Here is a 108,939-nt window from a genome sequence, read left to right as displayed (position 1 = left end):
GTGTTTATTGCATAATTAATCTGAAACGTTTTGCAGTCCCAAACTGTAACACCTAAAAATGCAAAAAACCATTGTAACACCCCTCCCAAACCGCTATCCTTGAGTTTGACTAGAACTTGAGGAGGTACAGGAAGGAATGTTATCAATGGACGATATCAAGTATATCAAACGAATGCATGATTGTGAAGGCGTTTCCATTAGAGAAATCATGCGACGGACAGGTTATCATTATGAAACTGTCAAGAAATACCTGGATATGGAGGACTTTAACCTGCCCCTGAATCCACCGAAGGAACTGCCCTCTCTGCTTGATCCGCTTAAACCGGTTATTGATGGGTGGCTTATGGAGGATTTGAAAGCACCACGCAAACAACGTCATACAGCCAAGCGTGTTTATACCCGGCTGCAGGAAGAATACCCTGCCGAATTAGAGGTAAAATATCGCACCGTTCAGTATTATGTGTCTGAAAAGAAAAAAGAAATATTCAAATTTTCTCAGAAGGCGTACCTACCGCTCTATCATCCACCGGGTGAAGCACAGGTGGATTTTGGACATTTCTCTTACTGCAACAATCTTGGAGAAATGATAGATGCCTTAAAGCTAACCGTTTCTTTTCCTCACAGCAACAAAGCCTACTGCCAGATATTCGGTGGTGAGAACCAGGAATGCCTGCTTCAGGGAATGAAAAACATCTTCGAATATATAGGACTTGTCCCATACCGCATGGTATTTGACAATCTCTCCACTGCAGTTGCCCACATGGGCAAGGGGCATGACCGGACCATGACGGATGGATTCAAACGCTTCATGACACACTATCATATCGAGCCGGTATTCTGTAACGGTGCCGCAGGATGGGAAAAGGGAAATGTTGAAAATAAAGTTGGTTACGAACGCAGAAACATGTTTGTGCCGGTCCCAACGATTCTCGATTTTGGCCAATTTAACGTTCAATTGTTTGAGACCTGCGAAAAAGATGCTGCCAGAACTCATTATGCAAAGGGGACTGGGATTGATATATTGTTCGAAGAAGATAAAAAAGCCATGCTTCCTCTGAATGCGATTCCTTTCGAAGTTTGCTGTTTCACGTCCCGAATTACAGATAAATACGCCAAGGTGACCTTTGATGACAATCTGTATTCTTCTTCTCCTAAACACGTGAAGGAGCCTGTTTATATAAGAGCCACTAGTGACAAAGTCTATCTCTTGAACCAGTCCTATGAAGTTATCATGGATCACCCACGTCTTTATGGGAAGGGAAAAGAATCCATGAAATGGCTGCCTTATATCGAATTAATGGCAAAGCGGCCAACCGCACTGAAATACACAACCTTCTATGAAGAGCTGCCTGATAACTGGAGAAAATATCTGGGCAGACTGGATCTAGAAGGAAAGAGAAAAGGTCTTAACTCTCTTTATACCATGCTGGCTAAGCATGATATGCGTACCGCGTCTGAAGCGCTGAATTTTGCGTTGAGCAATGGAGTCCAGGATGCTGCCAGCATTCTTGCCAGCTATCGCACGCTCACCTCAAATGTGCAGCCATTGCAACCAATGCAACTGAAAAGCACCATCATCCAGATGCCGGCTTTTAAACCGGATAACAATAAGTATGATAATCTCTTTCGTCAGGAGGCCCTCTCCCGATGAAAGAGAAACTATATGAATGCTGCAAAGAACTGCGGCTAAGCACTACCTTTGCAGAGAATGCCGTCGACTTAACGGGTGATACAAACCAGGATTACCTGCTCAAAGTGCTTCATGCAGAGATCGACTACCGAAACAACAAACGCAGGAATCTCCACTTGAAGCAGGCTGGTTTTGATAACATAAAAACTTTTGAGAATTATCAGTTTGATAAAATCACAATTCCAAACACACTGACCATTGATACCTTAAAGTCCCTCGACTTTATAGGACTTCAGGAAAATCTCGTACTCTACGGAAGAAACGGTGCCGGCAAGAGCCACATGGCAACGGCACTTGGTGTAGAGGCCTGTATGCAGGGGAAGAAAGTGAAGTTCTATAAAACAGCTACTCTGGTCAATGAACTGACGGATGCGAAATCAAACGGATCCCTGGTGAAAGTATTAAAGCGTCTGGGCAAGCTGGATCTGCTGATATGTGACGAGTGGGGATATCTTCCGTTTGATTCGGAAGGATCCCAGTTATTATTTCAGGTAATCGCAGACTGTTATGAAAAACGCAGCCTGATCATTACAACAAATATAGAATTCAGTAAGTGGAACGGTATCTTCTATGATGACCAGCTGACTGCCGCCTTGATAGACCGGCTGGTACATCACAGCCATCTGATTGTCTTTGACCGGGACAGCTGGAGATTTGAGCATTCCCTTATGAAGAATTCGGCAACTAAATAACCCGGAGGGGTGTTACACTTTTGCATTGCAATTCGTTACACTTTGCTATTGCAAAAAACAGAAATGTGGGCATGCCTTCAGATGATTTACCGCCAAAACTACGATATCGATATCAATAAGTTAACTGAAAGTAATGGAAAAATAGCCTAACTACCGCTTCAGAGTAATCATGCAATAACAATTTGTTCACACTTTGTTCATGGTGTCAGGTACCTTGCTACGCTACCTTGTGCTACGCTACCTTGTAAGTTTTTTAATCCATTTGTCATATTTTCTGACTCGCAGAAAGGTAGGAAGGCATTTAAATATCTGGTCTGACTGTATTATGATTACTACGCCTACAACTGACCAATGCCACCAGAATGCACTCATAAAAGACAATGGAATAACTATAACCCAGGTACTTACCATATTCATTATCATAACAAATTTGGCGTCTCCACCACCGCGTATCACACCCATACTGACAGGCATCTGATAAGACATTCCAACCATGATAATACTCATGACAATAATGAGCATATCCGCAAGATTCATCGCTGTATCTGCAAGGCTATAGAAACTAAGCAGCGGTCCTCTAAGAAGAAAAAGTCCTAAGCCTAAAAGAATACCAATTAAAACGTCAATCACTTGCAATGTACGGGCTTGTGCTTTGATTTCATTCATATTACCTCTTCCTATTGCCATTCCTATGACTACTGCTGATGCAGAGCTCTGAGCAACCACTATTACCTTTAGATACTGATAGAAAGTAGTTGCAACAGAGTTTGCAGCTATTGCATCAGAGGAAAGATGTCCCAAAATTGCTGTTTGCATGGGCACGGAAACCGCCCATAAAACCTGTGAAAGGATAACAGGGATAGCTATCTTTGTATAATCGGCTGTAAGTATTTTATCTCTTTTCAAAAAGTTGGTTTTAAACAGATTGAGTTTTTTATCCTTAAATAAGATATAAAATATTACAATTGTAAGCTCCAGAATTCTTGCTACCAAGGTTCCAATGGCTGCACCTCTGACTCCAAGTCTTGGCATTCCAAACCGGCCATAGATAAGAACGTAGTTAATCATTACGTTCACAATTAATGCTATGACTGAGATTATAAAGGAAATGCGGACTGTTTCCACGCTGCGCAGGGCTGACATAAGGATAGATGATATGAAAAACAGTATAAATGTATATTTCATTATTGATAAATAAGCAGCTCCTTCAGCAATAATGGCAGGGTCATTTGTAAATATGGTAAGTACCTGAACAGGAATTACCGTTACAACAATAAATATAACAGCACCGCAGATTACCCCAAGTTTTAAGGCGATGCCGGTAAGTACACCGATAGATTCCGGACGTTTTTGTCCCCAGTACTGGGATGCAAGCACTACCAAGGCTTCTCCTATTGCCAATGCAAACTGTTGCACAACAAAAAAAATCTGGTTTACCGTTGCAGCTCCAGCCAATGCATCCTGTCCATAATTGCCCAGCATAATATTGTCAGTCATATTAACACTATAGGAGACAATATTCTGTAATCCAACAATAATAAGCAGGCGAAACAGAGTGCTATAAAACGATTTTTCTCTAGTAAAAAATTTAGTTTTTTCCATGATGATTTCCTCTTTTTCTAATGATATCCCGGCAATATGCTTTTGACTTAGAATTTCACACATGGTAGAATTATAATATCATTTTTTTTGTAATTCTACTACAATGATACTGGAAAGTATAATTATATCGCCAAGAAGAGGTTGTAACATGTATGTATCTTATATTGATGTAGATTCTAATCTGCAATCCATATTACAATATGGGACTCCACAATTCCCAGTAAGGTGTTTTATGGATGTATTTTCGAGATTATTAAACAACAGGCTAAACTGGCATTGGCATACGGAGTTGGAATTAGTCGTTATTCTTCAGGGTACCGTTCGGTATTATCTCGGAGAACAGTGCATTATCTTGAGTACAGGTGATGGCGTATTCATAAACTCTGGTACGATGCACAGCGCGGAACCTGATCTCGAGTGTGATGATGCAATCATGTTCGCTGTTGCATTTTCACCAGAATTCATTATGGCTCCGCACAGCCTGGTTTATCAAAACTGTGTGGCTCCCTTTATTGCAAACAGCGGATTTCCGGGCACGGGTCTTTACGGCAAGATTCCATGGCAACGACGAATTCTGGATGCAATAAAATCTCTGAGCATTTTGGAAGCAAACCCTACATTTAGTTATGAACTGCAATATCATAATAATATCTGTCTTGCGTGGCTAGAGATAATAACCAATCTGGGCGAATCACTAAAAGGGGAAAGAAAAAAAAGCCCGCCAGACGTAAGACGGACAAAACTAATGATGGAGTATATCCATTCACATTATTCGGAAGATATTTCAATAACTGATATATCAGAATCCGCCAATATCAGTAAGAGCGAATGCTTCCGCTGCTTCAGAAAGGTACTGGGCAAAAAACCATTTGAATATCTGATTGAATATCGTCTGGAACAAGCCATTAAACAAATTTCTGTTTCAGACAGATCCATATCTGAAATTGCTGCAGACTGCGGGTTTAACCATCACAGCTACTTTGGCAAGCAATTTAAAAAGTTTACAGGAAATACACCAAATGAATACCGGAAGTCTGTTCGACTGCGGCATGCGGGAGAGTCCGCATTAAAATGACAGGAATGGATGGGGACTGGATGTGGACCAGGCGCAGTAACTCTCAATATCAGGTAGCTCCGCTGTTTTTTGCAAGAGCCAGTTCCAAAAAGTTGCGAGCAGAAAATACAGAACGTTGCACTCTGCATTTTCCATAGTTTTGCAAGACAGGATTTCTCCTTTTTATACAGCAGAAATCCTGAATTGCAGGCTGGTTAACGGTTACTTTATTGCGTTCTCGGATATGGAACGGTACAGATCGTTGATGCTGGATTCCTTCATTCGATTGCTGGCACCGGGGAATAACAAAAGATGGCAGTGATGGAGCAACCGGTCGAGCATCGCGGCTGTCATCTGTTCATCATAAAGGATATTTGCCCACCTTGAAAACTCGAGATTCGTATTAAGTATAATGCTTTTCTGCTCATAGCAGTCCGATATGATCTCAAAGAGCAGCTGCGCACCGGTCCTGTCCAAAGGGACGTAACCGTATTCATCCAGGATGATGACCTCCGCCTTATTCAGCTTTTTCAGGAAGGCGCTTAATGTACCTGCCTTCTTTGCCTCTGAAAGTCTGTTCACCAAGGCTGCCGTCCGGAAAAACTTTACCGGAATCCCCTGTTTACAGGCGGATATGCCGAGGGCTGTTGACAGCATAGTCTTTCCTGTGCCTGTGCCTCCATACATGATAAGGTTTTTCTTTTCATGGATAAAAACCAGGGATTTCAGGCTTTCTACAGTGAGATCGGATGGCAGGGTTATCTCATCAAAACGGTATCCATCGAAAGTTTTAACGGCATTAAACCCAGCACTGCTGACCAACTTTTCTGTCCGGGTCTGCGTTCGATACTCCAGTTCGGATGACAAAAGGTTGTAGAGGTACTCCTGATGGCTTCTGCCTTCGGAAAACTGGGCTCTTTCCGCAAGGTTGCGGCTCAGTCTGAGCCGCCTGCAACATTCGGAAATCTCGTTATCTAACATTTGCGATGCCCTCCTTTCTTCCCAGGAATGCATCATATGCAATGAGGTTTGCCTGTATCTGTGCCATTTGCGGAATCCCCTGGTTCAGCCGCATCGGAGGAAGTTCGGGTACATCTGAGTACAGTCTTCGGTAAAGGTTTTTAAGGCTGTCGCTATCCGTTGCCTGATACTGTACTGCCTGTTTTACTGTATTTACGGCACTTTCAAAACCGGTATGTTCGGTCAGTTCGGCAAGCACCTTCAGCACCTGTCCTACTTCTTTGTTTGAGCAGGAATCAAGGTATTCTTTCACTGTCTTCGGCATCATCTCATAGATGCCTGTATATTTCAAAGCACGGGGGCGTACGGAGAGCTGCTTAAGGTATGGCAGCCAGTCCATCTGCTGTTGTTTAAACGCTCCATACAAACGCTTGTGACGGACGATTTCCCGGTAGTTCTCATCCTGGATAATCACCAGGGATGATGTGAACACTACGCTGACGGTCGTATCGGCATGCCTGGGGGAAACCGAATACTCATGCAGGCCTTTGTTTAAATAGACCTTTCCCCATTTGTTGGCCTTCAGCGTGGTGCGTCCTGTCAGGTCAAAGGGGATAATGGGCAGTGGGTGGCAGGCTTTCAGATCAGACCGGAACAGCTCCTCTATGGTTTCGTTATGGCGATAGTGTTCGCGGTCTGCATCTTCTTCACACATGGTGAGAAGCTGGCTGTTGAAATCCGAAAGGGAAATGAAGTGCGGTACCGGCACCAGGAGGTTCCTGCGGTGGTACCCGACTTTGTTCTCTACGTTTCCTTTTTCGTGCCCCTCGCCCGGATTCATGAACACAGCCCGAAAGTTGTAATGTTCCTGAAAACGACTGAATTTTTCCGTTATGTTCCTGCCCCCACCATGGATAATCTCTGAGACAATGCTCCTTGTATTATCGAACCATAATTCATGAGGGACACAGCCAATATGTCGGAAGATGGCATCCAACCCCTCCAGGAGGCACTCCGAGTTTTCTCCATAAAACAGCTGCAGGTATCCCTTGTTACTACAGGGAAATGATACTTCCAGGTATTTCCCCATAATACATTTGCTGTTTTCATAAAACTGTGCCGTTCCAAAATCAACCTGGGCTTCTCCGGGTTTGTGCTCAAGCGGAAGGTAGGCATCCTTTTTGCCCGCGTAAATCAGCTTCTTTTTATGAGCAACATATTCAGCAACAGTTCGATAGGAACAGTCAAACAGCTCCACCTCTTTTTTTAAACGGTTGTAGACACGCTTTGCTGTGTGCCGCTGCTTTCTGGGTGCTGACTTATCAGCTTCCAGCCATTCATCAATGGCTGGCTTATATGGATCCAGCTTTGGACAGAATCTTTGTTCCGAGGCAGGTTTTGGAAGCGGTTCGTTGAAATCTTTTTGATCGATATATTTACGGACGGTCCTCCAGTCTAGATTTAAAGCAGCTGCGATTTGTGAGATGTTTTCTCCTTTTGCAAAGTAGCGAAATCTGATATCATGTATTTGATCCATTGTGAGCATTCTCCATTGTCCTCCCTGTTTTCTTTGGTCAGATACAAGGATATAGGACTGTACTGGTGCCTGCAATGGATTTTTTGCATTATTATGGAAAATGCAACTTGCAACACTATGGATTTTTCTCTCGCAACTTACTACGTATTTATCTTACAACAAACACTCCGCCGCATCGGACAACATCCTTTAATTAGTCGCACCGAAAAACTTGTAGTTTTTTAAATTTTTGGCCTAGTATCCCCAAAAACTCAGGCAACTGCATTTGCCTGTCTTCATCTTTGATGACTTCAAAATCCAGCATGTTTGGTATACGGACATCGGGATGCGAATATAAATCCACTTCAACAATCACACGGTGCACTATTTTGCCGGAATATCCAAAATTAATTAAAACGTCTTAGATTTTAGGGGCAGTGTCAAGTGCCCGGTTCAACAACAGGATCCTCCACGACTGGCTCTTCAACTACAGGATCCTCCACGACTGGCTCTTCTGCAACAATGGGTTCTTCAACAACAGGTTCCTCCACAATAGGTTCTTCTGCGACAGCGGGTTCTCCTGCTACAGGTTCTATAATATTGTTATTCTCCATCTGTGCCATGGCCGTGGTTTGCACTTCCGTTGAATTTGCAGTTGTTGAATTCGTTTTTTTAACATTTTTAATTTGTAATGTGGTTTTGGAAATACTCGACTCTTCAACTATTGCAGTTGTTTCCACTTGAATGGCAGCTTCTTCCACGATGGTAACTTCTTCCACAGACTCCTCTGTCGCTACAGTAGTAGTTTCTTTCAATGCAGAAACCTCGATATCATTTCCTCTTGCTGCATGAATTGACACCGACACAATTCCTACTATTATTACCGCACTGGTAGCTATTACTGCAGCTTTAGTTGTCTCTGATGAATTTCGAATAAACTTTTCAATTTTCTCTTTCATGCCTTTTGCTCCCATTTTTTGTGATTGCACGTTGGAATTATTTGCAAATAAGTAAAAGGTGATTTTCTAGTTGCCAGTTCCATAAATAGCCGTCTGCAGCTGATTGATGTTTACGTTGAAATCTATGCCCAGCACCTGCATACCTCTTATATTCAGGCTGGTATACTTGTTCTCATAAGGGATGCTCCACTGTACAATATCATAATTTTTATAATCCTTCATATCCATCATCAGTCTGAGCATCGTACTTTCTGGCATATCCGTCGTTACAGCTGGCAGCAAATCATCAAGCAAGCTCATCAGCTTAGTCAGACCCAGGTTTTCAACATTTTGGAAAGTCGCTTCCATTACTTTTCGTTGTCTCGATGTCCGCTCAAAATCAGCGTTCCCCACATAACGTACTCTTGAGTAGGCCAGTGCCTGCTTTCCGCTTAAATGAATTGTACCTGCATCTGCAGCCGTTAGCTTCCCATCGTTTGAAGAAAGCTTCAACAGTTTGTTTAATTCACTAATATAATTATTCATTACATTGATTTCGGCTGCACTGACGTTTAGAGTCACGCCTCCGGTTGCATCTATTATTTCCATAAAAGCAAAGAAATCAATTGCCACATAATTATCAATTTTAACCTTGAAATTCTGCTCTATGGTATCAATCAACAGGCCGGCGCCTCCATAGCTGTAAGCTGCATTCAAGCGGTTTTTCGCAGACAATCCCGGAATCTGCAGATAAATATCCCGTAAAAAAGAAGTAGATATGATTTGATTTGTTTTTGTATTAATGGACACCAAGATCATCGAATCCGAACGGCCGCCACCACCCTGTGTCCTGGTATCACATCCGATCACCAGGATATTCCTTACATCTTTACTGTCCGCAAGCGCTGCATTTTTTATATTCTCATCAATCAACCCCTCTAAATAAGCCACATCAGATGGATCCGCCTCTGGAAGACCTGTTCCTTCATCCTCATCCAAATCAGATGTCTCCTTTATCTCATACCCCTCCACATTTTCATAATTCACTTTATTCAGAAAATAATGTGCTACAACATATGTTCCCGTAATTGCTATGATTACCAGGGCAACAATAGCAGATACCCCAAACATGATTTTCTTTTTATTGCTGGTCTTTTTTTCTTTCATTGCTATAATCCCCTTTTGGTTATGAATAAATTTCTTTTTATTATGCTCTATTTCATTGAATTAATCAATGATTTTAGTGCTTTAATGGTATATCCCTTCAACGCAAATATATACTGTATCAATTTCACTCTGTGATTTCTACCCATTTTTAAAACTTATTACCTTTTTTGAACACGCAAGCCCCAGAAACATCCATAATATATAGGCAAACATGATGACTTCGTTATTAAAAAATCCTATTACATAAAACCCTGTCAAAGAAGCTGTCAATGGCAGATAAATATCGGAATGTCTGATTCTTGAAGTCGCCTTTTTTAAGATAATACCCACAAAACCGATATAGACAAGCAGGGATGGAATCCCCGTCGTTACTGCAGTCTGCAGATATTCATTATGCACTTTGCTCCAGTTATAAAACCCAATTTCACCGCAGTTCTTCAAGACATCTTTTTCATAGAATGTCCTGAGAGCAACAGATACATTATCAGGCCCAACGCCAAATAAAGGTCTCGCCTTTATTAATTCAATCGCCTTTTTCCAGATGTATATCCTGCCTGAACCAGCACCATCTGCATCATCCGCATCTTTCGCAACTTTTGAAAAATCCAGAAAAATTGAAATAAATCTTGCTCCAAAACTATTTTCATTCGTCAGCGAAAATAGTATAAGCAATAAAACGGATGCAGAAATAACATAAAGTGTTTTCCTTTTCTCCTCCCCAGTTGTTTTATGATTCTTCACTTTAAAGATAAAATATATACATAAACTAACAAAAAAACCGATCCAGGCTCCCCTCGTATTCGTGCACAATAGGGCAAAAAACATAATATTGTAAAACCAGAATCCTAAAACATGTTTCTTTTCAATGTACACATACACTGCAAAAGGGATGAGCAGCACTAAATACGTGCCGAGATGATTGGGCTGCCCCATGGAAGAAAAAGATGAATGCATTTTGACAAGAATTTCAGCATAAAAATGTACGGGCACAGGGTCAAATCCATATACCTGCAGGATTCCATGAATACTAATTATGGTTCCAGTTAAAATCATAATCAGAATGAAATTCTTACCGAGTGTTTCTATTTTCCGGGAACACGAAAAAACAAAAAAATAAATCGTTAATGCCACCAGTCCTTCAAAGCGAACCGTAGAGCCAAAAATAGCCGTAGTCCTGTCCAATGCGAAGAATGTAGAAATAATAAGCAGAATATAGAGAGCCAGCAAAAATTTGTTCTCTGTGTCAAATTCAAACAAGGGGTGCGCCTGTTTTCTAAACAGTATAATGGATGCCACTAAAAAGACGGATATTGTAATCAGGAAAACCAGTTTCGGGAAATACGAATTCAGCGTCCCTCCGATTGGCACATACAGTAGAGGTGTTACTGATGCAAAAACGAGCAGCCAAAATTTTATAACCGATTGAAATTCAAATTTCTCATTTTGCATTTTCATATACTTCCGTCTCCTTGTCCTTCAGGAAAACCGGTTCCTTTAATCGTTCAAACAACCCCATTTATATCCTCCTTCTACTTCCCTCCACAGCACTTCTTATATTTCTTGCCACTGCCACAGGGGCATGGATCATTCCTGCCGATTTTTTCCCTCCTGGTATCAGTTCCGCCAAACTCAAAGGGCTTAACCGGCAGGGGTCTTAAATGTGGCTTCTCAAATTTCTCATGGATTTCATTAGGTGTATGACCGTTATTCTCCCATATCCGGACATTATTGAGTAGATCCATAATAAGATTCATAACATCGCTGACCTGTTTCTGGTCCTTGAAATGGATTTGTCTTTGATTAAAGGCATCAAGGATGGTCTGCATACCCACTCCAAACTGGCACATACCCTGAATGTCATCACACAGCCATTCTGCCTTCTCATCCCCTTCTTTAAAGAAGTTCTTCTCCACAAACTTGAGCAGAGCAGTATACTGCCTGTTCCTTTCAAAGTATAATTCATCCACATAGTTCAGGAGTTCATCCTCTCCAGGAACATAGTACGGCTTGTCTGCTTTCTTCCTCAGCATCAAATCAAATTCCTTGTTTTCCAAAATAATCTCTTTGACAAAATAGTCTTTATGAATTTGGATGAATGAATCTCCCAGATCTTTTGTTGGTTTGCTGAGATAGGCTTCCACATCCTCAATGGTGATTGGATCCTCATTCTGGCTGTTATAAATCTCCAGCACTTTATTCTTGTGGACCAAACCATATAGGTTTGTCAGTGCTATGATATATTTTATTAATTTATTCATCGCGTTACTCCATTCAATAATTGGTATTCAATGATCCGGCAAGTCATGACACAACATGTACATTAAACAAATAACTTGTTTCGCACTCTCCACCGATTGTGATATACTTTCACTTTTGGAGGAGGGTTATGGCTAAAGCAGGACTTTTAAAACATCACGCACAACTAAATGATCTGCTGGAAGACATCCGCACTACAGGCACAAGACCCCGCGAGGTTTTTTTCACCTTTATCCCTATTTATTTTACACTGTACACCTTGAATGAGCAATTCATTTCATTCTGGGTGCTTTTTTATTGTTAGACAAAAATGCTGGCCCCTATACACCGGACAACAGCTCTGATTTATCAGCAGGAAAGATTCTGAGCGTTTTCTGGAAGTCTTGCTGTAGCAGTCTTTGTTTGCGATTATTTCAGATGCTTTTGGACTGTCCGGTTAAATGGTGTCAGACCCATACTGGCAATTATGGTACAGAACTGTCTACGCTTAACCTGTAATATTACCGCTACCGGCTCAAGACTCGCTTCAAGTGCTGTGATTAGCAGCTTACTTGATGGGAGTTCCATCCATCGGATTATACGCCCTTAGCTGGACGCACGGTCAGGCACCCTCGCGAAGGGAGTGTGCGACCGGAGCATCCTCTAATGACTCATCGTTTTTCCACCCGTGCTACGCCTTGATATAGAACTTTTTTCATTTGTAACTTTATTGGATAATACACATAATACAGTGATCCCTGTACAAGTATAAATACCATTTTAGCAAGACGCGAGGGGTTATAATACTTCAAAAATAAATATCGGAGAGACGAATACATAATCTTTCCATTTTGAATGACCTTAGATTCATCTTCTATACTGTATTGATGATTATGATAGTATTTATATCTAGTATCTATTAGCTCTTTCTTGCCAAGTTGTTTTATTTTAATTCCAAGTATTGTTTCTTCCCCATACAAAAATACGTTCTCATCAAAGTATTCTACGTCTTGAAAGACCTGTCTTTTTACAATGAAAAAGCTTCCATGTATAGCCTCTACAATTCTGTATGGTCCTTTCATCTTTGCATTTCTTTTCTTTTTTCTTGCGAATACTGTTCTTGCAAATACTCTATCCCAGGCATTCGGAATTAACCATCCACTTCTCTCTTCTTGAATTGCACCCTGTTCAATCATTAAAGGCGCAATTGCAGCGGAAGAACTTTCTCTTTCAAAATCAAAAAGCATATCTGTGAATACTCGTTCATCAGTTACTAATGCATCCGGATTCATTATGGAAATATATTCCAAATCCGGATTGATTTCTAATGCTTTTTTTATTCCACAATTGTTTCCGTATGAGTAACCGCCATTTTTATTTGTCTTAATCAAATGAACAGATTCCGTCCATTGAAATGTATCAGATAAAACAGAAAACGAATCATTCGGTGAATTATTATCAACAATAACAATCATGAGCTTTACATCTAAAGAAAGCAGTTGGGTAACGCACTTTATCGTATCTTCGTATTTTTTATAATTCAACACAATAATTGCTGTCTCTGCTTTATTCATATGGTCATCATCCCTTCTCTAAGACAGCTGAATCCAAGTAACAGAATGCCTCTTTCCGAATGTCTTCAATCATCCTGTTTACCGAATCATAATCAATTGGAATCATCAAATCTTCAGCCTTTAGTTCTTCTCCAATCACGTAGCGACTTTCGAGTCCCAAGACACTTAACAATGAACTGGAACGATCATCATCTTTATCCTGAACAATATTATGTCTGCAATTGCAAAATTGCTTATTAAACAAACAGGAGAATACTGTTCCATGAAAAGAATCCGTTACTACATAAGCAGCATTACTAATCATATTCACGAAAGCCAATGGATCCGCCTTCTCCCACAGTTTAAAGCCATACTTTTCCAGACCACATATGTTCCATTCTTTTCTCTCAATCACATATACGGGCATTTTGAGCTTATTCGAAGCCTCTTGGAGAGCTTTATTAATCCTTTTATTTCCATAATTAAAGGCATAATAGAAAATGTACTTTTCTTCAATTTGTTGTACCGGCAAAAGGCGTCTCCAATCATCGGGAACATAAAGCATTGTCGGGTCAGCAATTATCTTAACCTCTCTACCCGTTAACTGCTCCAGCCATTTTTTTCCATTCGGTTCTCTAATTGACAAATGAGAAAACTCCATTAAACACTTTCTGTATTGAGCAAGATTCTTCTTAGCAGTATTAATGTTCACGGCCCCTAAACTTGGTGAATACGATATCTTTCGAGCCGCAGTCGGAAATGCCAAAAAATATGCCATATCATTGTCGCGGCATCGAATATTCCAAACCTGATCACCACCTGCAACTAATAAATCGTATCTATCATGCAGTTCTTTCAGCTGATAAAATGATTTATAGAATTTCGGTGTTAACTTGAAATATTTGCCTTTAAAGATTTCAAAATCGTTCTGCATAATTCTGATCTCTTTACGGTAAGGAAATACCCGCAGATTTCTCTTGAGCACACGCGGTCTGAGGTGTGTATCAACTACACTATACATTTGTCTTTGACCTCTGCTAGAAAAATCAACTATTTCCACATCTGCGCCGTATCTTTCTTTTAATATATTTTGTAATGCAAATGCCTGTAACATGGACCCACAATTCAATGAGGCATGAAATGTTACTATACCAATCTTCATTTTACTTCTCCACCTTTCGTGATAGCAGAAATCATCTCAACAATACCACTATCTACATCCAAATCAAATTTTCTCGCAAAAAGATATTCAGAATCTTTAATTAACTGATAATCTTCTAGACGGAAAATATATGGATTTCCTCGTTCCCAATCAATAAGTCGCAGAAAATTATCTCCTGAGATATTTCCTCGATATTCTGAATTATAAGCTATCGTTTGGATAAACAGCTCATCAGCACAGACCGAATGTCTGAACCATTTTTCAATATTTTTCTCTTGAGAAATAATGTATTTAGCCAGTTCTCCTGTAATACTAAACCAATTTGCTCCCTTTTTAATCTTTATGTTCTCGGGAATTCGCTTAACCTTCAAGAATTGCTGCATTTTAATACCAATCCAATTTATAACTCTATATATATTCATCTTTTCATGACGTGCCAATTGTTCTTGGAACAGCCAATAATATTTGCATCTTTTCTCTATTTCATTTTGTGACTCTGATGCCACAATCTCCATGTATTCATTTCCACTATTCCTAGAAAAAAAGTCATGAATTTCATCTTGTGATTTTATCGGAAGATCAACGCCAGATAATAAATGCAAGTAATCATAAGTAAAGTATTCTACAGCTCTCTTTATCAACTGAAACTCACAATTAATCTGACTATATCCCCCCCAAGTTACGGACGTTCTTGTCACGATAAAAACTTTCGAGTATCTAAGGTTAGGTAGTAACATATCATTATCAAACTGAGCTTTACGATCAATATGCAAAAAAATATCATTACGAGGATCATCAAGTAGATCAAGCAAGATCTTTAACTGATCAAATTTTCCGTGAGCCATTATCAGATATGCATGTTTTCCCATAGAATCTCCTCGCTTTTTATAATCATTTGCATCTCATAAATCTGTGGATACTAACTAATTCAGAATAAGTTCTGACATTTTTAATGCGGCTTCAACAACTTGGTCCATATCATAGTACTTATACTCGCCGAGACGTCCACCAAAGATGACCTTCTTTTCTTCATCAGCAAGCCTCTTATACTCTGCATAAAGACTTCCGTTCTTTTTATCATTAACAGGATAGTAAGGCTCATCTCCCGATTTCCACTCAGACGAATACTCACGGCTGATGATGGTTCTGGGAAGATCGTTGCCAGATTCATCCTTGCCAAATTCGAACCATTTATGCTCAATAATGCGAGTCCATGGTGTTTCGAAGTCTGTGTAGTTGACTGCAGCATTTCCCTGGAAATTCGGCTTATCAAGAATCTCGTTTTCAAAACGCACTGAACGATACTCAAGTGTTCCGAGCTTGTATTCAAAGTATGCATCTATAGGACCTGTATAAACTACCTTATCTGCAAGTGCGTCGTATTCTGCTTTATTTTCAAGGTAATCAACGCCTAATCTTACTTCTATACCCTTAAGCATGTTCTCAACCATCTTAGTATAACCACCGATAGGGATGCCCTGGTAGAGTGCATTGAAGTAATTGTTATCAAAAGTAAGTCTTACAGGAAGTCGCTTAATGATGAAAGCAGGAAGCTCCTTGCAGTCACGTCCCCATTGCTTCTCAGTATATCCTTTTATAAGCTTCTCATAGATATCTCTTCCAACAAGACTGATTGCCTGCTCCTCAAGATTCCGAGGCTCACCTGTGATTTCCTTCTTCTGTTCTTCAATCTTTGCAGCTGCTTCCTCAGGGGTTACAACTCCCCACATCTTGTTGAAGGTATACATGTTAAAGGGCATTGAGTAAAGCTCACCCTTATAGTTTGCAACGGGAGAATTTGTAAATCTGTTAAAGGTCGCAAACTCCTGAAGATAATTCCATACCTTAGTATTGTTCGTATGTAAAATATGGGCTCCGTATTTATGGAAATGAATACCCTCAATTTTCTCTGTATAAACATTGCCCGCGATATTCGGGCGCTTATCAAATACAAGCACTGTTTTACCATGTGCCTTTGCCTCATAGGCAAACACCGCACCATAAAGACCGGCGCCTACAACTAAATAATCGTACATTGTGCCATCCTCCACTTATCAAATCTGCATATTATTTTTTTCTTTCATCACTCTTTCCCAAAACTGAATGCAAGGTATCTACAACGAGACTGTCTTTCATAGCAAGAAGCGCTATTAAATATATAACTCCACCCGCTACAATAAGAACAATCAATCCTAATGCATTAATCTCTAAAAATCGTTTTATAAACAGAAGAGCAACAAACATACATCCACCCGCAAGCAAATATCGAGAAGCACTTCCAAATACAGTCTTAAACTCAAGTACACCTTTTTTTCGGCATAAAATTAATTGAACGGTCGAAACAAGAACCTCCGCTACCAAAGTTCCAACAGCGGCTCCGATTGAATGAAATCTTGGAATCATAATTAGGTTAATAACTAAATTTACGAATGCACCGGTGATAACTGAGATATTATACTCTTTATGTAAATGGCTAGGTAATAATAATTGATTACCAGTAATGCTACTCATACTTATGGCAATTATGATAGGGGCTAAGATATACATAAGAATGATAGACTTATCATAACCTGGTCCAAAGAAAACAGGAACAAAGGTAGTTGCTATGCTTATCATTCCGAGAGACATCGGAATGCTCAACAACCACGCAAATGAATATGATTTTTTCAAATAATAATTAAATTGATTCTTATTGCCCTCGGCAAACCATTTTGACATTCGCGGCAGCATAACAGTGCATAATGAAGTAATCACCATCAAGCACATCTTTACCATGTTTTCTGTTTGATTGAAATAACCATTTTCCGCTGAACCAGTTGAAAACCAACCAATCATTGTTTTATCCAATAACGTATACATCTGTATTGCTATTGTTGGAACAAATAAGACCAAAATATCCTTCAATTCACGAAATGGGCGAACCTCGCTGATTGCAACTTTCTCGATATATTTAGGCATAAGGAAAAGGGTCCAAATATTAGCCATTATTGTTAATCCAACAAACGATAAGCAGTATATTGGGAGATCACTTGACGTTTTTACAAAAGTAAATATCACTACGACATTAACGATCCGTATCAACAAATTTCTACCAACAACAGTCACAAAATCTTCCATCCCTTGGTAAAACCAAGTAACATCGAACGCAACACATAGTATGTATATTAGATATATTTGAGAAATTAACAGATTATTTGGCTTTAACACCAACAAATAGCCAATATAACTCAAACTAGCAACAACCGTAGTTATCACCCTAAAAAGTAGCACATCCCAAAAAACAACCGAGCGCATATGCTTATCATCTTGATAACTCGCTACTTTTCTTTGAGCATAAGTACCTGATCCCATAATTGCAAACAATGTAAAATATGAAGCCATCGAAATTACATAACTGTTGGCGCCTACACCTTCTGCACCTAATACACGTGACAAATATGGAGTGGTACTCAACGGGATTAATATTGTCAAACACTGATAACTCATATTTAGAATATAGTTCAGCTTGATACTACGTTTCATACACTTCCTCCCCTTCCATCAGAAAATTCTACTAATGTCACTTGCAAATGCTACTTTTTCAGCTCTGACAAATTCTCTATAAGATTCAAATTTGCTATCATTTGTGGCATAATCATCTAAGCAAGCTCTAATTTTGGCAATGACTTTTTCTTCCACTTGATCTTCTTTTTCATCAAATTTATACTCTTTAGGAATCCTTACATCTTCAGAAAATGCAGCCGAACCACGTCGTCCCGTAATAATACAACATCCCGAAATAGCAGCTTCTCTCGGAAAACGATCTTTACCAGGATGATTACCAAAATCAATATATACCATACTTTCTTGCATAAGGTTCATAACCTGCTCTGTGGTCATGTTTTGTATTTGTCTCCAGTTTAATTCTGGTGCTAACGCTATCAATTTTTGGGTAAATGCAAATCCTTTAGCCGGATTATAAAGCACATATTTTTTTTTCAATTGTCTATCAAGTTGATTCTCACGCAAAACATAAATATCGTTAATGTAATCTGACAAATAAGCGATAGATGCTTCCGGAATACCCATTTTCTGAATAAAGTCAATTGCGTAATAGGACTGACACAAATGCATATCAGCTAATTTAACAAATTTTCTAAGATGAGTGCTTTTTCCTTTCATCATTAGACTAAGTGCAGTTTTAAATCCTTGAATACGCATCCTCCCAGCAAACCCATCACGAGCCACATAATTGTCCACGCTCAACCACCAAATATACTTCTTAATTCTCTTAAATTCTGCTAGTTTATCGCAAGCCACTTCTGATACAACCAAAATATTATCCAGCTCATCTACTATATCCTTGGACAACAGATAAGTTGCGACATACTCAGAAAAAGCTTCTGGCATGGGTGATTTCCCTTCTGTTTCACCCGTATAGACTATTGCTGCTTCCTTATTCTGTTTATTTAATTGATACACCAATTGATGTAGTAATTCTGTTCCGCCCGTTTTAATATTTGCAGGGCACATTACATAAATCATATTACTTACTCCTTATCTTTTTCTAATATGAAATTGCTCTCGTAATCTAACATTGCCATTAAAATTGGAAGCGCAATTGAAAAATTGAAACACAGCGGCCATAGTGAAAAACACCCAATTATGTCAATAAGGAAAAATTGTAGATAGCAAGTTCTTGTTGTTTGTTTGTGTATTCTCCATCCTTTTACAAATATATCTCTATACAAGATAATAAACCATAATATTCCCAATAACCCATAACAAAACAAATTTCCTACAAGACCCACATCGGTTGTGTAGTATGTCCAATATCCAATTGTTGGACTACTTATTGATTGTGCTATTTCAGCAGTAGAAGGGTAACCGTATCCTAATATTAATAGCATGGGGCTTTGAGTTACCATATCTAAATAATATTCTTTTTCAACATTACGAACAGAAATCGTGTCTGCGCTCAAGCCTGTTCCAGATCCAAACACAATATCTAACGCATCCATACCAATTTGGCTATTAATAACAACGAAAAAACCAATTAAAACTACAACTATACTCACTATTTTTTTCGATACAGATGCTCTTCTTAGTAGTAGGCATATTGTAATAGATCCTACCATTGCTAATGTAGCCATTCTTCCTTTTGTAACAACTGCTAATAAAAAGAAATACCCCATCAAAACTAACAAAAATATTTTTTTGTCTTTACGTTTTCCATAGCTTCCAATAAGGTTATCAACAAGAAAGCCCGAAATAATCGCAAGAAAACAGCTACTCAATCTTAACCTATGGCCACCATATCTTTGATTAATATTTGTGTATAAAAAAGTAACCCTATCAATCAAAAGATACTGCACTGAACATATTAGAATGTAAATAACCGCAAACACAACAAGCGTATTAACCACCTGTCTTACAGTTATTTTTTTTCGCTTTATCCAAATATATATTGGATAAAACAGCAACATGCAAGAAATCCAATCTCTTTGAGCCAGTATTCCACTAAATATAGATTGTCCATATGTTAAATATCCCGCTATGCTACTAGAAATCATTAATAATAGTGCGCCAAACGGAAGAGCTTTCAAAAGAGTCGATGTAGTAAACTCACTTCTATGATTAATAAATGTATATACAACAAGACCTATACGAAATAGAAATAACCAATCAATATAACTAACCCCCAAGAAATATGTAGTATAACGATTAATCAAGTAAAAGCAATCCAGCTCTAGAACAATCATCAAAAACAGAAGAAGGCAGTATTTATTAACTTTAATTTTCAACTATATTACCTCCTTAATGGTTAAAAGTAAAACTAATACAGCGATACATTCGCCAACTCATCAGTCTCTTTCTCAACTTACTCTTTTTCGATGTATATTGTCTATTCATCATTTCGCTATACCAACCGTATTTTTTAACACATTCATAGATCTTTTTATTTGTATATCCTTGTTTTGACAGTTTACCACAGCAATTTGTTATAATCTGAAGCATAGTCTCATAACTCTCTTGATAATGGGGCTCGGAGAGATGCAACATTTTTAGTACTGTAAGCATTTTTGAAAAAGTCAAATCATGATAGCGAACTGTATTCATTGTGACCTTCGATTGTCCCAAGCCGATTGGATTAATAGTGTGGCAATAAATCATCTTTCCTATCATTTTAGCTGACCGTACGTATGTGATATATTGCAAAGAAAAAATTAAATCTTCTCCTAAATTTACTCCCAACGGAAAACTAATGTTGAAGGTTTCGATAATACTCTTTTTATATATCTTATCCCAAGGCTCATTTAATCTACACGTAAATAATAACGTATAAATATCATCCAAACCTTTCCTATCAGGTAATTGTTTATCTTCGAAATACGGCCGAAGATTGATTTGCTTATCTTCCCCCACAATAGTAGCGCCAAAGAAAACAATATCTATCGGCTCTTTAATAAGAGAAAGAACTGTTCTAATATAATCATTTGCAACATAGTCATCACTATCAACAAACGTTATGTACTCTCCTTGGGCATGAATTATCCCCTTATTTCTTGCTGAGCTAACTCCACCATTCTCTTTATGTATTACTCTAATATTGTTGCTTATTTGACACAGTTGCTCACATATGTCAGCAGATTTATCTTTTGAGCCATCATTAACCAATATTAATTCCGTTTCAGGTGTCAATTGCTCCACAATTGTCATCATATTCTTTTGTAAGAAACTCTCCGCATTATACACGGGAACAATTACACTCAGTTTCATTTACTTCCTCACTCGACTTTTTATTTTATTTACAGTAGTTTTAATACCATTTCTCTTAAAATAGGCATATACTCGTTTGGTTACACTTGGAACCAATCTTATATAGCAATACATCATTTTGATAATTCCTAGCTTCTTTTCATAGTCTCTGACCGAAATTATTTTTTTCTGGTCTATTCCAATATTAACCAGTTGCTCTTTAACCTCTTCAAATATAACTGTATTTGGTAAAACAATATACTGGTGTGGCAAAAACTTAACTACATCCGGGGTTACGATTAATCTATAATTTGCTTTTAAAAACTTAATCTCCTGACAAGTAGTAAGATATCCCCTTACATTAAATAATTCGGCAAGTATAGTAATCTTATTTGATGGATTCGGAAAAATACATTCTTTTCCTCTTATTCCATCCATCCACACAACAATTGGTTTTAAGAAGGCTTTTTCTCTTTTTTCTCTTTCAGAGTTATATGCACGGACAGCCATTTCTTGTCCAGTTTTTATTACTCTTTTTACCAGGCTCTCTTTTGCCAGTGCTGCATACTTCATATTAATTGTTTCTGGCTTACAGAAAGACAAATCAATAGGATTATATATTACCTCACCTTCATAGCCTCCGTAAGAAGCCTCAACAGCGGTAGTCCTCATATTTTCACCGCGTTCTATCATTGCCATTTGATTGGTTCTTTGAGCTGTTTCAAAATTATTCTCCATTGTTGCAATATCTCGCATCGTGTAACAACTCGTTTTTGAAACTAGCTGCAATTCGCTAATTGCTCTATAATGAGCTAATCGAAGATTATCTATTTCTTTTATTTCAACCTTGTCATTTCCAAATACCGTATGATGCCCCATTGAAAGCGTAAGTTTCATTTCATCAAAGTATTTTGCCGGGATAATCGCTTTTGTTACTGGAGTACCATCCGAATAATTCCACGCAGGTTTAGAAAAGCAATAATTCATCTTTCGTGGAACAAATACTTCATCTTGGTCGTCTTTATCTGTCATGACAAACCATTGCCAATGTATATAATAGATTCTATCTAAAGCTAATTTTTCCAGTATCCTTCTAGGGTTTTCGTTTCCTGTAAGAAACTCATCAGAATCTAACGGCAAGATTATATCCGGTTTCAATTCGTCTATTGTTTTGCGTAAATATTTATTATCAAGTCTGAACTGGTTATAAGCTTCCAAAGACTCATCATGAACAGTGATATTGTAGCCTTCACTTATGAGCCTATTAATTATTTCAATCGTACTATCGGTGCATCCATTATCAATAATGACCATGTGATCCACAAAATTATAGTTGTACCGAATAAACGACTCTATAATCTCACTTTCATTATTTACCATAGTAAATGATACTATTTTCATCTTATTCTCCTTATTCAAGTACAATGTCATCGTTCATGAAAACAATGTTCGTTATCATTTTTTTGAATCGTTCTCCCAGCACCACCTGATAATTCATTTAATTGATTCTTTTGGTGGCACATCAGCATCTACCCTTTTAGCTAATAAATCTTCATACTTGTCAATAACCCACGCAGAGTTACCACCCACTATTGCTCCTTCTGGAACATCTTTAGTCATAACGCTTCCTGCTACACTAATGGCATTAGAGCCCATCTTTACATTGTGAAGAAATGTACTATTAGCACCAATTGTAACATTATCACTGTTTTCTATATTTCTAACGTATTAATTTACTGATACCCCCCAATTCATCAAGTCGATGGATAAAATTCCAGTTTACCATATGATTTAATACATCATGCGTGCGGAAAGTCACATTTACGGCAACACATACATTATTATACATTCTTACTAAATAGGTTCACTTGGTATATTAGTTGGATGCCAATAATAATGCTCTACCATTCCACAAAACATATTTTTCTGTTTTAATAATGCAACTCTTTTGTTTACTTCACGAAGAGTCATCAGTTTCAAACGAATGAATATTTTTTCTGGTATTATTCTCATATTATCTGCTTCTCTCCAATTTGTTCCTTTTGTCCATTACAATGCTCCCCGCTGGAACATTTTTTGTCACTAACGTACCCGCGCCAATCACAGAACCCCTTCCAATAGTCACTCCGTCGAGTATTGTGACATTACTTCCAATCCAACATTCATCTTCAATATTAATGCCCTTCTGATTGACACCTTGACTCTTAATGCTAATCTCCGTATCAGAAAAATTATGATTCTCCGCAAACAAACTACACTTTGGTCCGAACATTACATTCTTACCTATCGTAATCTTTCCGGAACACCCAACATATCCATACGGACCAATAGAACTATGTTCACCCATCACTAATCCTTGTCCGAAATCTCCGCCATAATAACTTGACGGACGAATCATTACTCCTCGGCTGATAGTCACATAATCGCCAAGTATTATACCATCCAAGCACAAACCATGAATTTCGGCATAGTCTTCAAATTTAACATTCTTCCCACAAGAAATGTGCTTCCCATGAGAAACCTGAACATGTCTTCCTACCAGAAGTAGTCCCGATGCTTTCTTTAAGAACAGACGCTTCCACAAACCTCTTCCAGCTTTTATGCCTGTTCTGATAAGGATATTCACTTTGTCTATATTACTAACGTTGGAGTCAAATCCCATGCTCATATCTCCTATTTCTATTTCAAATTCTTATAAATACTAATAAGCTGCTGGTAGTTGTCTTCCGGAAGATATTTTGCTTCGTAATCCGCCCTTGCATTGTTTCCAAGGGTCTTGCATTCTTCCGGCGTATTCCAAAGTTCTTTCACTTTCTTGACAAACCCATCAACATCACCAAGTTTTACCTTGTATCCATTGACTCCGTTCTCAATAGCTTCAACAGAAAAACCTAAATCAGTTGCAATCAAAGCTTTGCCAAGGCTCTCTGTTTCGATTTCAACCATGGAGCAACCTTCATACCAGATACTTGGGAAGATTACAAATTCTCCTCCTTTTACGATACTCAAACACTTATCATGCTGCGTATACCCCAAGAAAAAAACATTATTCTTTTTATCAGCCCATTCCTTAAACTCAGCTTCGAGTGGTCCACCACCCATTACAACTAATGGAATGTCGGCGATTTGATCCCAAATTCTCATAAGAATGCATATGCCTTTTTCCTCACCAATACGTCCATAGAATACCACATAGTGTTCAGGCAATCCTTCAACCTTAATAGCTTTCAGATTAGCCTCCACATCGGGAACAAAATTGTACTTCTTGACAATCTTTTTTTCATAAAACCCAATATTTTTTAAAAGGCTGATCTGGTTTTCGTTAAGACAAATGTATTTATCAATTTGCTTATAAAAACTCTTTCTAATTCTATGATATTTAAAAATACCTGCTACCAGAAAACTTTGTAGCCTGCTTCCCTTAAAACATCCATATTTGCACATACGAAAATAGTGTCCATCTCCACACTCATTGCAAAGTTCTGTTCCTCTCAGAGAAGTAGAACAAGGACATACAAAGCGGGTATCATGGAGAGTGACCACAACTTTACGCCCCGCTCGTTTAGATGCGTACAGGATTGAGGGCGATAACAGCGGAAAAAATGTATGAATGTGAACTACATCTGGTTTTTCTTTCTTTATTATATTTTGAACAGCTCTATAATTTTTGAAAGACCAGAGCATTCCGAGGGTTTTTATGATTTTTCCGACAACACCGGAATTATCAAATTCATCATTGGTTACAGAATATCTAACCACCATATTTCCATGTTCTTCAAGCAGTGCCGTCTCACTTTTAAAGACTTGATCGTCACCACTTGCAGAACCTTTTCTATGATAATTATGTATCGCAAGTATTTTCATCGTCTATCCTCTTTCCACAATAATAGGAGCCACAAACTCCCTAACCATGGCCTTGTCCCTTTTCAGATACAAAGCAATTCATTCCTTCTGGCTCTCATTTCATCGTATCGTTACCCTCAACTGGTACAATCACAGTAAACACACTCACCTATTCTCATGTCATGACTCGAAACAGATACACACTGCACCCCAAAACAAACGAAAACAGTGCTCTCACTTAAGTGTTTGCCCCTGCTCCAATTTACTTTACTTAGTGCCCCTTCTTCAGTCCTAGGAAAACCTTTTCATACTCATCTACAATGAACTGCCAGCTATAAGCGTTAGCAATACGCTTCTTCGCCTGCGCTCCAAGCTCCACAATCTCATCAGCGCTCCTTTTATCACACTTATCAATCAGCGCAGCCAAATTGCCGTCTTCCTTTGTCCAATAAAGAGCATTTTCCTCAGCCACTTCACGATTAAACCCTACATCTAACAACAGATTCAGGTCTGTAGACCCTAGTGCCTCCAAAAGACTAGGATTTGTACCACCGACCTCATGGCCGTGGAAATATCCATAAGCATTCTCACGAATCTTTTTAAGCAGTTCCTGATCGTAGACTGTACCAACGAAAACAATCCTCTTATCCGTCTTGTATTGCAGCTTCACTTCCAATTTGTCAAGGAACCTGTCATTGGCATTGGTGATGATAGCGAAGTCATGTGTGGACTTAGACTTCATGAACTCATGAATCATAGTCTCGTAATTATTCTCCGGTACGAATCTCCCTACTACAAGATAATAATCCTTTTTCGATAACCCTTTTTCTTTATACCAATTCAATAATATTTCTGAATCATCATTCAAATCACTTTTCTCAGTTTCAGCACCATAAGCAATATATACTGTTTTTGGATTGTATCTTTTATAACTCGTCCTAATATACTTTTCAATATTTTTGCTATCACAAACAGCTAAATCACAATGCCTAATCATCAACTGCTCGGAAATTTTCCAATATTTGCGAACAGACGCACTCCATTTTGCTCGCATCCATTCATGTCCATCCGGATTAACGTATACCCTGCCACTTAGCTTATGTATTCTCTTTTGGAAGTGTGCAGCAAACGGTCCAATACGGCATGCAAGTATATATACAATTGGATTCTTAATATCATATCTCTTTATGTATTTGCAACATTGACTAAGAGCCACAACATCATAGTAAATAGCCTTAGCCGGTCCTATATCAGGAATATGAATCTTAAAACATCTTGCATTACGATAAACAAATTCTGAATCACTCACCCTCTTAATGTCTTCGAGTTTTGACTCATCCATGCATCCATCGCCGTTTGCCTTACACGCCACATGATATTTGATTTTTTCGTTATTTTGGTGATACTCAGTCAGCTTGTTTATGAAAGTCTCATAGCCCCCATAGGCACCAAGGCTTTTTGCACCGACTAAAAAAACGTGCTGTACATCTTCAATCCTCTGCATAATTCTTTTCTCCACAACTCATTATTAAAAGAACATTTTCTCTACAGCTATTCTGCCTCTTCTTACTGCGAGTCGAATTTCTGATATCCAAATTTAATCTTTATATATTTATACTCCTAAGTCCCTTACCTCGACCCTTTTCTCCCAAGCACTACCCAAACCGTCTGCACCAATATCCTAATATCCACCCCAATATTCCACCCCACAATTACTCCGTATCCAGCCTCACGACCTCTTCAAAGTCCGTAATATCACTTCTTCCACTGACCTGCCACATCCCCGTCAGCCCCGGCCTCGTCGCCAGCCTCTTCCTATGATGCAGCTTATAATGCTCGAACTCATCCACCGTGGGAGGCCTGGTTCCTACAAGGCTCATATCTCCCTTCGAGACATTTCAAAATTGGTACTGTTCATCGACGCTTATCTTATGGATAAAATTTCGTACTCTTGTGATTTTTGGATCATTCTTTATTTTGAAAGAATCTGAAGAAGATTGGACTGCCATGCGAATCATCAATAAAATTGCAATAGCGTAATAAAACTCCTAACGCCTACGAGCCACATCCCCGTCAGCCCCGGCCTCGTCGCCAGCCTCTTCCAATGATGCAGCTCGTACTGTTCATATTCATCTCCACCCTAGCCCCTACCGGACTCCTATCAACTTTGCACAACCCCTGATACACGCTGCACTCCCACCCCTATTATCAAAAACAACAGCTTTCTACCGTTCTTTTCTTATAGAAGATTTAGTCCTGAATAACTTCTCGTTACCAAAGTTTTGCGGAATTTCGATATATGATTTTATTCACTTCTCCATGAATCGGGGATTGTCTTACCCCGACCCCCGCCTCCTTAAAACCACCAAAACCGTCTTCCACAGAATCTTTATGTCTAGGCTCAGAGTCCAGTTCTCGATATATTCATTGTCCAGCCGCACCACCTCTTCAAAGTCCGTGATGTCACTCCGGCCGCTGACCTGCCACATACCTGTCAGACCCGGCCTGGCTGCCAGGCGGCTTTTATGGTGGAGTTCGTATTTCTTGTATTCGTCCATTGTAGGGGGTCTGGTTCCCACCAGTTCCATATCGCCCAGTAGGATGTTGATGCTCTGTGGCAGCTCGTCGAGACTGGTGGCACGCAGGAATCGGCCGATGGGAGTGATCCTTGGGTCATTGTCCATTTTGAACATATGGCCCTGCATCTTGTTATGCTCCATCAGGTCCTTCTTGCGTTCCTCGGCATCCATGTACATGGAGCGGAACTTATACATCCTAAAGGGCCGACCGTTTCTTCCCACCCTGGTCTGGGAAAAGAAGATGGGACCCGGAGACTGCATATATATGGGGGGCGCGAAGATGACGAAGGCTATCCCCATTCCCAGAAGGCCCGCCGCCCCTCCCAAGAGGCTGATGATTCTCTTCAATGCAAGCTGCCTGGAGGTGACTGTATTGATGCTGGTAGTTATGACCGTCAGGTCGTTGATTTTTTGTACTTCCGCATTGGGAAGCTCTGCTGCGATATGGCCTATGTGCAGATGTACGGCGATGCCCATCTGCAGGCACCTGCGAGTGATTTCACCAGCTACTTTCGGACTTTCGAGGTTAAGCAGCACCTCATCGACCACATGTGTACGGATAAACTCCATCATAGTATCCAAATTCGCCAATACAGGCACGCCGGATATGTGCTGTCCAGCCATGTCCTCGTCGAAAACAATGAGTCCCTTTAGATTTAGTGTGCTATATTTGTTGGCCTGCAGCTTTTCGATGCAGTCTTCTGCCTGGGCCTTGTTCGAGAGGAGCAGAAGCTGCTGCTGATTCTTCTTATCCTTTGTTTTGGCGCGGAGAATACGTTTTAGGTAGAGTCGGACGCCGTACATCATAAAACAGTCAATAACACCGAAAAGGATGAAAACGATTCTTGAATAGGCGCTGGAAATCTGCATGATGAATATATATCCGAATATACAGCCCAGCAGAATAGCATTATAATGGATGACCTTCTTAAATTCGCTCAGACAGCCTCGCTTTAAGATACCAGAATACATTTCGGAAAAGAAAGTGATAATAAAGTGAAAGAAAATCAAAAGGAAAGCCATTCTCATATAAAAAGGATTCCCATAGGGCTGTATGACCCCATAGCGCAGCAGATAAGCCAACTGAAAAGATATTTGCAGGCATACTAAGTCCAGTATTATAAAATCCAGATGTTTTACCCAACTGCTCCCAATCCTTTTATACATTTTTGACTTCCCCCTAGTTTACAGTTAAGATAACTTTTTCTTCATTGGACCGGTTCCCCTCCGAATCCACAATATAATATGTCAACGTATACTCACCAGGTATGTTCACGTTATATTGTCCCGCAATTTGGATATTTCTCCAAGCATCGTCCACATCGTCCACAGCGCTTTCAACATAATCAATGGCATTAAATCCTTCACCCGCATTTATGCTTACCTGGTTTGTGTTTAATGTAATAACTGGCACCTCCCCTACTGTCTCTGCTATGGTTGTTTCGGCAATGACTGTTTTGGCTGTAGCCGTTTCCTCCACCACGCTCTCTTCCTCAGCTTCCGTATTATAAGCTATTACTCTGTCTTTTTTCGATATGTTGTTTTTTGAATCCCTTGCAGCATAGATTATGCTAATTCTCTTCCCATCGGATAACGGAGTCATAGATTCAATAATCAGGCTCTCTGAAACGTCCCCGTCCCTCTCGTCATGGGCACGGACGTCTGCCAGCAATATGTCCGCCCCCTGTTCCTCGTGCCAGGATGTAACTTGGTTTCCAAATTTTATGGTAGGGGCTTCCTTGTCATCCATCCGGCTGACTCCCAGATATAAGATCACTAGCGTAACTGCAAATATGGAAACGGCGATTATTCTGCTTTTCATGGCTAATGCTTTCCGCCAGAGGCATGTTCGTTGTGTCCGTAATATTTCCCATAATACCGGCCATAGTTTCCATTTTTTGACATATCTGCCTTATTGATTACTGCTCCCAGTATGCGGCAACCTGTCTTTTCCAGCTGCGCCTTGACGGACTGGGCGAATTTGTAGCTGATTTCACCTGAAGACACCACAAGAATCATACCGTCGCAGACATTGGCAACAACTGCTGCATCAATGACCAATCCCAATGGTGAGTTGTCCACAATGACATAATCATAATCCCTGCGAAGATTTTGCAAAAGCTCCTTAAAGCGGGTCGTTGCCAGAAGTTCTGAAGGATCGGGCGGGACAGGTCCTGAGAATACCATGTAAAGGTTATTTATATTCGTCTGGTAGACGGGTTCTTCTTTGGTGATTCCCGAAAGGTAATGGGTCAGACCAGAAACTGCCTTATTAATCCGAAAGCGGCCGATAGTAACTGACTTCCTTAGATCCGCATCCACATAAACCGTTCTCTTTCCTGCAACAGCCATAGATAAGGCCAAATTGAATGCCAGACTGCTTTTCCCTTCATTTGCAATACAGCTGGTGATACCAATGACCTTGACGTCTGCGCCGGAGAACTGGATATTGGTCCTCAGTTTCTTGAAAGCTTCATTGGCAAAATAGTCCAGCTTGACAAGTTTATTCATAGTGATGGTTTCCATATGTCCTCTTTCCATGCTGCCGCATTATTTCCTGCTATTTATTTTTGATTTTTTCTTCCTGGTTTTCTTTTTCTTTTCATTCTCTTCCATATTTGTCTGGATCGGGATGATACCCAAAACAGAAAGTCCCAGATATTTCTCAATGTCATCACTGCTCTTGATGGTGTCATCCAGAAAATACCTCAGGAATATAACTGCACAGGCAAGAAGGATTCCCGCAATCCCTCCAATTGCCATATTCCTCCTCGTATTTGGTGAGGCCGAAGCCGTGGGAACAAAAGCTTCTTCCACCAGGTTTACCTGGTCGATGCTCATGACCTTCATAATCTGCCCCGACGCCGCATTCCTGACATAATCCGCTATTTCCTTTGTTTTATAAGGATCGGTGTATTCTACGGTTATATTCATGATTCTAGTGTTCGTGGGATTTGTAACGCTGATGATAGCGGCAAGTTCCTCCACACTCATGTCCAGATCCAATTCCGCAATGACCTGTTCCATGACAGGACGGCTCACAATCAGCTCCATATAATCCTGAGTCAGCTGGCTTCCGGTCTGAAGGTCATTATATGTAATCGCTGTTCCAGACTCCTGCTTATTCAAAATATAGATTTTGGTGGTGGATTCATAGGTTGGTGTCAGAGCAAAATTGCTTATAAGAAAAGCAATCAGCACACAGGCAACTCCTGCAATAATTATAATCCAAATTTTTCTGTACAAAAGGCCGAACAGTTCTCGCAAGTCAATCTCAATTTCGTCGTCTTTTTTAATCGCTGGTTCCATGTTTGGTTTCTCCCGTGGTTTCTATTTTTAAATGTATTCATTCTTCAGTATTTTTCCAGGATTTTCGATCAGCAGCTGACGTACTGTGTCATCCCCATATTTCTTTTCCAATATACGTGCACATTCCCTCAAGTGTGGTTTTCTTGCCTCACTTCTGTGGGCATCTGTGGCAATAATGTGTATTTCACCATTTTTCAGCAACTTCTTAACAATTCGCTTTTCAGTTCTTCCCATTTCACCAGTTATGCTGGCGGCATCTACCTGGATGTAAACACCCATTTCAATCAGGCCTCTCACCGAGGTGCTTTTTTCAAAAAGTGATCCATATCTTTCCACGTGGGCCAAAATAGGAATATACCCTGCAAACAGAAGTTCTTGCAGACCGGCGAAGATATCTGCGCTTGTTTCGGATTCGGAAAACTCTGTCAGAACATAACGAGTCCCAGCCAACGTGGCCAGTTCCATTTCATCCAACAGACGGATTGTTTCATGGCTGTAGCGGATTTCACATCCTGAGTATATCTCCATATCAGGCATAGTTTCCCGTATGGCTTCTCTCAACATGAATACACTTTCCTCGATGCGTGCCCTCCTGTTGCTTCTAAAACGGCTTTCGTGAAAATGCGGTGTTGCAATGATAACCCGTATTCCCTCTTTATAGGCCGTATGAAGCATCTCCCTGGATTCGTCCAGGTTTCGTGCGCCGTCATCCAGTTCCGGCAGTATGTGGCTGTGAATATCTATAAACCCGTCCATTGTCGTCTCTCCCCTGATTCCGATCCCCAAAAAACCAAAAAAAGGACAGCCTTTCATCATGTTCGAAAACATGCCTGAATGTGCTGTCTTTTCATCTGTTTTTATCTATCTTATGCTCTGTCATATCAGTCGGCTCCCATTTTTTCACTACTACGATGATACCGTATTGATGTATGAAAGTCAACGTAAATAAGGCTTTTTGTATGATTTGTATTGCATTTGCGGTATACCAGCAGGGCGGTTGAGAAATTGTCTTAAACGATACAGTCCGTACAGACTGCCTCTTTCCGCATGAACCTATAGATACGCATAAAACTTCACATCCTCCTCAGCCATATGACCGACGACCACCTCATCCAGCAGAAAGGAGAAGATCTCGGAGGATTTGAGCATGCCTTTTTTGTAGGACTCCCTTATGTCTTCAGCCTTTGAAGTCAGGTCCTCGTGAATCTCCTTATGTTCCAGACAGCCGGCAAAACCGGCTTCTTTCTGAATTTCTTCCTCGTACTCGAAGTGCAGGACGATGTGCTCAATCATTTCATCCAGCTTGCTGCTGACCTCCGTCTGGTCCGCATTCGAGAAGGAAAGGGTGATGAGGTCGTTGCCCAGCTTCACCAGATGGCGGTGCTGCTCATCGATTTTCTCATGTCCGCTCTCCCACTCCCGGTTCCACTTCACATGGGCAAAGGCCACCGATATCCGGTCCTCCGTTCCGAAGGCTTCCACGCGGTTGCGGCCCCTTCTTTTGGCCATGTAGAGAGCTTCATCCACCCGGTCATACAGGCTCAGGACGGACTCGTTCGGCTTCCTCTGGGCGACGCCGAAGCTGGCCGAGTATCTCCCTGCAACCGGATGGGGCGACTCATCCAGGGCCTTTCGGATATTTTCCGCCGTATCCACGGCATCTTCGAGACCCATCCCGGGCAGGAATATCAGAAACTCCTCACCCCCCAGCCTGGCAGGAATATCCGCATCCCGGAGATTGTCCATGATGATTTTCGCCGTTTTCTTGAGCACATCGTCTCCGACAGGATGCCCGAAGATGTCGTTGATCTTCTTGAAGTGGTCCAGATCCATCATGATGACGGAATCTGAATCATTCGTGCGCTCGATTTCCTTCTCCATGGTCGCCTCCAGAAAGAGCCTGTTGCGCAGACCTGTCAGCGGATCGATCGTGGAGAGCCTGCGGATCGTCTCCTCGGCTTCCCGGCGGTTTCTGATTTCCCTGAATGCAATGACCAGCAGAAGGAAGACAACCAGAATGGGGATGGTAAACAGAAATCCCCAGGCATAGACCTGGCGTGCGGGGACCGAATACAGAAGCATCAAAGGCGTCTCTTCGAAGTCTGCCTTATACACAAACCAGCTTCCCGCCTTGACGACGGTGCCGCTTTCGATTGCCTCTATCTTATCCATGGTGTTCTTCCGGATTCCCATCTGCTGTGCAAGACTCGAAATCCCGTCCTCATCTCCACCGGACCCATTGGAGGCGATGACGGTATAGGCGCTGTCTAAAACATACCCGTCATAGACGCTGCCCAGCATTTTCCCCAGTTCTCCAGTCGTAAAATCAAGGGATACAGCCCCCATGAACTCGCTTCTGCAATAAAGAGGGCTCGACAGGGTGATCATCCTTCCTTTTCCCGCCTCATCCATATATACGGGCGTCCATACCATCCTGCGGGAAGGGTTGTTCGCCGGCGTGACCAACCTGTAGAAATCTGTGGACAGGAGGCGGTCCGAATACTTGAATTCCTCTGAGGATACCCACGGATAGATGCTGACGTATCCGCTCTTGCGGTGTAATAGATCCAGGCGAGGTTGGGCAGCCTGTCATAATATTCGTAGAAGAATTTATTGTAATGCAGGACCATGTCCAGCTCTGCCTTCTCATTTCCGGCGGTGGGAATGCTTTTCAACCCGGTCAGGTTCCCCATGCTGTCCTTAAACCTGGTCCCCCGCAAAGCATCCATGGTGTAGGAGCCGGTTTTTTCATCGAAGACGAGGTAATCGTATATAGGGGCATCCCCATCGACGATGCCGCGTTCCAGGAAGTCATTGCCGAATATGGTCAACGTTTCAATGAAATTGCGGCTCATCATGAGGACCCTGCCGATTGCGGCCTGCTGTGTTCTGCTTTCGTTCTCGAATTCCCGGATGCTGTAGGTACATCCGAAAAGATAGGTGGCAATAACTGCTATGACTCCAACAGCCAGTATAAAATATTCCTTGAATCTTCTCATCGTGAAGTTTCCATTTCTCCCGTATTTTGTCCTGCAATTAGTAAATTTGACTGTTTGACTTTCCATGTCGATATGTCTATAATTAAAACATAATATTTGATTTTCCACAATACTATGAGGAGGTACAATCAATGTTAACGAAGAGACAGAATTTATTGGAAACAATCAGGGGAGGAAGTCCCGATCGCTTTGTCAAACAGTATGAATTTCTCAACTTTATCATGGAAGCGCCTATGGATATCGCCATAACGGCACCCGGCACAGAGAAAAAGACCGGGTGGGGCATCACCATCCGGTGGACGGAAGGCCAGATCGGTTCCTTCCCGGTGCATGATAAGGAACATATAGTATTGCCGGATATCAGCAGGTGGAAGGAATTCGTAAAAGCCCCTTCCCCAAAATATTCCGAAGAAGAATGGGAGGCAGCCATCCTGCACGCAAACTCCGTGGACCGCAAGGAAGAATATGTCACCGCATTCTTCGCGCCGGGCCTGTTCGAGCAGACACACTACCTGATGGGTATGGAAAATGCTCTGGCTGCCTATTATGAAGATCCGGAGGCCATGCATGAGCTTATCGATTATATCACGGAATATGAGCTGGCCTATGCCAAGGAAGTGACCTCGCACATCCACCCGGATGCCCTCTTCCACCACGATGACTGGGGCAGCCAGCGGGCTTCCTTCATCTCCCCGGAGATGTTCAATGAGTTCTTTCTGCCTTCCTACAAGAAGATTTACCAGTTCTACAGGGACAACGGCGTAGATCTGATTGTTCATCACTGCGACAGCTACGCGGCTAATCTGGTGCCTGCCATGATTGAAATGGGCGTGGATATCTGGCAGGGCGTAATGACCACAAACAATACGCCGGAGCTGATCAAAAAATACGGAGGACAGATCTCCTTCATGGGCGACATCGACAGCGGCGTAATCGACTTCCCGGGATGGACCCGCGAAATCATTGCCAAGAATGTAGAAGAAGCCTGCAGAAGAAACGGAAAACTGTACTTCATTCCAAGTGCAAGCCAGGGCCTGAACATCAGCTCATTCCCGGGTGTGTACGAAACCACCGATGAAGAAATCGACCGGGTGAACAGGGAAATCTTCCCGACCCTCTAGGCTGACCTGAGAGCAGCTGCCGACGCATACGCGTCTGCAGCTGCTTTTTTTAGCGTTCCCGCCGGTCGATTTGTTCCCGCGTGTTGCGTATGAATTCCTCCAGAACCCTGATCCGGGCATATTTCTTGTCCTGTCCCGAAAGGATGATCCAGGGCGCATGATCTGTATCTGTGCGGACAAGCATTTCATTCATGGCCTCCAGGTAGCTGTCCCATTTCTCCCTGTTCCTCCAGTCCTCCTCTGTAATCTTGTACATCTTGTCGGCTGCTATCTGCCGTTCCGTGAATCGTTTGAGCTGTTCCTCCTTATCGATGTACAGGAAGAATTTCTGGACGATGGCTCCGGCATGATGCATCTGCTTTTCAAAGCCGTTGATTTCCTCATAGGCCGCATCCCATCTCCTGACGCTCGTATATCCTTCAATCCTCTCCACCAGAACCCTGCCATACCAGCTGCGGTCGAATATGGCCAGATTTCCCAACCGGGGCAGCCGTTTATTGAAGCGCCACAGATAATGGTACTGCCTCTCCATTTCATTGGGGGCGGAAATTGGAATAACCTTGTAGCTTCTGGGATCCATCATGCGGGTAAGCCTTTTCACCGCGCCGCCTTTGCCTGCCGCGTCCATGCCCTCAAAGACCACAACGCAGGGAATCTTTTTGGTGTACAGTTCATACAATAATTCAGAGGCTTCTTTCTGCAGCTTTTCCAGCCTTTTCTCATACTCTTCTTCCTGCACCGCCTGATTCAGGCTGATCTTGTCCAGAGGCTTCTGCTCCGGCTCATATCTGCGTTCATATGCGGATTGGTCTGCTCTATGCCTGACAATGCGCTCTATGCCTTCCTTGATGGCGCCTATAGCGGTACCCATCACCTCCCGGGAAGCGGCGTCCTTATCTTGCGCGGAGACCACATGCCAGGGACTGAAGGAAAAATCGGAGAGCCGGAGAATCCTGTCAAAATGCCCCAGATAAGCCTCGTAATTTTTATTCTGTATTTTATCCCTGTCCGTAACCAGGAAGGAACGGTTCTTGTCTGACAGGAGCTCCTCGATCCTTTTCCGCTGGGTCTTTTCTTTTATGTGCAGGAAGAATTTCAGGACGATCATTTCATCGTTATAGAGGTCTTCCTCGATCCTCCCGATTTCAATCATGTCCTTTCTCAGGTCTTTGGAAACCGCTTTCAGGTTATTCATATCGCTGTAATAAAAGCTTCTTTCAAAGACGACCATATTCCCCCGCGGCGGAATCTTGTCCAGAAAGCGCCACAGGAAGGGCCTGGAGGCCTCCTCCTTTGAGGGATCCCGGAAAACGTTTACCTCAAAGGTCCTGGGGTCCAGCTCCCGGGTAAGTTCCTTGATCACATGCCCTTTTCCGGAGGATTCCCATCCGTCCACCATGATCAGTACTGGAATATCCAGATTCTTGACCTCTCTCTGGAGTCGGGCAAGCTCGATGCAGAGTTCGGATTTGTCTGCTTTCTCAAATTGAAAGGCAGGATTTTTGAAATCATAGTCTATAATCATTCTTTTCCTCCTTTGATTACCACATAGTATTTCTTCGATTATATCATCTAGTATTTCTTCGATTATATCATCGCAATCCACTAAATACAAACAGAGAGGAGGCCATAAAGGCTTCCTCTCCTATCCGAAAAATTATATCAAATTATTTCCATGGCAGCCATATAGCCGCCGCGGACTGCGTCTCCGACTTTTCCGACAGCCCCGCAGTCTCCGATGGCCTTTACAGGAATTTCTCCTGCCGCTTTCCTGATCTGCTCCACCGTCTGGGCATTCGGGGTCATTCCCATGGAGAATACCATTGTATCGGCTTCCACGAATTCTTCTCTGCCGTCCCGGAGCACTTTCACTCCCGAGTCCGTAAACCCAAGACATTTGGTCTTCAGCATCTGGTGCACGCTGCGCTTGTCCAGCTCATCCATCAGGGCATTCCTGTAATAGCCGAAGGTCTCGTTCGCCATGGCATCCTGCATCTCAATTACCGTGACGTCACAGCCTTTGTCTGCCAGGAAAAGCCCTACCTCGCAGCCCACCATGCCGCCGCCGGCCATAACGACCTTTTTGCCAATCTCATCCTGCCGGGAGTAGATATCCAGGGCATTGATGGCCTTTTCAATTCCCGGTATCGGCGGAACGAGCGGTCTGGATCCCACTGCAGCGATGATTACGTCCGGCTGCAGCTCCTGGATCAGTTCTGCCGTTGCTGACCTGTTCATCCGAATCTGGGCGCCTGATTTTTGCGTCTCGCGGATCAGAAGGTTCTTGAAGTTGCGCAGATCCACCTTGTCTTCATCTGTGTCCGTGAAATTGATGATGCCGCCCAGACGTCCGGTTTTCTCAACCAGAGTCACCCTGTGCCCTCTCTGGACTGCTGTGATTGCCGCCTGCATGCCGCCCGGTCCGCCTCCGACAATAAGTACGTTCCGGCTTCCCTGCGGTGCCGGCATGCGGTCCTCGTAATATCCGAATCCGCTGTTGGGGTTGATGGAGCAGCTTCCCATAGAGGCCGGGTTATATAGCTTGGCAACCTGTTCCGGCGTATACCCCTTTTCTGTCAGGGGCTTGTCCGTCGGATGCTCGCAGAAACCGGGATAGCATTGGAAGCAGCGTACGCAGCGCCGGATGGTGTCTTCTTCGCCCTTCAGCGCTTTGTTCGGGAAGGCTGGATCTGCAAATCCCTGCCGGCCTACTTCCACAAAATCCGCCTTGCCGCTGGCAATGATTTCCTCTGCCTGCTCCGGCGCGTTGATGCCGCCGATGACGGCAACCAGGGACTTTTTGACCGCTTTCTTGATTTTCTCGGCGTGGCCGACATTGACTCCGTGCACGTCGAATATATCTGAAAAGGTATTGGTCCTGTTTCCGGCATATTTGGAGCCGTTTGAAACCTGGATGATGTCCACCTTTCCGTCAATCAGCTTGCAGAATTCCACCGTATCGTCTATGGTCATGCCGCCTTCGAGGCCGTCTTCTGCGCTGAAACGCAGTTCCATGATCATCTCCTCGCCAATCGCTTCCCGGACTGCGTCCAGAATCATCATAGGGAAACGGGCCCGATTTTCGATGCTTCCTCCGAACTCGTCCGTCCTGTGGTTCTGCAACGGGGACATGAACTGCTGGAAAAGGAATCCGTGTCCGCCATGGATGAGAATGCCGTTGAACCCGCATGCCTTGGCAAAGAGGGCAATCCGTACGAAATCGTCGGTGATTTTCTGCATCATCGGCTTATCGATGGCCTTTACCTTGACCCCGTCGTACCGGACGAAAGCATCCGGTCCCACCGGTGAATAGGGAGGCTGGGCGACCGCATCCACGCCCTCATGGCAGAACTCCAGATAGGCGATGGCGCCATGCTTCTTGATCCGGTCCGCGTATTCTTTCATTTTATCAAAATCAGAACCTTCATACCTGCCAAAATCTACCGGCCTGTCCATGAAAAGGCATCTGGCTTCTTCGGAATTCACGCCGATTTCTCCGGTCGACACAGCGGCAAATCCGCCTTTCGCCCGGTTTTCGACCATCCTGTAAACATTTTCCGCTATCTCCGGGATGAAGTACACGGCATGGGCAAACAGCGTGGGTGCGGCAATGAGCCTGTTTTTGTAGGTATATCCCCTGACCTGGACAGGGCTGAATACATTTGGAAATTTTGTCGACATATAAATCACACTCCTTTTATTGAATACTACTAGCATTATATACAATAAAAGGATGGATTGCTTCGTCTATCTATTCAAAATATCCAATCTCAGAGGCGCATCTTATTGAACTTTTGTCTGATTTATATTAATCAAACAGTTCTTTTGCCTTAGTGTAATTGAATACCGGGCCCTCCAGACATACGTATGTCTCGTTGATCTTGCAGTGTCCGCATTTGCCCACTGCACAGGACATCTTTCTTTCAAAGGATACCCATATCTTTGCTTCGTCCACGCCATTGGCCATGCATTCCTTTGCGGCAAAGTGCATCATGACCGGCGGGCCTACAATAACGACGTTATAATCTTCGAAGGATTCAAAGGGTATCTTCCTGATGTGCTCCGTGACCATTCCTCGTTCATACCCGTCCGCTTCGGAGTTGTCCAGGGTGCAGATTGTCTGGAAACGGCCTTTGAACTTTTCTCTTTCCTCATTGAACAGGACGCAGTCGATATCCTTAAACCCGGCGATGTGGTACACGGATTTGCAGATTTCAGGATGGTCATAGAAATGATTCAGGAGCGTCTTTACCGGAGCCATGCCAGTTCCGCCGGTGATTACCACCAGATCCTTATTCTCGAATCTCTCCACAGGGAACGCATTTCCATAGGGTCCCCTCATAAACAGCATATCTCCCGGTCTCAGCCCGAAGATCCCGTCCGTAAGCTTTCCGACCTTACGGATGGTGAATTCCACGAAATCCTCCCCTTTTCCGCTTACCGAAATAGGGGCTTCGCCAACCTTTGGTATCGAGAGCTGGAAAAACTGCCCGTGCCTGGTCTCGGCGTCACACTGTACCCGGAAGGTGAATTCCGCCTTCGTCTCCTTGATTATCTTCAAAATCCTGTGAGGTTCCGGCATCATTATATTTTCCATTATTCACGCACCTCCTTCGCCGTGTCTTCTTTCATTTTATCCAGTTCATCGCATAATCCATTTACCGTGTCGTAGAAGGAAATGTCCTGTGGACAGCGCATGTCGCACCGGCCGCAGCCGACACACATCTGCTCTTCTCCTCCGAACCGGGCATGGTAGTCGTAGAATTTGTGCAGAACCTTGAACCGCATGTTTGCTCCGTTGGTTTTTCGGGCCCGGCTTCCGCCCGCCGTCTCCGTAAAGTTCTCCAGCATGCAGGAGGACCAGACTCTCTTGCGTTCCCCTTCCTGGCTGCCTTCTTTATAGATGATGTCCACCGTATCGAAGCAGCTGCAGGTACCGCATACTGTATTGCATCCGCCGCAGCCTATGCATCGTTCATCGAACTGTTCCCAGAACTTCAGCTCGCTTGCCTTGCGGAGAGTTTCCCGGTTGGTGATTTCCGGTATCCTTACTTTTTTCTCGTTTTCCGCAATGAATTCGGGAGTGAACTCTCTGTCCTCTTCCTCCAGAAAGTAGCTTGCAAGGTCTTTATCTTTGATTTCCACCAGCAGTCCATCTTCTTCGAACCGGACCGCCAGGCTGTAATTATTGGTTTTGTTGGTTCCCATGGAGACGCAGAAGCAATCCTCCCATCCGGTAAGGCATTCCAGCATGGCGATCTTCACCTTCTTGCGGAGCCTTTTGTAGTAGAGGTCTTCCTTTCCCCCGTTATTCAGAAATATGGTGTCCAGACGGTTCATTCCGTTTATGTCGCAGGGACGGGCAAACACCAGGATATCCCTTTCATCTTTGACGGCGCTTTCCAACACTTCTTCTTCCGTGAAATAGAGCATGGTCTGGGAAACCGGATAATAGGCCTCTTTTGGGGAAAAATCGGATTGTTCGTCCATTTCGATTTCGCGTATAGATTCTATCTTTGCATAACGGATCAGATTCGCATGCTTCATGCCGCCTCCCTTGAATCTCTTGGGAGCGTAGATGACATATTTTTCCTTCAGCTGCTCAAAAACCGCATCCATTCTGTCATTGCTGACAAAGCAGCTTCTTCTGCTTTCCAGAATATTTTCAGCGGATTCCCGCAGACTGTCCAGTATTTCCTGGTCCAGCTTCAAAAAGCCGCTGGTGATCTTTGCCACCGCCTTATAGAAGACCGTATCGGAATAGTTGTAGACGTCTTCGCAGAAGGAAGGTCCCCACTTCAGCAGATGCTGCTCGAGGAATTCCTGCTGATCCTGCAGATTCTTCAGCAGATTCCGGGTTTGCTTGGCTTCCCTGCACAGGTAGGCCATGTATTCCAGCTCACAGGCGATATGGTCTTCCATGAAATCGGGCGGCACATCTTCCAGGGCAAGGCCTTTAGTGGCGTAGATATTTGAGACCTGTTCCCAGGCTTCCTGCAGAATGATCCTTTTTCTGCTGGTGTACACGGATTCGTAAGGAAAAGCTGCCATACCCTGGGAGGCCCCTGCCGACAGGAACACCTTGGCGAAATCCACTGCCAGATCCTCCTCTGCATTCTCGCCGGTGGTTTCAAAGTATTCCTGCAGCAGACGGTACCCTTCCGTCAGCTCGGGATTCATGCCGTCTGTCGGAAAGACCATATCTTTCATGTTGTCGAGGAGTTTCTGATCGACTTCTTTTTTGTATATGCGGCAGAGCAGGTTATACAGATTCTCCCTGCCTGTCATCATTGTCAGAACTTCTGATTTTACATCCATTTATATGTTCCTCCCTTTCTGCGGTGAGCATTCGTTCGGAAGCACATCCAGCCATTTGGCTTTTCTCAGGATATACCGGGTGGATGGTCCGTTCCCGAAATCACGCAGGGTATGAATATTTTCGCTTTTCTCCGCCTTCAGCGCCCTGGACACGTCGCTGTCGGGATCCTCGATGTCCCCGAATATCAGGGCGCTTCCCGGACAGTTTTTCACGCAGGCCGGTTTTTCCCCGATGGCCCGAAGCTGGACGCACATGGTGCATTTGTCCATGACATGAAGCTCCTTGTTATAGGTATTCACATCATAGGGGCAGGCTTTTTTGCACGCCATGCAGGAGATGCATTTATCCGGATCGATGAGGATCACTCCATCCTCTGCGTTTTTGTAGCAGGCACCGGTCGGGCAAACCTCTGCGCAGGGCGGGTTCTCGCACTCCTGGCACATGGTCGGCAGGAAATACAGTTCCAGATCCGGATAGGTTCCGGTCGGCCCTACGACATTTACAGAATTCCTGTATGAACCGAGGGCAATTTCATTTTCCAGTTTGCATGCGACCTGGCATCCCTTGCACCGAATGCAACGGTCCACATCCACAACAAATATATTTTTTGCCATTATCTTATCTCCTCCGTGTAATCCACCGGTTTCGGAAGCCAAGCCTTGAAATCTTCCGGCTTCAGCCATACTCCTTCCGGCGGGGAATCCGCTTTGCTCACCTTGACAAGGAAACCGCGCAGGGTATACGTTCCGACCACATCATTGTAGGGAGCGTCTGATTTGGAAAGCACATTCACGTTCATTTCCTTCCAGCCGTGGGTCTCGGTATTCAGTGTTTCAGGGTTCCAGAAACGTTCCATGTATACGACGCCTGGATTGATTCCTTCCGTAACATATGCAAGCGCCCGAATTTTTCCGCGCTTGGATTCAATCCATACCCAGTCCTTATCGGCGATTCCGTATTTTTCGGCGGCCTGTGTATGGAGCCAGATTTCAGGCGCAGGATACAGCTCCCGCAGCCATGGCACGTTTCGCAGCGTATTATGATGGAAGAAAGGAAGCCTTCCGTTCGTCATGACCAGTGGAAACTCCTCGGCCAGCTCGCTTCCCTCCAGCGGGCTTTCAAACGGCTCCATGTAGTAAGGCAGAGGATCGTAATCCTTGGAGGCAGGCGGCAGCGGATACTCGCTGAAAGGCTGTCCGGTCCGGCCAAGAGGTATCAGGCTTTCAAGATAAATCTCCAGTTTTTTCGACGGTGTATCGAATCCCGTCGGCTTGTTCGTCTTGGGATCCATCTTGCGGTAGATATAATACTCCCGCCATTCGTCTTTTGTCATATATTCAAAGGGTGCCTTCCGGGCAAATTCTTTCCAGGTCATGCCCAGTCTTCCCGTGAAATGATCCATCAGTTCTTCCATGGTGTCCCAGTAAGCGAGGTCTTTTCCCATGAATTCGGGATCCATGGCCTTCTTGCAGTTTTCGTGGCCCAGATCCGCGCAGCGTTTTGCCAGCTTGGACCAGAACAGGGTTTCATCCATGGTTTCCCAGAGATGGGTAACCTGCTGCCTGGCAACCAGGGTATTGCAGGTCTCCACGATCATGTTGGTCTCCAGCCACTCTTCGGCTGGAAGAAGGAGATCAGCATATGCGGAAAAGGAAGTCGCATACATATACATATGGACTATGAAATCCATTTTCCCCATGGCTTTGACCCACTCGGACGTGTTGGCAAGCGCTCCCAGCTTGTTCCCGGACCGGTCGATCCAGATCTTTGGCTGATAAGGCTCCCCTGTCAGCATGGCGTCCAGGATGCTTGCCGGATGGGCGGCGTACCAGAGGTGAAGTCCCTTGTATTCCGTGCCTCCCAGGCGCTTTTTGAGCTGCTCCCGGGGAAGCATTCTGGATGCGATTGGAACGATATAATTAGGCATATCGAACACGCCGCTGGTATTGAAGCGCTGCAGAAGGGTTCCCGGCTTTTCCACGTTTCCAAGAAGCAGATCGATGGTCGCGGCGGCCATGGCTGCCTGCATTGAGTTGGGGTTATGGTCCGTGGCCACGCCCAGGGCCAGGCCGCTTGGGGTGTTCTGGGCAAACAGAAGTATGGCTTCTTCAATCTTGTCCGCATCCAGCCAGCAGTTTTTGGCGGCAGTTTCGATCGTGAACGGCTCCGCGCGCTCTTTGAGCAGCTGAAATCCTGTTTTGTATTCTCTTCCGTCTATGGTAAAGGTGCCTTCCAGCTCCGGTTCCAGATCGTCGTTCCACGGATATTCCAGAGGCTGGGCGGAATTTGTCTTCCTGTCCCAGACGGTGAATGTATCCGGCTCTTCCGGATTCTGGCTCTCCCGGGCACGAAGGAGCATATTCGTCTTCACGTCAACCAGATAGGGGAGATTCGTCCATTTCAGGACAAAGTCCTCATCATACAGCTTGTTCTCGATAATATACCGGATCCAGCACAGCATCAGTGCCACATCCGTTCCAGGTCGGATGGGCAGCCAGACATCGGCCTTTGCGGCATCCGGAGTAAACCGGGGGTCTATGACGACAGTCTTGACGCCTTTTGCACGCAGGTCGACAACTGCTCCGCCGCCGCTTGCAGGGCAGGAGTAGGACGGATCGGTGCCCCAGAGCACCAGCGTCTTGATAGGGGTGTCTTCAGGAAAATAAAGTTCCAGACAGTTAGAGTCGGCGATGCTGGAGTCAGATCCTCCGTACATCATGGTGTACGCCAGCACTCGGGGAAGATAGCATTGGGCGCATCCGGGCTCGAACCAGTTGGGCGTTCCGAATACATTGCAGAATCTGGCAATGCTCCAGATCTCGGGGTTTCCTCCTCCGCCGGTGGAGCACACGACGCTTTCTGCTCCGAATTCCTCCCGGGCATCCATCAGTCTCCGGGCAATCATTTCCAGGGCATCATCCCAGGTTATGCGCCTCCACTTGTTCTCCCCTCTTTTGCCGGCCCGCAGCATCGGATACTTGGTACGGTTCGGATGATATAGCGCCTGAATGCCCGACAATCCTTTGCCGCACATTCTGCCCTTGCTCATGGGATCCTCGGGATTTCCCTCCAGCTTGATGACACGTCCGTTTTTGACGGTCGCGATTACGCCGCAGTTGGCGATGCACGCCCTGCAGCAGGTCTTTATTTTTTTCTCGGCCGTATCTCTTTCCATCTTTGGCTTCGTGCTCTTAACCAGATCATGGATATCGCCAACCGCCGGCGAAGTCCTCATGATACTGATGGCACTCAGGTAATCTTTATTTGACATATTTTTTCCTTGCATTTTTCACCCTCCAAAACAAAATTCCTTTTATATTTATGTGGTATTTCGTTGACATTTATCTGGTATACCAATTGTATTCCATTTTAAAGTGAAAATCAAGTTCATTTTTCTACATCAGAATATTTTAATAATTTTTCCTTCTTTCATACATTTTCGGCACCCCTCGGATACCTGGTCACGAAACGGATATTGCTGTTTCGCTGCCAACATAGGCATTGAATAATTCAAATAATTCCTTGTCTGTTTTTTTGACGGAAACGATGCCGCCTTTGCCGTCCAGGAAGCAGTGCCTGCTTTCGCCTGTTGCCCTGATTTCCCCGGTAACGGCATCGGTGACTTTATAGGAAAAGATGAAGGTGATTCCATTGAATTCCTTTACCTTTGCAAGGATATAAACGGAATTTGGAAATTTCGTCATGGATTTGAAGTCACAGCTGACCGAAACGACAGGGCATTGGAATCCTTCCTCTTCCATCACGTCATATCCCTTCCCCATCTGTTCCATGTAGTCGACTCTGGCTTCTTCAAACCACCGGATATAGTTCGAATGGTGCACCACCCCCATCTGGTCTGTCTCGTAATACTGTACTTTATGCAAATATGCTTTCATTCTCATGTCTATTCTTATTTTCCCTTCAGGTATTTATATCTCAAACAAATAATGTTCAACTAGCTCAACCAGCATGTCTACTGCAATCTTGTTTTCCCCTCCATGGGGCACTATAATATCGGCAAACCTTTTGGACGGCTCCACAAAGGCTTCATGCATCGGCTTGACCGTGCCCAGATACCGTTTAACGGTTGCATCGTAGGTGCTTCCTCGTTCTTTTATGTCTCTCTCCAGCCGGCGTATCAGGCGGATGTCCGCGTCCGCATCCACAAAGATCTTGATATCCAGAATGGGGCGTATCTCTTCGATGGCCAGCACAAGAATGCCCTCCAGAACGACAACCATTCTGGGAGTCATGGCTCTGGTCTCTTCGGTTCTGCTGTGTATTTTAAAATCGTAAACCGGAGCTTCTACAGATAATCCCTGTCGCAGCTGATTTAAATGGCTCAGCAGCAATTCCGTATCAAATGAGTTCGGATGGTCCAGATTCAGCTCCGCCCTTTCTGTAAGAGTCAGGTTGGAAAAATCCTTATAATACCAGTCCTGGGACAGATAGTTTACGCTTTCAGTACCGAACCGGTCCGCAATGGAGCGTGCGACCGTCGTCTTTCCGGCGCCGGATCCTCCGGCAATCCCAATGATTATCATTATTTCACCCCCCGTGTGGCTGTTCTGGATTTAAAAAACCAGAGCAGACGCCGTTTGTATGGCATCTGCTCTGGTTTTTGGATAATACCCCTTCTTAAACCCTCTCAAAAACAGTTCTCTCCCATGATTTATTGCTAAATCACATCCAGATTATACCATAAATCAGCTTATTTATGAAGTCCATTGCATCAATTGTATCTTTTCACGCACCAACTGTGGTACCGCTATACACTTTTTATACAGGCAGAGAATTTGAGTCCGGAAGCCAGCACTGGTCTTCCTCCAGTGCAAGGGCAAATATCCTGCCGATATCCTTTCTGTTCCTGGCCTGCTGGTACTTGAAGAGCATTTTCCCCTCCTCCGTTTCCCCGAGAATCCGGATTTTTCCGGATCGGTGGGACATGGTATAATCTGCGGATTTTCCAAGACCGTTTTGCTTGGCATTGGCATCGTTTACAAGCTGGCATCCCATTTTGATGGAGACCTGGAAACGGCCGCCCACTCCCCGCACGGGACGGCACTGGAATATATAATGACCCACTATGCCCCAGGATGTAAGGCTACGGAAAAGCTTTGCCAGGACGTTGCTGTCGTCGTTTACTCCTTTGAGGAGCACCGCCTGGTTCTTTACGGGGATTCCCAGCTCCTGGATAGCTTTTATGGACACTTTTGCCTTCGGAGTGCATTCGTTCGGGTGATTGAACTGGGTAATCAGATAAAGCTGCTTTCTTCTGTTATAGAAATTCAGGATATCCAGAAGTTCCGGGTCGCTGGTTATGCGACCGGGCAGCACTACCGGCATCCGGCTCCCCAGCCGTATGAAATCCAGCTGGTCCATTCTACAGAACGCCTCCAGGTACTGTACAATCTGGCTGTTGGAATTCATCAGGAAGTCTCCGCCCGTTATGAGGACGTTGTTGATCTGGGGATGGTCGGCCACGTATCCGGCCATACGGAGGATATCCCCGCCGATCTCATCCTCCTTCACGCCCACCAGTCTCTTTCTGAAACAATGCCTGCAGTACATGGCGCACTGATTATTGGAAAGGATCAGGGCCGTCTCGTTATATTTATGCTGCATTCCCGGCATCACGGTGTTCTGGGCTTCCCCGCTGGTGTCAAAGCTTCCTTCCATCTCCAGCTCGTCCAATGAAGGAATGCACATTTTTCGGATGGGATCTTCCGGATCGGACCAGTCGATGAGGGAGAGATAGTAGCGCGGCACCGACAGCGGAAAGCGCCGGGCAATCCTTTCAAGTTGTTCTTCCTGGTCCGGTGACATATTCAGTTTTTCTGAGATTTCACTCAGTTTCGTGATATTGCCGTTCAGTTCCTCCTGCCATTCCCTAATCAACTTGTTTTTCTCCTCTCCCCTCTGTTATTTTCTTATGGATATATCTCTTTTTGTATTTCAGCCCCGCATAGGTGCTGATTTTACGAATTATTCTGTAGTTTACGGCCGCGCCGATCACACCTACGACGGCAAAGCCCTGAATGAATTTAGCTGTCAGCATGGCCTCGGAAAGTATCTTAGAGGTGATGCGCATCATCCTCTCAAGGTCAAAGACAGGTTCCTCTTCCCTTTCCAGACTTGCTGCAAAACTGTCGGTCTGGTGGTTGAAGGTCCTCTGGTCCTCTCCTTTGGCCATCGCCCCGCATATGATCAAGAGGATGAAATACTTTTCTTTGTCGCTCTTGTAGTCCACGCCGTAGCTTATGGAAATTTCATAAATGGTCTTGACGATGAGACCGATCAGTACCGGTATATCCGGCAGCCCGATGCCGAAGGCACCCAGGGCGCCTCCCTCCACTACGGAAATAGATGCATTTTTTATGGCCGTAATGTTTGCATCCCGGTCCAAAGTATCCAGGGTCTTACGGCTCATCAGCTTGTCCACGGCATAATTGTTTACATCGTGCTTCAGCTCGAGTTTTCCCTTGTTGTAGGACTTTTCTATAATCTTGTCTCCATGCTCAAATACCAGCCTGAACCCGGAATAAAATGCCGCATTCAGGGTTTCCCTGATTTTTTCGGGTATCTTTGATTCAATCTTGTCCATGACCGGGGCAACTGTATCCCTGAGAAACGCGTTCTCCGCCCTGCCCAGGAAGTTTTCCTCTTTTTTGGCAATGCTGTGTAACTGTCTTTTCAACATATCCGACATGGCTGTCCTCCTGGATTCGTGAAGTGGAAAGTATATGTTCATTATACTATAATTTATCATGCAAATCGACAAAAAAAGGCCAGTCTGTAAAAAAATCAGCAGACAAGCCTAATGTTTATGAATTTACCGCGCAATCGTGTTTATTTCCCCTCAAAATATCCAGACCATGTTCTAAAGATGGAACAACCGTTAAGAGGTTTTCTTTGGCAGCCTTGGGACTTCCAGGCAGATTGACGATCAGGGTCTCTCCCCTGATTCCTGCCGCCATCCGGGACAGGATGGCCCGGTTGGTCACTTTCATGCTTTCTGCACGCATAGCCTCGGGTATGCCCGGAGTCAGCTTTTCACATACGGCAATGGTTGCTTCCGGTGTTACGTCCCTCTTGGAAAATCCGGTCCCCCCGGTGGTAACGACCAGAGCGATCTGCATTTCATCGGCGGTTTTTATCAGCTCATCTTTTATGATTTCTGCTTCATCCGGTATGATGGATGTGTACACAATCTCATAGCCGGCGGCTTTGAGGATTTCTTCCACAGCAGGTCCTGCGGTGTCTTCCCGGAGTCCGGCGCTTCCCTTATCACTTACGGTTATTACTGCAGCACTATACATAGGTTCCCCTTTCTTTGCGCCTTTTAGTATCCCTTGCCGAACCCGCAGTTCGGGAATACGCAGACGTCGCATCCAAGACAGAGTCCGCCGTGTCCGAATCCCATCAGGCTTTCTCTGGTCACTTTTTCTCCGGCTGCTATCCTCGGCAGAACCAGGTCAAATATGGTGGCTTTGGCATACATTACGCAGCCCGGCAGTCCCATGACCGGGGTGCCGTCCTCAAAATATCCCAGCAGGAACATGGCTCCCGGCAGCACGGGTGCGCCGTAGGTCACGATATCCACCCCGGTCTTTTTGATGGCGCCCGGGGTCTTATCATCCGGATCCACACTCATGCCGCCTGTGCAAAGAATCAGGTCCATGCCTTTTTCTTTCATTTCCAGGATGGAATTTACCAGCATTTCATCGTCGTCATCCACCAGCTTGTGTTCAGCAACTTCCAGGCCGTATTTCTCCAGTTTTCCTACGATTACCGGTGTGAAGGTATCCTTGATCCTTCCATGGAAGATTTCGCTTCCGGTGGTCAGCAGGCCCACTTTCATAGGTTTGAAAGGCAGAAGCGTAAGCAGAGGTTCCTTGCCCGCCAGTCTTTCGGCTTCTTCTATCTTCTCTTCTTCTATAATCAGCGGGATGATTCGGGTACCAACCAGCTTGTCTCCTTTTTTCACGGGAGTGTTGCCATGCCTGGTGGCAATGATGATCTCACCCAGTGAATTTATGGCATTGAGCCTTTCCACGTCCACCTTGAACAATCCATCACAGTCCGCAAATATCTCTATCTTTCCTTCGCTCGGTTCGGAAGCGGACATATTTTCATTGATGCAGATATCCCTCAGTCTGGGGGCCGCATCATCTTCATGCACCATTCCTTCTACCTTCTCCCACACAAAGATATTCTCTTTTCCCATTGAAAGAAGCATCGGGATGTCTTCTGCCGTGACCACATGTCCTTTTTTGAACTGCGGTCCTTTCATTTCACCTTTTACGATTCTTGTCATGTCGTGGCACAGTACGTGGCCGACACTGTCATATACGCTTATTTTCTTCATGGCACGCTCCGATTATTCTATTATTGTAATTTCATCTCCAGATTTTACTGTTCCGTCTTCTAAAACCTGGACAAAGATTCCTTCTCTGGGCATTACGCAGTCTCCGGTCGCTTTTTTGATGGCACATCCGCTGTCATGGCACTGCTTGCCGATCTGTGTCACTTCCGTCAGGGCAGAACCGATCTTCAGTCTGGTTCCTACCGGCAGCGTGAACAGCTCCATTCCTCTGGTGTTGATGTTTTCTGCGAACGCTCCGGGAGTAAGCCCCGGAATTATCTGTTTCGCCTTGTCCACGCTCTCCTCTGCCAGAAGGCTGATCTGTCTGTGCCAATTGCCTGCATGGGCATCTCCTTCAATCCCTACTTCTCTCTTCAAAACGATCTCATCGACCCTGTTTTTCCTGACGCCTTTTTTTTCACTGATATTTACGGAAGTTACTGTAGCCATTTTCTTATTCTCCTTTGTAATTATAATCGCCGCTTTTTCCGCCTGACTTCGTCAGCAGGTGGATATCGCTTATTTCAATGTCTCTCTGTATCGCTTTGCACATATCATATATGGTAAGGGCGCATGCGGAGGCCGCTGTAAGGGCTTCCATTTCCACACCCGTTTCCCCCTTGCATTTTGTGGTGCTTTCAATGTAGATGGTGCTCTTTTCGTCATCCATTTCGTAGGAAATATCCACCTTGGTCAGGGCGATGGGATGGCACATGGGTATTATATCGGGGGTCTTCTTTGCCGCCATGATTCCGGCTACCTGGGCAACCGCCAGCACGTCCCCTTTCTTCATCTTGCCTTCCCGGACAAGCTTGTATGTATTTTCGTTGAGTTTGACCGTGGCACAGGCTGTGGCTGTCCTGGTTGTGATGGCCTTGTCGGACACGTCCACCATGGTGGCTCTGCCCTCTTTATTAAAATGTGTTAATCCTTCCATAATCAGCCTCCTATCTGGTTCATATATCTTTTGCTCTGGCTCGGACATTCGGTGCTCAGGTTGAAATTCTGGGGTTTGTGGCTGATGGCCTCCCGGATAGTGCTCTCCAGCAGCTCCTCTTCGAGCCCCCTCAGGTTCACTTCATGCTCTGAATGGAGGCAGGCCTTGAGGCGCCCGTCCGAGGTGATGCGCACGCGGTTGCAGGTCGGGCAGAAATGGTTGCTCATCGGGCGGATAAGTCCTACGGAACCTTTGGCGCCGTCCAGTTTGTACAGAGTGGCCACGCCTTCTGTCCTCTCCAGCTGCAGTCCATCCACTTTTTCGAGGACGGTCTCGGCTGTCAGGAATACGTTGTGGTCCCAGTCCTGGCACTGTCCCATCGGCATCAACTCGATAAAACGGACCTGGATGGCATTGTCTCTGGTCAGGTTCACAAAATCCACGATCTCATCGTCATTGTGGCCGCCCATCAGCACTACATTCAGCTTCAGGTTGGTGAACCCGGCTTCCTCCGCGCTGCGTATTCCGTCCAGAACATCCGAGAGCTTTCCGCCCCTGGTGATGTCCGCATATTTCTCCGGGTTCAGGGTATCCAGGCTGATGTTGAGCCTGTGCAGTCCAGCCGCCTTCAGGTCTTTGGCGAATTTCGGAAGCAGGATTCCATTGGTGGTCATGCACACTTCCTCGATTCCCTCCACGGCAGAAACTTTTTCGCAGATAGACACGATACCTTTGCGTACAAGGGGTTCTCCGCCTGTCAGCCTGATTTTGCGGATGCCGCTCTTTGCGGATGCCCTGACGACTTTTTCGATTTCCTCCACAGACATGATGTCCTCATGCTCCATATGTTCCACACCGTCAGCAGGCATGCAGTATTTACAGCGCAGGTTGCAAAAGTCTGTTACGGAAAGTCTCAAATAATATATATCCCTGTTAAATGTATCTTTCATATTTTTTCTCCTTAGCTATATAACCAATAGGCATCGATCATCTGATTTTTCTCTATGGTAAGGGTTCCCGGTTTGATTTCCGCAATCAGGTTGCATCCTTTCATGGAGGAAATGGAGCCGTTTTCCTGGGATTCGATGGGTTCAAAGCAAGCCTTTCCCTCTTCGATCGTCAGGCGTCCCCGGATATATCTTCCCGTCGGACTTGGTTTCATATAATTCCGGCACATAGCCACCTGCACTTTCCGAAGGCCGCACTCACTGCGTCCCATCAGTCTGTGGATAAAAGGAATCCCCAGCAGCTGCAAGGTTACCAGGGCCGAAGCCGGATTTCCGGAAAGTCCCAGAATCAGTTTCTTGTCCAGCACGGCAGCCACAACGGCGCCTCCTGGCTTGATGGCAATTTTCCAGAACAGGGTTTCGGCGCCCAAAAGCTTCAGGGCGTCCTTCACCAGGTCATAATCCCCCACCGATACGCCGCCGGTGGTGACGACCATATCTGAGAAGGCTAAAGCCGTCCTGATGGACCGGGCTATTTCCTGGGCTGTATCCCTGGCTATGCCTCCATCCAGAACCGTGACTCCAGTCTCTTCCATATACCCGCCCAGGGTATAATGGCTGCTGTTGCGGATTTTGGCCGGTTCCAGGGGCATGTTCACATCCAGCAGCTCATCGCCTGTATTGACGATGCTAATGACCGGCTTTCGCACCACGCGGGGTCTTGCAACGCCTAGGGAAGCCAGCAGTCCTGCAATGGAGGGCGTTATGACCGTGCCTTCTGTCACGACTTCCGTTCCCAGGGCAATATCCTCTCCTGCGTCCACAATGTTGGAATGCGGCTTATAGCACTGAAACAGGGTGACTGTGTCCGAGTCAAATTCTGTATCCTCATACCTGGTCACTGCATCTGCACCTTTTGGAATTGGAGCTCCTGTCAGGATTTTCGCCGCGGTACCTGGAAGCACTTCTTTCTGCGGGTAAGTGCCAGCAGGGATTTCCTCGGTAATCTGCAGGGTCACGGGTGCTTTTCTGGATGCATTTTCGGTATCCGATGCGCGGAATGCGTATCCATCCAGGGGCGAACGGGAAAAAGGAGGTATCATCTCTTTGGCAATGACCGTCTCCGCCAGAACCCTTCCTCTGGACTTGTCAATGCCGACCTCTTCATACGTAAGCTCTACCGGGATATCTTCCAGCTTCTTCAGCGCTTCCCCCAGGGGAATCCCAAAGGGAATCCTGCGGACGAAATGTTCCACAAGGAAATCGGCCATTCCGCTTACATCATCCAGACCGAAACAGGGAATCTCATCGGTAATCTTCCTGTCGCAGACGAGTGCCTCTAATTCCTGCACCGGAACGGACAGCTCGTGGCCGGAAGCCTCCCTGTATACGCCTATCTTGGGGGCTCCTCCCGCTCTGTATCCTTCCGCGATGATGAGGTCCACATCCCGGACATTGAGCATGATCTCTGCCAGAGTGAGCTCCACGGGCGTCTTCTCAATCAGGGCCATCTTGGTCCGGGAGGATATGGATATGATATCCGCTCCTGCCTGTGCAAACTTCCAGGTATCCTTGCCTTCCCGATCTATATCGAATTCGTGCGCATCATGCTTTATTACGGCAATTCTTAGATTTTTTCTCTTCAGCTCAGGTATCAGTTTCTCTATGAATGTGGTCTTTCCTGAGCCCGAATACCCTACAAAAGACACAACTGGTGTATGAAATGCCATATGATTATTCTCCTTAATACTGAATTTGGACAAATAAAAAACCCCTGTCAAAGGCAGAGGTTCTATCATCAGGTCATAAACCCGGCATCATACAATGAATGCTTTGATAAAATATCTCCTTCTAATAACGGAAGGCAATGCCGTTTCCAGCAGTACCCTGTGAATGTCGTGAAACATTCAGGCTTGAATTCATAGCTTTCGCCTTAGAAATTCAAGTTCGGAGTTTTGTTTCTTGGATTATATCACAACTGCTGGATATTCTCAATCTTTTAGGTTATAATTATGTTGCATAATCTCGATAAGTAAATGGTATTTCGCATAAATACCACCTGTATATTCATGATAGAATCCAATAAAATGCAAAGATTCTTAATCCAGAGTGAGGAAAATCAATGAAAGAGACAAACATCGTCAATAGCCCCATAGCGTCTGAAGAATTTGAAAACAAGAAATCCCAGGCATATAATTATATTAAAAACGCGCTTACCAGCCATGTCTTCCCATCCGGCACCGTTTTGTCCGAAAGAAAACTCAGCGAGATGTACGACATGAGCCGCACGCCCATCCGGGATGCCTTGAACCAGCTGACCCACGAGGGACTTCTGAAATTTGTGCCCGGTCAGGGGGCGACCGTTCCGGAATATACCATCGAGGACATTCTGGAGGTTTATGACCTGATGGAGATCATGCAGATTTACGCCATACAGCGCTGCATCCAGAACTACGACCGCATTCCCGTGCAGAAAATATCCGATATTTTTCATTCCATGGAGGCATCCCTGCAATCCGACGATATAAACGATTTTGTCCGCTGGGACCACGACTTCCACCAGTTCTTCATTGTCAATTCCGGCAACCAGAGATTGATGGAGCAGTTCGAGCCATTAGATGCCCAGAGCTCCCGTTTTAAAGCCACCGCAACAGAAGAGCGTACCCAGGCAAGCCGTTCCTCCCGGGAACACAAAGCCGTACTGGATGCTTTCCTCTCCCGGGATCCGGACGCCGCTGCCGCTGCTATGAAGAACCACTACCAGAATATCCGTCAGTATCATATTGATAAATTATTATTCAGAATCAAATTTTAACAACTTGTAACTTGGGCCCTATGGGTCCTTTTTTTGTGCCCTATAAATATATACAGCAAAAAAAAGATGGAAGGCCAAGGCCTTCCATCCCTCTCAATTTGAGGAGTTAAAATTCAGCAAAATGATTACAATGCAAGTTGCTTTCCTAACTCATAGGCACGAATCTTTAATTCCTGGTTATGTTCCGCAGATTCCGGATTATTCGCCTGGGTGCACACAATGTTGCCGGCCCATTCAAATCCGTAAGCAGGATACGTAGAAGAAATGTAGTCAAAGTAGGAATCATAAGCATGCTCATCTTCCATTCCCTGTGAATAGACGGTCGCAATCTTCTTCGTCCCGAACCTCGGTGTGCCGTCCTGGCCAACCAAAGGGAACAATCTGTCATATAAGTTCTTTACCGGTCCTGACATCTGCATGAAGTAAATCGGAGAACCGATTACCACTGCATCCGCTTCTTTGACCTTCTGAAGGGCGGTGTGCAACTCATCTTTAATCACACAGTCGTCATTCATGCGGCATCCAAAGCAGCTCTGGCAAGCCATAAACTTCATTTTGAACAGAGTGTAAAAATCCACTTCCGCGCCATTATCCCTTGCACCCTGTGCCACGAGATTTAAAAGAGTTACGGTGTTTCCATCCATACGGGGACTTCCGTTGTATATTACTAATTTCTTCATACGTTAATACGTCCTTTCAATATTAAAACGCGATAAATCCGAGATTCAGTGATTTTCCAGCTATTGTAACGTTGCTTGACTGTGCTTTGCCAGCAGCATCAACTTTAACTGTGTATTCACCATCTTCCAGACCATCAAATTTGAAATCTCCAAAGAAGTTGGTCTGAGCGGTCTGGAGTACCTTACCGTCTTGTTCAAGTGTTACTGTTGCATTTTCGAAGCAGTCGCCATCAACGGTGATTCCGCCAGCTACGAAGTTTTTGGTGAACATGAAAAGGTTTTTGTACAGAACGTGTGGGTTGGTTCCCAGTTCAGCCTTGTATGCTTCCAGTCCTTCTGCAGCAGCCAGTTTAGCCATTTCTTCAGGCTCGCAGTCATAGAATGACATGGATCCTGTTGGGCAGTTGTGTACGCATCTTGGCATTTTAGGAGCCCATTCAGCGCTGTCAAGAAGGTGTGCACACATGGTACATTTCTGAGCGATATCAGCTTCATCATTCCAGTAGATTGCTCCGTATGGACATGAATCAACCAGCTCTTTGTTTCCTTTTGCTGCTACCATATCGATCATAACGATACCGTCTTCACGTCTGGTAATAGCGCCTTTGCTAGCTGCAACGCAAGGAGCGTTTTCGCAATGCTGGCATGGCATCGGAAGGAATTTAACATCATTACGGGAATATTTTCCACGCTCTCTTCTTTCGATGTTCATCCAACGATGGCCGTGACGAGGCTGAGCGGCTGTATAGCCTTCCCAATTGTTGTCTACATGCTCATCTTTGCATCCCATGAAGCAGTTGTTGCAGTCATGGCACCAACGAACATCAATAACTATATATTTCTGTTTCATCATTAATTCTCCTTTCAGTTTTCGGTCCATTTTACTTTAGTAGATTTCGTAAATATCCCCGTTCCATTTTTCAACTTCGATCTGAGCACTGTTTGGTGCCATACCGCAAGCATATTTGGACATATAGCGATCTGGAGTAAGAATGTTTACACATCCGCCTCTGTCAGCTGAGCATCCTGGTTTTCCAAGTGGATCGTAAACCGCGCAGGATTCATAGGAATGAACTGTTCCTGGCTGTGTACGCTCACCAACCTGTGCATAAAGGATAACGGATCCACGGTCATTGAATGCTCTTACAAGGTCGCCTTCTTTGATTCCGCGAGCCGCAGCATCTTCAGAGTTGATACGGATAATCCAGTAAGAATAGCCGTCAACTTCTACACGGTGATCTTTGATGTCGTTCATGAAGCTGTCTTTTCCATCGCCCATGGTATGCATGGAGAATCTTGGATGAGGTGAAAGCATTCCCAAAGGATATTTCTTTGCAAGTTCGCAGTGGTGACTTTCCCAAGCTTTTACATAGGTATGCATAGCTGGACGGTATTCATCCACAAATCCCTGCTCTTCGAAGCGCTTAATGCTGGTAGCAATAAACTCAACTTTACCTGTCTGGGTCTGAAGGCCTTTGTATCCAACAGAGTTGTTGCAACGTGGACCCCAGTCTGGAGTATCTTTTTCTCTCTCTTCAGCAAACCATCTGAGAGCAACAGTTTTCTTACGTGTTGTGTTATCTGGAACTACCAGGTAGCCTTTTTTGAAGAAATCTGCAAATGTCATGAGTTTTGGACAGTCAGTAGCATTGTAATACTGCTCAACCCATGCCAGTTCGTCTTTTCCTTCAGTGAACTGTCCTTCGAAGCCTAATTTCTTTGCAAAGAATGCATAGATATCGTAATCGGATTTTGATTCTCCGAGTGGCTCGATACATTTCATCTGTAAGGAGATTACACGGTGGTTACACAGTGTATAGTTGTCCGGAATGTAACCGGAGCAGTTAGCGAACTCTGAGATATCCCAACGCTCGTAGTTTGTACAAGCAGGCAGGATGACATCTGCGAATGGAACTTCACCTTCAAACCAGATAGACTGGCTTACTACGAAATCAAGTTCTGAATCCGTGTACATCTTGGCATATCTGTTAGTAGCGGTCATGGTTCCGATGTGTGGTCCGCCATATTTCCAGTACATTTTGATTCTTGAATATCCAGGAGCTGGATACTGGTACTGATGCATCTGGTGAGGAATGTCTCCGCCGCAGAAGCCTTTACCAGACCACTGGAATTCTTTGCCCATGATGCATTCTGGAATTTTAAGTCTTGGAATGTGCTGTCCCTGTCCATTATTGATGTTGGATGGTGATGGGAAAGTGGTTTTTCCGTCGAACATTCTCCATGCAAACTTGAAGCCTGCAGCAGAGTTGTCGCAGTCACCGGAGATTCCGCCTTCAGCGTATCCTGGGAAGTAGAATTCTGTGTCAAGTGGTGCGCCCTGTGTTGTACTCCACATGTTAGAGCCTGGTTTACCCATTCCCTGCATGGTAGCGAGAGCAATCATACCACGTGACCATTCAATACCATGAGTAGCACGGCAAGCGCCACCCCATCCGCCTAAACCGCCGGCAGCAAGGTATGTGTTCTTTTTGCCCCATTCACGGGCAAGAGCTCTGATATCACAAGCTGGAATGCCTGTCTCTTTTTCAGCCCATTCACATGTTTTTGGCTCTCCGTCGGTCTTTCCGAGTACATACTCTGACCATTCTTCAAATCCATATGCATGTGTAGCAACATATTCTTTATCGTAGGATCCTTCTGTTAACCATGTGTAAGCGATTGCAAAGGAAAGAGCATGGTCTGTACCAGTTTTTGGTGAGAACCATTTGTCGCCAATCCAGTTTGCTGTATGGTTGAAGAAAGGATCGATGAATACCATCTTAACGCCCAGGTCCTTTAACCATTTACGTCTGATAGTGGATTCAAACGCAGCGTAGATACCACTGTTAACCTCAGGATCAGATGACCAGAATACGATCATTTCTGCATATTTCAGACCATCTTCAAGAAGATCGTACTGCTCTGGGTTACCAAGTCTCCAGCTGAATCCCCACATATGCATTCCGCCCCAGTGCCAGCCTTCCCAGCTGTCTGGATTATGATCTGCATAAGTGAATCCCATCATATTCATGAAACGGAAATATGTTGAGTGGCGGTATCCTACGTTACCCCATAAATGATGGGAACTTGGTGTTGAAAGGATGGCACTTGGTCCATATTCGCGTTTAATTCTGTTTACTTCGCCGCATACTATTTCTGCAGCTTCATCCCAGCTGATTCTTTCATATCCGGAAACACCACGGTTCTGGATGTTTCTTTCGCCGTTAGGATCGAAATCCACACGTTTCATTGGATATAAAATTCTCTTGTCTGAATATACCATAGACTTCTGTCCAGCTGTGAATGGAGCGATTGTAGTCTTTCTTGGTGGTGTAAATACCTTGCCTCTGGCTTCGATTTTCCAGGATTCAGGATCAGTTTCGTCAAAATCCATTGGAGTCAGTCTGACAATTTTTCCGTCTTTTACATATACGAAAACAGGACCGCCCGTACTGGAATTTGTCATGCGCACTTCCTGCGATCCGTTGATGCTGCATGCAGAAGTTCCTGCTCCCACGGTAACGCAACTTACATTTTCATTTTGCATTTCAATAGTTCCTCCTTAACTTTCGATTGTTGATGTGGCATGTTACATTATGTCAGCTGTTCCTACATGCCACACAAAGAGATTCATTCTCGGTTCTGATAACAACACTTCAGCAGCAGCCCGCGGGATCCCCAAACATCATGTATGTCCCATTAAAACATCATCATTCAATAGAGGCAGGGATGTAATTAAAAGTGGCTGTTGTTTACAATTAATATTGCGTATAACAACAACCTGATCGTCCGGTACGCGGATACCGGAGCAATCCAACAGTTAGTTTGGGAATTTCCGACACGGGACAGCTTCTGTATGAATTATCATTTCCACATAACATACTTTAGTGTATGTAGTCGGAATACAGTCAACCGCTTCTTTGCTTAAAACATCCCAAAAATACCCCCTCCTTCTTTGTGAAATATTTACAAAATAAATTCTCCTACTTGATTAGTGGGATAATTTTCTCATATCCTTTCACCATATAACTGTATAATATTCTGTGCAGATTGTACTACTTCACATTCTAACAAATTCGGCTCCCTGCGTCAATGACCGCAGCAAGAAAAAAGAGCGCTTCCGTACCAGCCGGAAGCACTCTTTCTTAATATATTATATGTCAGTATTAGTCTTCTTTGCCTTTCCAGTTTTTGGAATATCCGATAACACAGAGTATTCCAAGTACAACAGCAAGACCAACTAAATAATATGCAACAACTAAACTAACTGGTTCCATAATTTATTCCTCCTCTTTAAATAGTGCCTTACCAGGATTAGTCACTTTCCAGATAATTGTCATAATACTGGCAAGTACGAATCCTAAAATTAACTGAGTCAAAATAATAGTCCATAACCATCCCATAATTATTGTGCTCCTTTCTTATGCTGTTTATGCATTTGCTCTAGCTTTTGCAGCCCTTGCATCCATTCTTACCTGTCTTCTAAGGCCAGGTTTTCCAGGCAGTATCGCCGTAAGTACAACACCAAATACGATAGATACAAGCAATACGGCGTACATATTAACATTGAACGGTGCAGGCATTGAATTGGCCACACTTGGTACAAATGTCCAGATAAGATCTACTATAAAAGCGACAACGATGGTAACCCATGCAGCTGTTCTGTTGATTTTCCAGTGCAGACCGATAATAAAGACTACGAATACTGGCATACCGAATGAGAACACCCAGAGGAATACTGGCATTACTACCGGAACAGTAAGAGCAGGAATAACAAGGAGAACCGCACATACGATGATCATGACTTTCATCAGGTTCATTTCTGTCTTGTCCTTCATGTTAGGGAACAGAGCACCTTTAATAATATCTGTGGTAACAACGTTCGCATTTGCGAGTACGATACCACCGCCTGTTGAAAGAGTTGCGCAAAGCAACGCAATCATAAGAAGTCCAACGATTGGGGCAGGAAGTGCTTCCTGGGCAAGCAGAGGAACTACAAGCTTTCCAATATTAGATCCGCCTGCAGATACAACAGAAGGAATGGTCATACCAATCAGACCCATACATACCCAAGGAACGCAGGACATGAAGTTGATGCCGGCTCCAAGGAAAACACCTTTACGGCAGGACTGTGAATCTTTTGCACCGAAGAAAGGCTGCATCATAACCTGAGCCACACCGCCGGCGGTGGAATGAAGAATGATAACAGGCAGGATGATATTGAACCAAACGCCCTGATTTCCTAAATTTAACTGGGTCAGTTTTCCAACGGTTCCAAGACCTTCGTAAAAGTCTTTAACATATCCCCATCCGCCAAGGTTGGCAGCCAGGTATCCGCCCAGAAGGAAAAGGGCTGTATAAGAACCGATGATCATAACGATGGAGTTGATGATGTTCAGCCATGCCATCTGAAGAAGGCCGCCGAACAATACGTAGCATACGATCAGACAGAATCCAATCAGGATACACCATGGCTGGAAAGGAATTTTTCCGCCGCTCAGACCATAGATAGCTGTACCGGTCGCGATTGTCTCAGATGCTCCGATTCCGGTCCAAGTCATCGTCTGGACGCAGGCATGAAGGAAACCGAGTTTCTTACCGTAAATTTTTTCAATAATCTGTGGAACTGTTTTACATCCGGACTCATGCATCCATGGTCCAAACCAGAGCATTGCGAGCGGCAGGAAGATTGCACCTGCACCGATACCCCACATTGCTGCTGAGGCTCCAAGTGGTCCGGTTGATGCCTCCCAAAGAGACATAGTATGTCCTGATCCTAAAGGCGCCAATACGAATGCGAACGTAACCAGAACCCATCCCATCTGTCCGCCAGCATCAGCGAAGTCTGCTGCAGTCTTAACCTTCTTTCTTGTGTAAAGACTGGCAACGATAATGAGTGCAACGAAGTACACCAAAGCAATTGCTAAAGCCAATGTCATTTCCCCCTTTAATCATATTTACCACTTTTTTCCGCAAAAAAGCAGCACACCATTCATTTTCCCTTTACCTCTACCAAACAATTGTGATTATATGCTATATAATAGCTATACAGTCAACATTTATTGTGCAGATTTATGCATATTTTTTCTAAATCATTACAAATCCTTGATAATAGTGTAAGAATCCCTATTGACTGTATACTTGATATACATGGTATTATCATTAAATATTATAATAAATTCATATTCGAGGTATAAAATGAGATTTGGTGCGAAATTCTGGGCAATACTTTTAACCGTCGCTTTCGTCAGCGGAATTGTAATCATGGGGCTGATCCAGGTAATCATGGGCTGATCCGACTTTTAATGTTACAAAAAAACAGCCGCCTTTCCGATAGGAATGGCGGCTAATTTTATTGTCTTCAAATTGGAAGAACAGGACACCTCCGGAATATGTATTTCGCATATAATCTTTCACGGACGTGTACGAGCTATACTGTTTTATATACAAATTTAACATATCTTTTCCGTTTGATATATTTTTTTTATTATTTTTCTACATATATCATAACGCTTTTTTCTAATCCTCCTGCAAAACATTGACATATTGACGGGACCTCAAAAATAAGGCATAATACGTTTATCAGCATTCAACATTGGCCCGGATGCAGAACCGGACACGCAGTGAGAAGTGTTTTTATTTTTAGTTAGGAGGAAGTATGCCAGCATTTACAAACAGGGTTTCATCCAGGGATTCCAAATCCGTAAACCCCGAAGAACCCCAGAACGTTAAGGAACTGCCGGAAAAGGCTAAATATACCATATCCGAAATGGCAAGAATCAACGGAATTTCGCGACAAACTCTTATTTATTATGACAAGAACAGAATTTTCCAGCCGGATCTAGTGGGAGAAAACGGGTACCGGTATTACAGTCCCCAATCCATACCCTTTTTAAGAGAAATCTGCTTCCTCAAATCCATCGGAATTTCTTTGAAGGACATCAACTCCCATGTTTACACCAGGAACTTTGACAGTGCTATTGATTTCCTGACCGTCCAGAAAGCCGATCTGGAAAATGAAATCCTTGACCTGCGCAAGAAATGTGCATCTCTGACCAACCGACTGAACGTGTATAAAAAAGCTGGAATTTACAAGGATACAGCCCTCAAACCTTTCATCGAACATTTCCCGGAAAGAAAAATCTGTTTCTTTCCATGGAATACAACGGATATGAACCGAACCGTTCTGCATCTTGCCCTCATGCAGGCCTGGACAGAACTGGAGCGGTATGGGCTTTATGTAGAAAACGGCTGGGGTGCCATGCTTCATTCCAGAAACCTGGCTAGCGGCGATCTCATCCGGGAAGCCGGCGGATATGCGAACCTGCCCCTGGACTGCGAAGTGGACGAAGGCATGGAGGGCATCATCACCATACCGGAAGGCGATTTCGCCTGCATGAGCAAATACGGCATGCCCTATGAAATAAAGTATATATATTATCTGGTCGACTGGATTGAGAAAAACGACTATGAAATCATCGGTGATATCTATGACGAATGTTTCCTGGATCAGACATTCTACGATAAGGATTACGAGGTCGATTTCTGTCAGATCCAGATTCCGATCCGCAAGAAAAACAGTTGAATTATAATAAAAGGCTCCCAGTCATATGGACGGGGAGCCTTTTTCTAACGATAAAAGGGGTTTTATCAGTTGTTAGCTTATTGCTGTAAAAGGATTATCTGTTTGGTCTTAGTTCACAATATGATGTATACTTACAATACAGTCAATTTGATTTATTGCACAAATATTTTTCACATATTTCTTTCATCAATTTTGTTTCTATAGAAGAAACAATTCTATCGAAGCAATTACTAGCCAAAATACTGTATTGACTGTATACTTGATATACATATTAACCTATTTCTATAAACACATCCGGAGGAATAAAAAGTGAAGAAAAGGCTTGTAATCGGTATCAGCGGGGCCAGCGGTCTGCCTATTGCCGTTGAACTGCTCAGAGAGATCAAAAACAATCCAGAATGGGAAAGCCATGTGGTGATATCCAAGGGTGCTCTTCGAACGCTGGAAATGGAAAGTTCCTATACAGAACAGGACCTGCTGGACTTATGCGGGCATCACTATAACCTGAACGACATCGGGGCAAGCATTGCCAGCGGAACCTTCCAAACTGAAGGAATGATAATCGTCCCCTGCAGTATGAAGACCCTGGCAGGAATTACAACCGGCTATTCAGACAATCTGCTGCTGAGAGCCGCCGATGTTACCATCAAGGAAAGGCGGAAGCTGGTTCTTGTAGCACGGGAAACCCCCTTAAGCCCTATCCACCTGAATAATATGCTGACACTCTCAAACATGGGCGCCATTATAATGCCTCCTATGCAGACCTTCTATAATAAGCCGAAAACCATCGACGATATGATCTACCATATGGTGGGCAAGATTCTCGGTGTATACGGAATATCCTGCAGCCGCTTCCACAGATGGGATCCAGACGGACTTGATACAGTTAAATAAAGAAAGTGCCATGCGCTGATGCGCATGGCACTACATGATTGGCTTCTACCCTATATCGCATGATGAATGGCGTAGTGTGCCGCAAACTTAAAGAAATCATTTAAAACATCGCTTTTGCTAGTTTTCTTCCTGGTAAGCTTCATCGGGAGGAATTTCGCCGGGCAATCTTCGTGTATCGGGATGAATCGGAGATTTTCATTTGCCATGATCTCGGCTTCCTCATATATCAGGGATACGCCTTCACCAGACTCAATAGCAAACAAAAACTCTTCAAAGTCTTCGAACTCGGCCTTCACTCGGGGCTCGAAACCGAAGTACACGCAGACCTGATACAGGAAATCTTCTTCCAAAGGAATATCTGTTGGCTTATACCTGATGAAATCGTATCCAGACAAATCTGACAGGCTGATTTCTTCATCCCCAAAGCACGGAAAGTTCTTGTGTAGAACAATGCCTACCTGGGACTCAAACAATGAGAGGGCTTCAACATTTTTCAATCGGCATACGTCATGGTTCGCAATCAGTATCGCGTCATAATATCCGTTCAAAAGGCCTTCAATCAGTTTTTTCTGGGTATTTCTTTCTTTAATAATCTGTACTCCCTTGTTTTTAGATCGGTAGTCAGAAAGCATCTGTGAAAGGAAACTGTTAGTCTTGATATGCGGGGTGCACCCAATGCTGATGCGTCCCTCGCTTTTATTAACCGTCCTCTGGGCTTCCAGGAGGGTTTCTTCCCACTGCAGGGTCATTTCATTTAATTTCTCTGACATTATTTCACCAGCAGCCGTAAGTTTGACCGTCTTAGTGGTTCTATTAAATAGCATGAACCCCAGTTCTTCTTCGAGCATCGATATCTGTCTGCTGATGTTGGATTGCGAAATAAACAGGTTTCTTGCGGAACTGCTAAAATTCAGAGTTTTAGCCACATCCAAAAAACACCTGATTTGTAAGTCTGTCATTAAAATCACCCTCGCATTCATTTTATATATCTAAATTTAGCATATATACTAAGTATACAGTCAAACCTTATTTGCGGAGACATATTTCACAATAAAGCTTTTGATATTTTATGAGTAATGCATATATTACCGAAAATTGATTCCCAATACGGATAAAACGTCCGCTTCATGTCGGCATATTTAACATTCTTTCAATACGCACCAATTTATGCTATTATAGGGATAATGTGTGTTTTTTAACAATCATATTTTGGAGGGTATACATATTGAAAGATGAAAAGAATGTTATGCTTACCATTTCTGAAATGTCACAGATACATGACATTTCAAGACAGACGCTTATTTATTATGATAAGATCAATCTTTTCCGACCAGCTTTTGTGGACGAAAACGGATACAGGTATTACAGTTCCATGCAGATTCCCCTTCTTAAGGAAATCTGCTTCCTCAAATCCATCGGCGTTAAGCTGGAAGACATCAAGGAAACTACCACCGGCGAATCCACGGATGACACCATGAAGCTGCTGGATGATCAGCAGAATAAAATAGACGAGCAGATCGGACTTATGCAGATCCAGAAAAAGCAGATTCAGGAAAGGGTCAGCATTTACAAGTCAGCAAGCGAATACAGCCAGGAATTCAACAAGCCCACTATCGAGTATTTTCCTGAGAGACATGCTATCTGGATCCCCTGGACCGAAGGGGTATATACACGCACGGAGCTGCATAACGCTTTGCTGAAAATATGGAATTTCACATCGACTTTCGGATACCTTCCAAGCAGGCGATGGGGGGCCGTATTGTTCGCAGAACACCTGGAGTCCGAGAATCCCCTTCATGTGGCCGGAGGGTGCACCTTCGTCCCCAACGATATGACCATAACGGAAAACACCTTAATCTTTCCGGAAGGAAAATATGTCTGCATGTCAAAATATGGCATGCCTTATGAATTTTCCCATGTAAAAAAGCTCGTGCGCTGGATTTACGAAAATGGTTATAAAATAACAGGAAACATATATGATGAATGCATTATGGATGCAATATTCTACGGAAACGACCGTGAAGTGGACTTCTGCCAGCTGCAGATTCCCATTGCCCCAGTTTGATGAACCGGCAATTTGACAAAAAATGGCCTGAAACATTTGATCAGAATCCGATCAGATCGTTTCAGGCCTTTTTTTATTTTCTTTTCGGTTTTCTGCGGATTGAGAAGATATCCAGATTAAACCGTTTGTTTATGAATCCCATAATCCCTTTCGGTGCAATGAGGATGATTATGATTGCGATGACGCCCAGGATGATATTGCTGATTCCCGGGAAGTTATACAGGTACTGCCGGAGGATTATATAGACGATTGCCCCGATAACCGGCCCTTCTATAGTTCCCGAACCACCTATGATAACCATAAATACCATCGCTATTGTCCAGTCAATACTGAAAGCCGAAGACGGAATAATATAGGCCTGGTTCATGAAGAGCAGGCATCCTGTGATAGCCACCCAGATTGCAGCGATCAGGAAAATGATCAGCTTGCTTCTGTACAGCCGGACACCGCGCACTTCCGCAGATGCCGCATTATCCCGGATTGCCATCAGCCCCAGCCCCAGCCGGGAACGGAGTACCAATACGACAATAACGATAGATCCAAGGCCCACCACCAGGGAAATCCAATACATGACCTCCGGGCGGATGCGGTATGCTGCTGTTATCGGATAACCGATTCCGTAGTTTACGAATTTCCAGTTTACAAAGAATATATACAATGCTTCCGCTATGATCCATGTGCCTATTGTAAAGTAAACTCCGCTCATCTTAAATATCGGGGCGGAAATAACAAGGGCAAACACAACCGCAACCACTCCTGCTACAATAAATCCTGCCACCAAAGGCATTTTATAGGCCTGGGTCGTGACGGCTATCGCATAGCCTCCGATGCCGATGAACGCCTGCTGTCCAAGCGAAGTCAGCCCCGTATATCCGCTCAGCAGATTCCACATCTGGGCCAGGGAAAGATATAATAATACGAGTACCGCCACGCTCAGGGAGTAACGGGAACCCCAGAGCGGCATAGAGATGAGAGCTAAGACAATCACCGCAAATATGACCGGTTTTATGACCGGGGAGGTTTTTCTGGCTTCTTTGATTTCAGTTCTGTTCATTCTTCCTTACCTCCCTTACTTACGTTTCGCATTTGAAAGCAGCCCCGCAGGACGGATCGTCAGCAGAACCAGCATGATTATGTATCCCGACAGTATCTGTGCACCGGTTCCGAAGAAATATGCACCCAGCAGCTGTCCAAGCCCGAGGATCAGACCTCCCAGCATGGTACCCACTATACTTCCCATTCCTCCGATAACAACCACACCGAAGGCGATTATCAGGTACTGGGTTCCAGAGTATGGATAGAACACGAAGGTATTGCCTACCAGCAGGCCTGCAATACAGGCAGTCAGCATGGCAATAGCCATTGTTATCGCATAATACAGTTTCGTATTGACGCCCATAAGCTCAGCCGCCTTGGTATTGTCCGAGGCAGAACGGATGGCACGTCCCAGGTATGTCCCCCGGATGATCAGCGTCAGCGCGGCGATTACCAGAATAGCCACAATGAAGTTGGCCAGGTAGGCGCCGGATATGGAAAAGTATTTGGTTGATACGACATTTACCTGTGCAAAATCACTTGCGATGGAACGGGCATCCGCTCCAAAAATCAGATCCAGTACATTCTGGATGATGATTGAAAGGCCGAAGGTGACCAGCAGAGCCGGTTCATCCCCTTTATCGATTACTGCGTTTACCAGGAATTTCTGAAACAAAAAGCCCAGTATAACCATGCAGACCATGGTTATAAGCAATGCGATGATAATGCTGTCTACAAACTGGGTACTGAAAACCATAATAAGGAAAGACGACAGGATCATCAGGTTTCCGTGTGCTATATTTGTAAGTCCCATAATTCCGAAAATAATGGACATGCCTACTCCAATGATGGCATACAGCCCGCCAAGAAGTATGCCGGTCACTATGGATTGGATCAATAATTGCATCTTTTCAACCTCCTATGCATACTTGTTGATGCCGAAAAAGGCATCCTTGACTTCGTCTTCGGGCAGCTCTGCAGAGGCGCCCGACATTACGACGCCTCCCTTGACCATAACGTAACTGTAGTTCGAATTTTCGAGGCTTCTATGAACCTCCTGGTCCACAATAAGAAAGGTCACTCCGCTTCCGTTTATTTCATGCACCCTTTCAAAAATATCTCCTATGATTACCGGAGCAAGACCCAGGGAGATTTCATCGCAGATGATCATCTTGGGGTCGGACATGATGGCGCGGGCAATGGCAAGCATCTGCCTTTGTCCACCGCTCAGGAAACTGGCCAGCTGTTTTTCTTTCTCTTTCAGAACAGGAAACAGGGTAAAAACCCTCTCTATCAGTTCCTCTTTTTTCTTTCTTTTCTCCGGTATATAAGCTCCCATAAGGAGGTTTTCCTTTACACTCATTCCTTCGAAAATCATGCTTCCTTCCGGAGCCATGGTAATGCCTTTGCGCACGATCATACTGGTTCGCATTCCTGTAATGTCCTCGCCATTGAAAATGATTTTTCCTTTTTGAGGTTTGTTGATTCCCATTACCGCATCCAAAAGTGTGGACTTGCCCGCTCCGTTCGCTCCGATCAGGGAGGTGATGGATCCCCGCCGGATATCCATCGTCACATCATGGATTGCCCTGAAATCCCCGTAGCTGACATCCACGTCTTCAATTCTCAGGATCACTTCATCTGTCATTTCTTCTTCACCCCCAGATAAACTCTTTCCACTTCCTCCGACGCCATTACATTGCAGGCTTCGCCGCATATGACGTTTTTGCCTTCAGCCAGAAGCAGGACTCTGTCCGTTCCTTTCATCATTGTCTGGATAACATGCTCGATCCACACGATACTGTAACCTTCCTTTTTCAGGGTAGCTACGATATCCAGGATGGCTCCGATTTCAGTTTCGGTCAGACCGCCGGCTACCTCATCAAACAGCAGCACCTTTGGTTTTGAGGCCAAGGCAATGCCGATTTCAAGCCGCTTTCTGTTCAGGATACCGAGCGTACCGGCCACGGTCGTCATTTTGTCTGTAAGTCCGATCAGTTCCAGAATTTCTTCCGCACGGGCGCCCGCTGCCTTCTGACTCATTTTATTTCCAAACACGCCGCCCACCATAACATTTTCATAAGCGGTCAGTTTTTCAAAAGCGCGCGGCACCTGGAATGTACGTCCCAAACCCATGTAAACTCTTTCCGTTATGGATTTGTGCGTAATATCCTGACCCATGAATATTATCTTGCCGGCAGTCGGCTTGAGTATTCCCGTGAGCAGGTCCAGCATAACTGTCTTTCCGGCTCCGTTTGGACCAATGACCCCCAAGGTCTCATTGTCTTCCAATTCAAAATTTACATCCTTCAGAACCTGGTTGTTTCCAAAGGAAATAGCCAGGTGTTCCACCTTTAATATCGGTTCCACATTTTTACCTCCCAAGTATTAATAAAGACCCTTATTTATATTCTTATATGATAGCACAAGTACCTCTTTAATACAAGATACCATCGGTATACCGAAAGATACCTGCAGCCAAAGCCACAGGTATCTTCAATCCTATTCGGTTATTAATTCTGCTGATTACTTAACCGTATATCCAGGAAGGAAAATCGGGTCGTTCTCTTTTGATATCCCGACGAAGTTGCCATTGGAAATGATATTGGATTCAAATCCCCAGGTATCGCTCTTAATCCACTGTCCAGTAACAATTGGTGCACGGAATACGTGCTTTTCATCCGCTTTCAAAGCTCCAAATATTCCTTCATAGTCAACTGCTCCGATGGCATCACGGATTGTCTCCGGTTTAAGATCATCGCATTTGCTAAGTGCTTCTGAAAGAACTTCAAAGAACGCCAGGTCATAACCGATTGTAAACGGATATTCGGATTTCTTTTCAGTTTCCCAGGCTGTAGCCAGCTCTTCCGGCGTACTTCCGAGCAGGGTGGATTTGAACTGGTAGGTACGGTTCCAATGTCTCTCGGACATGATGCCTGTTCCGATATCGTTTCCTAATGCCGCAACATCCGTGTAGAACTGTAATGCTTTTCCTACAACCATTGCTTTAGGAACATATCCCTGCTGCTGGAACTGCTGCCAGGCAGTTGTAAAGTTCGGTGTGATCTGATTTCCAATAACGATATCACAATCAGCATTTTTCAGCTGGGTGATAATGTTGGTATAGTCTGTGGTAGATGAGGCGAAACGGCCCGGATCTACGATTTCATAGCCACGGCCTGGAAGTTTCTCATTCAGCATGGCAGAGAAGGTTACGCCGTCAACTTCACTGTCAAACAAATATCCGACTCTTTTGTTTGTGTCCAGCTTGTCCAAAGCATCAATGTATCCTTCCACAAGGTCATCCAGATAAAACATGATTCCATAGGACCACTCATAAGGTCCTCCTGTCAGCCAGGAATCAGCCGGACTGTTTTCGATAAGGCATGGAATCTGATTACGTTCTGCGACGGCCGCAACCGGCAGGGATGTATCCGGAGTCCACGCTCCTGCAAGGATATCAACTTTCTCATCCAATACAAGCTTGTTTGCCACTTCAGATGCTTTCGTGGAACTCGATTCAGAGTCTGCTGTCACAACACGGATAGGGAGCTTCTTATCATATGCCTTGATGTAGATGCCTCCATCTTCGTTGATTTTCGCAACCGCCTGATCCATAACCCAGCTGAAAGCTGCTGTGTGGGCAGAAATCGGACCGGTAAACGGAGCCACATACCCAATGACAATTTCAGTCTTGTCGGCAGTCTCATCCGAGCTGCCACATCCTGCCAATACAGCCGGTACCAGCAGAATCAATGACAATAGTAAAGCAAAAATACGAGTGATCTTTTTCATAAAACTCCTCCTTGTGATAAAATTTGTATTTTATTTTTTGAAAGAATTTGGTATATTCTTTCAAAACAAATCCGAGTAGAAAATTAGTCATCGTCGTTCTAACTAATTTTACCACACTTAGAGTCTCGTATTTATCTATATTTGCAATTAATTGATTGAATATTCGGAATAATAGAAGCTTTACTTTTTCAAAAGAGCTTTCTCTTCCTGAAATACCGCAGAGCCAGAATGACTACCACGACGGATATCAGTATAACCATTGGATACCCGAACTTCCAGGATAACTCCGGCATGGATTCGAAATTCATCCCATACCAGCCGGCTATAAGGGTCAGCGGCAGGAATATGGCGGCCACGACCGTGAATATTTCCATTACGGAATTCAGGTTATTATCCATCTGGGCATGGTAGGCTTCCTTCACATGAGAACAATATTCCTGCAGCATCTGCACGTCATAGCTCAGCCTCTTCACCCGATTTGTAAATATCCTGAAATATCGAAGCTTCTCCTCTTCAAACAGGTCGTTTTCGTTTTCCTGAAGCGTTTCTCCCAGAATAATGAGCTGGTCGTAAAAATCATGCAATATCAGCAGGTGCTTCCTGATGTCTGTGATGTCGATAGGAAATTCTTTATTGATTTCCCGATTGCTTATATTCTCCTCCAGCTGCCTGATTTTTTCCTCCAAATCTTCCAGGATATCATAGTCTTCCGAAATCAGACGTTCCAGAAAAGCAGAAATCATCTTCTCCAGAGTCAGCATGCGCTTGTTTACGTGTTCCAGTGCCTCCCTGAATTTTGCGCCTACGCTTTCATCTTCGTCCTTTATGATTACGACAATGAAAAGATTTTTCTTGATATATAGGGCAATTTTGTCCTGCAGATTCAGATAGTTCCGGGCATCTATCCCGTTAATGATTCCAAAATGATAATCGTCGTATACGTCAATGGTTCCATGGATCCGTCTCTCATTCTTTTTGCACTGGATTACAGTGGCTTCCGAAAAACCAAACTTCACGAACTCGGACTCCAATTCAGCCAGGGTTATAACTCCTGCCGTGATTATATTTTCATTTATTTCCCCCTGGGAAATGGTAGTGATTTTCTCACCCATCTGATAGTAAATCATTCTCGCCTCCATACCATATAATTCTGGCAATTTCTCCTTTGTAATGATAGAATAAATTATAAAAAAACCGAAAGGGGACTGCCCAATGAACATCATAACTATTAAGGAAACCTACAAAGACAAGGATATCTCCATCACGGCCTGCAGACAGGGATCAAACCTGGTGGTTTCGTTAAGCGGAGGAGACCTCCCCCACATTGGAAGTGTTGCACTTTCCCAGCCCCGTCCGTCGCTGGCAGATCCATCCATGCTCAGTGCGACATCCTCCATCCTTTCTGTCGTTGGACATAAGGAAGGCAGCGTTGCCGAATCAGCAGCCAATCGGCTTGCCAGTTCACTGAATACAATCGTAGCCGTAGCTTGCGGAATACATTATGACAATGGCAAACCGGAGGATTTCCCGGCTATCCTGTCCATTGTGGACCGTCTGGTGGCACAGCTGATAGATGAACTGCAGAAAAGCACCGATTAAATTGGAAGGATGCCGCTTACACAGCGGCATTTCTTTAATTCTGGATAAATTCTATCAAAACTCCTGAATTATCCCGGACAAACATGACATGGTCCGTCCCCATCGTTACTTCATGGGCAATATCCACCCCATTCTCCAGAAATTTCTTCTTTAATGCCTTCATGTCCTCCACCCTGAACGCGATGTGTTTTGTCCCGATTGTCTGGATATCGGAATTCGGGGCCAGCCTTTCCTGGGGAATAGGCTTTCTATCATCGTGCTCGAACAGCTCGATTTCGAAGTCTCCATTTTTGATAAATACAATCCTGGATTTCAGCGGCTGAATGTATTCATCGCTGACTACCCGGAATCCCAGATTTTTCCCATACCATGAAATCGCTCCATCCATATCCCCCACGCTGATGCCGGCATGCAGTGCTTTTAATTTTCCTTCCATAACAATGATTATCCCCTTTCATTCCTGCTTATTATATGCTTGATTACTTTAGGAGCCGCAATCAGGAACCAGACCGCATATTCATCCGGATTTTCCATCATATCCGCCATAAGAACCTGCAGATCCACCCACTTCACTTCTTCGATTTCTTCCGGGTTTATGGCCAGCTCTCCATTATATTCCCCCAGAAAGACATGATCATACTCGTATTCATGCATGACATCGGAAAACCTGGCATAATAAACAAAATCGAAGATTTCCTCCACCTCGCAGTCCACTCCGATTTCTTCCATCATTCTGATGCGGACAGACTCCATCAGGCTTACTCCTGACCTCGGGTGGGAACAGCATGCGTTGGCCCACAATCCGCCTGAATGATACTTATTCCGTTGGCGTCTCTGTATGAGCATCTTATCTCCGTCCATCAAAAAAACCGAAAATGCTCTGTGCAGCACCCCATCCTTGTGTATGCCGGCCTTATCCCCGCATCCTGTTTCATTATCCAGCAAATCAACCGTTATCAATCCATCTGTCATTTTCCGCATACCTCCGAAACCTCAGTTTTCAATCTTCCTTATTATAGCATAACCCGAATCTTATGGCATCCCTTATGTCGATAGTGTATAATACTTCTATTAACCACCATCGCACATCGCAAAAGGAGAAAAAACATGAAAAAGAGATACTGGTTATCCGCGATTATCGTCCTCATTTTAGCGGCGGCCGCTTATTATGTGGTTCTTCCGCCTATGAACATACGGAGTACCGCCACCTGGGGATTTGTAATCTTTTTTGTGGCTGTTTATGCCGCCATCAATATCCTCTGGGCAGTGACTGTCCACGAAAACCCGCAGAAATTCAGAAGACTGATCATTGGCGTGATCATTGCCATCGCCATTTTTATCGCCGCAAACATCATAAGCGGAGCATTCTTCCATTCCGAAACCTATTCTTCCCAGGTTGCCCTGAAGCAGGGAGTTTTTCAAGAGGACTTCCCGGAGGAGGAAAACATCTCCAATATCGCACTGATGGACACCCAATCCGCCATCATTATCGGCAACCGTACCCTGGGAACCCTCTCTGACCTCGTTTCCCAGTTCAAAGTTTCCGATAACTACACGCAGATCAATTACAAGGGCAGCCCGATGAAAGTGTCGCCACTGAACTATGTGGGATTCATTAAATATCTGAAGAATGACGGCATTCCCGGTTATGTGCTGGTCGATCCCGTTAAGAATACGGCCGAATTCGTCCGCCTGGATAAAAAAATCCAGTACAGCCCCTCCGCTTATTTCTTCAAGAACCTGGACCGCAAGCTGCGTCTTTCCCACCCTACGGATATATTCGGAGAAAAGCATTTCGAGATTGATGACGAGGGCAACCCCTACTGGATCTGCTCCGTACTTAAGCCCAAGGCAGGACTTTTCGGAGCCGTGAACATAGAAACTGTCATCATCATGGATGCCGTCACAGGTGAAAGCACGAAATACGATGTGGACAAGGCTCCCACCTGGATTGATTATGTTTTCTCCGGGGAAAAGATTTCCCAGCTGTACAACTGGTATGGCGCATATCAGTCAGGCTACTGGAACTCCATCTTCGGCCAGGAAGGCTGCACCGCGACCACAGATAACTTCGGATATAAGACCATTGGTGATGATGTCTATGTATTTACAGGCATAACATCCCTCACGGCACAGGATGAGTCCAACGTAGGCTTCATAATGGTAAACTCCAGGACGGGAGACTTCACCTACTACCCGGTCTCCGGTGCGGAGGAATACAGTGCCATGTCCGCAGCAGAGGGCGAAGTACAGCAGTATAAATATACCGCGTCCTTCCCTTCCGTCATCAACGTGAACGGACAGGCCACCTACCTGATGGTACTGAAAGACGACAACAGCATCGTCAAGTTATACGCCATGGTAAATATGGAGAATTATAATGTTGTGGCCACAGGAAAAACCCAGGATGCGACCTTGTCCGAATACAAAAAGCTTTTGGCCAGATCCGTTCCGGGAGAAGAAATCAAGGAAGACGACATCACGACCGCCCAGATCATCATAACGGACATCCAGTTCATAGTGAACGACGGAGAGACCTTCTGCTACATAAAAGACGAAAACAAAAATGTCTACAGGACAGTCTTTACGGAAAATCTGATTCTTCTGAATGTAGGGGATACCGCGAATATCCAGTATCTGAAAGCGGAAGATATAACGGAATTGATATCCATCGATAAATAGGCATAATAAAGGACGGGATGAAAATCCCGTCCTTTTTTTAGTGGATAAAGGAAAAATAAAGAATAACTGCAATTCCCAGTACGATCCTGTACCATCCAAAAACCTTAAAATCATGCTTTTTGATATAGCCCATAAGAAAACGTATAACGAATAGGGATACCAGAAATGCCACAATCATTCCAGTCAGAAGTATCGCCATTTCCATGCCTGTGAAATTCAATCCAAAACCGAGGAGTTTGATCAGACTTGCCCCGAACATTACCGGAACCGCCAGAAAGAATGTGTACTCTGCCGCTACGCTTCTGGAAACGCCGATGAGAATGGCCCCCAGGATGGTAGCCCCCGAGCGGCTTGTGCCGGGGAATACTGCTGCAACCAACTGAAATACCCCTATAATCAGTGCAGCCTGAAAGGTGATCTGGGAAAGGCTTTTTATTCGGACAGCTGCATGCCTGTTCCGGTTTTCTATCACTATAAATGCCACGCCAAACACGATAAGGGCCAGGGCAATCACCCAGTAATTATAGAACAGTTCCTCGATCTTATCCCCCAGGATTATGGCAACCAGTGCCGCCGGCACACAGGATACCAGTATCTTCAGCCACATGATGAGAGTTTCCTGTTTGATGAAGAATTTTTCTTTGATTGAAAAGGGCCACAACTTTTTCCAGAAAATAACCACAACCGCAAGTATGGCTCCCAGCTGGATCACTACTTCAAACATGCTCCAGAATTCCTTGCTTACATTCAGGTCTATAAATTCTTTCAGAAGGATCAGGTGTCCTGTACTGCTTATGGGAAGCCACTCCGTGATGCCTTCCACTATACCGAATAATGCCGCCTTTAATATCTCTGTCATGATGTTCTCCCTTTACCTCAAATGGCGCGGTTTATCTGTCAATTTCCATAATGATCGGAATGATCATAGGACTTCTTTTCATTTCTTTCCAGAGGAATTCTCCCAGGTCATCTTTCACCGTCGTCTTGATTTTGCTCCAGTCGGTTATTTTCTTGTCTTCGCATTTGTCCAGACTTTTGGCTGCAACTTTTTTGATTTTCTCCAGCAGGTCTCCGGATTCCCGTATGTATACAAAACCTCTGGTAACAATGTCCGGTCCTGTGATGATCCGATTGCTTGATTTCTCGATTCCTATGGTTACGACAATCAATCCGTTTTCAGCGAGGTTCTGTCTGTCCCGGATGACAATATTTCCAACATCGCCTACACCGAGACCGTCAACGAATATTCCTCCGGATTTGGCCTGTGCTGTGACGGCTCCTTTTTTCTCGGATAATTCCAGTACATTGCCGGAATTCAGCATGAATATATGGTCTGAATCCATTCCCATCGATTCAGCCAGCTCTTTCTGGGCCATTCGGAAACTGTATTCTCCGTGAATCGGAATGGAGTACCTCGGACGAAGCAGGGAATAGATCAGCTTGATTTCTTCCTGGCAGGCATGTCCGGATACATGAGTATCCTGATAAATGATTTTTGCACCTTTCATCGTCAGTCCGTTTACGACCTTTGAAACAGCCTTTTCATTCCCCGGAATCGGAGTGGAACTGAATACAATGTGATCGCCTGGTTTGATGGAGATAGTCTTGTGGGTGGAATCCGCCATTCTGGAAAGACCTGCCATAGCTTCTCCCTGACTTCCGGTTGTTACGATTACGAGTTTTTCATCCGAATAATTCTTCATCTGATCTGGTTCAATCAAGGTATTTTCCGGGATTTTTATATAACCGAGCTCTGTTGCCACGCGGATTACATTGATCATGCTTCTCCCCTGAACAACTACTTTCCGGTCAAATTCATGCGCTGTGTTAATAATCTGCTGGACCCTGTCCACATTGGAGGCAAAGGTAGCCACAATCATCCTGTTTGTGGTATTATCCGCAAAAAGGTGTTTAAAGGTTCTTGCCACCAGTTTTTCTGAGACTGTGAAGCCTGGTCTTTTTGCATTCGTGCTGTCGCACATTACGGCCAGTACGCCCTTTTTCCCCAGCTCGCCCAACCTTGGAAGATCAATGGCATCCCCAAACAGCGGGGTATAGTCGATTTTGAAATCTCCCGTATGCAGAATAATTCCTGCCGGAGAATATATGGCCAGTGCCGAAGCATCAGCTATGCTGTGATTCGTCTTTATAAACTCAACACGAAAAGCCCCCTGGGTAATGGTCTGCCCATGTTTTACGGTTTTCCTTTTTGTTTCTCTCAGCAGCCTGTGCTCCTTCAGCTTCAGTTCGATCAGGCCCTGGGTCAGCTGCGTTGCATATATAGGCACGTTCAGTTCTTTCAGCACATAAGGCAATGCCCCGATGTGATCCTCATGGCCATGGGTGATGAAAATTCCTTTAACTTTTTCTTTGTTTTCAATGAGATAAGAAATGTCAGGTATTACCAGATCGATTCCCAGCATCTCATCTTCCGGGAAAGAAGCCCCGCAATCCACCAGAATAATACTGTCTTCGTATTCAAAGGCAGTGATGTTCATTCCGATTTTTTCCAATCCTCCAAGTGGGATTATTTTTACTTTCTTTTCATTTAATTCGTTTTTCTTCATTCATTCTCCTAATAAAAACAAGAGGAATTCCATTAGAATTCCCTTGCATTTGTCTTCTGGTTTATTTTGTTAATCGTTCAATTCAGACCTGCATTTCTTTTCACTGGGCAATATTATTCTTCCATAATACTGTCCTTTAAAAGCCTAAGCAATGGATTTTCCATAGCTGCAGATTAATTCAAATTTCCGGACATACAATCCCTTGTATGATAACACCATTTGCATATGTTTGTCAAACGTTAATGCAGATAAACAAACCGGGTGCCCTGTATTTATCAGGACACCCGGTTCTTTTACTCTTCGGCCTCAGTGTGCACTACAAGCACAGGACATGTCGCTTCCGAAATCACCCTTTGCGTAACAGACCCTACAAAGAAACGTTTGATCCTTGAGAAGCCTCTGTTGCCCATGACAATCATGTCAAATTTCTCGTCTTCTGCTGCCCGCAGGATTTCTTCGTAAGCCCTTCCGGTCAGCACTTCCCTCTCTACGTAAAGGCCTCCGAAATCCGTTTCATTGATGATGGAATTAAGCAAAATATCAGCATCTTCCCCCATCTGCTTGACAATCGCCACGTAGACCTCTCCAGTGGCCGCAGCCAGAGCGTGGAAATCAACTACTGTTATAAGTTTTATAGATCCATTATCCTTCTTTGCAATCTTAATGGCTTCCGCCACTGCATTTTTGGATGCAAGCGAGCCATCCACAGGTACAAGAATTTTCATTGGATTCCCTCCATGCGACGCATTTATTTAAACATTATCTTGCTCATTCTGTCGATTTCCTTGGTTACAGCATCATATACACCTGGATAGACGCTTTCAGGTCCGCCCATGGTTGTGCCTGGAATGAAGAACTCCGTGCCGGTTTCGCGGCATACTTTTTCAACTACTTCTGCAATCTTTTCCGGTGTCCAATCCGCTCTGTCCACAATTCCATTATCAATTCCGCCCATGAAGGTAATCTGTCCTTTATACTTTTTGATCAGTTCAGGAATGTTGTTCGTTGACATGGCACCCTGCCATATGTCCATTCCCATCTCAATCATATAAGGAACCAAGTTTGCACCATAGGAATCGGAGTGATGAATGATGATACATCCCTGCTCTTTGAAATATCCGTAAACCTTTTTGTAAGCAGGAAGCAGGAATTCTTCAAACATTTCAGGGGATATAAAAGAGGATATCTGGCTGCCCCAGTCATCATGATGGAATAAAGCATCCGGCTGGATGTGCTTCATCATTTCTTTTCCATGTGAGATTTCCCAGTCAGCCAGGAAATCGATCAGCTCATGCATGGCTTCCGGCTCTTCATAGAAACTGATCAGCGCTTCCTGCATTCCCATCAGATAGTGTACTTTTTCGAAAATTCCAGGAGCAATAAATCCGGTTACAAAATATTCCTTCCTGTCGATTTTTGCTACTTCTGCTTTGGTCTCAGCCCATTCTTCATCAGAAAAAACCACTCTGGGGGCTTTTACGGTTTCTTTCCATTTGGTTATGTCTTTGAGTACAGTCAGCTCCTCGCTGTGCATTGGGAATGGTCCCGGCGCGCCAAGGGGAAAGTCCACTTTAACTCCCCAGCCATTTATATCTGTGTCGCCAGGTTTCATGGTAAATGGCATGCCACCGATTGCTTTCATTATCGGGTCAACAATGAGCACATAAGGTTCGTATGAGTTCACGTACCTGTCAGGATGACCTCCCCGGATGGTTTCCAATAAATTTTCTCTCTTTGTTAACATAAAATTTCTCCTTTCAAATCAGCATTTTACATTGACGCAGTCCAAAAACCATGCATTGTACCAAAAATTCCAATATTGTATATTAATTATAGTTTGTTTCTTCCAAAAACACAAATAAAAAAGTGGAAGCCCGAAAGCTTCCACTCAGTATTGTTATACTGCAGCCTGAACGACTTCTTCCGGCTGTACTTCTGTTACTTTTTCCGGTTCCGGAGCCTGATCTTCCGGCCTTGCCCGCAGTACCAGATTCAATATTATGGCAGTAATACTTCCAATAGCAATTGGTGCCTGGAAGAAGTAGCTGAGAACGCCTGGCATAGCTCCTACCATTGCCGCTGGAAGAAGCCCAACACCAATTGTCATCATAACGGAAATGCCTACAATCAGATTATTACGTTCTGTTGACGGATATTTCTTGATACTGGTTATTCCGCTCATGAATACGGATATTGCCACGATTCCATATACACCCCAGATAACAGAACTAGGTACGACTGCAATCAGATATAACAGTTTAGGGCAGAAAGCCATGACAACCGCAATGACACCAGCTCCGAATGCAGCGTAGCGGCTAAACACCTTGGTAAGAACAAGTACGCCTGTATTCGATGCGTAGCTGGTGATTGGAAGTCCACCGAAAAACGAACCTATTAAAACTCCGATTCCTTCACCAACAACACCTCGGTCCATTCGTTTTTCATCTACTTTTTCTCCACTCAATTCAGTGAGTGTGAACCAGGTTCCAACAGATTCAATCATTACAACAATCATAATTACACAGAAAACAATTATAGAAGCAATATCAAATTTTGGCGCTCCGTAAGGAAGTACTTTTGGAAGGGCAAACCAGGCGGCTTCTTTAACCGGCTCAAGATTTACCTGACCAAAGAATGAAGCAATCACAGTACCAATTACAATAGCATAGATAATACCGCCGATGCTGAGAATTTTCGCAAAACGGTTTTTCATGTGACCGAGTCTCATAAATATCAAAAGCAATACAAAGGTTATTCCGGCAAGGAAAAAGTTGACATTTGCATTGCCGGGAAGATTTACGACGGAACTAAAAGTAACCGGTATAAGGGAAATGCCTACTACGATGATTACGGTACCCGCAATCAGACCCGGTATGAAGATTCTTACAAATTTACTGAAAATTCGCAATGCGCCCAGAAGAATAATAAATATGGAAGATACTATAACGGCGCCGACAAGTGTTTGCCATCCCCCTCCCATTACAACGGCCACAATTGCACCGAGTGCAGCAAACGAAACACCCTGAATTACCTGCATTTTCAAAAAGAAGCCTGACTGAATCAATGTAGCAATACCACAAGCCAGGAAGGTCATTCCAATAAAAGCAGCCGACTGCTGAACGTTCATTTGGAAAATGCCGATGAGTACGATGGGACCTAAGAAAAGATTGCAGGCGAGTACTGACTGGAAACCATAAAACAGTGACTGTTTTACAGAAAGTTTTTCCCCCGATTTGACTCTGATTTCCATAAATTTTTCTCCTTTTTTATTATATCATTTTTAAAACATAACCTTACTCATTCTGTCGATTTCCTTGGTTACAGCATCATATACACCTGGATAGACGCTGTCCGGTCCGCCCATGGTCGTTCCTGGAATGAAGAACTTCGTGCCATTTTCGCGGCAGACATTTTCGACTACTTCAGCAATCTTTTCCGGTGTCCAGTCTACTCTGTCCACAATTCCATTATCAATTCCGCCCATGAATGTAATCTGGCCGCCGTACTTTTTGATCAGTTCAGGGATGTTGTTTGTAGACATAGTCCCCTGCCATATATCCATTCCCATTTCAATCATGAATGGGACAAGGTTGGCCCCGTAGGAATCTGAATGGTGGATGATGATACAGCCCTGCTCTTTAAAATATCCGTAAACCTTTTTGTAAGCAGGAAGCAGGAATTCTTCAAACATTTCAGGGGATATAAAAGAGGATATCTGGCTGCCCCAGTCGTCATGATGGAATAAAGCATCCGGCTGGATGTGCTTCATCATTTCTTTTCCATGTGAGATTTCCCAGTCAGCCAGGAAATCAATCAGCTCATGCATGGCTTCCGGCTCTTCATAGAAACTGATCAGCGCTTCCTGCATTCCCATCAGATAGTGTACTTTTTCGAAAATTCCAGGAGCAATAAATCCGGTTACAAAATATTCATTCCTGTCGATTTTTGCTACCTCTGCCTTGGTCTCAGCCCAGTCTTCATCTGAATAAACCACTTTGGGAGCTTTTACCATTTCTTTCCATTTGGTTATGTCTTTGAGTACAGTCAGCTCCTCGCTGTGCATTGGGAAAGGTCCCGGCGCGCCAAGGGGAAAATCCACTTTAACTCCCCAGCCATTTATATCCGTATCGCCAGGTTTCATGGTAAATGGCATGCCACCGATTGCTTTCATTATCGGGTCAACGATGAGCACATAAGGTTCGTATGAGTTCACGTACCTGTCAGGATGACCTCCCCGGATGGTTTCCAATAAATTTTCTCTCTTTGTTAACATAAAATTTCTCCTTTCGTATCTGCATTCTACATTCATACAGTCTAAAAATGATTCATTGTACTAAAAAATTTAATAATTTATACCAATTATAGTTTATTTCTTCCAAAAACACAAATAGACAAAAAGGATATACATATCCACTTTTTGTTATAGTTCCTGCTTGATTTATCAGGTATTGTGGTACAATGTATAAAAAAAAGAGGTGACAAGACATGCGCTATGAAGGAACCGTCTACCGTCCTCCCAGTGAGGCGGCAAGCCTGATTATCCAGCTGACAATCGGCTGTGCAAGAAACACCTGCCGTTTCTGCTATATGTATAAAAGCAAAAATTTCCGGATTCGCCCCTTTGAAGAAATCCTGGAGGATCTTGAAGCAGCAAGAAAGAGGTATCCCCGGGGGATCCGCAGAATATTTCTGGCAGACGGAGACGCGCTGATTGTCAAAACAGAAACCCTTCTTAAGCTCCTGGAGAGAATCCGGGAACTGTTTCCGGAGGTTGAAAGAGTTTCTGCCTACGGGGCGCCAGGGGACATTCTGGACAAAAGTGTACAGGAGCTGGCCCGGCTGAGAGAAGCCGGACTCACCCTGATCTACATGGGAATAGAATCCGGAAACGATGAGGTTCTCGCCCGGATGGAAAAAGGCGTTACCTCCCGGGAAATCATCCAGGCCGGGCTCCGGCTGAAGGAAGCACGGATGCAGTCCTCCGTAACGCTTATATCCGGGCTCGGCGACAGAGATCTGCTTGCCCCCCATGCACTGGATTCTGCCCGGGTCATCAGCGTCATCAAGCCGGAATATGTATCCTTCCTGACTCTAATGGCAGATCCGCAGTCCCCGCTGTTTGAAGATATATCCTCCGGCCGCTTTGAGCTGCCAGGACCGGAAGAAGTCATCCGGGAAATGCGGCTATTTCTTGAAAACACAGATAGCGAGGGCACAGTTTTCAGGGCAAATCATGCTTCCAACTATATCAATCTGGCGGGAAGCCTGAACAGGGATACCCCCAGGATGCTGGCTGAGCTCGATGAAGCCGCGCGGAATGGCGCATTCAAACCGGAGGAATGGAGGGGGTTGTAATCAGCTCCTCCATTATTCTTGCGGCACTTCCTACCAGCTCCCGGCATGACCTCACTGCCATTATGCAATTCAAAATTCATACAGCCGTATGGACGTATTATACTATAAGACAGGCTGTAGTATCAATTCTATGCTGCACATGAAATGCTGCTCATATAATACACCATCCATTAAATATATTATTCAGACCAAAAAACTATGGAAAAGAGAGTCTCTTCTGTGTTATCATTAAAGTACTATTCATCAGGAGGAAGTAAAATGAGTGACAAAACTCAATCACCATATGTTACAAAATCAGTCAGAAAAATGAGTGACGGTGTCTGGTATGAATCTGGCGAAAACATCGTCCAGGAAAAGGCTGTTACGATTTATGTGAATTCAAAAGAGCTGGCTACAATAGTCTGCTCTCCGTGGGATCTGAAAAACATGGCAGTTGGCTTCTTATGTTCAGAAGGCATACTGAATGACAAGTCTAAATTGAAAAGCCTGCGCATCGATGAGGAAAAAGGTCTGGTCTATACGGAAGTTGAAGGGTTCGAAAATGCCGTGTCCGGGAAAATATTCCTAAAAAGATATATCAATCCATGCTGCGGGAAGGGACGGGCTTCTTTTTATTATTCTTCAGACGCCCTGATATGCAAGCTTGTCGATTCGGATCTTAAGATTTCAGGCCAACAGATCCTTGACCTTTCCAAGGAATTAGAAGACAGGTCGGATATCTTCAAGGAAACCGGCGGAGTCCACTGTTCAGGACTTGCCGACCGCAGTGAAATCCTCCTGTTCAGTGAGGATATCGGCCGACATAACACCCTGGATAAAATATATGGAAAATGTTTCCTGGAGGACATACCGACACATGATAAAATCATTGTGTTCAGCGGCAGAGTCTCTTCGGAAATTTTGCTAAAGGCAGTGAAAATGAGTGTCTCCATATTAATATCCCGTTCAGCGCCTACGGAGCTTGCTCTTGACCTTGCTGAAAATCTGGGTGTCACGGTTGTCGGCTTTTCAAGAGATGACCGGTGCACGGTATTTACGCATCCGGAAAGGATACTATGATGAGCAATCGTACAATTTATCTGGATAATGCTGCCACCTCATGGCCAAAACCAGAACAAGTATACCAGAATGTGGATTCCGTTTCCAGAAAGGTCCGCGGGAATCCGGGAAGAGGTTTGAACTCTTCCGCTTCTCTGGGCAACAAAATACTAAATGACGCCCGCGAAGAAATAGCCGGGTTCTTCAATGCACCTTCACCCGATTATGTGATATTCACCTGCAATGGAACCGATTCGCTCAATATTGCCCTGAAAGGCCTGATAAATCCCGGCAGTAAAGTTTTGACAGGTCCCTATGAACACAATTCCGTAATGCGTCCCCTTAATAGTCTGCGGGAAAGAGGTGCAATCATAACTGCGGCAGGCAGGCTTGAGGATTATGCAATTGATTTGAAATCCGTTGCCCGCATATGCCGCGACGGGATAGATTTTGCGGTGATTTCCCATATATCGAATGTAACCGGATCTGTTGCCGACATTGCCGGCATATCCAGGATCGTACATTCGGCCGGCGGTCTGGTTATTCTGGATGCCGCGCAAAGTGCCGGCATCATCCAGATTGATATGAAAGAATTGGGCGTCGATATCCTGGCCGCTCCGGGCCACAAAGGTCTCATGGGACCTATGGGCACCGGTATATTGGTGCTATCTGATAACTTTTCAATCAAACCCTTCCGGGAAGGTGGAACAGGAATCCTTTCCGATGAAGATTCCCAGCCTGAGAATCTTCCATTCAGGCTTGAAGCCGGAACATCCAATCTTCCCGGCATTGCAGGGCTGCTTGAAGGCATACGCTTTCTTAAATCAACAGGACTGGATATGATTGCCCGTCATGAATCAGAGCTGGCCAGTCGCTTAATCAATGGCCTTAACCAGATGAAAGGCATAAACCTGTACTGCAATACAAAGAATCCGCAGTCAGGAGTTGTCTCCTTTACAGCGGATTCCGTTGAGCCTTCGGTAATTGAAACCATTTTAGACCAGGCCTATCATATTCAGGTTCGTTCCGGACTCCACTGTTCGCCACATGCACATAAATCCATTGGCACGTTTCCAGCAGGAACAGTCCGGGTCAGTTTCGGTTATTACAATACATTTGAAGAAATCGATACGCTTTTATCTGCATTGCAGAGCATCATTCACTGACTTTAAATAACGTAGTCGTTTCCGGCTTTGGCTCTTTGGCGTTCCACCAAATCCGCCAGTGTTATATTGTCCACGACATTTTTGACGGCGTCATCTATTTCTTTCCAAATATCCAGCGTGACACAGTCACCGCTGCGGGAACATTCATTCGTATCATCATCAAGGCAGGAGACAGGAGCGAGGCTGCCTTCTGTCAGCCTTAAAATCATGCCGACCGTGTACTCTTCCGGATTTTTTGCAAGCATATATCCGCCCTGGGCTCCACGTGTGCTTTTTACATATTTTGCCCTGCTTAAAATCGTGATGATCTGCTCTAAATATTTCTCGGAAATTTCCTGTCTTGCCGCAATACTTTTTATTGTGATGTATTCACCGGTATTATTTAAAGCCAAATCCAGCATAAGCCGTAAAGCGTAACGTCCTTTTGTAGATATTTTCATTTATATTCACCTCCTTGCTATTATTGCATTTTATTAATCATTTTACAGTAACTTTCCATTGTTTTCAATATTAATAAGGAAATTATCCATCTCATCAGAATAATTTCCTTATTATCCACTAAGGTATCTTTAATGATTACAGACCAAACAACGCTGTTGACAGGTAACGCTCTCCAGTGTCAGGCAATATGACCACGATAACTTTGTTTTCATTTTCAGGCCTGAGCGCCAGCTGTTTCGCGGCCCATACCGCTGCTCCTGAGGATATTCCTACGAGGACACCTTCATAATTGGCAATGTCTCGGCCGGAAGCAAATGCGTCTTCATTCTCGACAGCTATGATTTCGTCATAAATGGAGGTATTTAAGGTAGTGGGAACGAAGCCCGCACCGATACCCTGAATCTTATGGGATCCCGCTGTACCTTTTGACAATACAGGTGAATCCTTAGGTTCAACAGCAACCACCTGGATATTGGGGTTCTTTGATTTTAAATATTCTCCGACACCACTGATGGTACCGCCCGTACCAACACCTGCCACCAGGATATCCACTTTACCATCAGTGTCATTCCAGATTTCGGGACCGGTTGTTTCAAAATGAACTTTGGGATTAGCCGGATTATCGAACTGTCCCAATATTACAGAGCCAGGAATTTCTTTTTGCAGTTCTTCTGCTTTGGCTATTGCGCCTTTCATTCCTTTTACGCCTTCCGTGAGCACTAATTCTGCTCCGTAAGCCTTCAGGAGATTCCTACGTTCGACGCTCATCGTTTCTGGCATGGTCAGGACGGCCTTATATCCCTTCGCTCTCGCAATGGAGGATATTCCGATTCCTGTGTTTCCTGAAGTTGGTTCAATAATCGTAGATCCCGGTTTCAGAACCCCTTTTTCTTCAGCTTCTTCAATCATTGCCAAAGCAATTCTGTCCTTTACGCTTCCAGCCGGATTAAAATATTCTAATTTTGCAATGATTTTCGCTTTTAAATTATTTGCTTTTTCAAAATTTGCCAATTCCAGCAATGGTGTTTTACCAACTAATTGTGTAACACTTGTCTTAATATTTGCCATAATATCTCTCCTTTATATTTCATACTTTTTCACTATGCTTTATATGTTTGATTATATTCCAGTATTTTTAGTATGTCAATAGCCTTTGAATAAATTACTTCAGTCTTATTTTTTCATTTTTTTCAATCTGTATAATCCTGCCATCCTGGATAATTACCGTGATTGAACCATATTGGATTGTGTTTGCCAATTCAATGATTTTAGCAAAGTCACCTTTGTTTTTATCGTTGACCTTATCCATACTGCTGTGCCTCTTTTTCATTTAAAATAGCCATTGACCTCCTGCTGTAAAAGATCTGGACATTGTTCCTCTTTGCCTGCTTTTTTATCAGGTGCATCAGATTATGATTAATAAAATCGCAGAAGACAAAAATCCGGCTTACATCATTCGGTATGACATATTTTTTACTGCCTATTTTGGTTCTTCCAGTCCAATGTATTATATCTTCATTACAGTTGTTATATATTTCCCTGTTAATATTTCCGAGACGATCTGCTCCTACGATTAATATTGCCATAATCCCACCCTTTCATGTTTTTTCAAAACTGCCACCAATCACCTGACTGGTGCCTCCTGCATGCATAAGACTTAGCACAGATATTATTTCACTGCTTTAAATGCCTCCTCTAAGTCCTGTATAATATCATCGATGTTTTCAGTTCCGATGGATAAGCGTATCGTGTTGGGCCGGATTCCCTGGTCTGTCAGTTCCTCCCCGGAAAGTTGGGAATGCGTAGTAGACGCCGGGTGAATGACCAGAGATTTTACATCTGCAACATTTGCAAGCAGGGAAAATAGCTCTAGATTATCTATAAAGTCTTTCGCTGTCTGCGCATCCCCTTTGATTTCAAACGTGAATATCGAACCTCCTCCATTTGGAAAATACTTCTCGTACAGGACCTTCTTATCTGCTTCGGCGCTTACGGAAGGATGGTTGACCTTTTCAACCTGAGGATGATTGTTCAGATATTGGATTACTTTCAGGGAATTTTCCACATGACGCTCCACCCTCAATGAAAGTGTTTCCAGTCCCTGCAGGAAGAAAAAGGCATGGAACGGCGACAGGGTGGCACCAGTATCCCTCAACAGTATTGCTCTAATCTTAGTTACAAAAGCTGCCGGTCCGACCGCTTTCGTAAAGCTGATTCCATGGTAGCTTGGATTCGGCTCCGTAAGAGATGCGAATTTACCGGATGCTTCCCAATCAAATTTACCACTGTCAATAATAACGCCCCCTATCGTAGTACCATGACCGCCAATAAATTTCGTTGCAGAATGGACTACTATATCCGCCCCATATTCAATTGGACGCAATAAATAGGGAGTTGCGAATGTGCTGTCCACCACAAGCGGAATCTTGTGAGCATGTGCTATTTCGGCTATCGCTTCGATATCCACAACATCCGAATGCGGATTTCCCAGGGTTTCAATAAATACAGCTTTTGTGTTCTCCTGGATTGCATTTTCAATGGCTCCGTCCTCAAAGGGATCAACAAAGGTGGTGGTAATGCCATATTGAGGCAGTGTATGCTGCAGTAAATTATATGTCCCGCCATATATGTTCTTAGCTGAAACGATATGGTCGCCCTGCTGGGCCAGATTCTCGATTGTATACGTGACGGCTGCTGCGCCGGAAGCTACCGCAAGGGCTGCAACGCCGCCTTCAAGGGCTGCGATTCTTTGTTCAAAAATATCCTGTGTCGGATTCGTCAATCTTCCGTAAATATTTCCGACATCTGCCAGATTAAACCTTGCTGCTGCATGTTCTGAATCATGAAATACGTAAGATGACGTCTGGTAAATGGGTACTGCTCTTGCATCCGTTACCGGATCAGGCTTTTCCTGGCCTACGTGCAGCTGCAAGGTTTCAAACTTCAATTTCCTGTCTTCTCTTTTAATTTTATCACTCATAATAATCTCCATTCTGCATACAGGTCCCTGTATGTCTTATATTATTTTATTTCAATAGTTTGCTAAAATTGACTGCAACATCGTTTAAAATTCAACTTTATCATCCCTTTCCTTTTGTCCGTTTCTAAATTATATGCTTATCTTAAATCCTAATTCATACTTTGTCAATATGTTTTATATGTATTTATTTTAATATCATATTATGCCTATATGATTTATTATATTTTTATTGACGAATTTATTTTCTTACTATATATTTAAATTAACCTAAAAACATATAAGGAGCCTGCTTATGGATTATAAATTTACAACGAAATGTATATATGGAGACAACACAAACAATACTTGCGAAAACACCGGTGCCATAAGCTTTCCCATTTATCAGACGGCCACATTTGCCCACCCTGGACTGGGAAGCAGCACGGGATATGACTATAGCCGTCTGCAGAATCCGACCAGAGAGCAATTGGAAAATGTTGTATGTTCGCTGGAAAATGGTTTTGATGCGCTTGCTTTTTCCAGCGGCATGGCGGCGATCACAGCGCTAATGGAATTATTCCATCCCGGAGACCACGTTATTTCCGGCAACGATTTATATGGGGGCTCCATCCGCCTGTTTAACCACATCAATAGGAAGAATCAGATAACGTTCGACTTTATTGATACCAGTAAGGATGACATAGAAAAACACATAACCCCCTCAACGAAAGCCATCTTCATCGAAACACCTACCAATCCGATGATGAATGTTACCGATATACGCAAGGTGGCTTCCATAGCCAGGAAACACGGCCTGCTCTTTATAGTAGACAATACCTTCCTTTCACCGTATTTCCAGAATCCACTGGACCTTGGCGCTGACGTCGTTGTGCATAGCGGGACAAAATTCATGGGCGGGCACAATGACACGCTGGCTGGCTTTATCGTAGTCAACAGCAAGGAGCTGTCTGAGAAATTAAGGTTCATATTCAAAACAGTAGGCTCCGGTCTTGCTCCATTTGACAGCTGGCTGATTCTCAGAGGAATCAAGACATTGGCCATCCGGCTGGAGCGCCAGCAGCAGAATGCCTTTGCCATAGTGCAGTGGCTTCTGACCAATGAAAAAGTCAAAAATGTTTATTACCCCGGACTGCCTGATCACCCGGGATATGAAATCAGTAAACTGCAGTCCAGCGGATTTGGCAGCATGCTTACATTTGAGGTTGAAAGTGCCGATCTGGCCAGGCATATCCTTGGATCCGTGAAACTGATCCGGTTTGCGGAAAGTCTGGGGGGCGTTGAGACATTGATCACGTATCCGATTACGCAGACCCATGCCGACGTATCAGACGAGGACAGAGAAAAGAATGGAATCACGGAAACAATATTGCGCATTTCGGTCGGAATCGAAGATATCAGTGATCTGATAAATGATCTGGCCCAGGCGTTCTAACTTGAGTCGGAGGAGAATTATGAGTACTGATTTTGATGAGATTATAGACAGAAGGAATACCAACTGTCTGAAATATGATTTTGCACTCGAACGAAAAAAAAGAGAGGATTTATTGCCCCTTTGGATTGCTGATATGGATTTCTGCCTGCCGGATGAGGTTATCGGAGATATTTCGAAAGCCGTATCCCATGGCATTTTTGGATACAGTGAATCAAAAGTGGATTATTTTCATGCTCTTCATAACTGGTTTGAAAAACATTTCAACTGGGATACCAAGCCGGAGTGGCTCATAAAAACTCCCGGCGTCGTTTTTGCCATCGCTTTAGCAATCAAGGCCTTTTCAAAAGAAGGCGATGGGGTTATGATCCAGCAGCCTGTCTACTATCCTTTTTCTGAATGTATATTGGACAACAGCCGGAAACTGGTCAACAACCAGCTGGCCTATAAAGATGGTAAGTATTTTATTGACTTTGAAGACTTCGAGTCAAAAATCATTAAGGAAAACGTTAAGCTGTTCCTGCTTTGCAGCCCGCATAATCCGGTAGGCCGTGTCTGGACCGAAGATGAACTGACAAGGGTCGGCGAGATATGCCTCAAACACAACGTTATCGTTTTATCTGATGAAATTCATTGTGATTTCACCTATCCGGGCCACAGACACACTGTTTTTGCATCCATCCGCGAAGATTTTGCCATGAATTCCATCATCTGCACAGCTCCCAGCAAAACCTTTAATATGGCGGGACTGCAGGTTTCGAATATTTTCATTCCAAATGAATCCATCCGAAAAGCTTTCCTTCTTCAGCTATACGCGAGCGGATACAGCCAGCTGAATACCCTGGGGCTGGTCGCATGCCAGTCCGCTTATACGAAAGGTGAAAAATGGCTCACCGCATTAAAGGTATATCTGGAGGGCAATCTGGATTTTGCAAGGTCCTTCATACGCGAAAAAATGCCTGAAATCAAAATGATAGAACCGGAAGGCACGTATCTTATCTGGCTGGACTGCAGCAAATTAGGGCTGAACTACAAAGAGCTTGAACATCTGGTGGTGGACAGGGCAAAGCTCTGGCTGGACGGAGGAATTATCTTTGGAAAGGAAACTGCCCTCTTTGAGAGAATCAATATTGCCTGCCCAAGGAGCGTACTTAGACAGGCTCTGGAAAACTTAGAGCAGGCAGTCCGCTCCAGGTAAGGTTATAAGTATAAAAACAAACATGCCGCAGATCCTTCTAAAGGTCTGCGGCATGCTTATTATGATCTTGTATGTTTTGGCAGAGTGACAATAAACCGGCTTCCTTTTCCCTCCTCGCTATCTACCGCAATCGTGCCGCCATGGGCATCCACTATCGACTTTGCGATAGTCAGACCAACCCCTGCACCGCCGGTCTTGCGGTTACGCGATTTATCAGTTCTGTAGAAACGTTCGAAGACCAGAGACAGCTCTTTTGCCGGAATTCCTATGCCGTCATCTTCCATGACGAACAGCACATTCTCCTCTGTGTCTTTAATGTGGATCCGGATCTGTCCGCTCTCGTGAGAATATTTTACTGCATTTGACAATAGATTCGCGATAACCTGGATCATCCTTTTTTCGTCTACGGATACAATGGCTGGCTCCCCTTCGATAGAGAGGTGCAGCTTCTTCTTATCCAATTCGGCGGCAAAGTTATTCCCGACATTTTTTGCCAGTTCCAGAAAATTGATTTCCAGTTTTTCCAGTCTGAGATTTTCACTTTCCATCTGTGCAAGGCCTTCCAAATCTGATACAAGCCTCGTAATCCTGTCTATTTCATCATAGCAGCTCTGCAGACGCTCCGTCGTTGGCTCCCATACGCCTTCCATGATTGCCTCCAGATAGGATGCGACGGTCGTAAGCGGCGTGCGCAGCTCATGGGCCACATCGGTAGTCAGTCTTCTTCGCAGGTTCTCCTGTTCTGACAGCGTTGCTGCCATATGATTTACCGCACTGACAAGTTCTTCCAGTTCTTTCGTCTTTACATTTCCCTCGAAACGCATTTCGTAGTTTCCCCGGGAAATCTCATTTGTGATTTGAGCAGTCTTTACTATGGGTCCTGTAAGCCGTTTGGCAAGAAGCGTCCCCGCAAGGATTGCACCCAGAATGGAGATTACTCCTATTATTAAAAGCATGACATTCAGAGAATCTAAAAACCTGAAATCATCAGCATTGAAATAATAGGGGCTATAGTAGCTTATATCCACATATCCGATTGTTATTCCATTTTGACTAAGTTCATGTCTGAAAGTTTCAAATTTTCCGTCCAGTTCAGGACGTTCCTGTTCCATCCGGGTGGCGATTTCCTGCATAATCTGATTGCAGAGCGTCATATCATGGCTTTGAGCATCCCATACTACGTTATTATCAAGGTCATACACCTTGAGGATAAAGCCGTCGTTCAGTGCATACATCCCCATACCGTGGATATAGCTTACATTCCATTTTTGAGACAGGCTGTCATATTGCGAGCTCAGACTCTCCACCAATTCCTTGGAGTGGGTTTCCAGCTGCTGCTGTATGTATTTTTCAAACTGCCAGTTGATGAGCAGATTTGCAGATAGACTGATTAGAGAAATCGCAATAAGCACTATCAGTGCAAAACCTGCGGATAACTGTGTGCGAAGTCTGTGCTTCATTGCCGTTCACCCCCGAATTTATAGCCCCTTCCTCTGACGGTGAGGATATATATGGTGTTTTTTGTATCGTCCTCAATTTTTTGCCGCAGATTCTTGATATGTGTATCGATTACGCGGTCATAACCGTCAAATCCTGCGTCAAAAGCAATATCTATCAACTCATCCCGCGTGAACACCTTTTTCGGATACTTCACGAGAGCCGAGATTATTCTCCATTCGATTGGGGTCAGGCTTACTTCTTCGCCGCCCTTTTTAACAACATTCCTGTCAAAATCAATGATTAAATCCCCCTCGTTCCAGGTCAGCTTCGCCAGGAGGGGCGCCAGATCTTCAGCGGACCTTCGAAGGATAGCTTCTATCCGGGCGTGCAATTCCTTCAGGCTGAACGGTTTGGTAATATAGTCGTCTGCTCCTGATTGCAAACCATTCAGTAAATCATTTTCCTGTGTTTTTGCCGTAAGCATAATTACCGGTACACGGGATTCTTTACGCAGCCTTGTACAAATCTCTTCCCCGGAAATGTCAGGCAGCATCAGGTCAAGAACTACAAGCGAAATGCGGTTTTTTGCAAAAATATCTAAAGCCTCCCCGCCGGTTTCGGCGGTAAAGACTTTAAATCCTTTGCTCTCCAGATAAGAGGAGACAACCTCCAGTATTTTCGGTTCGTCATCCACCACAAGTATTTCCTTTACGGACACGATTGTCCACCTCCTGAGACCTTCCTCTATTGAATGTCGTAACCCTGCTCTTCAATCTCTTGATTGATTTTGTCGAGTGGACTCTTAATGGGATCATATTCCACCGTTACAGTTTTGCCTTCCAAATTGACTGCCACGTTTTCTATACCATCCAATGCACCCACCGCTTTAATGATTGCTTTGACACAATGCTCGCAGGACATTCCGTCCACTCTGATAACTGCTGTTGTCATGATTATACCTCCGTTATTTCAAATTGAATAGCTTCAAAAATTTCCACACATTCGTGGATTTGCCATTTATATCAACGGTTACCTGTGCATACACCCAGCCTTCTACCTTTTCCGGATCAACGCCGGCCGCTATCAGCGGTTCGGGGTTCAGCACGAACACGATATCTTTGTCCTGGTTTTCGCCGGTAGTAGAATTTGTACTGAAGTCCTTCGCCCACTCAAACAAGTTCCCATCCCCAATATTTACATTGAAATGGTCAAGAGCTGTGTGGAACCCGATTTTGCTGCGATATTTCTTTACAATATTTTCGTATGCCGCCAGTGGTGTAGGCTCGCCACTATAGGATAAAGCGTCCTCACCATATTTTGTGCCCACCATGAGCATTCCCTCATAAAAGGAGTAATTTTCCGGCAGCTTGCCTGCGTCCAGCCCGGCATCCACGAATGGTTTCGCATCGAGCTCTAACATAACGTCATGGAGCGGGCTGCTGCTGTAATCCTCGCTCCAGATGAAGCGTACGCTGCCATCCGGAGCCTTTAGGGAGAATCCCCCATTCATTTCATCCTGGCTTACATTGCCGGGAATAGTGTTCAGTACATTTTCGAAGGAGATGGCTGATTCTTCGCCGACTACATCCAGGCTGCCGCCTGCAGTTTTCAGGATAACCCCCACCAGGACTGCAATTACTGCTATAGCGGATCCGATTCCGATATATAATTTCTTTTTCATGCTGCTTCACCTCTATCCTTCTTAATTTTTTTGAGCCGGAGTGCATTTGTGAGAACAGATACCGAACTCAGGCTCATTGCGGCTGCAGCAAATATCGGATTCAGCAAAGGACCTCCCAGCAGATACAACACGCCTGCTGCTACTGGTATTCCTATGACATTATATCCGAATGCCCAGAACAAATTCTGTTTGATGTTTCGGATGGTCCTTTTGCTCAGGTAAATCGCTGCAGGGACATCCATCAGGTCACTTCGCATCAGCACGATATCCGCACTCTCCATTGCCACATCGGTGCCGGAGCCAATCGCAATACCAACGTCTGCCTGGGCAAGAGCCGGAGCATCATTAATGCCATCGCCAACCATAGCCACCTTGCGGCCTTCAGCCTGAAGCTTCTTGACCTCATTTGATTTATCCTGGGGAAGGACTTCTGATAGAACCCGGTCGATACCGACCTGCCTTGCTATGGCTGCGGCTGTTTTCCTGTTATCACCCGTAATCATAGCAACTTCAATCCCCATTTCATGAAGGCGATTGATCGCTGCCTTGCTACTTTGTTTCAGCACATCTGCCACCGCAATGATTCCGGCAATCCGGCCATCAACTGCCACGTACATCGGTGTTTTCCCCTCATCAGCGAGGCTATCGCTGGCGGATTCCAAATCCAAAAGCTGGATTTCACTTTCATCCATCAGCTTGCGGTTGCCGGCAAGGATGTTCTGCCCGTCAATAACTGCTTCAATTCCACGGCCGGTAAGGGATTCAAAATGACTGACTTTCAGGAATTCCAATCCCCTCTCCTGTGCCCCGGCGACAATTGCCTGTCCCAGTGGGTGTTCAGAACCTTTCTCGGCTGAAGCAGTCAGCCTGAGCAGATTATCCGCACTGCCATCCTCCGTCACCAGTATATCTGTTACAGTCGGCTTTCCCTCGGTAATCGTACCGGTCTTATCGAATACAATGGTATTTATCTTATGGGCAGTTTCCAAAGCCTCGCCGCCCTTGATGAGGATACCGTTCTCCGCGCCTTTCCCCGTGGCGACCATAATGGCCGTAGGAGTTGCCAGACCCAGAGCACAGGGGCAGGCAATGACCAGCACGGAGATAAAAATCGTCAGTGCAAATTTCAAATCGCCGCCTGTACCTATAAACCATGCCGCTCCCGCAAGGAGTGCTATTACGAATACAACAGGCACGAATACTCCGGAAACCTTATCTGCCATAGCCGCAATCGGAGCTTTGCTGCCCTGCGCATCCTCAACAAGCTTGATAATCTGTGCCAGAGCGGTATCCGATCCTATTTTCTCGGCACGAAACTGGATCGTTCCTGTAGTATTCAGGCTCGCTGCGTAAACCAGATCGCCTGCTTTCTTATCGACCGGCATGCTTTCACCGGTCAGCATGCTCTCATCAATGGATGTATGTCCATCTGCTACTGTGCCGTCAACAGGTATTTTCGAACCTGGCTTCACAATGATAATGTCCCCGATTTCGACTTCACCAATAGGGATTTCTTTTTCTATTCCGTCCTGCAGAATAAACGCAGTCTTTGGCGCAAGTCCCATCAATTTCTTGATAGCTTCGCTCGTCCTGCCTTTTGAAACCGCTTCCAGCGATTTGCCCAGCAGTATCAGCGTGATAATAATCCCCGCAGTCTCAAAATAGAGCGATTCAACTGCTGCAAAATTACCGCCCGCTATCTGAAATGTGTTGTATATGCTGTAGAGTACCGCTGCGCTCGTTCCTATTGCAATGAGCGAATCCATATTCGGGCTTCGCATCCACAGCGCCTTGAGTCCAGTCGTGTAGAACCTGTATCCCACTCCGATAACCGGAATAACAAGCAGGAGTTCAACCAGCGCGTATATCAATGAATACTGCATAGGATTTAGTCCTGCCGGAAACGGAAGCTGCACAATCTTGATCATCGGCACCATGGCAATGTACAGCAGCGGCAGGGAGAATATGGCGGATATAATGAACTTCGTCCAGAGTGTTTTTATTTCACGCTGTTTACGATCCCTGTCCTCATCCACAGAATCGGCCTTATTGATTTCTAACGCCTTATATCCTGCCTTTTCGATTGCTTCCCGAATAACCGACTGGCGCACCTTTGATGGATCATAGGTTACGGTTGCTTTCTCGGTGGCAAAATTCACCACAGAGCTGACGACGCCATCAAGCCTGCCCACAGCCTTTTCAACCCTTTGGGCGCAGGCGGCGCAGGTCATCCCGCCGATTGGTATTGTAATGCTTGTGTTGTCGCTATTTTCCACCACTTCATATCCAATTTTTGCTACAGTTTCCTTGATTTTGCCCAGCGGGAGATTTGCGGAGTCATACTCCACAAACAGCTTTTCGCTGGCAAGGTTTACGTTAGCCTGCTCTATGCCGGAGAGTTTTTTTACCGTCTTTTCGATTCGCTGCGCGCAGGCGGCACAGGTCATCCCCCGGATGCTCAGTATCTGACTGTCCATTTATCTCGATCACCTCACTGTTTATTTCACTTCCAATTGGCAAATATATCCTTAGATTCTTTCAGAAAATCAGCGGAAATTGTTATAGTATCATCTGTCACTGTTTTGTTTTCATCGAATATCGGCCACGGATTACATCCGCCAGATTCCACCTCTACCCGGTCCATCTTAAATCGGTTCCCACAGTTCTGGCACACAAGAACGTTGCCCTCCTGCTTATAATATCCTCTGCCGGAATCGTAGCAGACCTGACACGTGTTAAATGCTGTACGGATAGTGCCATCCGGTGCTTTTACTGCGATGACCTCCATTGCTGTTCCGTCAATTTCTACCGGATAGAACTTTACTGTTTCCGAGATTTCACTTGTCGGAATAACCAGACCGGTATCATCAGAACTGTCCGGTGCCTTGCTGCTCTGCAGATTGCCAGGCTGCTGTGTAATTAATGTTTCGTCGGTCCCTGCAATCTTTTTTTGTGTTGAACATCCGGCTAGAGCGAGGACCATCACAATTGCTGCCATAGACGCTAACACAGAGATAAATCTCTTTTTATTTTTAAAGAACATCGAATTTTCCTCCATTTATCGAAGACGATTTGTCCACGTGCTTGTTTTGGTTCTCAGAGTCGCTGATTTATATTTAATGGCAGCTTGCCCCGCTGTCCGCAGCGATGAAAGTATCCGGCGGCCATATCAGGGTCTCAAACTGGCCGGCTTCCGCTTTAATCGCCGGAATATCCGCCGTGCTGATATCATCCACAACCTTGACATATCCATAGAAAGCACTTTCGCCGTCGGAAAAATCAAAGCTGACATCAGGATAGAAGTACAGCGGATTTTCGCCCTCCAGCAAATCGACCTGAGATCCATAGGTCGGAACCAGAAGCTGTACCCCCTCTCCCGCCTTGGATGATTTGTTGACTATATTCCACTTGACCTCCAAATTGGCTTGCACGATAACAACGGCAGGACTAAAGCCTGTGTCTGTCAATTCTATTGTTACCTCTTGCATTTCAAGCCCCTGCTCGTCTGTGGATTTTACCGCAGCTGCCACAGTATCCGTCGGTATAGTGTAGCCCGCAGGCGCAGGTCCCGTAGTACTGTCTGAGTTCACAGATGTGTCTGGAGTACTGCCCGATTCTGTCACCGTAATATTTCCCCGGATCATACCCATCCAGCAGCTGTATCGAATGTTACCGGTTTCCGTCGGAGTGAATTCAATCACGTTTTTTCCTGTCTTAAGTGAACACTCGATGCCAAAGTCCCGAATGATCATTTTATTATTGCATCCGTTAATGCTGCCTTTCGGTGCGTCTATAACCCATTTAACAGGTATTCCTGCCTGTACAGTAATATTTGGATATTGACCTGACGAGAGGGTACTGTTGACTACCTGTTCCCCATCTACGACCTGAATATTCTCCCCGCCGGATGAGCTGCCCGACACCACATTGCTGGCAATGCCTGATTGGAAAAGGCCAGAAAGGCTTCCGCCCTGTGAAAACATTGCCAGACCCAGCACCACAACCAGCACCGCACCCACAACCATAACTTTCCTCGTGAATTTCTTTCCAAGTGCCGAAACGATTGTTCCAAGTCCAAGCATAAGCGGCAAAGTTCCCAAACTGAAAAGCAGCATAGAGAGTGCGCCAGTGAATGGGTTCCCGGAAGCCAGGGCCACAATCTGCATGGATTGGAGGGGACCGCATGGCATCAGGCCATTTAACAGTCCAACAACCAGCGGACTTTTGCTTTTACTTTTCTGCATCCCGATTTTGCGGGCAAAAGTTTCCGGCATTCTGGGCTGCAGCCTGCGAAGCCATGGAAAGATGCCGAGCATGTTGATACCCGTTATGACCATGAAAATGCCAGCTGCCAGCTTGAGTATTCCCTGAAGCATTGTCGGCAGTCCCGCATCTGTGCCGCCGCCAAGCAGCAATCCGACAAAACCTAATAGGAAACCGATGACAGTATAGGAGATAACCCTGCCAAAGTTATATAAGAATGCAGGTCCAAAGGTGGAAAAACGGCTTTTCTCATCCTCCGTCACATCGCCGCGAGGAATACACTGGGAGAGATTGATGCCACCGCACATAGCTATGCAATGGATGGACGTAATCAGACCTATGACAAACAGCATGCCGTAGCCCATTTTCGAATCCGCCAGCTGGCTGGGCACAAGAAGATTCAGGATTCCGGATTGCTGCAAAAGCATATACAGGGAAATGATGATCAGCAATATCCCGATTACGCGGCCGGTATTGTGTTCCCGTTTTTTGTTCCCGGAAAGAACCGTATAATCCAGCTTTTCTATAATCTCGTTTATATCCTTTAAAGAGATGATTTCCGGATCATACGCAACATCAGCCGTTCCATCACTGTAGCTAACCTTTGCTTCAGTCACACCGGCAGCATTCCGCAGTTTTCTTTCAATCTTATTTTGACAGCTTGCACAGGTCATCCCACCAATGTGGATTTTTATTCTTTTTATATTGCCTTTCAAAGCAAAGCCCTCCTTTTGATTAGGTTCCAGCCCATCATACAAGGTTAATGTGTGGTTTGTATGTGGTAGCTTTCCAAAAAGCAGTGCTTCACTCCATTATTTTTATAGGCAATAATCGTGTCCAGGTTTACATTTTCCACGCTTTTAAAAATATTTCCCTCCACGTTCGGGTTCACTTCTTTTATCTGTCTTATCAGATTCTTTATTTCCTTCCGCTTAGAACCAGTATTTCCGTTTGCACCGTCTACGCTGCAGGTATCTGTAAATCTGCAGGCACACTGGATAAAATGCAGACTATTATAATCCCTCCAATGCTTGATATCCTCTTCCCGTATCAGATACATCGGACGTATCAGTTCCATCCCTTCAAAATTTGTACTATGAAGCTTTGGCATCATGGTCTGCACCTGAGCCCCGTACAGCATTCCCATCATAATCGTTTCGATGACATCATCATAATGATGCCCCAGCGCAATTTTATTGCAGCCCAGCTCCTTGGCCTTATTATAGAGGTGACCGCGCCGCATGCGGGCGCAAAGATAGCACGGTGACTTTTCCACGTCAAAGACTGCATCAAATATCCGTGTTTCAAATACCGTAATGGGAATCCCTAGAAGTTTTGCATTGTTTTCTATTATCTCGCGGTTCATTGCGCTGTATCCCGGATCCATGACAAGAAATTCCAGTTCAAATTCGAATTTATGATGAAGTTTCAATTCCTGAAACAGCTTTGCCATCAGCATGGAATCTTTTCCGCCGGAAATACAGACAGCCACTTTATCCCCTTCTCTGATTAATTCATACTGATTAATAGCCTTTGTGAATCGGCTGAACAGAACCTTATGGAATTTCTTCTGGAGGCTCCTTTCGATTTCTTCAATCCGGCTGCCTCCTTTTTCCTCTTCCTGCATGATTTCCATAAGCCACTGTCCATACCCACCTGCAAGGTTGTATGCCTCATACCCTTTTCCATTGAGATATTCTGCTGTTTCTTTGCTAATAATGCCTTTCATGCAATATAAAATTATTTTTTTATCGTTCTCAAACTCGCAGCCGCCTTCCAGAATCTGCTTGTTTTCAATATGAATGGCCTCCGGGATATATCCGTGCTGATATGATATTTCATCCCTGACATCCACCAGGGTATAGTCTTTTTCGTTAAGCTTTCGAAACTGCTCTATGGATATATCGCAGCTGTCTACAATATCCTTGTTACCTGACATCTTTTTCACCTCTTTTTGCCAGATCCCTAATCACCTCACCTGCAATAATCAGACCGGCCACTGAAGGGACAAACGCCACACTCCCCGGGATATCCCTCCGGTCTGTACATTTATGTTCCGTTCCGGGCGGGCAGACGCAATGCGTCCTGCAGCTGATCGACATGTCTTCCCATGGCCTTGTAGGGGTTTCTGTGGAATACACCACCTTCAGCTTTTTTACCCCGCGTTTTTTTAGTTCTCTCCGCATGACTTCTGCCTTATATTTCCCAACAGTTTTTCTGGTTGCGATAATCTGCCTATTCAGATTGGTCAGGCAGATTTTGTCATCATCGACTAATACAAACGACCGGATTCCACTTCTTACCAAAGCTTCCACCGCATATCCACCTACGCCGCCGATTCCAAAAACTGCTATTTTTTTCTGTTCCAGCCTTTTCATTGCATCCGTTCCCAATAACAGCTGCGTTCTTGCTAACTGATTCATTGTTGTTCTTCCTTTTCATTTTCCTATCATATTTTTACATTCAAATAATATACTCTATGCTATCCATCGTCAGCCGCGTCTGCTTATTGTATATCAGAACACATTTCCGAGTTTCCAGCTTTCCCAGCGCATAATTTCCTTTTTCTTCACTGTTCAATACGGAATGTCTTATTTTGCGGTTCATTTTTTTTGGAGCATCTTTGATCATCTCTATACCTTCCTCCGGAAATGGCCTTTCCCTATAGTACGGGTCAAATAGATACACGTATTCGTTATCTATTCCGGTTATGAGAACATAATGCCAGCATCCAAGCATCACGCGAGCCACAACTGCACCGGATTGTCCTATGCACTCAGCAATCCTGCTATTCTGACTAACTGTAACCATTTCCCCATTTAACACTTCACAATATATCTTCCATTTTTTCACCTTGCCAAACTGGTTGAGCCAATTCGCTAGAAATAACATCGCCATACCGGTTGTTCCGCTTTTATATGCTTCCCCTTTTTTGTTATACCGGTCCAGAGAATACAGCATGATGCTTTTGATTACATCCGGCGAGATATCTTTTCTGTGAAATAAAAAGCTGATTGCATTCAGCATAGATGTTGGCCCACAATCGTATTCTGTGGATTGATATATTAACGGATTTTTCATGTCTTTCTACTCCTAACATTGGTTTTGCAATATCTAAAAATCAACAAATCTCTTGACTTGATAGCATATCAGTGATATCTTATATCATATCCAAGTACTATGATATGATATAATTGATTTAATTGCAAGAGAAAGAATAGGGAGGTCTATAATATGGAGCCAATAACTGAAGGAAAAAGAAACCTGATATCCGTGTTATTGGATGAATATAAAATTCAGACCGCAGATGACATCCAGAAAGCTTTAAAGGATCTGTTTGTGGCTACCACCGAGTTGATCCGGGAAGGCGATGTCAGGGAACAACCTGGTCACAAAAAGAAGGGAGAATCCTCTTCCTCGAGATGCCGCAACACTTCAAAAACGACCAAGAAGACACCTGACAACATTTTAGACATCGAAGATAAGATTATTTCCATGTATGCAAAGGGTTTGACTAATCACCAGATATCCGAAACAATCGATGACCTTTATGGATTGGAGGTCAGCGAGGTTATGATATCAGCATCGACCAATAAGCTTTTCCCGAAAATCCGGGAATGGCAGGCACGACCTTTATCTGCGGTATTTCCAATTGTCTTTTTGGACACAGCGTACTTTTCTGTACAGGAAAATGAGGTCATCCGGAAAATACCGGCTAACATCATGCTCGGAGTCAATGATAGAGGCAGAAAGGAAGTCATTTCCATTCTGGTTGGAGATAATGTAAGTGGTTCAGAAATTCTGGACGGATTAAAGAACCGAGGAGTAAAGGATATTCTGATTTTTTGTGCAGACGATTCAAATGGAATCAGGGATTCACTGGCTATCACTTTTCCAAAAGCTGAATATCAGCGCTGCCCCGCCCACCGTGTACGTGAAACACTGAAAGATGTTTCTGATAAGGACAGGTATTCCTTGAAAATCCGGGAAAAGAGATGGGATACTGTCAGCCCCTTGTATAAATTCTCCAGTTCTGTCAGGTCCGCTATTTATTCCAAAAATATGCTTGAAAGCCTGAACAGCATCTACAGGCGCACAAATATTCAAAAAAGTGTATTCACAGATGAAATGGAGCTTCTGAAGTCTCTGTACCTGTCCACTTCTGAAGTCAGCAAAAAATGGACTGCTGCCATACGGGACTGGGATAAAATCAAAATCGAATTCAAACTCCTGTTTCCGGGCAGACTTCACAAATAAAACTGACCCCTATGAGTTAGATTTTCAGGTCTAACTCATAGGGGTCAGTTCATGGATATATACGTTTTGTTTGTATTGTATTATCACTTCTTTCCGACTGAAAACAGACTGTCGGAGCCAAAATCCCTGTATATTCCCGGAGCTTCCGCAATACCCTCAAGAGCCGAGTACCTTGAAACCAGCTCTCTTATCGAATGATCTTCCGCCCTTACAAATTCTCCAAAGCTCTTATGGTTCGTTATACTTTTCAGTCCAGCCAGCTCCAAAAGGAAGGATGAAACCCTCTTGGCAGGAATATCCCCATAGACCTCTCCAAAGCTCGTCTGCCCCTGTCCCAGTTTGCCTCCGATTGAAAGCGAATAGGCAGGAATCAAACCGTCCTTGGTCTTTTTTGCTCTTCCGCTGAATCCAATTTCGGCCACCTGATGCTGTGCGCATGAATTTGGACAGCCCGAAATGTGTACCAGCGGGAGCTCCCCTTGCAATCTGCTGCCAGAATCGGCGAAGGTCTTCCTGATATCCGCCAGTAGCCCCTGTGAGTTGCAAATGCCCGGATTACATACCGTCGGACCTACGCAGGATACGGAATTGAATAAATCTACTGTGGATATCATCCCGGCAGCAATTTTTATCAGTTTGTTCAGGTCCTTTTTCTTCAAGTTTCTGACAAATAACCCCTGTGACATGCTCAGCCTGATTGTTATGTCATAATCAAGCTCTTCAATGAAATCCAGGATATCATCCAGTTTGTCAGGCAAAAGCCTCCCATCATATGGATGAATATACAGGGAATATCTCGATTTCTGTTTTTGTGGAACAACCACCCTCCGGTGTTTATCGGCCACCATGTAATTCCATTTGGTCACAGTCGCCTGCCCGGTTCCGACCGGATCCAAATCCAGGGTCAGCTGCTTCTCTTTTCTTAATTTTTCAAGCTGTCTGTTGAACAATTCGACAAATTGTTCTTCCCCCAGTCTGTTCAGCACGAACCGCAGTCGGGCCTTGTGCCGGTTTGTCCTGTCTCCTTCATTTTTAAACACTTCCATGGCAGCCTCCGCATAGTACAGCACTTCCGAGGCTTCGATAAAATCTTCGATTTTCAGTGATTTTCTGGCTCCTCCTCCGAGGCCTCCAGCGACGTAAACCTCAAAACCCTCTCTGCCATCGACTTTTTTCGCGATGAAACCAATGTCCGCAATCGTTGCATTCGCAGTATCTTCTCCGTTATTGGAAAAGGACACCTTGAACTTTCTGGGAAGGCTGAATGCGCCCGGCACAGACATCAAATGATTTGTAGTTTTTTCCATGTATGGAGTAACATCGAATGCCTCATTCACGGCCACACCGGACAGAGGAGAGCAGGTTATGTTTCTCGTGCTGTCCCCTCCTGCACCTCTTGTAGTCAGTCCCGACTTTGCAAGGTCCTCCAGCACGTTCCCCAGGTCGTCAAGTTCCAGGGAGTGAAGCTGGATGTCCTGTCTTGTGGTCAGTCTTATCTGCATTCCCGGGTACTTTTCCGAAATTGCGCTTATTGCCCTGAGCTGCCCGATTGAAATGACACCTCCCGGAATCCGCGGCCTCACCATGTAGGTGTTCTTCGGCCCTTCACCATATATTCCCATTTTTGAGCCGAACGATTTGAACTGCTCAATTCCGCCATCTTTGAATAGCTGCACGTCCCTTTTGAAATCTTCGATATCTTTCAAAAACAGATCCGTTATCAATATCATACTGCCCCTTTCTTATCTGGCTAAACGGCCTCGAAGGTGACAACGCAAAAGTTGTCCTTGCTTTCATAACCGCCAACCCCCGCAACCTCTGTGACCTTAGCAGCGCCGATATCTGCGGCACCGGGAACGCGGAAATGCTTTGGTATGATTTTTTCGATGCCGGTTTCGGCCGGCTTGTCCACCTGCGGGACCCAGTCATACGGGTATCTGTAGGCTCTGTACACCATGTTGAGCCTGCCGTTGTACACCGTACCCTGCTCTTGTTCCACCTCAATGTACGGGTTGATGTATTCCCATACAATCTCATGCTTCTCAGTTACTTCAAAAATCCTTCCGTTCGATCCTTCCGTTATCAGTGTATTCCCATTTTCAAGCCTTTGGGCACCGCTTATAAACGGGCTGTAGAACCGGGAAGAATCCAGCGGTTCTACGAATCCAGCCTCTTTGGGCGTATATTGCCACACAATCTCAAGACTGATTGGATCTAGTTCCAACACTCTGGAGTAATCCCTCTTCGCATTCTGTCTGCCTGTCGGCGAGTTCGGGTTTGGCAGTCCATATCCAGCCCATCCTCCATTGTCGAATAACAGGATGTTTCCTTCTCCCGGGAGGCCTCTCGGAATCATGTGTACATGATGCTGCCCAATTATCCACCCTAGTTTTTTCAGTGCGTCGCTGGTATTATAAAGCGGCCCCAACTTCCATACTATTTTGCCGGTTTCCTTGCTTATTATTGCCAGGATGTTGGATTCCCTGCTGTCCCAAATGATATTGTCCGGATGGAATCTCTCATCGCCGCCATCGTAATGCTTATTCTGTCCGAGGGTCGACATCGAATTAATATGCATCCAGTCCCCTTTTCCGGTCCTTACGATGTTCGGATCGCGGTATATTATGTTTTTGGCTGCCTCATCAAATCCAAATTCGTCAAAGTGCTCATTCACATTCCATTCCCATACAATTTCCCCATCCCAGGTCACTTCTATGATCCGGTCATCGACAAGGACCTTGTCTGAAATATCTGTATTTGCAACGTCCGCATGGGTAAGGAGCAGCGTGTTTCCCCTGTCGACCAAAGGCGTCGCTTCTGGTGAATAATATCCTACTGGACTGCCCTCCCGCTGATAATCGTGGTGCTGCCTCGCCATCCACTGCGGGGGCTGGTCCGGGTCCTGAATAAGCTCATGCCGGTTGAATTTCCAGACAATATTCCCGTCCCAATCCACCTGAACCAGATCCGTCATATCCTGGTATCCGTATTCCGCTTTTCTCTCTCCTGTGCTGCCAAGCACGTTTCCGCCAGGTAGAAGTTTGTTTGGAAAACCATGAAGACCTTTCCAGAGCTGAACCTCTTTGCCGCTCATATCAATAAGTAAAGCTCCTAATCCGCCTACCTGAAAAAGAGTGTATCCGCTCCAGGCTTTTTGCGGATTGTAAATTGTAGCCCCAGTGGGGTATACTGTCGGATGTCCCATTTTTAATTATCTCCTTTATCCATCATTATTTCAATGCTTTTTCGTAATAAGAGTTATCAGTCCAGGCCGCAATGTCGAATTCTCCCGTTATAAGCTTTTCGTCAATCAGGAATTTCTGGGTTTCTTGAAGTTTTCTTATAGATTCCTCTGTGATTCCTACTGTGAAAAGATCGAATCCCGGAGCCTCACTGCCATATTGCAATTTCACAGATTCCAGGTTTAGGCCGGATTTTGTAAGGATAGTAAATGCATCCTCGCTATCCATTTCAAAATATTCTTTTGCTCTTAAAAGGGCCTTGTTCATGGCCACCGCCACCTCTGGATTAGATTTAACGAAACTGTCCACGCCAACGAAAATGACCTGGGCTGTGGTCTCCGGATAATCTCTGGTGTCAGCAATGGATATTGCGACTTTTTTTGTCGTAGTCAGCATCAGGGCTCCCTGGTTTGTTTGAACGATTGCATCCAGATTTCCTGAAATTAGTGCCGATTCAGCATCTGTGGTAACATTAACAAGCTCTACATCGCTCGGGACCAGATTATTTTTGGCAAGAATTTCAAGAAGGTTCTTCTGCATGTAGGTCCCTTTTGTAAAACCTATCTTCTTGCCTTTAAGATCTTTTACGGATTTTATGTCAGAATCACTTTTCACCAATATCTGGGAATAAAACCTGCTTTCCGGTATGCCCAGAAGATCGATGGGTACGCCCTTCGACTTCAGGACTACACCGGGGAAATCGGCATAAATAGCCACGTCTATGCTGTTGCTTGCCAAAGCTTCGTTCACAGCAGGGCCTGCCGCTGCGAAAGGTACATATTCGATCTTATAGCCGATTTTATCCAGCTCTTCATCGAAGAATTTCTTTTCCTGAGCCACGCCGGCCAGCCCACCCATGAAATTGGCCGACCCGGGATACCCCAGTCTGACAACCTTGCTTTCGTCGTTTTTCGCTGCAGCTTCGGTGCTCGCTCCTTTTGAGCAGGCTGTGAATGCAATAAGGGCAAACACCGCCACTGCCAATATTATTATTTTCTTTTTCATATTTGTTCTCCTTTTGTATTTTCGGCAGTTCCATTCTAAAACAGCCATCCATCGCTAGATTACATAGTCCGAAATAATCTCGACATCCTTGAAGAAGTGGTTATATACCCTCTTCTTGATATAGGCGAAGTCTGATGAGCCTCTGTCCCTCGGTCTCGGAAGTTCCACCGGTATGATTTCTTCTATCGTTCCCGGCCTTGAAGACATGACAACTATTCTATCTCCCAGATAAATAGCCTCATCTATATCATGCGTAACAAGAATCATGGTCGTCTTCTCCTTTTCCCATATCCGGAGAACCTCCTGCTGGAGCTGTATTTTGGTCAGAGCATCCAGAGCCCCGAATGGTTCATCGAGAAGAAGGATTCCCGGTCTGTTCACCAGCGCCCGCGCAATGGCCGCACGCTGGGACATCCCTCCGGACAGCTGGTGGGGATAGGCATTTTCAAATCCTTTCAGTTTAACAAGCTCCAGATATTCGTAAGCCAGTTTGTACTTTTCGTCTTTCTGCATTTTATTCAGGCCCAGGCATACGTTGTCCTTGATCGTGAGCCACGGAAACAGCCTGTGTTCCTGGAATATCATGCCCCTGTCCGTATCTGGCCCGCTGATATGCCTGCCCTCCAATTCTAAATCTCCCGAGTCATAGCCCATAAGACCAGCCACGATTTTCAGTAAAGTGCTTTTTCCACATCCACTGTGGCCCACAATGCTTATTATTTCTCCTCTTTTTACGTCGAGATTAATACCTTTTAAGATTTCAACTTTTTCCTTGTCCACAATGAAAGACTTGTTTATGTCCCTTAGGACCAGATTCGCTTCTGACATGCCGGCCTCCCTTCTTTAAGCTTCTATCTGTCTGCAGTCCACGGGGTAATCCGCCTTGAGATTCCCGCCAGTATTTTGTCCATCAGTATCCCGATTATTCCAATCGCAAACATTCCCACTATGACGACCTCCGGCTGCATAAGGCTTCTTGCATCGTTGATTCTGTACCCAATGCCTGAGCTTGCCGATACGAGTTCTGCCGCGACGACAACCATCCAGGAATAACCCAGTGACAGTTTCAGCCCGACAAAAATGGAAGGAATGGCAGAAGGGAAATATATTTTTCTGAACAGTTCCCACTTGCTAAGCCGATACATCTTCCCGACTTCTATGAAACCTTTCGGCACCTCCTTGATTCCGCTGATCGTGTTGACCAGAACCGGAAAGAAGGCGCCAAGAACGATTATAACCGTCTTGGACAATTCGTCGATTCCAAACCACAGGATGATAAGGGGAATCCATGCCATCATGGGTATCTGCCGGATCGAATTGAAAGTCAGTGAAAAGAATCGGTCTGTCTTTTCCGATATGCCCATCAAAACGCCAAACATAATTCCGAGAACTGACGCTACACAGAATCCCTTCAGTACCCTTACAAGACTTACGCCCAGATCCTGTGCCAGCTGGCCGGATTGTGCCTGGCTGAGAAAGGATTCCCAAACCGTTTTTATCGATGGCAATATCGCAGAAGAGAAAACCCCATTTTCTGTGACGATAAACCACGTCAGAAAAATTATTGCCGGAAGTATAATTCCGAATAATGCCCCGCCGTTCCTGACCGTCCCTTTTCCGGTTCCCGTCTTCTTGATGATATTTTTTTTGATTGGTTCCGCCTCTAGTGCCTTATCCAAACAATCACTCCTCTCCAACCGAATCTCCGTCGGTCTGGTATTCATATCTTTTTGATATGTTTAGTATGATATACTGTCCGGCCCGCCTTGTCAATACTTCTTTTTGCATTAATTTAATTAAAATAAAAAATTCCCTGCGGGTTCAGTTTTCTGAACCTGCAGGGAATTACCTATTATGACTGACCACCGTCCGATTTCGCTGTTTCCATTGGGGGCAATTTGGATTGTCTATAATGGTTCCATGAATCAAGACACTTTTACGGACAGTTTTTAATGAATCTGATATACTAAAATCAGTATAAAAAGAGAGGTTCATTATATG

99 protein-coding genes, 1 pseudogene and 1 riboswitch are annotated in these 108,939 nt (G+C 44.5%); of the genes and pseudogenes, 17 read left to right on the top strand and 83 right to left on the bottom strand.

Annotated features, from left to right (window positions below):
• The first annotated feature begins 136 nt into the window (after positions 1-136).
• Together istA (BUA79_RS04540) and istB (BUA79_RS04535) are read left to right on the top strand one after the other, a co-directional pair.
• Positions 137-1,651 carry an IS21 family transposase gene (gene istA, locus BUA79_RS04540; RefSeq protein ID WP_073993174.1) on the top strand — a complete coding sequence of 505 codons (1,515 nt, stop codon included), beginning with the start codon at positions 137-139 and terminating at the stop codon, positions 1,649-1,651.
• On the top strand, positions 1,648-2,382 hold the full coding sequence (istB, locus tag BUA79_RS04535) for an IS21-like element helper ATPase IstB (protein WP_073993173.1): 735 nt from the start codon (positions 1,648-1,650) through the stop codon (positions 2,380-2,382). Before istA (BUA79_RS04540) ends, istB (BUA79_RS04535) begins: the two co-directional genes overlap by 4 nt.
• Before the next feature lie 237 nt (positions 2,383-2,619).
• On the opposite strand, the gene BUA79_RS04530 is transcribed toward istB (BUA79_RS04535), so the two are convergent.
• Complete coding sequence (locus tag BUA79_RS04530; RefSeq protein ID WP_073993172.1) at positions 2,620-3,984, bottom strand: MATE family efflux transporter; 1,365 nt, start codon at positions 3,982-3,984, stop codon at positions 2,620-2,622.
• 232 nt (positions 3,985-4,216) lie between these two features.
• Between BUA79_RS04530 and BUA79_RS04525 the strand changes: the two genes are divergently transcribed.
• The gene (locus BUA79_RS04525) at positions 4,217-5,059 is read left to right on the top strand and encodes an AraC family transcriptional regulator (protein WP_178138533.1); all 843 of its coding nucleotides are present in this window, start codon (positions 4,217-4,219) and stop codon (positions 5,057-5,059) included.
• Positions 5,060-5,260: 201 nt separating this feature from the next.
• Here the strand turns inward: BUA79_RS04525 and istB (BUA79_RS04520) are convergent, their stop codons facing one another.
• The 6 genes from istB (BUA79_RS04520) to BUA79_RS12965 form a co-directional block, all read right to left on the bottom strand.
• Complete coding sequence (gene istB, locus BUA79_RS04520) at positions 5,261-6,019, bottom strand: IS21-like element helper ATPase IstB (RefSeq protein WP_073993170.1); 759 nt, start codon at positions 6,017-6,019, stop codon at positions 5,261-5,263.
• Complete coding sequence (istA, locus tag BUA79_RS04515) at positions 6,009-7,535, bottom strand: IS21 family transposase (RefSeq protein WP_094757312.1); 1,527 nt, start codon at positions 7,533-7,535, stop codon at positions 6,009-6,011. The genes istB (BUA79_RS04520) and istA (BUA79_RS04515) overlap by 11 nt, the downstream gene beginning before the upstream one ends.
• Before the next feature lie 419 nt (positions 7,536-7,954).
• Positions 7,955-8,473: a hypothetical protein gene (locus tag BUA79_RS12455; protein ID WP_073993168.1), complete on the bottom strand. Its 519-nt coding sequence runs from the start codon at positions 8,471-8,473 to the stop codon at positions 7,955-7,957.
• A 66-nt stretch (positions 8,474-8,539) separates the two neighbouring features.
• Positions 8,540-9,619: an LCP family protein gene (locus BUA79_RS04505; RefSeq protein ID WP_073993167.1), complete on the bottom strand. Its 1,080-nt coding sequence runs from the start codon at positions 9,617-9,619 to the stop codon at positions 8,540-8,542.
• Positions 9,620-9,757: 138 nt separating this feature from the next.
• Positions 9,758-11,074: an O-antigen ligase family protein gene (locus BUA79_RS04500; protein ID WP_073993166.1), complete on the bottom strand. Its 1,317-nt coding sequence runs from the start codon at positions 11,072-11,074 to the stop codon at positions 9,758-9,760.
• A 74-nt stretch (positions 11,075-11,148) separates the two neighbouring features.
• Positions 11,149-11,877: an SEC-C domain-containing protein gene (locus BUA79_RS12965; protein ID WP_073993165.1), complete on the bottom strand. Its 729-nt coding sequence runs from the start codon at positions 11,875-11,877 to the stop codon at positions 11,149-11,151.
• Positions 11,878-12,005: 128 nt separating this feature from the next.
• Between BUA79_RS12965 and BUA79_RS12450 the strand changes: the two genes are divergently transcribed.
• Entirely contained in the window at positions 12,006-12,179 is a 174-nt protein-coding gene (locus tag BUA79_RS12450) for a hypothetical protein (protein ID WP_178138531.1), read from the top strand.
• 346 nt (positions 12,180-12,525) lie between these two features.
• On the opposite strand, the gene BUA79_RS04490 is transcribed toward BUA79_RS12450, so the two are convergent.
• From BUA79_RS04490 to BUA79_RS12350, 21 genes and pseudogenes are all read right to left on the bottom strand, one after another.
• Entirely contained in the window at positions 12,526-13,428 is a 903-nt protein-coding gene (locus BUA79_RS04490) for a glycosyltransferase (RefSeq protein WP_073993164.1), read from the bottom strand.
• Positions 13,429-13,435: 7 nt separating this feature from the next.
• Positions 13,436-14,569, bottom strand: a complete 1,134-nt coding sequence (locus tag BUA79_RS04485) for a polysaccharide pyruvyl transferase family protein (RefSeq protein ID WP_073993163.1) — start codon at positions 14,567-14,569, stop codon at positions 13,436-13,438.
• Positions 14,566-15,438: a beta-1,6-N-acetylglucosaminyltransferase gene (locus BUA79_RS04480; protein WP_073993162.1), complete on the bottom strand. Its 873-nt coding sequence runs from the start codon at positions 15,436-15,438 to the stop codon at positions 14,566-14,568. Before BUA79_RS04480 ends, BUA79_RS04485 begins: the two co-directional genes overlap by 4 nt.
• Before the next feature lie 54 nt (positions 15,439-15,492).
• Positions 15,493-16,605 (bottom strand): UDP-galactopyranose mutase, encoded by a 1,113-nt coding sequence (gene glf / locus BUA79_RS04475; protein WP_073993161.1) that lies wholly within the window; start codon positions 16,603-16,605, stop codon positions 15,493-15,495.
• Between the two features lie 31 nt (positions 16,606-16,636).
• Positions 16,637-18,091: an oligosaccharide flippase family protein gene (locus tag BUA79_RS04470; protein WP_073993160.1), complete on the bottom strand. Its 1,455-nt coding sequence runs from the start codon at positions 18,089-18,091 to the stop codon at positions 16,637-16,639.
• A gap of 18 nt (positions 18,092-18,109) precedes the next feature.
• The gene (locus tag BUA79_RS04465; protein ID WP_073993159.1) at positions 18,110-19,093 is read right to left on the bottom strand and encodes a hypothetical protein; all 984 of its coding nucleotides are present in this window, start codon (positions 19,091-19,093) and stop codon (positions 18,110-18,112) included.
• Positions 19,094-19,098: 5 nt separating this feature from the next.
• Entirely contained in the window at positions 19,099-20,352 is a 1,254-nt protein-coding gene (locus BUA79_RS04460) for a hypothetical protein (protein WP_073993158.1), read from the bottom strand.
• A 13-nt stretch (positions 20,353-20,365) separates the two neighbouring features.
• The gene (locus tag BUA79_RS04455; protein ID WP_073993157.1) at positions 20,366-21,328 is read right to left on the bottom strand and encodes a glycosyltransferase family 2 protein; all 963 of its coding nucleotides are present in this window, start codon (positions 21,326-21,328) and stop codon (positions 20,366-20,368) included.
• Positions 21,329-22,708: a glycosyltransferase family 2 protein gene (locus tag BUA79_RS04450; protein ID WP_073993156.1), complete on the bottom strand. Its 1,380-nt coding sequence runs from the start codon at positions 22,706-22,708 to the stop codon at positions 21,329-21,331.
• 93 nt (positions 22,709-22,801) lie between these two features.
• Positions 22,802-22,927, bottom strand: a complete 126-nt coding sequence (locus BUA79_RS12785) for a hypothetical protein (protein ID WP_278308903.1) — start codon at positions 22,925-22,927, stop codon at positions 22,802-22,804.
• Positions 22,928-23,321: 394 nt separating this feature from the next.
• Positions 23,322-23,969 (bottom strand): acyltransferase, encoded by a 648-nt coding sequence (locus tag BUA79_RS04445; protein ID WP_073993155.1) that lies wholly within the window; start codon positions 23,967-23,969, stop codon positions 23,322-23,324.
• A 17-nt stretch (positions 23,970-23,986) separates the two neighbouring features.
• Entirely contained in the window at positions 23,987-25,171 is a 1,185-nt protein-coding gene (locus tag BUA79_RS04440; RefSeq protein WP_073993154.1) for a glycosyltransferase family 4 protein, read from the bottom strand.
• A gap of 250 nt (positions 25,172-25,421) precedes the next feature.
• On the bottom strand, positions 25,422-26,654 hold the full coding sequence (gene cps2T / locus BUA79_RS04435) for a beta 1-4 rhamnosyltransferase Cps2T (RefSeq protein ID WP_073993153.1): 1,233 nt from the start codon (positions 26,652-26,654) through the stop codon (positions 25,422-25,424).
• Positions 26,655-26,779: 125 nt separating this feature from the next.
• Positions 26,780-27,132 (bottom strand): annotated as a pseudogene (locus BUA79_RS12875) (sugar transferase); the annotation flags it as partial.
• A 354-nt stretch (positions 27,133-27,486) separates the two neighbouring features.
• A complete protein-coding gene (locus tag BUA79_RS04425; RefSeq protein WP_073993152.1) occupies positions 27,487-28,896 on the bottom strand; it encodes a sugar transferase in 1,410 nt (469 codons plus the stop codon).
• Positions 28,897-28,909: 13 nt separating this feature from the next.
• A complete protein-coding gene (locus BUA79_RS04420) occupies positions 28,910-29,551 on the bottom strand; it encodes an immunoglobulin-like domain-containing protein (RefSeq protein ID WP_073993151.1) in 642 nt (213 codons plus the stop codon).
• Positions 29,552-29,553: 2 nt separating this feature from the next.
• Positions 29,554-30,255: a polysaccharide biosynthesis tyrosine autokinase gene (locus BUA79_RS04415; RefSeq protein WP_073993185.1), complete on the bottom strand. Its 702-nt coding sequence runs from the start codon at positions 30,253-30,255 to the stop codon at positions 29,554-29,556.
• Positions 30,256-30,279: 24 nt separating this feature from the next.
• The gene (locus BUA79_RS04410; RefSeq protein ID WP_073993150.1) at positions 30,280-31,038 is read right to left on the bottom strand and encodes a YveK family protein; all 759 of its coding nucleotides are present in this window, start codon (positions 31,036-31,038) and stop codon (positions 30,280-30,282) included.
• Positions 31,039-31,065: 27 nt separating this feature from the next.
• A complete protein-coding gene (locus BUA79_RS04405) occupies positions 31,066-31,854 on the bottom strand; it encodes a CpsB/CapC family capsule biosynthesis tyrosine phosphatase (RefSeq protein WP_207647312.1) in 789 nt (262 codons plus the stop codon).
• A gap of 237 nt (positions 31,855-32,091) precedes the next feature.
• A complete protein-coding gene (locus BUA79_RS04400) occupies positions 32,092-33,504 on the bottom strand; it encodes a diguanylate cyclase (RefSeq protein WP_408633822.1) in 1,413 nt (470 codons plus the stop codon).
• Positions 33,423-34,103, bottom strand: a complete 681-nt coding sequence (locus BUA79_RS12350) for a hypothetical protein (RefSeq protein WP_207647311.1) — start codon at positions 34,101-34,103, stop codon at positions 33,423-33,425. The genes BUA79_RS04400 and BUA79_RS12350 overlap by 82 nt, the downstream gene beginning before the upstream one ends.
• Positions 34,104-34,168: 65 nt before the next feature.
• Between BUA79_RS12350 and BUA79_RS04390 the strand changes: the two genes are divergently transcribed.
• Positions 34,169-35,158, top strand: a complete 990-nt coding sequence (locus tag BUA79_RS04390; RefSeq protein WP_073993146.1) for a uroporphyrinogen decarboxylase family protein — start codon at positions 34,169-34,171, stop codon at positions 35,156-35,158.
• 49 nt (positions 35,159-35,207) lie between these two features.
• Here the strand turns inward: BUA79_RS04390 and BUA79_RS04385 are convergent, their stop codons facing one another.
• From BUA79_RS04385 to mobB, 16 genes are all read right to left on the bottom strand, one after another.
• Entirely contained in the window at positions 35,208-36,683 is a 1,476-nt protein-coding gene (locus tag BUA79_RS04385; RefSeq protein ID WP_073993145.1) for a hypothetical protein, read from the bottom strand.
• A gap of 137 nt (positions 36,684-36,820) precedes the next feature.
• Positions 36,821-38,839 (bottom strand): oxidoreductase, encoded by a 2,019-nt coding sequence (locus BUA79_RS04380; protein ID WP_073993144.1) that lies wholly within the window; start codon positions 38,837-38,839, stop codon positions 36,821-36,823.
• Between the two features lie 127 nt (positions 38,840-38,966).
• Positions 38,967-39,755 (bottom strand): anaerobic sulfite reductase subunit AsrB, encoded by a 789-nt coding sequence (asrB, locus tag BUA79_RS04375; protein ID WP_073993143.1) that lies wholly within the window; start codon positions 39,753-39,755, stop codon positions 38,967-38,969.
• Positions 39,755-41,476, bottom strand: coding sequence for an anaerobic sulfite reductase subunit AsrA (gene asrA / locus BUA79_RS12200; RefSeq protein ID WP_094757307.1), 1,722 nt, complete (start codon positions 41,474-41,476; stop codon positions 39,755-39,757). Before asrA ends, asrB begins: the two co-directional genes overlap by 1 nt.
• Positions 41,477-42,091, bottom strand: coding sequence for a 4Fe-4S dicluster domain-containing protein (locus tag BUA79_RS04360; RefSeq protein ID WP_073993142.1), 615 nt, complete (start codon positions 42,089-42,091; stop codon positions 41,477-41,479). It abuts the gene before it with no gap.
• Complete coding sequence (locus BUA79_RS04355; protein WP_073993141.1) at positions 42,091-44,763, bottom strand: molybdopterin-containing oxidoreductase family protein; 2,673 nt, start codon at positions 44,761-44,763, stop codon at positions 42,091-42,093. Before BUA79_RS04355 ends, BUA79_RS04360 begins: the two co-directional genes overlap by 1 nt.
• Positions 44,764-44,938: 175 nt before the next feature.
• Positions 44,939-45,379, bottom strand: a complete 441-nt coding sequence (locus BUA79_RS04350) for an acyl-CoA thioesterase (protein WP_073993140.1) — start codon at positions 45,377-45,379, stop codon at positions 44,939-44,941.
• 27 nt (positions 45,380-45,406) lie between these two features.
• Positions 45,407-46,021: a uridine kinase gene (udk, locus tag BUA79_RS04345; RefSeq protein ID WP_073993139.1), complete on the bottom strand. Its 615-nt coding sequence runs from the start codon at positions 46,019-46,021 to the stop codon at positions 45,407-45,409.
• 235 nt (positions 46,022-46,256) lie between these two features.
• Entirely contained in the window at positions 46,257-47,375 is a 1,119-nt protein-coding gene (locus tag BUA79_RS04340; RefSeq protein WP_242941638.1) for a KamA family radical SAM protein, read from the bottom strand.
• Positions 47,368-48,186: an EcsC family protein gene (locus BUA79_RS04335; RefSeq protein WP_073993138.1), complete on the bottom strand. Its 819-nt coding sequence runs from the start codon at positions 48,184-48,186 to the stop codon at positions 47,368-47,370. The genes BUA79_RS04340 and BUA79_RS04335 overlap by 8 nt, the downstream gene beginning before the upstream one ends.
• 115 nt (positions 48,187-48,301) lie before the next feature.
• On the bottom strand, positions 48,302-48,796 hold the full coding sequence (locus BUA79_RS04330) for a MogA/MoaB family molybdenum cofactor biosynthesis protein (RefSeq protein WP_073993137.1): 495 nt from the start codon (positions 48,794-48,796) through the stop codon (positions 48,302-48,304).
• A gap of 23 nt (positions 48,797-48,819) precedes the next feature.
• Complete coding sequence (locus BUA79_RS04325; RefSeq protein WP_073993136.1) at positions 48,820-49,845, bottom strand: molybdopterin-binding protein; 1,026 nt, start codon at positions 49,843-49,845, stop codon at positions 48,820-48,822.
• 12 nt (positions 49,846-49,857) lie between these two features.
• Positions 49,858-50,292, bottom strand: coding sequence for an MOSC domain-containing protein (locus BUA79_RS04320; protein ID WP_073993135.1), 435 nt, complete (start codon positions 50,290-50,292; stop codon positions 49,858-49,860).
• A 4-nt stretch (positions 50,293-50,296) separates the two neighbouring features.
• Positions 50,297-50,779 carry a cyclic pyranopterin monophosphate synthase MoaC gene (moaC, locus tag BUA79_RS04315; protein WP_073993134.1) on the bottom strand — a complete coding sequence of 161 codons (483 nt, stop codon included), beginning with the start codon at positions 50,777-50,779 and terminating at the stop codon, positions 50,297-50,299.
• 2 nt (positions 50,780-50,781) lie between these two features.
• Entirely contained in the window at positions 50,782-51,729 is a 948-nt protein-coding gene (gene moaA / locus BUA79_RS04310; protein WP_073993133.1) for a GTP 3',8-cyclase MoaA, read from the bottom strand.
• A gap of 11 nt (positions 51,730-51,740) precedes the next feature.
• Positions 51,741-53,456: a molybdopterin-guanine dinucleotide biosynthesis protein B gene (mobB, locus tag BUA79_RS04305; RefSeq protein WP_073993132.1), complete on the bottom strand. Its 1,716-nt coding sequence runs from the start codon at positions 53,454-53,456 to the stop codon at positions 51,741-51,743.
• 99 nt (positions 53,457-53,555) lie between these two features.
• Positions 53,556-53,691, bottom strand: a riboswitch (molybdenum cofactor riboswitch).
• A 157-nt stretch (positions 53,692-53,848) separates the two neighbouring features.
• Between mobB and BUA79_RS04300 the strand changes: the two genes are divergently transcribed.
• Positions 53,849-54,541 (top strand): GntR family transcriptional regulator, encoded by a 693-nt coding sequence (locus BUA79_RS04300; RefSeq protein WP_073993131.1) that lies wholly within the window; start codon positions 53,849-53,851, stop codon positions 54,539-54,541.
• Between the two features lie 125 nt (positions 54,542-54,666).
• Here the strand turns inward: BUA79_RS04300 and BUA79_RS04295 are convergent, their stop codons facing one another.
• The 4 genes from BUA79_RS04295 to BUA79_RS04280 form a co-directional block, all read right to left on the bottom strand.
• Positions 54,667-55,221 (bottom strand): flavodoxin family protein, encoded by a 555-nt coding sequence (locus tag BUA79_RS04295; RefSeq protein WP_073993130.1) that lies wholly within the window; start codon positions 55,219-55,221, stop codon positions 54,667-54,669.
• Between the two features lie 22 nt (positions 55,222-55,243).
• The gene (locus BUA79_RS04290; protein WP_073993129.1) at positions 55,244-56,071 is read right to left on the bottom strand and encodes a 4Fe-4S dicluster domain-containing protein; all 828 of its coding nucleotides are present in this window, start codon (positions 56,069-56,071) and stop codon (positions 55,244-55,246) included.
• A 36-nt stretch (positions 56,072-56,107) separates the two neighbouring features.
• Positions 56,108-58,768 carry a molybdopterin-dependent oxidoreductase gene (locus BUA79_RS04285; protein ID WP_094757304.1) on the bottom strand — a complete coding sequence of 887 codons (2,661 nt, stop codon included), beginning with the start codon at positions 58,766-58,768 and terminating at the stop codon, positions 56,108-56,110.
• A gap of 883 nt (positions 58,769-59,651) precedes the next feature.
• Positions 59,652-61,154 (bottom strand): sodium:solute symporter family protein, encoded by a 1,503-nt coding sequence (locus tag BUA79_RS04280; RefSeq protein WP_073993128.1) that lies wholly within the window; start codon positions 61,152-61,154, stop codon positions 59,652-59,654.
• A gap of 725 nt (positions 61,155-61,879) precedes the next feature.
• On the opposite strand from BUA79_RS04280, the gene BUA79_RS04270 reads away from it, so the two are divergent.
• Positions 61,880-62,806: a MerR family transcriptional regulator gene (locus tag BUA79_RS04270; protein WP_094757302.1), complete on the top strand. Its 927-nt coding sequence runs from the start codon at positions 61,880-61,882 to the stop codon at positions 62,804-62,806.
• A gap of 309 nt (positions 62,807-63,115) precedes the next feature.
• Positions 63,116-63,700 carry a UbiX family flavin prenyltransferase gene (locus tag BUA79_RS04265; RefSeq protein ID WP_073993126.1) on the top strand — a complete coding sequence of 195 codons (585 nt, stop codon included), beginning with the start codon at positions 63,116-63,118 and terminating at the stop codon, positions 63,698-63,700.
• A 50-nt stretch (positions 63,701-63,750) separates the two neighbouring features.
• Here the strand turns inward: BUA79_RS04265 and BUA79_RS04260 are convergent, their stop codons facing one another.
• Positions 63,751-64,659, bottom strand: a complete 909-nt coding sequence (locus tag BUA79_RS04260; RefSeq protein WP_073993125.1) for a LysR family transcriptional regulator — start codon at positions 64,657-64,659, stop codon at positions 63,751-63,753.
• A gap of 266 nt (positions 64,660-64,925) precedes the next feature.
• Between BUA79_RS04260 and BUA79_RS04255 the strand changes: the two genes are divergently transcribed.
• Positions 64,926-65,765 carry a MerR family transcriptional regulator gene (locus tag BUA79_RS04255; protein WP_094757300.1) on the top strand — a complete coding sequence of 280 codons (840 nt, stop codon included), beginning with the start codon at positions 64,926-64,928 and terminating at the stop codon, positions 65,763-65,765.
• A gap of 73 nt (positions 65,766-65,838) precedes the next feature.
• On the opposite strand, the gene BUA79_RS04250 is transcribed toward BUA79_RS04255, so the two are convergent.
• The 6 genes from BUA79_RS04250 to BUA79_RS04225 form a co-directional block, all read right to left on the bottom strand.
• Positions 65,839-66,819, bottom strand: coding sequence for a branched-chain amino acid ABC transporter permease (locus BUA79_RS04250; RefSeq protein WP_073993124.1), 981 nt, complete (start codon positions 66,817-66,819; stop codon positions 65,839-65,841).
• Positions 66,820-66,834: 15 nt separating this feature from the next.
• Entirely contained in the window at positions 66,835-67,707 is an 873-nt protein-coding gene (locus BUA79_RS04245; protein ID WP_073993123.1) for a branched-chain amino acid ABC transporter permease, read from the bottom strand.
• Positions 67,708-67,719: 12 nt separating this feature from the next.
• Complete coding sequence (locus BUA79_RS04240; RefSeq protein ID WP_073993122.1) at positions 67,720-68,448, bottom strand: ABC transporter ATP-binding protein; 729 nt, start codon at positions 68,446-68,448, stop codon at positions 67,720-67,722.
• Positions 68,445-69,170 (bottom strand): ABC transporter ATP-binding protein, encoded by a 726-nt coding sequence (locus BUA79_RS04235; RefSeq protein ID WP_073993121.1) that lies wholly within the window; start codon positions 69,168-69,170, stop codon positions 68,445-68,447. The genes BUA79_RS04240 and BUA79_RS04235 overlap by 4 nt, the downstream gene beginning before the upstream one ends.
• Positions 69,171-69,326: 156 nt before the next feature.
• On the bottom strand, positions 69,327-70,595 hold the full coding sequence (locus BUA79_RS04230) for an ABC transporter substrate-binding protein (protein ID WP_073993120.1): 1,269 nt from the start codon (positions 70,593-70,595) through the stop codon (positions 69,327-69,329).
• A gap of 188 nt (positions 70,596-70,783) precedes the next feature.
• Positions 70,784-71,722, bottom strand: coding sequence for a magnesium transporter CorA family protein (locus tag BUA79_RS04225; protein WP_178138527.1), 939 nt, complete (start codon positions 71,720-71,722; stop codon positions 70,784-70,786).
• 85 nt (positions 71,723-71,807) lie between these two features.
• On the opposite strand from BUA79_RS04225, the gene lpdD reads away from it, so the two are divergent.
• Positions 71,808-72,194 (top strand): prenylated flavin chaperone LpdD, encoded by a 387-nt coding sequence (gene lpdD, locus BUA79_RS04220; RefSeq protein ID WP_073993118.1) that lies wholly within the window; start codon positions 71,808-71,810, stop codon positions 72,192-72,194.
• A 34-nt stretch (positions 72,195-72,228) separates the two neighbouring features.
• Here lpdD and BUA79_RS04215 read toward each other — a convergent pair whose 3' ends face one another.
• The gene (locus tag BUA79_RS04215; protein ID WP_073993117.1) at positions 72,229-72,630 is read right to left on the bottom strand and encodes a VOC family protein; all 402 of its coding nucleotides are present in this window, start codon (positions 72,628-72,630) and stop codon (positions 72,229-72,231) included.
• An 8-nt stretch (positions 72,631-72,638) separates the two neighbouring features.
• On the bottom strand, positions 72,639-73,166 hold the full coding sequence (gene idi, locus BUA79_RS04210; RefSeq protein WP_073993116.1) for an isopentenyl-diphosphate Delta-isomerase: 528 nt from the start codon (positions 73,164-73,166) through the stop codon (positions 72,639-72,641).
• A gap of 135 nt (positions 73,167-73,301) precedes the next feature.
• Between idi and BUA79_RS04205 the strand changes: the two genes are divergently transcribed.
• Positions 73,302-74,876 carry a hypothetical protein gene (locus BUA79_RS04205; RefSeq protein WP_073993115.1) on the top strand — a complete coding sequence of 525 codons (1,575 nt, stop codon included), beginning with the start codon at positions 73,302-73,304 and terminating at the stop codon, positions 74,874-74,876.
• A 37-nt stretch (positions 74,877-74,913) separates the two neighbouring features.
• Here the strand turns inward: BUA79_RS04205 and BUA79_RS04200 are convergent, their stop codons facing one another.
• The 6 genes from BUA79_RS04200 to BUA79_RS04175 all read right to left on the bottom strand — a co-directional run bounded on the left by BUA79_RS04200 (position 74,914) and on the right by BUA79_RS04175 (position 81,716).
• Complete coding sequence (locus tag BUA79_RS04200; protein WP_073993114.1) at positions 74,914-75,735, bottom strand: undecaprenyl-diphosphate phosphatase; 822 nt, start codon at positions 75,733-75,735, stop codon at positions 74,914-74,916.
• 31 nt (positions 75,736-75,766) lie between these two features.
• Entirely contained in the window at positions 75,767-77,443 is a 1,677-nt protein-coding gene (locus BUA79_RS04195) for a ribonuclease J (protein ID WP_073993113.1), read from the bottom strand.
• Between the two features lie 293 nt (positions 77,444-77,736).
• A complete protein-coding gene (locus BUA79_RS04190; protein WP_073993112.1) occupies positions 77,737-78,168 on the bottom strand; it encodes a universal stress protein in 432 nt (143 codons plus the stop codon).
• A gap of 23 nt (positions 78,169-78,191) precedes the next feature.
• Positions 78,192-79,187: a uroporphyrinogen decarboxylase family protein gene (locus BUA79_RS04185; protein WP_073993111.1), complete on the bottom strand. Its 996-nt coding sequence runs from the start codon at positions 79,185-79,187 to the stop codon at positions 78,192-78,194.
• Positions 79,188-79,340: 153 nt separating this feature from the next.
• Positions 79,341-80,693, bottom strand: coding sequence for a uracil-xanthine permease family protein (locus tag BUA79_RS04180; protein ID WP_073993110.1), 1,353 nt, complete (start codon positions 80,691-80,693; stop codon positions 79,341-79,343).
• 30 nt (positions 80,694-80,723) lie between these two features.
• Positions 80,724-81,716: a uroporphyrinogen decarboxylase family protein gene (locus BUA79_RS04175; RefSeq protein WP_073993109.1), complete on the bottom strand. Its 993-nt coding sequence runs from the start codon at positions 81,714-81,716 to the stop codon at positions 80,724-80,726.
• Between the two features lie 212 nt (positions 81,717-81,928).
• Between BUA79_RS04175 and BUA79_RS04170 the strand changes: the two genes are divergently transcribed.
• The 3 genes from BUA79_RS04170 (at position 81,929) to BUA79_RS04160 (ending at position 85,002) form a co-directional block, all read left to right on the top strand.
• Positions 81,929-82,798, top strand: coding sequence for a B12-binding domain-containing radical SAM protein (locus BUA79_RS04170; protein ID WP_073993108.1), 870 nt, complete (start codon positions 81,929-81,931; stop codon positions 82,796-82,798).
• A gap of 258 nt (positions 82,799-83,056) precedes the next feature.
• Positions 83,057-83,857: a formate dehydrogenase accessory sulfurtransferase FdhD gene (gene fdhD, locus BUA79_RS04165; RefSeq protein ID WP_073993107.1), complete on the top strand. Its 801-nt coding sequence runs from the start codon at positions 83,057-83,059 to the stop codon at positions 83,855-83,857.
• Positions 83,857-85,002: an aminotransferase class V-fold PLP-dependent enzyme gene (locus BUA79_RS04160; protein ID WP_073993179.1), complete on the top strand. Its 1,146-nt coding sequence runs from the start codon at positions 83,857-83,859 to the stop codon at positions 85,000-85,002. Before fdhD ends, BUA79_RS04160 begins: the two co-directional genes overlap by 1 nt.
• 2 nt (positions 85,003-85,004) lie before the next feature.
• Here BUA79_RS04160 and BUA79_RS04155 read toward each other — a convergent pair whose 3' ends face one another.
• The 5 genes from BUA79_RS04155 to BUA79_RS04135 form a co-directional block, all read right to left on the bottom strand.
• Complete coding sequence (locus BUA79_RS04155; protein ID WP_073993106.1) at positions 85,005-85,442, bottom strand: RrF2 family transcriptional regulator; 438 nt, start codon at positions 85,440-85,442, stop codon at positions 85,005-85,007.
• A gap of 136 nt (positions 85,443-85,578) precedes the next feature.
• On the bottom strand, positions 85,579-86,511 hold the full coding sequence (cysK, locus tag BUA79_RS04150; RefSeq protein WP_073993105.1) for a cysteine synthase A: 933 nt from the start codon (positions 86,509-86,511) through the stop codon (positions 85,579-85,581).
• 94 nt (positions 86,512-86,605) lie between these two features.
• Positions 86,606-86,752, bottom strand: a complete 147-nt coding sequence (locus BUA79_RS04145; RefSeq protein ID WP_073993104.1) for a YezD family protein — start codon at positions 86,750-86,752, stop codon at positions 86,606-86,608.
• Positions 86,745-87,029 carry a DUF2325 domain-containing protein gene (locus BUA79_RS04140; RefSeq protein ID WP_073993103.1) on the bottom strand — a complete coding sequence of 95 codons (285 nt, stop codon included), beginning with the start codon at positions 87,027-87,029 and terminating at the stop codon, positions 86,745-86,747. Before BUA79_RS04140 ends, BUA79_RS04145 begins: the two co-directional genes overlap by 8 nt.
• Positions 87,030-87,112: 83 nt before the next feature.
• Positions 87,113-88,423 carry an O-acetylhomoserine aminocarboxypropyltransferase/cysteine synthase family protein gene (locus BUA79_RS04135; RefSeq protein WP_073993102.1) on the bottom strand — a complete coding sequence of 437 codons (1,311 nt, stop codon included), beginning with the start codon at positions 88,421-88,423 and terminating at the stop codon, positions 87,113-87,115.
• A gap of 292 nt (positions 88,424-88,715) precedes the next feature.
• On the opposite strand from BUA79_RS04135, the gene BUA79_RS04130 reads away from it, so the two are divergent.
• The gene (locus tag BUA79_RS04130; protein ID WP_073993101.1) at positions 88,716-89,855 is read left to right on the top strand and encodes a trans-sulfuration enzyme family protein; all 1,140 of its coding nucleotides are present in this window, start codon (positions 88,716-88,718) and stop codon (positions 89,853-89,855) included.
• A gap of 19 nt (positions 89,856-89,874) precedes the next feature.
• A complete protein-coding gene (locus BUA79_RS04125; protein WP_073993100.1) occupies positions 89,875-91,050 on the top strand; it encodes a MalY/PatB family protein in 1,176 nt (391 codons plus the stop codon).
• A gap of 59 nt (positions 91,051-91,109) precedes the next feature.
• On the opposite strand, the gene BUA79_RS04120 is transcribed toward BUA79_RS04125, so the two are convergent.
• The 10 genes from BUA79_RS04120 to BUA79_RS04075 form a co-directional block, all read right to left on the bottom strand.
• Positions 91,110-92,510, bottom strand: a complete 1,401-nt coding sequence (locus tag BUA79_RS04120; protein ID WP_073993099.1) for a sensor histidine kinase — start codon at positions 92,508-92,510, stop codon at positions 91,110-91,112.
• Complete coding sequence (locus BUA79_RS04115) at positions 92,507-93,208, bottom strand: response regulator transcription factor (protein ID WP_073993098.1); 702 nt, start codon at positions 93,206-93,208, stop codon at positions 92,507-92,509. The genes BUA79_RS04120 and BUA79_RS04115 overlap by 4 nt, the downstream gene beginning before the upstream one ends.
• Before the next feature lie 26 nt (positions 93,209-93,234).
• A complete protein-coding gene (locus tag BUA79_RS04110; protein ID WP_073993097.1) occupies positions 93,235-93,441 on the bottom strand; it encodes a copper ion binding protein in 207 nt (68 codons plus the stop codon).
• Between the two features lie 13 nt (positions 93,442-93,454).
• A complete protein-coding gene (locus tag BUA79_RS04105) occupies positions 93,455-94,171 on the bottom strand; it encodes a hypothetical protein (RefSeq protein WP_073993096.1) in 717 nt (238 codons plus the stop codon).
• Positions 94,168-96,648 (bottom strand): heavy metal translocating P-type ATPase, encoded by a 2,481-nt coding sequence (locus BUA79_RS04100; protein ID WP_073993095.1) that lies wholly within the window; start codon positions 96,646-96,648, stop codon positions 94,168-94,170. Before BUA79_RS04100 ends, BUA79_RS04105 begins: the two co-directional genes overlap by 4 nt.
• 26 nt (positions 96,649-96,674) lie before the next feature.
• Positions 96,675-97,214: a Fe-S-containing protein gene (locus BUA79_RS04095; protein WP_094757297.1), complete on the bottom strand. Its 540-nt coding sequence runs from the start codon at positions 97,212-97,214 to the stop codon at positions 96,675-96,677.
• A gap of 73 nt (positions 97,215-97,287) precedes the next feature.
• Positions 97,288-99,150: an urease accessory protein UreH domain-containing protein gene (locus BUA79_RS04090; protein WP_094757296.1), complete on the bottom strand. Its 1,863-nt coding sequence runs from the start codon at positions 99,148-99,150 to the stop codon at positions 97,288-97,290.
• A gap of 44 nt (positions 99,151-99,194) precedes the next feature.
• Positions 99,195-100,373, bottom strand: a complete 1,179-nt coding sequence (locus tag BUA79_RS04085; protein WP_178138526.1) for a PP-loop family protein — start codon at positions 100,371-100,373, stop codon at positions 99,195-99,197.
• A complete protein-coding gene (locus tag BUA79_RS04080; protein WP_073993093.1) occupies positions 100,363-100,857 on the bottom strand; it encodes a tRNA threonylcarbamoyladenosine dehydratase in 495 nt (164 codons plus the stop codon). The genes BUA79_RS04085 and BUA79_RS04080 overlap by 11 nt, the downstream gene beginning before the upstream one ends.
• A 40-nt stretch (positions 100,858-100,897) precedes the next feature.
• Positions 100,898-101,515, bottom strand: a complete 618-nt coding sequence (locus BUA79_RS04075; protein ID WP_073993092.1) for a C39 family peptidase — start codon at positions 101,513-101,515, stop codon at positions 100,898-100,900.
• A gap of 153 nt (positions 101,516-101,668) precedes the next feature.
• Between BUA79_RS04075 and BUA79_RS04070 the strand changes: the two genes are divergently transcribed.
• Positions 101,669-102,691, top strand: a complete 1,023-nt coding sequence (locus BUA79_RS04070) for an IS256 family transposase (RefSeq protein ID WP_073993091.1) — start codon at positions 101,669-101,671, stop codon at positions 102,689-102,691.
• An 83-nt stretch (positions 102,692-102,774) separates the two neighbouring features.
• Here BUA79_RS04070 and BUA79_RS04065 read toward each other — a convergent pair whose 3' ends face one another.
• Genes BUA79_RS04065 through BUA79_RS04045 form a run of 5 tightly spaced genes read right to left on the bottom strand, consistent with a single transcriptional unit; the run spans position 102,775 to position 108,617 of the window.
• A complete protein-coding gene (locus BUA79_RS04065; RefSeq protein WP_094757295.1) occupies positions 102,775-104,421 on the bottom strand; it encodes a nitrite/sulfite reductase in 1,647 nt (548 codons plus the stop codon).
• Between the two features lie 20 nt (positions 104,422-104,441).
• On the bottom strand, positions 104,442-105,896 hold the full coding sequence (locus BUA79_RS04060) for an aryl-sulfate sulfotransferase (protein WP_073993090.1): 1,455 nt from the start codon (positions 105,894-105,896) through the stop codon (positions 104,442-104,444).
• Between the two features lie 25 nt (positions 105,897-105,921).
• Positions 105,922-106,938, bottom strand: coding sequence for an ABC transporter substrate-binding protein (locus tag BUA79_RS04055; RefSeq protein ID WP_073993089.1), 1,017 nt, complete (start codon positions 106,936-106,938; stop codon positions 105,922-105,924).
• A gap of 54 nt (positions 106,939-106,992) precedes the next feature.
• Positions 106,993-107,766: an ABC transporter ATP-binding protein gene (locus BUA79_RS04050; RefSeq protein ID WP_073993088.1), complete on the bottom strand. Its 774-nt coding sequence runs from the start codon at positions 107,764-107,766 to the stop codon at positions 106,993-106,995.
• A gap of 23 nt (positions 107,767-107,789) precedes the next feature.
• Positions 107,790-108,617, bottom strand: a complete 828-nt coding sequence (locus tag BUA79_RS04045) for an ABC transporter permease (RefSeq protein WP_242941637.1) — start codon at positions 108,615-108,617, stop codon at positions 107,790-107,792.
• Between the last annotated feature and the right edge of the window lie 322 nt (positions 108,618-108,939).

This window comes from Parasporobacterium paucivorans DSM 15970, from assembly GCF_900141895.1.
In the GTDB taxonomy this organism is placed as follows: domain Bacteria; phylum Bacillota; class Clostridia; order Lachnospirales; family Lachnospiraceae; genus Parasporobacterium; species Parasporobacterium paucivorans.
Note: the sequence above shows the minus strand (reverse complement) of the source record. Positions and strands in the feature narration are given on the sequence as shown.

Excerpts from the sequence above, each read along its gene's own strand:
- BUA79_RS04405 (WP_207647312.1), bottom strand. The coding sequence starts at position 31,854 with ATGATGAAAGGCTGTCCTTTTTTTGGTTTTTTGGGGATCGGAATCAGG.
- BUA79_RS04505 (WP_073993167.1), bottom strand. The coding sequence starts at position 9,619 with ATGAAAGAAAAAAAGACCAGCAATAAAAAGAAAATCATGTTTGGGGTA.
- BUA79_RS04100 (WP_073993095.1), bottom strand. The coding sequence starts at position 96,648 with ATGGACAGTCAGATACTGAGCATCCGGGGGATGACCTGTGCCGCCTGC.
- BUA79_RS12455 (WP_073993168.1), bottom strand. The coding sequence starts at position 8,473 with ATGAAAGAGAAAATTGAAAAGTTTATTCGAAATTCATCAGAGACAACT.
- BUA79_RS04380 (WP_073993144.1), bottom strand. The coding sequence starts at position 38,839 with ATGTCGACAAAATTTCCAAATGTATTCAGCCCTGTCCAGGTCAGGGGA.
- BUA79_RS04245 (WP_073993123.1), bottom strand. The coding sequence starts at position 67,707 with ATGCAATTATTGATCCAATCCATAGTGACCGGCATACTTCTTGGCGGG.
- BUA79_RS04105 (WP_073993096.1), bottom strand. The coding sequence starts at position 94,171 with ATGAAAAAGAAATTATATATCGGAATCGGATCCGCTATAGCAGTAATT.
- BUA79_RS04500 (WP_073993166.1), bottom strand. The coding sequence starts at position 11,074 with ATGAAAATGCAAAATGAGAAATTTGAATTTCAATCGGTTATAAAATTT.
- BUA79_RS04455 (WP_073993157.1), bottom strand. The coding sequence starts at position 21,328 with ATGAAACTGAGTGTAATTGTTCCCGTGTATAATGCGGAGAGTTTCTTA.
- BUA79_RS12350 (WP_207647311.1), bottom strand. The coding sequence starts at position 34,103 with ATGGAAAGTCAAACAGTCAAATTTACTAATTGCAGGACAAAATACGGG.
- BUA79_RS04155 (WP_073993106.1), bottom strand. The coding sequence starts at position 85,442 with ATGAAAATATCTACAAAAGGACGTTACGCTTTACGGCTTATGCTGGAT.
- BUA79_RS04065 (WP_094757295.1), bottom strand. The coding sequence starts at position 104,421 with ATGATATTGATAACGGATCTGTTTTTGAAAGATATCGAAGATTTCAAA.
- BUA79_RS04440 (WP_073993154.1), bottom strand. The coding sequence starts at position 25,171 with ATGAAAATACTTGCGATACATAATTATCATAGAAAAGGTTCTGCAAGT.
- cysK (WP_073993105.1), bottom strand. The coding sequence starts at position 86,511 with ATGGCAAATATTAAGACAAGTGTTACACAATTAGTTGGTAAAACACCA.
- BUA79_RS04050 (WP_073993088.1), bottom strand. The coding sequence starts at position 107,766 with ATGTCAGAAGCGAATCTGGTCCTAAGGGACATAAACAAGTCTTTCATT.
- istA (WP_073993174.1), top strand. The coding sequence starts at position 137 with ATGTTATCAATGGACGATATCAAGTATATCAAACGAATGCATGATTGT.
- BUA79_RS04160 (WP_073993179.1), top strand. The coding sequence starts at position 83,857 with ATGAGCAATCGTACAATTTATCTGGATAATGCTGCCACCTCATGGCCA.
- lpdD (WP_073993118.1), top strand. The coding sequence starts at position 71,808 with ATGAACATCATAACTATTAAGGAAACCTACAAAGACAAGGATATCTCC.
- BUA79_RS04525 (WP_178138533.1), top strand. The coding sequence starts at position 4,217 with ATGGATGTATTTTCGAGATTATTAAACAACAGGCTAAACTGGCATTGG.
- cps2T (WP_073993153.1), bottom strand. The coding sequence starts at position 26,654 with ATGCAGAGGATTGAAGATGTACAGCACGTTTTTTTAGTCGGTGCAAAA.
- BUA79_RS04480 (WP_073993162.1), bottom strand. The coding sequence starts at position 15,438 with ATGGGAAAACATGCATATCTGATAATGGCTCACGGAAAATTTGATCAG.
- BUA79_RS04390 (WP_073993146.1), top strand. The coding sequence starts at position 34,169 with ATGTTAACGAAGAGACAGAATTTATTGGAAACAATCAGGGGAGGAAGT.
- BUA79_RS04420 (WP_073993151.1), bottom strand. The coding sequence starts at position 29,551 with ATGAAAAGCAGAATAATCGCCGTTTCCATATTTGCAGTTACGCTAGTG.
- BUA79_RS04190 (WP_073993112.1), bottom strand. The coding sequence starts at position 78,168 with ATGAAAATTCTTGTACCTGTGGATGGCTCGCTTGCATCCAAAAATGCA.
- BUA79_RS04060 (WP_073993090.1), bottom strand. The coding sequence starts at position 105,896 with ATGGGACATCCGACAGTATACCCCACTGGGGCTACAATTTACAATCCG.
- BUA79_RS04325 (WP_073993136.1), bottom strand. The coding sequence starts at position 49,845 with ATGAAGAAAATAAGCGTATATGACAGTGTCGGCCACGTACTGTGCCAC.
- BUA79_RS04270 (WP_094757302.1), top strand. The coding sequence starts at position 61,880 with ATGCCAGCATTTACAAACAGGGTTTCATCCAGGGATTCCAAATCCGTA.
- BUA79_RS04200 (WP_073993114.1), bottom strand. The coding sequence starts at position 75,735 with ATGACAGAGATATTAAAGGCGGCATTATTCGGTATAGTGGAAGGCATC.
- BUA79_RS04195 (WP_073993113.1), bottom strand. The coding sequence starts at position 77,443 with ATGAAGAAAAACGAATTAAATGAAAAGAAAGTAAAAATAATCCCACTT.
- BUA79_RS04130 (WP_073993101.1), top strand. The coding sequence starts at position 88,716 with ATGGATTATAAATTTACAACGAAATGTATATATGGAGACAACACAAAC.
- BUA79_RS12785 (WP_278308903.1), bottom strand. The coding sequence starts at position 22,927 with ATGACTAAAGATGTTCCAGAAGGAGCAATAGTGGGTGGTAACTCTGCG.
- BUA79_RS04295 (WP_073993130.1), bottom strand. The coding sequence starts at position 55,221 with ATGAAGAAATTAGTAATATACAACGGAAGTCCCCGTATGGATGGAAAC.
- idi (WP_073993116.1), bottom strand. The coding sequence starts at position 73,166 with ATGACAGATGGATTGATAACGGTTGATTTGCTGGATAATGAAACAGGA.
- asrA (WP_094757307.1), bottom strand. The coding sequence starts at position 41,476 with ATGGATGTAAAATCAGAAGTTCTGACAATGATGACAGGCAGGGAGAAT.
- BUA79_RS04085 (WP_178138526.1), bottom strand. The coding sequence starts at position 100,373 with ATGTCAGGTAACAAGGATATTGTAGACAGCTGCGATATATCCATAGAG.
- BUA79_RS04530 (WP_073993172.1), bottom strand. The coding sequence starts at position 3,984 with ATGGAAAAAACTAAATTTTTTACTAGAGAAAAATCGTTTTATAGCACT.
- BUA79_RS04135 (WP_073993102.1), bottom strand. The coding sequence starts at position 88,423 with ATGAGTGATAAAATTAAAAGAGAAGACAGGAAATTGAAGTTTGAAACC.
- BUA79_RS04080 (WP_073993093.1), bottom strand. The coding sequence starts at position 100,857 with ATGAATCAGTTAGCAAGAACGCAGCTGTTATTGGGAACGGATGCAATG.
- BUA79_RS04095 (WP_094757297.1), bottom strand. The coding sequence starts at position 97,214 with ATGTTCTTTAAAAATAAAAAGAGATTTATCTCTGTGTTAGCGTCTATG.
- BUA79_RS04075 (WP_073993092.1), bottom strand. The coding sequence starts at position 101,515 with ATGAAAAATCCGTTAATATATCAATCCACAGAATACGATTGTGGGCCA.
- BUA79_RS04250 (WP_073993124.1), bottom strand. The coding sequence starts at position 66,819 with ATGAACAGAACTGAAATCAAAGAAGCCAGAAAAACCTCCCCGGTCATA.
- BUA79_RS04385 (WP_073993145.1), bottom strand. The coding sequence starts at position 36,683 with ATGATTATAGACTATGATTTCAAAAATCCTGCCTTTCAATTTGAGAAA.
- BUA79_RS04465 (WP_073993159.1), bottom strand. The coding sequence starts at position 19,093 with ATGATTTATGTAATGTGCCCTGCAAATATTAAAACGGGCGGAACAGAA.
- BUA79_RS04205 (WP_073993115.1), top strand. The coding sequence starts at position 73,302 with ATGAAAAAGAGATACTGGTTATCCGCGATTATCGTCCTCATTTTAGCG.
- glf (WP_073993161.1), bottom strand. The coding sequence starts at position 16,605 with ATGTACGATTATTTAGTTGTAGGCGCCGGTCTTTATGGTGCGGTGTTT.
- istA (WP_094757312.1), bottom strand. The coding sequence starts at position 7,535 with ATGGATCAAATACATGATATCAGATTTCGCTACTTTGCAAAAGGAGAA.
- BUA79_RS04355 (WP_073993141.1), bottom strand. The coding sequence starts at position 44,763 with ATGCAAGGAAAAAATATGTCAAATAAAGATTACCTGAGTGCCATCAGT.
- asrB (WP_073993143.1), bottom strand. The coding sequence starts at position 39,755 with ATGGAAAATATAATGATGCCGGAACCTCACAGGATTTTGAAGATAATC.
- BUA79_RS04485 (WP_073993163.1), bottom strand. The coding sequence starts at position 14,569 with ATGAAGATTGGTATAGTAACATTTCATGCCTCATTGAATTGTGGGTCC.
- BUA79_RS04145 (WP_073993104.1), bottom strand. The coding sequence starts at position 86,752 with ATGGATAAGGTCAACGATAAAAACAAAGGTGACTTTGCTAAAATCATT.
- BUA79_RS04330 (WP_073993137.1), bottom strand. The coding sequence starts at position 48,796 with ATGTATAGTGCTGCAGTAATAACCGTAAGTGATAAGGGAAGCGCCGGA.
- BUA79_RS12450 (WP_178138531.1), top strand. The coding sequence starts at position 12,006 with ATGGCTAAAGCAGGACTTTTAAAACATCACGCACAACTAAATGATCTG.
- BUA79_RS04185 (WP_073993111.1), bottom strand. The coding sequence starts at position 79,187 with ATGTTAACAAAGAGAGAAAATTTATTGGAAACCATCCGGGGAGGTCAT.
- BUA79_RS04225 (WP_178138527.1), bottom strand. The coding sequence starts at position 71,722 with ATGATTTACTATCAGATGGGTGAGAAAATCACTACCATTTCCCAGGGG.
- BUA79_RS04350 (WP_073993140.1), bottom strand. The coding sequence starts at position 45,379 with ATGAGAATGAAAGCATATTTGCATAAAGTACAGTATTACGAGACAGAC.
- moaA (WP_073993133.1), bottom strand. The coding sequence starts at position 51,729 with ATGAAAGATACATTTAACAGGGATATATATTATTTGAGACTTTCCGTA.
- BUA79_RS04470 (WP_073993160.1), bottom strand. The coding sequence starts at position 18,091 with ATGAAACGTAGTATCAAGCTGAACTATATTCTAAATATGAGTTATCAG.
- BUA79_RS04240 (WP_073993122.1), bottom strand. The coding sequence starts at position 68,448 with ATGACAGATGAAGTGATCCTGAGAATTGAAGACGTGGATGTCAGCTAC.
- fdhD (WP_073993107.1), top strand. The coding sequence starts at position 83,057 with ATGAGTGACAAAACTCAATCACCATATGTTACAAAATCAGTCAGAAAA.
- BUA79_RS04445 (WP_073993155.1), bottom strand. The coding sequence starts at position 23,969 with ATGGGATTTGACTCCAACGTTAGTAATATAGACAAAGTGAATATCCTT.
- istB (WP_073993173.1), top strand. The coding sequence starts at position 1,648 with ATGAAAGAGAAACTATATGAATGCTGCAAAGAACTGCGGCTAAGCACT.
- BUA79_RS04180 (WP_073993110.1), bottom strand. The coding sequence starts at position 80,693 with ATGGAAATCAGAGTCAAATCGGGGGAAAAACTTTCTGTAAAACAGTCA.
- BUA79_RS04230 (WP_073993120.1), bottom strand. The coding sequence starts at position 70,595 with ATGAAAAAGATCACTCGTATTTTTGCTTTACTATTGTCATTGATTCTG.
- BUA79_RS04170 (WP_073993108.1), top strand. The coding sequence starts at position 81,929 with ATGCGCTATGAAGGAACCGTCTACCGTCCTCCCAGTGAGGCGGCAAGC.
- udk (WP_073993139.1), bottom strand. The coding sequence starts at position 46,021 with ATGATAATCATTGGGATTGCCGGAGGATCCGGCGCCGGAAAGACGACG.
- BUA79_RS04125 (WP_073993100.1), top strand. The coding sequence starts at position 89,875 with ATGAGTACTGATTTTGATGAGATTATAGACAGAAGGAATACCAACTGT.
- BUA79_RS04425 (WP_073993152.1), bottom strand. The coding sequence starts at position 28,896 with ATGTATAAAAGGATTGGGAGCAGTTGGGTAAAACATCTGGATTTTATA.
- BUA79_RS04490 (WP_073993164.1), bottom strand. The coding sequence starts at position 13,428 with ATGAATAAAGCAGAGACAGCAATTATTGTGTTGAATTATAAAAAATAC.
- BUA79_RS12965 (WP_073993165.1), bottom strand. The coding sequence starts at position 11,877 with ATGAATAAATTAATAAAATATATCATAGCACTGACAAACCTATATGGT.
- BUA79_RS04140 (WP_073993103.1), bottom strand. The coding sequence starts at position 87,029 with ATGGCAATATTAATCGTAGGAGCAGATCGTCTCGGAAATATTAACAGG.
- BUA79_RS04360 (WP_073993142.1), bottom strand. The coding sequence starts at position 42,091 with ATGGCAAAAAATATATTTGTTGTGGATGTGGACCGTTGCATTCGGTGC.
- BUA79_RS04120 (WP_073993099.1), bottom strand. The coding sequence starts at position 92,510 with ATGAAGCACAGACTTCGCACACAGTTATCCGCAGGTTTTGCACTGATA.
- BUA79_RS04215 (WP_073993117.1), bottom strand. The coding sequence starts at position 72,630 with ATGGAAGGAAAATTAAAAGCACTGCATGCCGGCATCAGCGTGGGGGAT.
- BUA79_RS04335 (WP_073993138.1), bottom strand. The coding sequence starts at position 48,186 with ATGTCGGATATGTTGAAAAGACAGTTACACAGCATTGCCAAAAAAGAG.
- mobB (WP_073993132.1), bottom strand. The coding sequence starts at position 53,456 with ATGGCATTTCATACACCAGTTGTGTCTTTTGTAGGGTATTCGGGCTCA.
- BUA79_RS04175 (WP_073993109.1), bottom strand. The coding sequence starts at position 81,716 with ATGTTAACAAAGAGAGAAAATTTATTGGAAACCATCCGGGGAGGTCAT.
- BUA79_RS04110 (WP_073993097.1), bottom strand. The coding sequence starts at position 93,441 with ATGACAACAGCAGTTATCAGAGTGGACGGAATGTCCTGCGAGCATTGT.
- BUA79_RS04070 (WP_073993091.1), top strand. The coding sequence starts at position 101,669 with ATGGAGCCAATAACTGAAGGAAAAAGAAACCTGATATCCGTGTTATTG.
- BUA79_RS04450 (WP_073993156.1), bottom strand. The coding sequence starts at position 22,708 with ATGAAAATAGTATCATTTACTATGGTAAATAATGAAAGTGAGATTATA.
- moaC (WP_073993134.1), bottom strand. The coding sequence starts at position 50,779 with ATGGAAGGATTAACACATTTTAATAAAGAGGGCAGAGCCACCATGGTG.
- BUA79_RS04290 (WP_073993129.1), bottom strand. The coding sequence starts at position 56,071 with ATGAAACAGAAATATATAGTTATTGATGTTCGTTGGTGCCATGACTGC.
- BUA79_RS04320 (WP_073993135.1), bottom strand. The coding sequence starts at position 50,292 with ATGGCTACAGTAACTTCCGTAAATATCAGTGAAAAAAAAGGCGTCAGG.
- istB (WP_073993170.1), bottom strand. The coding sequence starts at position 6,019 with ATGTTAGATAACGAGATTTCCGAATGTTGCAGGCGGCTCAGACTGAGC.
- BUA79_RS04300 (WP_073993131.1), top strand. The coding sequence starts at position 53,849 with ATGAAAGAGACAAACATCGTCAATAGCCCCATAGCGTCTGAAGAATTT.
- BUA79_RS04285 (WP_094757304.1), bottom strand. The coding sequence starts at position 58,768 with ATGCAAAATGAAAATGTAAGTTGCGTTACCGTGGGAGCAGGAACTTCT.
- BUA79_RS04415 (WP_073993185.1), bottom strand. The coding sequence starts at position 30,255 with ATGGAAACCATCACTATGAATAAACTTGTCAAGCTGGACTATTTTGCC.
- BUA79_RS04055 (WP_073993089.1), bottom strand. The coding sequence starts at position 106,938 with ATGAAAAAGAAAATAATAATATTGGCAGTGGCGGTGTTTGCCCTTATT.
- BUA79_RS04260 (WP_073993125.1), bottom strand. The coding sequence starts at position 64,659 with ATGACAGACTTACAAATCAGGTGTTTTTTGGATGTGGCTAAAACTCTG.
- BUA79_RS04410 (WP_073993150.1), bottom strand. The coding sequence starts at position 31,038 with ATGGAACCAGCGATTAAAAAAGACGACGAAATTGAGATTGACTTGCGA.